Raw genomic sequence first — 88,334 nt, forward strand, 5'->3', positions numbered from 1 at the left:
CCGGTCTTGGTGACCGGGGACGCGTCCACGGCCTTGGCGATGCCGAAGTCGGTGATCTTCACCTGACCGGTCGGCGTCACGAGGATGTTGCCCGGCTTCACATCCCGGTGCACCACACCCGCGAGATGCGCGACCTGCAGCGCGCGGCCGGTCTGCTCGAGCATGTCCAGACCCTGCGCGACCGAGAGCCGGTTGAGCCGTGAGAGCACCGCGTTGAGCGGTTCGCCCTGCACGAATTCCATCACCAGGTAGGCGATCTCACCGCCGGACGGGTCCTGCGTCTCGCCGTAGTCGTAAATGCTCGCGATGCCGGGGTGATTGAGCTGCGCGGTGGTCCGCGCCTCGGTGCGGAACCGTTGCCGGAAGGTCGGATCGGTGGAGAATTCCGCCTTGAGCACCTTCACCGCGACCCGGCGGTCCAGCCGGGTGTCCAGCGCTTCCCAGACCTGGCCCATGCCGCCGGTGGCGATAAGCCGCTGCAGCCGGTACCGGTCCGCGATCATCGCACCGTTGTTCAGCATTCGTGACCCCGTCTACCTTGCACCTTCATATCGTTCAGCCCCCCAGCCCGGCGTCCAACACCGCCCGCGCGATGGGCGCCGCCACCGATCCACCGGTGGCGGCCAGTGCCCGGTCGCCGCCGTTCTCCACGATCACCGCGATCGCGATCTTCGGGTTCTGCGCGGGGGCGAAGGCGATGTACCAGGCGTGCGGCGGCGTATTGCGCGGATCGTCGCCGTGCTCGGCGGTGCCGGTCTTGGACGCGATCTGATACGACCGCGGCTGGGTCCCTCCCTGCGTGTTCTTCTCCGACTCCAACATCAGATTGGTGACCTGGGTGGCCACCTGCGGGGTGACCGCCTGGCCCACCGAGGTCGGCTTGGTGGTCTCCAGCGTGGACAGGTCGGGCGCCTGCAGCTGGTCCACCAGATACGGCTTCATCCGCACGCCGCCATTGGCGATGGTGGCCGCCACCACCGCGTTGTCCAGCGGGGTGAGCGCGACATCGCGCTGCCCGATGCTGGACTGCGCCATGGCCGCACTGTCGGGAATGGTGCCGACGGTGCTGTCCGCCCACGGGATCGGAATGTTCGGGTGCTGGGTCCCGATGCCGAACGCGTTGGCCTCGTCCTTGAGCTTGGCCGCCCCCACCTTCATACCGAGCTCGGCGAAGGCGGTGTTACACGAGTACTTGAAAGCCTCGGTGAGAGAAGCGGTTTGGCCGTCGCCGGGACCGCAGTGGCTGCCGTTGTAGTTCTCCAGCGTGGTGGCGGTGTCGGGCAGCGTGATGCGCGGCGCGGCGGTGAACTGGTCGTCGGGCTTGGCGATGCCGTTGGACAGCGCGGCCGCGGTCACGATCACCTTGAAGGTGGAGCCCGGCGGATAGGTCTGCGAGACAGCGCGATTCAGCATCGGCTGGCGCGGATCCTGCTGCAGCTGCTCCCAGGTCTTCTGGGTGGCCGCGCCGTCGTGCCCGGCCAGCAGGTTCGGATCGTAGGAGGGCGTGGACACCATGGTCAGGATGCGCCCGGTGCTGGGCTCGATGGCCACCACCGAACCGGTCAGGTTCTTGGCGGTCAGCTGCTCGTAGGCGACCTTCTGCATCACCGGGTTGAGCGTGGTCACCACATTGCCGCCGCGCGGATCCCGGCCGGAGATCATGTCGATCAGCCGCCGCCCGAACAGCGCGTTGTCCGAACCGTTGAGCACCGAGTCCTCGGCGTGCTCGAGCCCGTTGCTGCCGTACTGCATCGAGTAGTAGCCGGTGGCGGGCGCGTAGGCCAGCGGATCGGTCGGGTAGGTGCGCAGGTACTTGTAGCGGTCGTCGGTGGCCACCGAACTCGCGAGCACGGTGCCGGAGGCGGAGATCTGACCGCGCTGACGGGCGTACTCGTCCAACAGGACTCGCACGTTGCGGGGATCGTTGCGCAGGCTGTCGGCCTTGAACACCTGCACGTAGGTGGCGTTGGCCAGCAGCGCGACGATCATCACCATGACCGCGAGCGCTACCCGGCGCAGCGGCGTGTTCACGCGGCACCCCCCTCTACCTTGCGCAGCAGTTGCGTCGACGCGTCGGCGATCGGGGCGACCGGCTCGACCCGCTTGCGCGCGGGAGCCGGCCGCCGCGCGGCATCGGACACCTTGATGAGCAGACCCAGCAGCACGTAGTTGGCCAGCAGCGAGGAGCCGCCGTAGGACATGAACGGCGTGGTCAGACCGGTCAGCGGAATCAGCTTGGTGACACCGCCGACCACCACGAACACCTGGATGGCGATGGTGAACGCCAGGCCCGCGGCCAGCAGCTTGCCGAAGCTGTCGCGAATGGCCAGCGCGGTGCGGATGCCGCGAATGGTGAACACGCAGAACAACATCAGGATGGCGGTCAGCCCGATCAGGCCGAGCTCCTCACCGATGGCGGAGATGATGAAGTCGGTCTTGGCGAAGGGCACCTGCGAGGGCCGCCCGCTGCCCAGCCCGGTCCCGGCCAGTCCGCCGGTGGCCAGCCCGAACAGCGACTGCGAGATCTGATAGCCGGTGTTGGAGTAGTCGGCGAAGGGGTGCAGCCAGGTCTCGACCCGCACCCGCACATGCCCGAAGGCGTTGTAGGCGAACACGAATCCGATCGCCAGCAGCGCCATGCCGACCACCACCCAGCCCACCCGCTCGGTCGCGATGTAGAGCATGCACAGCACGGTGCAGAAGATCAGCAGGCAGGTGCCGAGATCCTTCTCGACCACCAGCACGCCCACCGACACCACCCACACCAGCAGGATCGGTCCCATATCCCGCATGCGCGGCAGTTCCATGCCGAACACGTGCTTGCCCGCGCCGGTGAACAGGTCGCGCTTGGACACCAGCACGCCCGCGAAGAACACGATCAGCGCGATCTTGGCGAACTCGCCGGGCTGAACACTGAAGCCGGGCAACCGGATCCAGATCTTCGCGCCGTTGACCATGGAGTACCGGTCCGGCAGCAGCGCGGGCAGCGTCAGCGCGATCAATCCGATCAGGCCGAGCGTGTAGGCGTAGCGGGCCAGGCTGCGGTAGTCACGCAGCACGATCAACAGCCCCATGAAAACCACCATCCCCAACCCCGTCCACAGCACCTGCTGGTTGGCGTCGGGGGAGGGGATGGGCAGGGAGGCGAAGGCGGCGTCCTGTGCCTGCGCTAGGTCGACGCGGTGAATGACCACCAGGCCCAACCCGTTCAGCAGCGCCGCGATCGGTAGTAGGAGTGGATCCGCGAAGGCCGCGAACCGCCGCACCGCCAGATGCGCGACACCGAACAACGCCAGGTACGCGGCACCGAGCTTGGCGATCTCCCAGGTGATCGCCTGCTCCTGACTGGCCTCCACCAGCACCAGCGAGACCGTGGTGATGACGGCCGCCAACCCGAGTAGCAGCAACTCCACATTGCGCCGGGTGACGGGTGGCGGCGCAGGAGCGAATCCGCCGGGTGGACTGGGGAAGGCCCCAGTGGACGGCGGTGCCGGTGCGGACATCAGTCCGCCGTCCTGCAGTTCTGCCCCGGAGTCTGCGGAGCCGTGGTGGTGGTGACAGGAGCGGTCGGCTGATCGGACTTGTGGGGTTCGAGCTGATGGTTCTCGCCGGTGCGCTCACCGCCGGTGAGGCCGCCGGGCACGGCCGGGGTGGTCGGCGCGGCGGGCGTGGTGGTCACCGGGGTGCCGGGCTGATTCGGGTCGGCGGGCGGGGTGGCCGGAGGCGTGGAAGGCGGAGTGGGGGCCTGCTTCTCGCACGGCGGCAGCAGTTCGGTCTGCACCAGATTGCGGATCTGCTTGACGGCGTCGTCGCGCGAGCCCGGCGGCAGGCCCTTGTCGACCGAGTCGCGGCCGCTGGGGCGCAGATCGTTGCGGGTCAGCTGCGCGCAGCCGGTGGGAAACTTGTCGCCGGGACCGGCCAGCGTCAATTCGCCGGCGCGCGTGACACATCCGACCTGATCCACATCGCGGATCGAGTAGCCCAGCACCGAGCCGGGCAGGCCGCGCAGCACGACCACCTTCTCGCCGTCCACGCCGACGTAGTAGTTGCTGCGAATCATGTTGTAGCCCACGGTCAGACCCGCGCCGACGGCCACCAGCAGGGCCAGCGACAGCGCCAGCCAGCGCAGCTTGTGGCTCTTCTTGGGCGGTTCGGGTTCGGCCTGCTGGACCGCGCGGCGCGGGGTGGCGCGCGGCGGCCGCATGGCGGCGGCCCGGCCCGCGGCGGTGTTCGGCGGGGGCGTGTCCTCGTCCTCGCCCGACGCCGCGCCCGCCACGATCGGATGGCTCTGGCCGTAGTCCAGATCGATGACGTCGGCGACCACCACGGTCACGTTGTCGGGACCGCCACTGCGCAGGGCCAATTCGATGAGCCGGTCGGCCGCCTCGTCGGTGGTGCCCTCGCGCAGGGTGTTGGCGATGGTCTCGTCGGACACCACGTCCGAGAGACCGTCGGAGCACAGCAGATAGCGGTCCCCGGCCCGGGCCTCGCGCACCACCAGGGTGGGGTCGATCTCGTTGCCGGTGAGCGCGCGCATGATCAGCGAGCGCTGCGGATGCGTATGGGCCTGCTCCGGGGTGATCCGGCCCTCGTCCACCAGCGACTGCACGAAGGTGTCGTCGCGGGTGATCTGGGCCAGCTGACCCTCGCGGAGCATGTAGGCGCGGGAGTCGCCGATATGCGCGAGGCCGAGTTTGCGCCCGGCGAACAGGATGGCGGTGAGCGTGGTGCCCATGCCGTCGAGTTCCGGCTCCTCCTCGACCTGGTCGGCGATGGCGGCATTGCCCTCGTGCACAGCACGATTGAGCTTGCCGAGCAGATCGTCGCCGGGCTCGTCGTCGTCCAGATGCGCCAGCGCGGCGATCATCAGTTGCGAGGCGACCTCACCGGCGGCGTGGCCGCCCATGCCGTCCGCGAGCGCGAGCAGTCGCGCACCTGCGTAGACGGAATCCTCGTTGTTGGCCCGGACGAGACCGCGGTCGCTACGGGCGGCGTAGCGGAGAACAAGTGTCACGATCGCAGCTCGATCACTGTCTTGCCGACACGGACGGGGGTGCCGAGTGGAACTCGCACCGGAGTGGTGACCTTCGACCGGTCGAGGTAGGTCCCGTTGGTGGAACCGAGATCCTCGACGTACCAGTCCTCACCGCGCGGCGACAGGCGCGCGTGGCGGGTGGAGGCGTAGTCGTCGGTGAGAACCAGTGTGGAGTCGTCGGCGCGTCCGATCAGCACCGGCTGTGAGCCGAGTGAGATGCGGGTACCGGCGAGAGAACCCTGAGTCACCACGAGATATTTGGCGCCCTTCTGGCCCCGGCGAAAAGATGGGAGCACCGCGGAACCGCCTGCGGCCCGAGGCGCGACCCGAAGGCCGGAAGCCGCGTAGATATCGCTGCGCAGGGTCCGGAGCACCGCCCACACGAACAGCCACAACAGCAGCAGGAACCCCGCACGGGTCAATTGCAGGATCAGTCCCTGCACGGTGCTCCACCTCCTGTTCGACCGTGTCGTAGGTACGGGGCAGTTACGGAGGTATGGCTCCGTGACCCCCAACCGGTGTCTTGCTGGTCAGCGTCGGTGCGTTGCTGCATAGCGCGGCCATGCTCCGCCGCGAGTGTTGGCAGCATCATAGGGCCGACGACCGGTTGCGATCACGATACGACCGAGGAATTCCTAGCCATATCGTGACCTGCACCGCGAGCTTACGGGATCAGACGATCCGGATCAGGATCTCGGAATGTCCGGCGCGGATCACATCCCCGTCGGCCAGCTGCCAATCCTGGACAGGTGACCCGTTGACCAGCGTGCCATTGGTCGAACCCAGGTCCGAGAGCATCGCGGTCTGGCCGTCCCAGCGAACTTCGATGTGCCGCCGCGAAACTCCGGTATCGGGCAGCCGGAAGTGCGCGTCCTGGCCGCGGCCGATGATGTTGCTGCCCTCGCGCAGCTGGTAGGTGCGGCCGGAGCCGTCGTCCAGCTGCAGCGTGGCCGAGTAGCTCGAGCCGGCGCGTGCCGGGGCCGCGCCGTAGCCGCCCTGCTGCCCGTAACCCTGCTGGCCGTAGCCCTCCTCGGCGTAGCCGCCCTGATCCGGGTACTGGTCGTAGCCCTGCTGGCCGTACCCCTGCTGCTGGCCGTAGCCCGGCTCGGCGTAACCCTGTTGGCCGTAGCCCTGGTCGGCGTAGCCCTGCTGGCCGTAACCGCCCTGCTGCTGCCCGTAGGCCTGGTCGGCGTAGCCCGGCTGCTGGCCGTAGGCCTGATCGCCGTAGCCCTGGTCGTAGCCGTGCTGCTGCTGCCCGTAGGCCTGGTCGGCGTAACCGGGCTGCTGGCCGTACGCCTGGTCGGGCGCGCTGTAGCCCGGCTGCTGGCCGTAGCCCTGCTCGGCGTAGCCGCCCTGCTGGCCGTAACCGCCGCCCTGCTGCTGGTTGTAGTCGTAGCCGTTCTGGTACTCGCCGTAGCCCTGCTCGGACTGGCCGTAGCCGCCCTGCTCGTAGCCCTGCTGACCGCCGCGGCCGTAGTCGCCGTAACCCTGCTGACCTTGGCGGCCCGCAGGCGGGGGCGCGTACCCGCGGTTCCGCGGATCGGACTCCGCGGGCTCACGGCTTGGGTCGTAGCCTGAGTTCTGCGTCATGGGGCCAGCTCCTGGTTGCGGGTTGGGTCGTTGTGGGCGTTCAGGACCCGGTGACGGGCCTGCCCGCCCACCCGCGTCCGGATCCACCCGGCCGCGCGTCCTGAACTGTCCGGTGTGCAGCGTAGGGGATGCCTCGAACTCCACGTGCACTTCGCCGTAGGTCTGCCACCCTTGCTCACGGATGTAGTCCTGCAGATGTTTGGTGAATGCACGCTTCGTGAGCTCGTAATCCTGCGAGGCCAGATCGCGATCCGGCTGTCCCTCACCCTGGACGAGTTGCCGGAGATCGGACTCGTTGATGGTGATGACATAGCTGTTGGGAGCCAGCAGGTGCCCGCCGCCGAGATCCTGGATATGGTCGGCGGCCTCACGCTGCAGCGCGGCCTCGACCTCTTGAGGGACGACGCTCCCGCCGAAGACGCGGGCGAAAACGTCCCCCACCGCCCCCTGGAGACGGCGTTCGAATCGAGAAACGATTCCCATAGACCCCTCCCTTCTGTGGCGTGCGGGGTTGCGTCCTAGAAAGCAACACGCAGACGTGGCGTGTCGCCGCAGGGACACGTTGATTGCATGATATCCACGATCGTCCACACCTGTAACTCTTGGCGACGGCCCTGGGTTCCCGTGTCTTGGCGACATCACGGCATCGCGTTCGAACCCCCGATAACCAGGCGATTTCGTTTTGGCGCAAACCTCGTGATACGTTTCTTCCCGTCGCTCGGGCGAGTGGCGGAATGGCAGACGCGCTGGCTTCAGGTGCCAGTGTCCGTAAGGACGTGGGGGTTCAAGTCCCCCCTCGCCCACCATGAGGAAGGCCCTCGATCCACACGGATCGGGGGCCTTCTTCTTTTGTGTCCCGGGTGCGTGTCGCGAGCCCGTTCCGCGGGAACCGTGAAAACCCCACGTCGAAGGTGATGTGACGAAGATCGCACGCCCTGGTCGGAGGGGGTCGCGGAAGGCGTTGCCGGAGTGCGATTTCGGGCCCTCGGAAGGGCGAAAATCGTTTGCCGGGAGATGCCGTCTGGGGTATGCGTCCGATTACTGGCGGCCATTGCCTGATGATCATTTAGCGAAACCCGCATCAAACAAACTTGAGGTTTGTTTGGGTGATGGCGACCCGTTGGCAATCGGACTGAGCTGCGACGAAACACCAGGTTAACGCGGGTTGAAGGGGTGGTGATCGGAAAATTTTCGCGTTTTCGGCAAACCTTCCGGCCGGGTTCGAAACCCATCGCGCACAAGGGGTTGAAATCGGCTCGGAAACGCGACCGCGGGGATAGTTTCGGGGCCCTCCGCAGACTGTCCGCAAAGCGGATGCGGGGTATTAGCGATCTTGCCGGGTTCCCTACGGGGAAGGGGCATTTCGCCTGGTCGCGTTATACGCCCGGCGGGCAAGTCGGAGGTTGCGTAGCCATAACGATTGTGTAGAGTCATCGGCAACGCTGGCCGCAGCTGAGCCGGACTCGCTGCGGCCAGTGGAAATCAATCCGACGGTTCCGCGACTACGAAGTCGCTACTCCCACAACCGGTTCCGGACCCTTCTCGATCGAATAGCCCGTGATGTGCTCCGGGCGCTCCGCTGTCTTCTGCTCGCGCACCGCGATCCTGCCGCGACCGAAGACGTAGGCCAGGAAGCCGAGTTCGGCCAGCGCCCCGATCCCGACCCGCAGTGCGGTGGGCAGTCCGCTGGGCGTCACGAAGCCCTCCAGGAAGCCCGAAACCAGGAGCACGCCGACCAGTCCGAGCGCGATCACGGCGGTCGCCCGGCCCTGCCGGGCCAGTGCCTGCGGGCGGCTCTCCTTACCCGGATCGATCAGGGTCCAGCCCAGTTTCAGGCCCGCCCCGCCGGCCACGAAAATCGCTGTGAGCTCCAGCATTCCGTGCGGCAGGATCCAGCCGAAGAAGGGGCCGAGCCGCCCCGCCTCGGCCATCAGCCCGGCGCTGATCCCGAGGTTCATGGCGTTCATGAAGAGCAGATAGACCGCGGGCAGGATGAGCACCCCGAGGAACAGCGCCATGGCCGACACCCACGCGTTGTTGGTCCACACCTTGGCGGCGAAGGCGTCGTGCGGGTGCTCGTAGTAGTAGGTCTCGAATTCGCCACCGGGCCGCGTCAAGGCATCTGTATCCGTGTCCAGGCCGAGATGTCGCCGCGCGGACTCGGAATTCGCCACCCAGGCCGACAGCGCCGCCGAGCCGAGCAGGAACAGTGTCGCGACCGAGAGCCACCAGGGCCAGGCCCGGTAGACCGCGGCCGGAAAGCGGTGGCTGAAGAAGTAGCCGATCTCGCGCAGGGTGTCGATGCGGGCGCTCAGTATGCGACCCCGCGCCCGGGTCAGCACCGCAGAAAGTCCGGCGATGAGTTCGGGATCCGCCTCCCGCGTCTGCAATCGGGCCAGCTGCTGGGACGCCAGGCGGTACAGCCGGACCAGTTCGTCCGCCTCCGCGCCGTCCAGGCGCTTGCGGCGGGAGGCCAGCTGATCCAATCGGTCCCAGGCGGGCTTGTGCACGAACGTGTACGCGTCCAGATCCATGAGTACCCCTCCTGCGCCAACGCTGACAGAATGCTATCCATCTCGATCTCACCCGGCGGAGGAAGACGACCCCCATGGCACTTTTCACCACCGGCGAGGCCGTGGCCGTGGAACTGCCGATCGCGCGGATACCCACGCGCGCCGCGGCGTTCCTGCTCGATCTGATCCTGCAGGTGATTCTCGGGATTCTGCTGGTGCTGGTGCTCGAGCTGCTGCTGGTGTGGATCGACGCGGATTCCGCGTGGCGCGACGCGGCGGTCGTGGTGGCCATGGTGAGCGCGCTGATCGGGTATCCCGTGCTGTTCGAGACGTTTTCGCACGGGCGCTCGGTGGGCAAGATGGCGGTCGGGCTGCGGGTGGTGCGCGCCGACGGCGGGCCCATCGACTTCCGGCACGCGGTGACGCGGGGGCTGGCCGGAATCGTGGACTTCTGGATGCTGGGCACCGGGCTGATCGCCATCGTGGTGTCCGTCTGCTCGCCGAATGCCCGGCGGGTCGGGGACGCGCTGGCGGGGACCGTGGTCGTGCACGATCGCAGCCGGCTGCCCTTCGCGGCGCTGGCCGCGCCGCCGCCGTGGCTGATCGGCTGGGCGCGGCAGCTCGATCTGTCCGGTCTGCCCGACGATCTGGTGCTGTCGATGCGGAAATACCTGCTGCGCTTCCGGACCCTGACGCCCGAGGTGCAGGACCGGCTGGGGCGCGCCCTGGTGATCGCCGTCTGCGCGAAGCTGCGCACGCCGCCGCTGAACGGGTATCCGCCGCTGCAGATTCTGGGCGCGGTGCTGGCCGAGCGGCAGCGGCGCGCCATCGTGCAGGTGGCGCCGCCACCGTCCTTCGCCGCGCGGCCGGTCGCGGTGCCGCCTACAGCGCTCCGGTCCGCTTGAGTTCCAGGTATTCGTCGGCCAGCGCCTCGGGCAGCCGGTCCGGTGCGGCGGCGATGACGCGGACGCCCATGCGGCGCAGGGTTTCCCGCGCCACGGCGTGTTCGGCGATGACGTTCTCGGCGGCGGCCGCCGCGTAGAGGTCGTCCAGACCGGTGCGACGCGTCGCGGCCGCGGCCACTTCCGGGTCAGTCACCGAGACCACCAGGACTCGATGCCGTTCGGCCAGCACCGGCAGTACCGGGAGCAGACCCTCCTGCACGGTGGCGGCGTCGAGATGGGTGAACCACACCACCAGGCTGCGGCGGCGGGCGCGCTGCAGGGTGGCGCGCAGCAGACCCTGATAGTCGGTGTCGACCAGTTCGGGGGCGAGCCCGGCGAGCGCGTGCATGAGCTTGACCTGCAGGCGTTTTCCGCCGATGCCGCGCACCTCGGTGCGGACGCGGCGGTCGTAGGCCAGCAGATCCACCGAATCGCCGCCAGCCGCGGCCAGCCCGCCCAGCAGCAGCGACGCCTCGATGGTGGCGTCCAGCCGAGTGCCCGCGCCGACCCTGCCCGCGCTCACCCGGCCGGTGTCCAGCAGCATCACCACGTGCCGGTTGCGTTCGGGCCGCCAGGTGCGCACCAGCACGTCATCGGCGCGGGCGGTGGCGCGCCAGTCGATGGTGCGCACATCGTCGCCCGCGACATATTCACGGAACGAATCGAATTCGGTGCCCTGACCGCGAATCGTGGTGGTGTTGCGGCCCTCCAGATGCTGCAACTGCTTCACCTTCGAGGCCAGCAGCCGCTCGCTGCGGAACGGCGGCAGCGCGCGCAGCCGGGCGGGGACCTGGCGGCGCACCTGGCGTCCGGCCACGCCCAGCGGACCGAGCAGGCGCAGCGTCACCGGTCCGGCCGCGCGGTCGCCGTGATAGTCCGGCGTCAGCTCGGTGCGCAGGCGAATCCTGGTGTTGGGCGGCAGATTCAGCGCGTGGGTGCGGTGACGGGCGTGCGCGCTGGGCGGCCAGTCGTCCCACAGCGTGCCGCGCATCCGGCGGGTACCGGCATTGAGCACCGCCAGCTCCACCTCGATGCCGCGGCCGGAGCGCACGGTGGTGAGCGGCTCCCGCGAAAGCTCCAGCGCGCCCGGCGATCCCAGCGCCAGCAGATCGACGGCGATGAGCGCGACCAGCACCAGCGTGGCGATCAGCACCCCGAGCCACGAGGGCAGCGCCAGCGTGACGAACAGGGCCGCCAGCACCGCCGCGGCGGCCAGGCGGCCGGTGACGACCACGGCCTAGACCGGAACGGGGACGGACATCAGCAGCGAGGCCAGCACGCCCTCGGCGGTGACGCCCTCCACCTCGTGCTCGGGCCGCAGCTGCAGGCGGTGCCGGAGCACCGGCGTCGCAACGGCTTTCACATCGTCGGGTGTGGTGTAGGCGCGCCCGTTGAGCCAGGCGAAGGCGCGCGCCGCCGCCATCAGCGCGGTCGCGCCGCGGGTGGACGCGCCGTGTGCGACGGCGGGGGAGGTGCGGGTGGCCCGGCAGATGTCGACCGTGTACGCCAGCACCTCGGGGCTGATGGCCACCTGCGCGACGGCGGCGCGGGCGGCCGCCAGGTGCGCGGCATTCGCGACCGGGCGCAGTCCGGCCGCGGCCAGATCGCGTGGATCGAAGCCGGCGGCATGGCGCTGCAGGATGCGGAATTCGTCGTCGCGCCCGGGCAATTGGACGTCCACCTTGAACAGGAACCGGTCCAGCTGCGCCTCCGGCAGCGGATAGGTCCCCTCCTGCTCGATCGGGTTCTGGGTGGCCACCACCACGAACGGATCGGGCAGCGGCTGCGGCACGCCGTCCACCGAAACCTGGCGCTCCTCCATGGATTCCAGCAGCGCCGACTGGGTCTTGGGCGGGGTGCGGTTGATCTCGTCGGCCAGCAGCAGGTTGGTGAAGACCGGGCCGCGGCGGAAGGTGAACTCGGCCGAGTGCGGATCGTAGATCTGCGAACCGGTCACATCGCCCGGCATCAGGTCCGGGGTGAACTGGACGCGGGCGTGCTCCAGGTCCAGCGAGGTGGCCAGCGCGCGCACCAGCAGCGTCTTGGCCACGCCCGGAACACCTTCCAGCAGCACGTGCCCGCGGCACAGCAGGGCCAGCACCAGGAACATGACGGCGTGATCGTTGCCCACCACCGCCTTGCCGATCTCGGCGCGCAGCGCCAGCAGCGCCCGCTGGGCCTCCTGCGTGGAGGGCGCGCGGCCGTCGGCGCCCTCGGCGCCGATCGCCGCAGCGTCCTTGACGAGATCGGTCTTCTCGGTGAGACCGGTGTTGTCGGACAGTTCGGTCACAAGACCTCCGCTTCGATCCATTCGAGTTGTGCGGCCACGAGTTCCAACGTGCCCCGATCGGCGACCGGGTCGTAGAGGGCGGCGCGGATCACGGCCGGGTCGGCGCCCAGGCGGGCGCTCACCGCCGCGGTCACCAGTTCGGCCGGGGTGTCGGCGGTGACGCCGAGCGCGGGCCGCAGCCGGCGCAGTGCCGCCGCCCGTAGTTTGGCCGCGACATGTTCGTGGTCGCGGGATTTCCGGTACAGCCCGGCCTGTCCGGCCAGCAGTTCGTGCGCCGGGGCCTCCACGGGCAGCGGTTCGCGCACGACCGCGCCGCGGCGGCGGCCGCGCCACCACAGCACCGCGGCCCAGGCGATGAGGAACTGCAGACCGCCGAACGCCAGCCAGTTCGGCAGGGACTGGAAGATCGAGTCGCTGCCCTCGCCGAAGTCCGGCGGCGGCACCTCCGGCGTCTTCGGCGGCTTGGTCGGATGCGGCGGCACCTCGGTGGGCGGATTCGGCATGGAGGGCGCGGGTCCGAGCTGGCTCAGCACGAACACCAGCAGCACGATCGCGAGAATCCCGCCGACGACCGCCCAGAACCGCCAATCCCGCAGCAGCTCCGGCAGTTCCGGCCGCTCCCGGGCGGTCTTGTCGCGGCCCGCCTTGGCCTTGCGGGTCTTGCGCTTCTCGGTGAGTTCGACCGGGCCGTCCTTGGGCGGCGGCGCGATCGAATACCGGTCCGCCTGTTCGAGGCGGCGGTACTCGGCCTCGGTTCCGAAGCGGCCGCCGTAGACGACCTCGTCGAAACTGTGTGCCGCCGAGGGCAGTTCACCGGCGTCCGGCACGCTGGTCGCGGCGGCCCGCGCGGTCTCCTGCGCGGTGCGCGCCCGTTCCTCCTCCAGCAGGCCGCGCTGTTCCAGCCCGCGTGTCACCGCGCGATACCGCTCCCGCAGCGCCGCACCGAAATCGCCGCGCCGGGCGGCCTCCTCGGAGGCGGCCAGGTGGGCGGCGGCCGAACCCAGGGCGGGTTCGGGGGGAACGGGAATCCGATCGGTCTCGGTCATCGGCCGCCTCCGGTGGGCAGTTCGATGTCCCACGCCTCACGGCGGCAGCGCCGATCGACATAGGTGACGACCTGGGTCGCGGACTCCACCAGCTCACCGAGCGCCACCATGAGCAGGGCGGCGGTGATGATCAGGACCGTCACCGTCCAGCGGTGCGTGCCCGAGAAGTCGGCGATGAACTGCGGCAGCGCCAGCACCGGCACGATCAGCACCACCAGCAGCCCGCGCAGGTACAGCCACAGCCCGACCAACTGCCATTCGGTGCCGCCCGCAAGCACTTTCGCGCGGCGGGCGGCGGCGCGGTAGCCGACGGGGCTGTCGAAGAGGATGGGCGCCACCGTGCCGCGCCGCCCGCGCAGCCAGGCCAGCCACAGCACCGCGAAGGGCGCGGTGATGAGCAGGGGAGCGCCGAGCGCCAGCACGCCGAGGCCGATCAGCGTGTACATCACCTGATACGCCAGCAGCGGCCCGGCTCGGGAGGCCAACCGCCGCAGCGCTTCCCGTCCGCGCAGCGGCGCACGGTGCACGACCGACAGTCCGATCGGAACGGTCACGCCGCGAATGAAGAAGCGCAGCACCCACGCGCACGACAGGGTCACCAGCAGTGCGCCCCAGAAGGTTCCGCTGTCGGAGTCATGGGTGAGGACGGCCGCCAGGACCGTGCCCCCGATCGCGGCCAGGGCGGCCACCGCCACGGCCGGGCCGATCAGCGCCACCAGGGTCTTGATCCGGGCCTGGATCAGGGCGAACGGCAGATCCAGCAGTTCGCGGAACTGCATCGGGCGAATCGGGACAACGACCGGATCGGTAGCAGTCGGTTCCCCCACCGAGCCGGTCGGCGAACCGACGGAGTCGGCGGCGGTCGGCAACACGCGCCCACTCTATCCCGACCAGCGTGTTCAGTCGCCTGATAGCAGTCGCGCCACCACTCGCCGGTACAGATCGGGGTCGATGGGCGGCATGCCGAGCAGGGCCCGCAGGTAGACGCCGTCGCCGACCAGGCGCACGATCTCGGCCCGGACCGGATCGTCGATCTCGGTGTCCAGGGCGGTCTTCCACGCGTCCAGCACCTCGGTGAGGGCCCGGTCGGTCTCCGCCTGCGCGGCGTCGGCCGGTGCGTCCACGGTCCGCATGGCCGCCAGCATGGATCGGTAGAGCGCGAGTTCGACCGCGTCGGTGTCGTCCTCGGGGTGCGGGGCCTGCAGATACCACTCGGCCACCGAGCGGCCCTGTGCCACGGCGGCTTTCACCTGCTGGTCGGCCCGGTCGCCGACGCGCCGCAGCAGTCCGGCGATGAGCGCGTCCTTGCTCTTGAAGTGGTAGAGCAGCCCGCCCTTGGAGACGCCCGCGGTGGCGGCCACGTTCTCCAGGGTCACCTGGGACAGGCCCTTGTCGAGCAGCAGGGTCTCGAGCGCGTCGAGGATCCGGTCGCGGGTGCCGGCGGGGTCGCGGGGAGTCACGAGGCTTGACTGTACCGTCTGGACGGTTCAGAATGCTACTGTACCGTCTGGACGGTTCACGAACTCGAAAGAGAAAGCTGATGACCACCTCACCGACCGCACGCTCCGGAACTCCCGCCACCCTGCGGCCCACCGCCGCACCCGCACCGAAGGCCCGGCCCAGGGACTGGGCCGGGCTCGGCGTGCTGGCCCTGGCCCTGCTGCTGATCGCGGTCGACGCCACCGTGCTGGACCTGGCGGTCCCGTCGATCACCGCGGATCTGTCCCCGACCACCCCGCAGCTGCTGTGGATCATCGACGTCTACTCGTTCGTGCTCGCGGGCCTGCTGGTCACCATGGGCACCCTCGGCGACCGCATCGGCCGCCGCCGCCTGCTGCTCATCGGCGCGGCCGGTTTCGCCGCGGCCTCCGCGCTCGCGGCCTGGGCCGTCAATCCCGAAATGCTCATCGCCGCACGCGTTCTGCAGGGTGTCGCCGGTGCGACCCTGATGCCCGCCACCCTGGGCCTGATCCGGTCCATGTTCGCCGACGCCCGCCAGCGCACCCTGGCCATCTCGGTCTGGGGCGCGATGGCCGCGTCCGGTGCGGCGTTCGGCCCGCTGCTGGGCGGCTGGATGCTCGAGCACTTCTGGTGGGGCTCGGTGTTCCTGGTGAACCTGCCCGTCATGGCCCTGCTGCTGGTGCTGGCCCCGGTCCTGGTGCCGGAGTCGCGTGACCCCAACCCGGGCCGCTTCGACCTGGTCAGCGCCGGGCTCTCGATGCTGGCCCTGATCCCGATCGTGTACGCGGTCAAGGAGATCGCGGCCCATGGCGTGAGCCTGAACCTGGTGTTCGTCGCGCTCGTCGGCGTGGTCTCCGGAATTGCGTTCGTGCGTCGTCAGCGCGGCTTGAAGTCCCCGCTGATCGATCTGGACCTGTTCCGCATGCCCGCGTTCCGGGCCGCCGTGTTCACCAACCTGCTGTCGGTGTTCGCGCTGGCCGGGATGCTGTTCTTCGGCTCGCAGTACCTGCAGCTGGTGCTGGGCAAGTCTCCGCTGGAGGCCGGTCTGCTGCTGATCCCGGGCACCGTCGGCTCCATGCTGGGTGCGCTGGCCGCGGCCTGGCTGGTCCGGTTCTGGCGTCCGGCAACGGTTTTGGCGGGTTCGCTGGTGACGGTCGCGATCGGCGCGACGCTCTACTGGCTGCTGCCCGCGGATCCGCAGGGTTCGGTGACCCCGTTCGTCATCGGCTTCCTGCTGATCGGCCTGGGTGAGGGCGTGGCGCTCACGGTGTCGTCGGACATGATCGTGAGCACCGCGCCGGAGGCCCGCGCGGGCAATGCCGCGGCCATCTCGGAGACGGCCATGGAAATGGGTATCGCACTGGGCGTCGCGATCCTGGGCAGTGCCGTCATGGCGGTCTTCCGCCGCGGTCTGGATCTGTCGCACGTGCCGTCCGCCCACGCGGACGCGGCCCGCGAATCCCTGGGCGGAGCCATCGAAACCGCCCGTGGTCTGACCCAACCCGCGGCCGGTGAGCTGCTGAACTCGGCGCACTCCGCCTTCGTAAGCGGCATCCATCTGGCGGCCACCTCCACCGCGGCCATCCTGCTGCTGACCGCGGTCGTCGCCTACCGTGCGGCCCGCAAGCAGCGGGCCTGAGTGCGCCTACTGCCCCTTGCCCGGGGGCAGTTCGCGCGGGTTCCGGTGGTCGAGTTCGGGGTTGCGGCGCGGGTCGATCGCGCCCTGCTGCGGGGCGGCGGGCAGCGGGTAACCCGGCTCGACCACCTGGCCCTGGGGGAGCGCGGTGTAGGGATACTGCGCGTACGGCTGATCGACCACGGTGGAGGCGACCCGCTCGGCGTGCACCTGCTGGGGCGAGCCCGGCGGCAGCTGATATCCGTACTGCGGCTGGGCGTAGGCCTGCTGCGGTTGCGGCTGCCCGGAATCTGTGGAGTCCACCGTCACCTTGCGCGTGCGGCGCAGCGTGAAGGTGATCTCCTCAGCCTCTTCGAATGCCTGCCGCACCGTGCGCAGCGGATGCGTCGCGGTATCGATGGCATTGGCCACGAACGACGGCACCAGCGGGCGGATCCAGCGCGCGGCGGTGTCGGTGAACGGCACGGTGCCGATGATCGGAAGTTCCAGTCCGCCACCCTTGTTCGAGTCGGGCCGCGCGACGGGCAGCGCGGCCGGCGCGACGGGCGCGAGCGCGCCGGCGGGCGGCAGCGGGGTCAGCGCTCCCGAGGTGAGCTGGGCGGGCAGATTGGGCGACTGGGTCACTATCCCCTCCGGAAGTTCATGTCTGGCGGCACTGTCGAATTCGGCCACCGCGCGCTGGGCGGGTTCGGTGATGCCGATCTCGAGATTGCCGATGGCGGCGATGATGCGGGTGCGCTGCCGTTCCCGGTCGATGGCGGTATCGGCGTGCGCGGTCAGCCGCGCCGCGGTGAGTTGCTGGTCGGCGCGCAGTTTTTCGGTCTCCACCCGCACCTCGGCCTGTTTGACGGCGATGGCGGTGGTGGCGGCCTGGTCGATGCGATCGGTGGCGGTGCGGACCGCGACGGTCCGGTCGAAGGCCGTCTCGCCGCGCCACCAGCGCAGCAGCAGCGGCAGCAGGGCCAGCGTGACCATCAGCAGGGCGATGGCGAGCCGCAGGGCCAGCGGTCCGAAATGCCCTGTGGTGTAGTCGTTCATGGCCACCCAGCGCGCCCCGAGCCCGCGATCGCCCTCGGTGTAGGCGTCCTTGCGGGCGGCGGCGAGCGCCTTGTCCTGCGCGGTGATCTTGGCGTCGAGCCCGTCCACCTTGCCCTGCGCGACCGCGAGCTGAGTGCGCGCGTCGTCGAGCATCTGGTTGGCGGTGCGCTCCTCGGGGCCGCGTCCGGGCACGCCGGTCTTCGGCGCGTCGGCGCAGTCCTGGCTCGGGTTGTATTCGCAGCGCGCGATTTTCAGCGCGGTGGCGACATCGGTCTTCGCGGTGGCGATCTGCTGGTCCAGCGCGGCGCGATCGGCCTTGGCCCGATCGAAGTCGGCGCGCGCGGTCACCACGGTCGGCGCGGATTCCACGGCGCGCTGGGCGGTTTCGTCGAGCAGCCGGTGCACGGTGCCGGAGAACAGTACGGTGCAGGCCAATTCGGCGACCACCACCCCGGCGACCACGGCCACCGCGATGCGACCGGCGAATTCGGCCACGGCCCGGCGGTTTTCGCCCCGGTGCGGGGTGGCCGCGGTGGCCAGCGCCCGGGCGAGCGCACCCACCAGCAGCGTCGCGATGAGCGCGATCGCGATGACGGCGATGATCGGCCAGCCGGCGGCGGCCGTGGCGACGGCGGTCACCACGCCCGCGGTGGCCGCGAACAACGCCACCACCGCGCCGGTGACCGTGTACCCCCCGCGTTCGTCTCGGTCGATGAGCTGCGGTTCCGCCCCACCGAGCCATACCAACAGTGCGCCCAGTCCGGCGGCTTTCTCAGTCATGGGAGCTCACATCCCTTTAAGTCCCAAGTGATTCTGCTTCGAAACCGTCGCTGATTCGTTGTCTCAGCGTGACAGGCGTACAGCTGTTCCATCGACCGAGGCGGCTGGGATGTGGCCAGCCTCACAGTGGCGTGTTTCCGGCATATGACGTGGTGTTGATCACGCGCGGAACGGCCTGGATATCGCCGAAAACGGGGCTGGGAGACAGTTTTACAGTTAGCTGAGCGTGTGCTGAATCCCACATTCAGGAAAAATTCCGTACGGTCGGCAGGTTGCGCGGTCATGTCGGCCCGGAGGCCGCCGCGGCGGCGGAACTTGTCCGGAAAGTTAGCCGCCTAACGTCCGGTTTGCCGGATCCCTTTGCGGGGAAATCTGTTTCATTGCAGGTGAGAGGCGGTCCGGAGCTGCGCTGGACGGCCCAGGTCGGAGCCCTCGCGTGCCTGCGATGCAGTGGTGAACTCAACTGAAACACCCATGCGCCCCTGCTTTACACTGGACACCGCGCGTGTGTTGGAGGACCGATGAAGAAGCCCAGCTAGAAGCTGGAATTAGCGCAACCTAAGTTGGTTGGGCTCCAGTCCTGACTTATCGTTTGCTCTTACGCCGAACTACACAATTCGGCATAACTCCCCATACGGTCAGAGGCCCGATCGGTGCTCAGCCTAGCGGGCGAGAACGGCGCGGTGTGTAGCGAACGCGTAAGAGTTCCGTTACCACCGAGCACCCGACTAGGTAATCGAAGCGGGTCGACAACTGCAAAGTTGACTGCACGGAGTGACCATCAGCGCCGCTGGTCTCCGAAACGTCCGGGCGCAGTCCCTACCGGAGGCGTTCGACGAAGGCCCTTTTCTTCGAAGGCCTGTTTTTTGTGAAGGCAGAGGCATGACGCAACTTCCTGGCCACAGGTCCCCTGGACCCATCGGGCTCTATGACCCGGCGAACGAACACGACGCCTGCGGTGTCGCATTCGTCGTCGACATGCACGGCCGCCGCAGCCGCGACATCGTCGACAAGGCTATTACGGCATTGCTGAACCTGGAGCACCGTGGCGCGGCCGGCGCCGAACCCAACTCGGGTGACGGCGCGGGCATCCTGATCCAGCTCCCGGACAAGTTCTTCCGTGCGGTCGTCGACTTCGAGCTTCCCGCCGAAGGTTCGTACGCCACCGGTATCGCGTTCCTCCCGCAGGCCCGCCGCGAGGCCGCCCGCGCGGGATACGGCGTGGAGAAGATCGTGCGCGAGGAGGGCCTCGAGGTCCTCGGCTGGCGCGAGGTCCCGATCGACGAGTCTTCGCTGGGCGCGCTCTCGCGCGACGCGATGCCGACGTTCCGGCAGATCTTCATCGCCTCCCCGAGGGACAGCGCCGAGCAGCTCTCCGGCATGGACCTGGAGCGTCGCGCCTACGTCATCCGCAAGCGCATCGAGCACGAGCTCGGCAAGGCGGGCGCCGGTGAGGGCGCGACCGGCAAGGAGTCGGTCTACTTCCCGAGCTTGTCCGGCGAGACCTTCGTCTACAAGGGCATGTTCACCACCCCGCAGCTGCGGGCGTTCTACCTGGACCTGCAGGACGACCGGGTCGAGTCCGCGCTGGGCATCGTGCACTCGCGCTTCTCCACCAACACCTTCCCGTCGTGGCCGCTGGCGCACCCCTTCCGGCGCGTCGCCCACAACGGTGAGATCAACACCGTCTCCGGCAACGAGAACTGGATGCGGGCGCGTGAGGCGCTGCTGAACTCCAATGTGTTCGGCACCGACTCCGAGGGCAACAACCGCCTGGAGAAGATCTTCCCGGTCTGTACCCCGGGCGCCTCGGACACCGCGCGCTTCGACGAGGTGCTCGAGCTGCTGCACCTGGGCGGCCGCAGCCTGCCGCACGCCGTGCTCATGATGATCCCGGAGGCGTGGGAGCGCCACGAGTCCATGACCCCGGAGCAGCGCGCCTTCTACCGCTACCACTCCTTCCTCATGGAGCCCTGGGACGGCCCGGCCTCGGTGTGCTTCACCGACGGCACGGTCGTCGGCGCGGTGCTGGACCGCAATGGTCTGCGCCCCGGCCGCATCTGGGTGACCGAGGACGGTCTGGTCGTGCTGGCCTCCGAAGTCGGCGTGCTGGACATCGATCCGGCCAAGGTCGTCTACAAGAAGCGCCTGCAGCCCGGCCACATGTTCCTGGTCGACACCTCGCAGGGCCGCATCATCTCCGATGACGAGGTCAAGCAGTCGCTGGCCACCGAGTTCCCGTACCAGCAGTGGCTGGACGAGGGCCCGACCAAGCTGAGCGATCTGCCCGATCGCCCGCACGAGCACATGTCGCACGACCGCGTGCTGATCCGCCAGCAGATCTTCGGATACACCACCGAGGAACTGAACCTGCTGGTCTCGCCGATGGCGCAGACCGGCGGCGAGGCGCTCGGCTCGATGGGCACCGACACCCCGATCGCGGTGCTGTCCTCGCGTCCGCGCCTGCTGTTCGACTACTTCTCGCAGCTGTTCGCGCAGGTCACCAACCCGCCGCTGGACGCCATCCGCGAAGAGGTGGTCACCTCGCTGCGCAGCATGATCGGCCCCGAGGCCGACCTGCTGAACCCGGGACCGGAGTCCTGCGGTCAGATCACCCTGACCCAGCCGATCCTGGACAACGACGAGCTGTCCAAGCTGGTCCACATCAACGACGACGGTTCGCGTCCGCACCTGCGGTCGGTGGTCGTGCACGGCCTGTACCCGGTCAAGAAGGGCGGCAAGGGACTTCGCAAGGCCATCGAGGCCGTGCAGCGTCAGGTCTCGGCCGCGATCGACGGCGGCGCGCGCATCATCGTGCTGTCCGACCGCGAGTCCAACGAGAAGCTGGCCCCGATCCCGTCGCTGCTGCTCACCGCCGCGGTGCACCACCACCTGGTCCGCGAGCGCACCCGCACCAAGGTCGGCCTGGTCGTGGAGGCCGGTGACGCCCGCGAGGTGCACCACATGGCCATGCTGATCGGCTTCGGCGCGGCGGCCATCAACCCGTACATGGCCTTCGAGTCCATCGAGGACATGCTGGAGCGCGGCGCGCTGCAGATGCCGGGCAGCACCGGCGATCACGCGGCCGACTTCAAGAAGGCCGTCTACAACTACAACAAGGCGGCCGGCAAGGGCGTGCTGAAGGTGATGTCCAAGATGGGCATCTCCACCATCGCCTCCTACCGTGGCGCGCAGCTGTTCCAGGTCGTCGGCCTGGCGCAGGAGCTCGTCGACGAGTACTTCACCGGTCTGAAGTCGCCGCTGGACGGCATCGGCCTCGACGACATCGCCGACGAGGTCGCGCAGCGGCACCGGGTCGCGTTCCTGGAGAACCGCAACGAGCGCGCGCACCGCGAGCTCGAGGTCGGCGGCGAGTACCAGTGGCGGCGCGAGGGCGAGTACCACCTGTTCAACCCGGACACGGTGTTCAAGCTGCAGCACGCCACCCGGTCGGGCCAGTACAAGGTCTTCAAGGAGTACACCAAGCTCGTCGACGATCAGTCGGAGCGCTTGGCCTCGCTGCGCGGCCTGTTCAAGTTCAAGTCCGAGGGCCGCAACCCGATCTCGATCGACGAGGTCGAGCCCGCGTCGGAGATCGTGAAGCGATTCTCCACCGGCGCGATGTCTTACGGCTCCATCTCGGCCGAGGCGCACGAGACGCTCGCCATCGCCATGAACCGCCTGGGCGGTCGCTCGAACTCCGGTGAGGGCGGCGAGCATCCGGCGCGCTTCGAGCCGGAGGAGAACGGCGACTGGCGTCGGTCCGCGATCAAGCAGGTGGCCTCGGGTCGCTTCGGTGTGACCGCGCACTACCTGACCAACTGCACCGACATCCAGATCAAGATGGCGCAGGGCGCCAAGCCCGGTGAGGGCGGCCAGCTTCCGGCCCACAAGGTGTACCCGTGGGTCGCCGAGGTCCGGCACTCGACGCCCGGCGTCGGCCTTATCTCGCCGCCGCCGCACCACGACATCTACTCGATCGAGGATCTGGCGCAGCTGATCCACGACCTGAAGAACGCGAACCCGCAGGCGCGGATTCACGTGAAACTCGTCGCGGAGCCCGGCGTCGGCACCGTCGCCGCGGGCGTCTCCAAGGCGCACGCCGACGTGGTGCTGATCTCGGGCCACGACGGTGGCACCGGCGCCTCGCCGCTGACCTCGCTCAAGCACGCGGGCGGCCCCTGGGAGCTCGGCCTGGCCGAGACCCAGCAGACCCTGCTGCTCAACGGCCTGCGCGACCGCATCGTGGTGCAGGTGGACGGTCAGATGAAGACCGGCCGCGACGTCATGATCGCCGCGCTGCTGGGCGCCGAGGAGTACGGTTTCGCGACCGCTCCGCTGGTGGTCTCGGGCTGCATCATGATGCGCGTGTGTCACCTCGACACCTGTCCGGTCGGCGTCGCCACCCAGAACCCCGTGCTGCGCGAACGCTTTACCGGCAAGCCGGAGTTCGTCGAGAACTTCATGCTCTACATCGCCGAGGAAGTCCGTGAGCTGCTGGCGTCGCTGGGTCTGCGGACCCTGGACGAGGCCATCGGCCGGGTCGACCTGCTCGACACCACCGCCGCCAAGGCGCACTGGAAGGCCGCCAAGCTCGACCTGTCGCCGATCCTGGACGACGTCGAGACCGCGTTCATGTTCCAGGACCGCCGCCGCACCAAGGACCAGGACCACGGCCTGGACAAGGCGCTGGACAACCAGCTCATCGCGCAGGCCGCGGATGCGCTGGAGCGGGGCAAGCCGGTCAAGATCGACACCAAGATCACCAACGTGAACCGCACGGTCGGCACCATGCTCGGCCACGAGGTCACCAAGCTCTACGGCGGAGTCGGCCTGCCGGACAACACCATCGACATCACGTTCACCGGTTCCGCCGGTAACTCGTTCGGTGCGTTCGTCCCGGCCGGCATCACCCTGCGGGTCTCCGGCGACGCCAACGACTATGTGGGCAAGGGCCTTTCGGGCGGTCGCATCATCGTGCGCCCGTCGGCCGACGCGCCCGCGGAGTTCGTGGCGGAGCAGAACATCATCGCGGGCAACGTGATCCTGTTCGGCGCCACCTCGGGCCAGGCCTTCATCCGCGGTGTCGCGGGCGAGCGCTTCGGTGTCCGCAACTCGGGCGCCACCGCGGTGGTCGAGGGTGTGGGCGACCACGCCTGCGAGTACATGACCGGTGGTCGCGTGGTCGTGCTCGGCGAGACCGGCCGCAACTTCGGCGCCGGCATGTCGGGCGGTATCGCCTACGTCTACAACCCGAACGGCACCTTCGAGGCCAACCTCAACACCGAGCTGGTCGACCTCGAGCAGCTCTCGGCCGAGGACGCGCAGACCCTGAAGGACATCGTCGAGCAGCACCGCGCCGAGACCGATTCGGCTGTCGCGGAACGCATCCTGGGCGACTGGGCGCAGCAGGTGACCAAGTTCGTCAAGGTCATGCCGCGCGACTACAAGAAGGTCCTGCTCGCCATCTCCGAGGCCGAGAAGGCCGGCCGGAACGTGGATGAAGCCATCATGGAGGCGGCTCGTGGCTGACCTCACCTACTCGGTGCACAGCGGCACCTCTGTTTTTCCGCGCGCACAGCGCTGTAGTCAGGAGTTCGTAAATGGGTGACGCACAAGGCTTCCTGAAGCACACCAGCCGGGAACTGCCCAAGCGCCGTCCGGTTCCGCTTCGCTTGATGGACTGGAAAGAGGTCTACGAGGAGAAGTTCTCCCACGAGACCCTGCAGCGCCAGGCCAGCCGTTGCATGGACTGCGGTATTCCGTTCTGCCACAACGGCTGCCCGCTGGGTAACTTGATTCCCGAGTGGAACGACCTGGTGTACAAGGGTTCCTGGAAGGAATCCTTCGAGCGGCTGCACGCGACCAACAACTTCCCGGAGTTCACCGGCCGCCTGTGCCCGGCTCCGTGCGAGGCGTCCTGCGTGCTGGGCATCAACCAGGATCCGGTGACCATCAAGCAGGTCGAGGTCGAGATCATCGAGAACGGTTTCGACGAGGGCTGGGTGACCCCGGTCTACCCGACCCGCCTCACCGGCAAGCGCGTCGCCGTGGTCGGTTCCGGACCTGCCGGTCTGGCCGCCGCCCAGCAGCTGACCCGCGCGGGCCACACCGTGACCGTGTTCGAGCGCGACGACCGCATCGGCGGCCTGCTGCGCTACGGCATCCCGGAATTCAAGATGGAGAAGCGTTTCATCGACCGCCGGCTGGCGCAGATGGAGGGCGAGGGCACCATCTTCAAGACCGGCGTGAACGTGGGCGTGGACATCACCGCCGAGCAGCTGCGCGCGCAGTTCGACGCGGTGGTGCTGGCCGGTGGTGCGACCATCGCCCGTGACCTGCCCATCCCGGGCCGCGATCTGGACGGCATCCACCAGGCCATGGAGTTCCTGCCGCTGGCCAACCGGGTGCAGCTGGGCGACCCGATCACCGACGAGGACGGCCTGCCGCGCATCAACGCGCGCGGCAAGAAGGTCATCATCATCGGCGGCGGCGACACCGGCGCGGACTGCCTGGGCACCTCGCACCGTCAGGGCGCGGAGTCGGTCCACCAGTTCGAGATCATGCCGCGTCCGCCGGAGGAGCGCGCCTCCTCCACCCCGTGGCCGACCTACCCGCTCATGTACCGCGTCTCCTCGGCTCATGAGGAGGGCGGCGAGCGCGTGTTCTCCGTCAACACCGAGCGTTTCCTCGGCGAGGACGGCAAGGTCACCGGGCTGCAGGCGCACGAGGTGAAGATGGTCAACGGCCGCTTCGAGAAGGTCGAGGGCACCGACTTCACCCTCGAGGCCGATCTGGTGCTGCTGGCCATGGGCTTCGTCGGCCCGCAGAAGCACGGCCTGCTCGAGGGTCTGGGCGTGGGCTACGACCAGCGCGGCAATGTCATGCGCGACAAGGATTGGGCCACCACGGTTCCCGGCGTCTTCGTCGCCGGTGACATGGGCCGCGGCCAGTCGCTGATCGTGTGGGCCATCGCCGAGGGCCGCGCCGCGGCCGCCGCGGTGGACAAGTACCTGGAGGGTGAGACGGCGCTGCCGTCCCCGATCACCCCGACCATGGTCGCCCAGCGCTGAGTCGAGAAAGCTGAAAAAGCACCCCGGACTTCGGTTCCGGGGTGCTTTTTTCATGCCGAAATCGCATGTGAAATGTGTACTAGTCAGTAGTTTCGAGCAATTTTCGCAAACCCTGGACGAGAGACCAGTTACACCTGTTTACTTACTCCCCGTGTGGAATCCGCCTCCGAGTCGCCCGCAGCGCTCGGTAAGCCTGGATCGGTCCCGGAACGCCATCGGGACGCTTGGAGGAGAAGTATGTTCCGTAATCGCCGCGCGGCCGCGATCGTCAGTGCCGCCGCAATGGTTTCCGCCGGCCTGAGCGTCATCACCCTGGAAAGCTCGGCCGCCTCGGCCGCGACCTGCAGCCAGACCTCGCACGCCGAGAAGCGGGACGCCAGCACGGTCGGCATCACCATGACCTACGACAAGTCGGTCAACGGCGATTCGATCGGCGTCGGCACCACCGCGACCTACAAGATCGTCGTCGGCACCACCGGCATCGGCAACCCGTACGTCAACACCATCACCGACTTCCCGCCGTCCGGATTCGGCACCCCGTTGAGCGCCAGCGTCACCGCCTACCACCTGGGCACCGGCCAGCGCACCGAGGCCGTCACTCCGGAGCCCAACGCCGGCGGCTGGAAGGTGACCAGCACCGGCTGGTTCGTGAACTCCGGCAACCCGGTCACCTACACCGTCACCTACCGGGTGCCCACCAACCTCTCCGGTGGTCAGCAGGTCACCAGCGGCGGCGTCGGCGTCGCGGGCACCGTCGGCGTCAGCAACGAGCTGCCGAATCTGACCGCGTGCTTCACCGCCCGGCCGAACACCGTCGGCGAGTCCGCCCTGGGCAGCCTGAACAACAACGGCCTCGGCTCCTCGGACGGTCAGACCAGCTCGACCGGTTCGATCAGCGACATCATCGCGGACGCGATCAAGAAGTACATCGGCAGCTGATCCCGACCGGGCCGATTCGTCGACAGGAATGCTCGTACCGATGCGCATACGTAAGTCACCGGCACTCACCGCGATCGCGGGCCTGGCGTTGTCGCTGGCCCTCTCGTCGTCGCCGGGGGCCATCGGTACGGCCGTGGCCGCGCCCGCGGATAACGCGGGCGCGCATCTGGTTTCGATCGATCGGCCCGGACAGCGGCAGGAGGAGTTCCAGATCTATTCGGCCGCCATGGATCGGGTGATTCCGATCCAGGTGCTCACCGCCGCGGACAACAGCGTGCCGCGGCCGACGTTGTATCTGCTGAATGGCGCGGGCGGCGGCGAGGATTCGGCCACCTGGTATCGGCAGACCGATGTCGTGCAATTCTTCTCCGACAAGAACGTGAATGTGGTATCGCCGGTCGGCGGTAAATTCTCGTATTACACCGACTGGCAACAGGACGACCCGGCCCTGGGCCGTCAGAAATGGGAGACGTTCCTTTCCGCGGAGCTGCCGCCCATTATCGACAAGGCACTCGGCGCCTCCGGCGTGAACGCGATCGCCGGGGTTTCCATGTCCGCGACCTCCGCGCTGAATCTGGCCATCGCCGCGCCCGATCGCTATCGCGCCGTGGCGGCCTACAGCGGCTGCGCCTCCACCGCGGACGCCAACAGCCGCAAGTACATCCAGATGGTGCTGGACCGCGGCAACGCCGACGCCGCGAACATGTGGGGTGCGGTCGGCGACCCGGACTGGGCCCGCCACGACGCGGTGCTCAATGCCGAGGCCCTGCGCGGGAAGGCGCTGTTCATCTCGAGCTCGACCGGACTGCCCGGTCCGCTGGACACCCTGGACTCGCCGTCGATCGCCGGTCGCCCGGCCACGCTGGCCAATCAGATCATCCTGGGCGGTCTGATCGAGGCCGCGACCAACGGGTGCACGCACGCGCTCGCCGATCGCCTGGGCACACTGGGCATTCCGGCGCAGATCGAGTTCCGGCCCTCGGGCACGCATTCGTGGCGCTACTGGGAGGACGCGCTGCACCGCTCCTGGCCGCTGCTGGAGGCGGCGTTGCAGGGTTGACCTGTGCCGCCGTGGATTTGATCGATCGGGCCGGAAATCGGACGTGTTCGCGAACTCGCCTGGCAGAGCTGCAAAGGCCCCTTTATGCTTGTCGGCTGTGTCGCCGATCTCGTCACGCGGTCTGTTTCGGCCAAGTCATACGGGGCGGTTACTCGGGTTAACCCGAAGTGCACCGGACTGTCATCCGGCGACCGCACCATGATCGGGAATCGGGACGGGCAAGATGTCCCGGCACAAAGCGTGAACTGGAGCAGTATGCGGTTGAAGAATGTTGTCGCGGCTGCGGGGGCAGCAGCGAGCGTGCTCATGACGGGAATCGTGCTGGGCAGCGGGCCTGTTACAGCCGACCCCGGAGCCGGGTGCCCGACCCTCTATACGGTGGCCGTCCCGGGCACGTGGGAGACCGGTCACGACAAGGATCCCAAGCCCGGCATGCTGTCCGGGGTAACCAATGGTTTGCCTGGCGAGGTCGACTACGTCACCTACGCGGCGACGGCCTTCCCGTGGGAGGGCGACGTCTACGCGGCCTCCAAGAAGGAAGCCGTCGATAACGCCCGCGGTCTGGTCGCGGCCATGGGCGCGCGCTGCCCGGGCACCAAGATCGCCATCACCGGCTACAGCCAGGGCGCGGACGCGGCCGGCGATCTGGCCGCCGAGATCGGCACGGGCCACGGTGTGGTGCCGCCGGATCGCGTCGCGGCCGTGGCGCTGATCTCCGATCCGAGCCGTTCGCCCTCCGATGCCCAGGTCGGCCCGATCGCGCCCGGCGCGGGTGCGGGCGGGGCGCGCGTGGGCGGCTTCGGCTGGGTCAGTGACAAGGTGCGCACCGTGTGCGCCATCGGCGATCTGTACTGCTCCACCGAGCAGACCGACTTCGTCACCCGCTTCGCCGGTTTCCTGGCCCAGGCCAGCAACCCGAACAACTTCAACCCCTGGCAGACCCAGCTCCAGCTCGGGTCGATCATCAACGATCTGATGGCCCAGGGCGGTCTGCCGACGCTGCAGGCCCAGCTGGCCGAGGGCGCCGACAGCGAGTACGCCCACCAGCTCGAGCAGTTCTACCGCAGCGGCACGCACACCAGCTACGGCAGCTACGGGGTCGGTGGCGGTCAGACCGCCATCACGTGGATGCACGGCTGGATCATGCAGAACGCGTAAGGTTCGATTGAACGAAAAGGCCGCTCCCGCAATGGGAGCGGCCTTTCTCGTATCGGCCGGGCCTCAGAGCTTCGGTCGTTGCGTGCGCGGCAGCAGATCCCAGACGTGCCCGTTCTCGTTGACGGTGGCCACGGTGCGGCTGCCGGTGCGCGAGTGCAGGATTCGGGTGATCGAGCAGTAGTCGATGGGGAAGGTGAGCGGGCGGGCCAGGCCCAGCACGTCCTGCAGCAGCACGTTGATGACGCCGCCGTGCGCGAAGACGACCACCGTCTCGGTGTGGTCGGCGGCCGCGACGATGCCCGAGATGCTCTCGCGCACACGGGCGATGAAGGCCGCGCCGTCGATCTGCTCAGGTAGATACCCGGCCTTGATGCGCTCGTAGGTCTCGCGGAATTCCTGCTGGGCGTCCTCGATCGGGATGTAGATCGGCAGGTCGCGATCGTATTCGGCGAGCCCGTCGAGGATGTCGACGTCCAGCCCGAGCTTCTCCGCGGTGGGCCGGGCGGTCTCGCGGGCCCGCAACTGCGGGCTGCTGACCACCCGCGCGATGCGGTGCGGGGCGAGCGCGGCCGGAACCCGGCCCGCCTGTTCGACACCGGTGGGTGTGAGATCCGGGTCGGCCGGGCCGGAGGAACCCAGCAATCGTTCGGGCTGGGCATGGCGGACGAGGATCAACTGCACATCCCCACTCTGCCGTACCCCGCCCTCGATTCGATGGCCGGGTGGCGCCGGTTACTGCCGCTTGCGGCGGTTGGTCATGAGGTAGACGATGCCGAGCACCAGCGCGATGATACCGATGCAGCAGACCGCCGCGAAGATCCAGAAGCTGCCGCCGCGCCGGCGGCTGCTGCGCTTGGCCGCCGAGTTCTCCAGTGCGGCGGTCCAGGTGTCCGGGTTGGTCCAGACGTGGTGGTCAAGCAGGGTCGACTGGGTCATCAGATCCAGGTAGTGCATGGGAAACCCCCGATCGGTCCGGTATGCCCGTCGCCGGGCCGAATCTCAGATTAACCGCAGATCCGGTCCCGGCAATCAGGGTTTTCCCCGGTCCTGCCGAGAATCACGCATTGCGCGGTTTCACCAAGGGGAACGGCAGGGTTTCGCGGATGCTGCGGCCGATCAGCAGCATGACCACCCGGTCCACGCCGACGCCGAGGCCGCCGGTGGGCGGCATGGCGTGCTCGAGGGCCTGCAGGAAGTCCTCGTCGAGTTCCATGGCCTCCGGATCGCCGCCCGCGGCCAGCATGGACTGTTCGGTGAGGCGGCGGCGCTGCTCCACCGGATCGGTCAATTCGCTGTAGGCGGTGGCCAATTCGACGCCCCAGGCCACCAGATCCCAGCGCTCGGTGACGCCGGGGATGTGGCGGTGGGCCCGGGTGAGCGGGGAGACGGAGGTGGGGAAGTCGATGTAGAAGGTGGGCTCCTGGGTGGCCGATTCCACCAGGTGCTCGTACATCTCGAGCACGAGTTGCCCGGCGTCCCAGCCCAATTGGAAGGGCACGCCCGCCTTCTCGCAGAGCAGCCGCAGCCGTTCGGCGTCGGTCTGGGGGGTGATGGTCTCGCCGATGGCGTCGGAGACGGCCCCGTGCACGGTCTTGACCGGCCAGTCGCCGGAGATGTCGACCTCGGTGAGCGCGCCGTCGTCGCCGGGCCGCAGCGCGACCATCTTGCCGTTGGCGGCGAGGGCGGCCTCCTGGATGAGCTGGCGGCAGGCGTGCATCATGCGCTCGTAATCGCTGTGCGCCTCATAGGCTTCCAGGATGGTGAACTCGGGATTGTGGCTGTAGTCCACGCCCTCGTTGCGGAAGACGCGGCCGAGTTCGAAGACCTTCTCCATGCCGCCCACGCACAGCCGCTTGAGGTACAGCTCGGGAGCGATGCGCAGGTACAGGTCGAGGTCGTAGGCGTTGATGTGGGTGGTGAACGGGGTGGCGTTGGCGCCGCCGTGCACCTGCTGCAGCACCGGGGTCTCGACCTCCAGGAAGCCCCAGCCGTGCAGGGTGTCGCGCAGTGAGCGCACCACGGCGCTGCGCTTGGCCATCACCTCGCGGACGTCGGCGTTGATGGCCATGTCGACGTAGCGTTGCCGCACTCGGGCTTCCGGATCGGACAGGCCCTTCCACTTGTCCGGCAGCGGGTGCAGGCACTTGCCGATCATTCGCCAGTCCTGCGCCAGCAGTGACAGTTCGCCGCGGCGGCTGCGGCCGATCTGCCCGCTCACCTCGATGAGGTCGCCGAGGTCGAAGTATTCGGTGAAGGCCTGGCTCCGCTCGGGGCCGACGCGGCCGCGGTCGATGAGCAGCTGGATGTCGCCGGACCAGTCGCGCAGCACGGCGAAGATGACGCCGCCGTAGTCGCGAATCCGCAAGAGCCGCCCGCAGACTCGCACGGTGGTGCCCTGCGGGCAGTTGCGCGCGGCGGCCACGGTGTGGGTGGGCGGGTAGGCGACCGGATAGGCCTCGACGCCGGATTCCTGCAGTTTGGCCAGCTTGTCCATGCGCACCCGGACCTGTTCGGGGCGGCGCGGGCCGTTCTCCTCGAGGTCCTCGGGCGGCAGGTCGGGTGCGCTGCCGTCGGCGTGCAGCCCGGTCATGGTGGGCGGCACCGACGGTCGCAGACCGGTGTGCGCGGAGGCGTCGGGATCGCGGCCGAGGCGGGGCAGGAAGCCCTCGGCCAGCGCACTGGCCACGGCCACCCGCAGCAGGTGGCGGCGCTCCTCGAAGAGCGAGAACCGCGGCACCCATTCGGGCTGGTACTTCACGTTGGAGCGGTAGAGCGCCTCGAGCTGGTACCAGCGCGAGAAGAACATGAGCACGCCGCGCCACATGCGCAGCACCGGGCCCGCGCCGATGCGGCCGCCCTCCTCGAAGACCGCGCGGAAGACCGCGAAGTTCAACGAGATTCGGGTGATGCCGTACTGCTCGGAGTTCAGGGCCAGCCGCGAGATCATGAGTTCCATCAGCCCGTTGGGGCCGGTGCGGTCGCGGCGCATGAGGTCCAGCGAGACGCCGGTGCGGCCCCACGGGACCAGCGACAGCATGCCGAGCACGGCCCCGTTCGGGGCGACGGCCTCGACCAGCAGGCAGTCGCCGTCGAGCGGATCGCCGAGCCGGTCCAGCGCCATGGAGAAGCCGCGTTCGGTCTCGGTGTCGCGCCAGGCGGCGGCGCGGCGCATGACGTCCTGCATCTCCTCGGCCGAGATCTCCTTGTGCCGCCGCACGCGAACGGTGATGCCCTGCTTGCTGAGTCGGTTGGCGGCCTGCCGGACCTGCTTCATGTCCGGCCCGGCCAGGGAGAAGCTGCGGGTCTCGAGAATCGCCTCGTCGCCCAGGCGCAGCGCGGAGAGCCCGGCCCGGCGGTAGGCGGTGGCGCCGAGCTCGCTCGCGCCCATTACGGCCGGGGCCCAACCGTATTGGTCGGCCAGCTCCAGCCAGGCGTCGATGGCCTGCCCCCAGGCCTCCTTGCAGCCGATGGGATCGCCCGAGGCCAGGCAGACGCCGAGTTCCACGCGGTAGGTGACGGCGGCCTTGCCGCTGGGGGCGAAGACGACCGCCTTGTCGCGGCGGGTGGCGAAGTAGCCCAGCGAATCCTCGACATCGGAGCGTTCCAGCAGCCCGCGCAGCGCGGATTCGTCGAGTCCGGTGAGCGCGTTGGAGGAGCGCTGCGAACGGAACAGCGTGATCACCGCGGCCAGCAGCGCGATGGCGCCGAACAGGCCGAGCAGCAGGTTCACCGGATGCGGCGGATGCCCGTCGAAGTCCTCGTTGGACACCAGGATCGCGCCGGTCACCCGGGACACCGCCCACAGCGCGCGTTCGGTGTGATCGGGCAGGGTGCCGGGGAACAGTTCGACCAGTCCCCAGCCGACCAGGCAGCCCAGCGCGAGCCCGCCCGCCAGCACGCCCAGCGCCCGCCACACCGCGCCGCTCTGCACGTGGGTGTAGAACTCCGACCAGGAGGCGATGAGCACGCCGATCACCACGACGTGGATGATCATCGCGACCAGCGCGTTGACATCGCCCTCGGCGGCGAAATCCAGGGCGTTGGCGAGCGTGTAGGCGGCCATGTAGCCGACCAGCAGCCACCAGGCGATGCGTTTGCGGCTGGCGGTCGCGCCCGCGAGCAGGCCCACGACCAGCGCCCACACCAGCGAGGTGTCGGGGGCGTCGAAGTAGTAGGTGTCGATGAAGCGACGTAGGTGCGAGGTCAGGAAGCGTAGGCCGGGGGAGATGCTCCAGGCGAAGCAGAGGACCGAGAACACGCCGAGCGCGGTGCCGGCGATGTGCGGGACCTCGCGCAATCGGCCGTGCCCGCGGTGCGGCACCTCCGGTGACCGCGGCTCCGGCCTCTGGTCGGAGTCGTGGTGCGGCCGGTCCTGCGTCGAAGTCACCGCATCAGTGTGAATGTTGCCCGTGCCCATGTGCACTCAGAACCCGCTTCGTGTCTCGTGGCCGCCCGGTCGGCGCGGCATGTGGGGGCGGGGTTTGGTCTCGCGGCGGCCGCGGGTAAGGATGTACCCCATGTCGGATCCAGTCGATGTCCCGATCGAGGACGATGTCATTCGACTCGGCCAGTTCCTGAAGCTGGCGAACCTCATCGATTCCGGTTCGGAAGCCAAGACGGTTATCGCCCAGGGCCTGGTACGTGTCAACGACGAGGTGGAGCTGCGCCGCGGGCGGCAGCTACACGCCGGGGATGTGGTGGCGTTGGCCGGGCACAAGGCACGGGTCACCAGCGGCTGAAGGCACACGGTTTCCCATTCTCGGGGTTCGGGGCCCGCAGCCGCTGAGAACTTCCCGGGAGTTGGCTCAGGCCTCGGTGCGAACGACGACACCGTCGTGGTCGCTGTAGAGCATGTCGCCGGGAACGAAGCTGACGCCGCCGAATTCGACGACGACGTCGCGCTCGGCGTTCCCCTCCTGCTGGGTGCTCTTGCGCGGGTTGGTGCCCAGCGCCTTGATGCCGATGTCCATGGTGCGCAGCATGGCGGAGTCGCGCACCGCGCCGTTGATGACGACGCCGGACCAGCCGTTGTCCACGCCGCGGCCCGCGATGATGTCGCCGACCAGCGCGGTGTGCACGCTGCCGCCGCCGTCCACGACCAGCACCCGGCCCTCGCCGGGCTCACCGAGGGTCTGCTTGACCAGCAGGTTGTCCTGGAAGGTCTTGATGGTCACGATGCGGCCGGAAAACGCCTGGCGGCCGCCGAACTGAATGAACTGGGTGTCGCAGCTGCGGATCTCGGGGCCGATCTCGTCGGCCAGGTCGGCAGTGGCGATGGTATCTGCGGATTCGGTCACGTGATCTATCTTGTCAGGGCGAAAATCCGCAAGTCACGGGCGGTGCGGTTGCGGTAGGCGGTGTACGCCTCGGTGGTTTCCTCGAAGCGCTCGAAGATCGCCCGCTTGCGCTCCTCGTCGGTGACCAGGGTGGCGGTGACCGGAATGTGTTGCCCGGCAATGGCGACCTCGGCGGCCGGATTCGCGAGCAGGTTCCCGGTCCACGCGGGATGGTGCGCCTGGCCGAAATTGGAGCCGATGACGTAGAGCGTGTCCCCGTCGTGGACGTAGAGCAGCGGGGTGGTGCGCGGCTCCCCGGACTTGCGCCCGACGGTGGTGAGCAGGATGACGGGCGCGCCGATCGGGCCGAGCACGGTGTACTTGCCGGCGGTGCGCTCGAGCACCTTGCGGTCCAGCGGGGTCAGCTTGCGGATGACCAGCGAGCCGAGCTTGGTGGCGGCGAACGGACTGGCCAGGCGGGACAGGAAATTGGTGCGGGAACCCCAGATCCGTTCCGGAAACTGCTCACTCATACCGCGACTCTAGTGGTCCGCGATGCGCTCCGCGCTTGCTCGGCGATCTACTCACAAGAGCGAATCAACCGAGCAGTCGGATTCGCGGGCGCATACTGGCGGCACCCGGGGAGTCCAGGTCGGGGGAGGCAATGAAGGTGGAACCGGCGATCGACTCGGGTGCCGTCGACGAGACCCGCACCCTGCTGGCGTCGGCGATCGCGCGCTTCACGGCCGCCTGGGAGGCGGCCGGCGCACCGCCGCGATTGACCGAATTCCTGCCGCGCGCACCGGAATTGCGGCGGCTGACGCTCATCGAGCTGATCAAGGTGGATCTGGAGTACCGCTGGATCCGCTACGACTTCCCCAAGCGCCTGGCCGAATACCGCGCCGAATTCGACGAATTGCGTTCCGGGCCCCTGCCGCCGGACCTGGCCTACGAGGAGTTCCACGCGCTGCGCCGCTCCGGCGTCGCCCTCGACGTCAGCTGCTATCCGACCGAGGCCGCCGCCACCGAATTCGCCGACTGGGCCGAACGCGACTACCGCAGCACCCTGCTGGCCCGGCCGCAGGCCCAGCACGCGCTGGAGGGCATCGAGGTCGGCGATCGGGTGGACGATTTCGATCTGCTGGTGGAACTGGGCAGCGGCGCGTTCGCCCGGGTGTTCCTGGCCCGGCAGCGGTCCATGCAGCGCCTGGTCGCGGTGAAGATCTCGCAGAACCACGGCACCGAATCCGAGACCCTGGCCCAGCTGGACCACGAGCACATCGTGCGCGTCTTCGATCAGCGGCTGCTGGCCGAGCGGGAGCTGAAACTGCTCTACATGCAGTACCTTCCGGGCGGCACGCTGTCGAAGGTGCTGGCGCTGGTGCGTTCTCGTCCGGCCGAGGAGCGGGACGGCGGGCTGCTGCTGGAGGCGGTCGATTCGGCCATGCGCGACAAGGGCGGCCTGGTGCCCGGCGAATCGCCCGCCCGCGCCGCCATGCCGGAACGCAGCTGGCCCGAGACGGTGGCCTGGCTGGGCGCGCGGCTGGCCCGCGCCCTCGACTACGCCGCCGACAACGGCGTCCTGCACCGGGATATCAAGCCCGCCAATGTCCTGCTCACCGCCGACGGCAGCCCGAAGCTCGCGGATTTCAACATCAGTTTCAGCCTGCACGTGGCGGGCACCAGCCCGCTGGCCTATTTCGGCGGCTCGCTCGCGTACATGTCGCCCGAACAGCTGGCGGCCTGTCATCCCCAATTGCCCCGCACCGCCGAGGATCTGGACGGGCGCAGCGATATCTACGCACTCGGCGTGGTGCTGTGGGAACTGCTCACCGGCCGCCGTCCCTTCGACGACGAGAACCGCGCGGGCGATTCGGAGTCCTCGCTGGAGCGCATGCTGCGGCTGCGCAGCCACGCCATCGAGCCGCGCTTCACCGCGGAGCTGCCGCCCGACTGCCCGGCCACGCTGCGGCGCGTCCTGCTGAAATGCCTTGCGCCCGACCGCGAGGACCGCTGGCCCACCGGTGCGGCGCTGGCCCAGCAGCTGGAGCTGTGCCTGGATCAGCGCGCCCGCGACCTGGTCGATCCGCCCGCCAACAGCTGGCGGGCCCGGGTCGGCCCGTGGTCGCTGCTGGCGCTGATCACGCTGGCCACCTTCCTCGGCGACCTGCTCGGCATGGCCTATGTGAACCTGCACAATCACGGACTGTGGGCGCTCTGGTTCTCGCCGGGGGAGCGGTTGCGGCTGCAGGTGATCGGAAATGTCCTGGCGCTGACCGCGACTCCGGCGGCCGTCGCGGTCACCAACTACCTGTGCAGACGCGCGTTCATCGTGTGGCGCGGCCTGCGGCGTGGCCGGGTCTACGATCCGGTGGCGCTGTCCCGCGCCCGCCGGGACACGCTGATCGACGGCGACCGGGTGGCCATGGTTGCCTTCGCCTGGTGGGTACTCGCCGCTGCGGTATCGGCCATCGGCCTAGTGGTGTTCACCGGCCTGCCGCCGGGGCATCTCGTGAATCTCGTAGCGACAATGCTGGTTTCGGGGGCGATCTCGGTCGCCTACCCGTTCTTCGTGGTGACCTTCTTCGTGGTGCGGTGCTTCTATCCGCGGCTGCTCACCCACGGTGAGACCGCGCGGGATCGGGATGCGCTGCGCGCCCTGAGCCGGCGCTGCACGCGTTATCTCGCGGTGGCGGTGGCGATTCCGCTGGTGGGGGTGATCTCCAGCCTGATCTTTCTGAACGCCGAAGAGGTTTCGCTGGTCCTGATTCCGATCTACGGTCTCTGCGTCCTGGGCGTGCTGGGTTTCCTCGGTGACTATTGGCTGTTCCGCCAGACCGAGGCGGATCTGCGCGCGTTCGAGCGAGCGGTCTCGAAATAATCAGGCGCTCAAGGGAGGAAGACCCAGCCGAAGATCGTCAGCCACATCAGGCCCACCGCTAGCCCGGCGATGGCGAAACCCTTGTCCTCGCGGCGCTCCGCGTCGACGGTCAGCGCCACCAATCCGAGGATCACGGCGGGCACCGCGGTCAGGCCGCAGATGAAGCCGAACACCGCGAGCACGAACGCGGTGATCCCCATCCCCTTGGAGCGCGGCGCGGCGGGCGTGTAGTACGACGGATACCCGGGCAAACCGGCGCGCTGCCATGGCAATCCGGTCATGACCACATCGAGTTCCGCACAGGTCCGTGAGTTCAGGGCCCGGCCTATTCGCTCCGACAGCTCCTCGACGGTGAGCCGCCCGGCCCGAAAATTCTGGTTCAGCGTCTCGATCGCGCGGTCCCGATCGGCGTCACTCGCGAGGAAATACCCGCCCGCCCAGTGTGGTTCCATCTGGTTCTCCATCGAACCCGAAGCCGAATAACTCTGGAATCGAGCGTATTCCTCCGCCCCGCCGCCGAACTCGAATCGAGACAGGGGACACACGAATCAGGCGCGGCCGTGGCGCTGTTCGTAGGCGGCGCGGTCGGCGGCCTCGCGGGCGCGGCGATCGGCATCGGCCAGTGCGGGATCGAAGCCGTGCTTGATGAGCTTGTTGCGGCGGAAGACGTAGGTGAGCGCGACCGTGAAATAGATCAGCGGCAGATACAGCAGCGCCATCATGGCCAGGCCCATCCAGAGCGGCCCGGGAATCAACAGGAACAGACAAAGCACCGGAATGATCGGAATCAGAATCCGCAGCAGATAGCGGCGAGTAGCGCCGGGACCGGTCAGATCGTTCAGCACCCAGTCCGACATCGACGGCGGAAGCGTTCGGCCGCAGATGTAGCCGAGTCGCTGCGGCGGAGTCGGAGTGGTGCGTTCGGGCATGTGCCCAGGATCCCCGGTGGGGGAGTGCGGAACAACCGCGGGGGGTCGGCGGCTTTGGCGACCCCGGGTGATCAGGCGTTGGCGGTGTGGAATTCGGCGACCTGGGTGACCAGGTTGTGGGTCGAGCTCTTCACCGCGAGTTTCACGAAGGGCTCGATGGTCTTGCCGAGGATCTTGCCCGCGAGGCCGCCCGGCACCCGGTAGTCGACGATGGCGTCGATGGTGCAGGCTTCCTCGCCCTTGTCGTGGAAGAGGAAGGTGGATTCGATCTCGAATCCCTTGATGGACTTCACCGCGATGGCGTAGCCGGGCTCGTGCCGCACGATCTTGATGGTGGAGTGCAGCGTGATCGGGCCGAGCTGAATGGTGCCGTCGAAGGTGGCGTCCACGCCCTCGACCTGTTCGGTCAGCGGGGTGAAGGCGCTGATCTCATTGATGAACTTGGGCAGGTGCCGGTAATCGTTGACATAGGCGAAGGCCGATTCGGCCGAGGCGGCGCAGTCCGCGACGATCTTGACTTCGGTCATGCGGGCCACAGTAACTTGTTGCAGTTTGACCCGCAGATCTTGTGATGCACGCCATCTATCACGCGGTGACGGCCAGTGTTCCGGCCAGCCCGAACACCAGCGCCATCACCAGCACCTCCACGATCGCGCGCCGCAGCGAGGCGTCGGCGTCCATGCGGTGATCGGCGACCTTCGGCACCCAGGTGCGCCGCCACCACCACCCCATGGCCAGCAGCACGCACACCAGCACCGTCTTCGCCACCAGGATGCGCCCGTAGCCGCTGGTCAGCAGCGGCGTCAGCCCGCCGATCCGGATCAGCCCGTTGATCACCCCGGTGACGGTCACCGTGATCACCAGCGGCAGCGCCCAATTCGAATACCGCGGCAGCAGCACCGCCCACTCGCCCCGGGTGCGCACGGTCAGCGCCAGCGCCAGCAGCATCCCGAACCAGGCCGCGGCGGCCAGCGCGTGCACCGCCGCCAGCACCGAGCCCAGCGTCTGCTGCGACATGTGCCCGGTGATCGGCCGCAGCGCCAGCGTGACGGCCGTGAACACCAGCACCAGATCCGCGGTGACGCGCTCCGGATTCCGGAAACCGAAGGCGCTGTACACCGCGACCGCGCCGCTGCCAACGAGCAGCGCGATACCGATCTGCCCGCCGCTCACGTGCGTGAGGTAGTCGCCGAACTGCGCGGCGCTCAGCTGCCGCGCCGGAATCCCCTGCACCTCGGCGGCTTCCAGCACCAGCACGGCGAATTCCATTGCCGCCCAGACCGCGGCGATGATGGTGAGCAGCCGCCAGCGCGGGCTCAGCCGGTCCGACAGCCGCGGCAGCGCGGCCAGCCCGAGCACGGTCGCGCCCGCGCAGTCGGCCAGCACCCGCACCGGCGCCTCGGCCTGGACCGGATCGCCGGAGGCGAGCAGCCAGGCCAGCGCCGCACCGTCCCAGGCGACCGGGATGACCAGCAGCAGTAGCCATTTCGGAGATTTGCTACCGGTCATCGCGCGGCCGCGGCGATCGGTGCGGTCGGGCCGATTCACGGACGCTTCTTACCCCGTCCGCCGAACAGGGCGAAGGCCAGGCCGCCGCCGAACAGCACGATCGCGCCCACGACGAACACCCACAGCGGGACGCCGCCGTCGTCGGAGCCGCCGGACTTGGCGGTCGAGTCGGACTTGGGTCCGGGAGTTCCATTGCCGGGCTTGGTGAGTGTGAAGGTGCGCTTGCCGCTGACGGGGTGGCCGTCGGCGGAGGTGACGCGGTAGGCGATGGTGTACTCGCCGACCGGGCCCAGCTCGCCGACCTCGATGCTGATGGTCGGCCCGTCCACCTTCGGCTGCCCCTTGGACCAGAGGTTCTTGTCCGGCCCGGTGACCGTCATGGACGGGTAGGCGGGCTGCAGGTTCTCGTTGAAGGTGATGCTCACCGTGCCGGGCGAGGCGTCGATCTGCGCGCCGTTGTCCGGGCTGGATCCGATGGGCGCGGAGTGCGCGTTCGCGACACCGCCGCCCAGCAGCGCGAATCCGGTGACCAGCAGGCCGGTCACCAGACCGGCCAGCAGCTTGCGGCTCATGACTTCCGTCCCCGCAGGACGCTGCCCAGGCCGAGGGCCGCACCCAGCGCGCCCAGCGCCAGGCCGATGCCGCCGAGCCAGCGGGCGGTGTCGTCGGTGCCCTTGTCGCTCTTGTCCGCGTCGGCGGCGACCGCGTCGTCATCGCCGCCGGTGCTCTTGGCCAGGGTGAGCGTGGGCGCGGGGTGCTCGGGCTCGGAGCCGTCGCCGTTCATCGGCTGGTTCCACTCGACGACCTTGCCGTCGCTGTAGGTCTGGGTGGCGTTGAAGCTGACCTTCGCCTGGCTGGGCAGCTTGCCCATCGAGACGGCGAAGCGCTGGAACTGCCCGGGTGCGATGCCCGCGTTGCCGGGATCGGCGGTCCAGGTGACCGAGACGAACTCGTTCTGGGCGTTCTTCTCGAGCTTGGCGGTCCAGCCCGGGATCGGCTCGGTGCGCGCGCTCTTCAGATTCGGCAGGGCGATGGTGAGTTTGGTGGTGGCGGCGGTGTCGGACTCGTCCGGCACCCGGAAGGTGGCGACGGCATAGCCGCCCTGGGTGGCGCCGGGGGCGTCCACGACCACGTGCGCGGACGCGACGCCCGCGCCGGCCAGCAGCAGGCCGGAGGCGGCGGCGGACGTGACGAGGGCACGCGAAAGAGAGGTGTTCATGACGGGATTGCCTTCTCTGACAATGGTTACGGGGAGTTAGGGGGGCGGGGTTACGCCGTAACCGGTGGCGCGCGTGGTCCGCTCGCGCCCAGTGCGAGAAGGGTTTTCGGGGTCGGGGTCGAGCGCGGTCGGCGCGGATACGCGGCCCGCGTCGCTGCGGCTCGGGGCCGGGAGGACACCACCCGGACCGTCCGCGAGATCAGTCCGTACAGCCGCTCGGCGATCAGGATCAGGAAGGCGCAGCCCACCGCCGCGATCGTGTGCGCGGCCACCATCGGGCCGTGGTCCGCGAATTCCATTGCGTGCGCGGCATGTCCGTGTTGCACCAGCCCGCTCAGGGCGAGATGGCACAGCGGCTGGCCCGCCACCATGAGGACGGGCAGGGCGGCGCGCGGCCGGAGGGCGGCGGCCAGCGCGCCCAGCGCGGCCGTCACCAGCACCAGCATCATCAGCCCCGAGGAGCCGGGATAGCCGCCGCCCGCGAACCCGTGCGCGCCGACCCCCAGGGCCGCCAGGGCGACTCCCGCGAGTCCGCCGCGCATCGGGTTCATGGGTTGCTCAGTTCACTTCACGCCGAGGCGCGCGAGCACGTCGGCCTCGAGGCCGGAGAGCTCGTTGGAGATGGAGGCATGCACGGCGCGGCGGCGCTGCACCGGCATCTGGGCCGCGGTGCGCACGGCCGCGGACAGGCTGTCCAGGCGGTCGCGGCTCGCGGTCACGAACTTCTTGGTCTCGGCGTCGGAGTGCTTCGCCTCGATCTCGGCGAGCGTGGATTCCGCGCTCGCGATGCGGGCCTGCAGCTTCGCGCCGGGGCCCGCGAACTCGCCGAGCTGATCGAGCCCGACGCCCAGCTGCTGGGCGCGACGATTGTCGAGCTGCCCGCGCACGAAGGTCGCGCCGCGGTAGGCCAGCGGCGCCAGCACCGGCACCAGGATGCGCGCCACGCCCAGGTACTTGCGGATCGAGGCGGCGCTGAACGGATCCCGTTCGGCGCGGGCGGCCAGCTTGTTGGCCGCCTTCTCCTCGGCCTGCAGCTTGGCGATCTCCGCCTTCGCGACCTGCTTCTGCGTGCGCATCTCGGCGCGATTCCTCTTGCGCTCGTTGCGCGCCCCGAGCTTGGCCTCGATACCGGCCTTGTGCTTGAGGGCTTTCGCCTCGGCCCGGCGGCTGACCCGCTTCTTGCGCTTGCCGAACAACCCCATAGATGGCCTCCGTCATGCTGGTTCGCCATGGCAGCACAGGGCCGGGGGAATTGCCTGTCCGCCCATGAAACACAGTTTGCGAATCACCCTAACGGGTGGGGTCGGCGCGCAGCGAGCGCCGTGCGGTTTCGGTGCCAGTTCGTAGGAATGTCGGGGGTGGAGGCCATACTGGCTGGCGTGTATTCGGGCATCGGTGACCATGGCGAGCGGGCTGCGTTCTTGGACGCACGGTCGCTGATCGGATGTCGGCACAGGCTTCATCTGGACGCCAGCCATCCGGGCGTGTTGACCGGTGTTGCCGAAGATGCCGGCGTGCAGCAGCGGCGGGAGGCCGCCGCGGCGCATCGTCTGCATGTGCGGGACACGCTGGTCGGCGCGGCGCCCGAGCTCTGGACGGTCATCGATCCACAGCAGCCCGCGCACCTGCGGGCCGCGGCCACCATGGCCGCCATGGAGTCGGGGGCGGAACGGATCTGGGGCGGGCTGCTGCCGCAGGAGCCCGACACCGGCCGCCGCGGCGGCTGCGAAATCCTTTGGCGCGATGCCGATCGCGGCGGCTACATCCCGGTCATCGTGGTCAACCACAAGGTGAGTGATCCGCGCCAGCCCGACCCGGCCGACTACCACCCGACCACCAGCGAGCTGTTCGCCTGGAATCCGCGCCCGGACAGGCACGTTCGCACCCGCCCGCAGCCGCGCGACCAGCAGCGCCTGGCCCACCTCTACCGCATGCTGCAGCGCCACGGCCTGGCCAGTCCGGCCCTGGTGGGCGGCGCGATCGGCTACCACTTCGACCGCATCCTGGTACACGACCTGGGCCCGATCCTGGACGACTACGACGTCCGCTACGCCGACCGCATCGCGGTGGTGCGCGGCGAACTGCCCACCGTCCCTTCGAAAGTCCCCGAGTGCCGCCAGTGCCCGTGGTGGAGCCGGGCGCCCGAGGAGGGCGGCCGCAGCTGCGAGCAGTGGCTGGCCGAGCATCGTGATGTGAGCCTGGTGGCGCCGGGTTCGCGCGCCGAGGTGCTGCGCCGCCACGGCGTCGAGACCATCGACGATCTGGCCGCCTGGAGCGGCGACGAGCCCGACGACTGGCAGTACGAGCCGTTCACCGAGACGGTGGTCACCGCCCGCGCCTGGGCCACCGGCGCGCCGCTGGTCCGCCGGGTCGAGCGGGTGCGCGTCACCCGCGCCGACGTCGAGGTGGACGTGGACCTGGAGAGCTACCAGGAGCACGGCGCCTACCTGTGGGGCACCCTGCTCGACGGCGTCTACCGCCCGTTCGTCACCTGGGATCCGCTGCCCACCGAGGACGAGGGCCGCTCCTTCGCCGAGTTCTGGGCCTGGCTGATGAGCGTGCGCGCCCAGGCCGCGGTGGACGGCAAAACCTTTGCCGCCTACTGCTATTCGCGCACCGCCGAGGACAAGTGGCTCTACGAGTCGGCGCGCCGCTTCGCGGGCCGCCCCGGCATTCCCATCGAGCGCGAGATCCAGCAGTTCGTGGACGGCCCGCAGTGGGTCGACATGTTCCAGGCGGTGTCCGAGCAGTTCATCTGCCCGAACGGCAAGGGCCTCAAGAAGATCGCGCCGGTCGCCGGATTCCACTGGCGCGACGCCGAGGCCGGGGGCGAGGCCTCGATGGCCTGGTACCGCCTGGCCGTCGCCTACGAGGGCGGCGAACCGGACCTGTCCCAGCGCACCCGCATTCTCGAGTACAACGAGGACGATGTGCAGGCCACGAAGGTGCTGCGGGACTGGATGACCGATCGGGCCGACGCGGAGGTTCCCTCCATCGCCGACTTCTCCCGTCGTAATATCGCGTCGTGACCGAACACATCGAACACCTGGAGTTTCAGGCCGAGACCCATCAGCTGCTGGAGCTGATGATTCACTCGGTGTATTCGAACAAGGACACCTTCCTGCGGGAGCTGATCTCGAATGCCTCCGACGCGCTGGACAAGCTGCGCCTGGAGACCTTCCGCGACAAGGACCTGCGAGCCGACACCTCCGATCTGCACATCGAGCTCGAGGTCGATCGCGACAATCGCGTACTCACCGTGCGCGACAACGGCATCGGCATGTCACGCGCCGAGGTGGTGGATCTGATCGGCACGCTCGCCAAGTCGGGCACCGCCGCGCTGCGCAAGCAGCTGCTGGAGGCCAAGCCGGACGATCAGCAGGCCGAGGAGCTGATCGGCCAGTTCGGCATCGGCTTCTACTCGACCTTCATGGTGGCCGACAAGGTCACCCTGACCACCCGCAAGGCGGGCGAGACCACCGGCACCCGTTGGGAATCCGAGGCGGGCTCGCCGACCTACTCGATCGAGGAGCTGGCCGACGCCCCGCAGGGCACCTCGGTGTCGTTGCACCTCAAGCCCTCCGACGACGAGGACCACCTCTTCGACTACACGCAGGAGTGGAAGCTCCGCGAAATCGTCAAGAAGTACTCGGATTTCATCGCCTGGCCCATCCGCATGGATGTCGAGCGCACCGTCATGGACGGCGAGGGCGAGGACAAGACCGAGAAGACCCTGATCGAGACCCAGACCCTGAACTCGCAGAAGGCGCTGTGGACGCGTCCGCGCAGCGAGGTCTCCGACGAGGAGTACACCGAGTTCTACAAGCACGTCGCCCACGCCTGGGACGATCCGCTCGAGATCATCCCGATGAAGGCCGAGGGCACCTTCGAATACCAGGCGCTGCTGTTCATTCCGTCGCACGCGCCCTTCGACCTGTTCACCCGTGAGCACAAGCGCGGCGTGCAGCTCTACGTGCGCCGGGTGTTCATCATGGACAACTGCGAAGAGCTGATGCCGGAGTACCTGCGCTTCGTCAAGGGCGTGGTGGACGCGCAGGACCTGTCGCTCAATGTCTCCCGCGAGATCCTGCAGCAGGACCGCCAGATCCAGATGATCCGCAAGCGCCTGGTCAAGAAGGTGCTGTCCACGGTCAAGGACCTGCGCAACGCCGAGGACAAGACCAAGTACCAGGAGTTCTGGAAGGAATTCGGCCGGGTCCTCAAGGAGGGCCTGCTGTCGGATGCCGACAACCGCGAAACCATCCTGGGCGTCTCGTCTTTCGCCTCCACGCACTCCGAGACCGAGCTGACCTCGCTGGCCGACTACGTCGAGCGCATGCCCGAAACCCAGTCGGCCATCTACTACATGACCGGCGAGACCCGGGCGCAGATCGAGAACTCCCCGCACATCGAGGCGTTCCAGGCCAAGGGTCTCGAGGTGCTGGTGCTGACCGATCCGGTCGACGAAATGTGGGTCGGCTCGGTGACCGAGTTCGAGGGCAAGCCCATCGTTTCCATCGCCAAGGGCGAGGTGGACCTGGAGACCGAGGACGAGAAGAAGGCCTCCGAGCAGCTGCGCGAACAGCAGGAGAAGGACTTCTCCGATGTCCTGACCTGGCTGCAGCAGACCCTCGACGCGGACGTGAAGGAGGTGCGCCTGACCAACCGGCTGACCACCTCCCCGGCCTGCATCGTGGGTGATGTGTTCGATTTCACTCCCATGCTGGAGCGCATGTACCGCGCCTCCGGCCAGGAGCTTCCGCACAGCAAGCGCATCCTCGAACTGAACCCCTCGCACCCGCTGGTCACCGGCCTGCGGGACGCGTACGCGGCGGTCGAGGACGAGGCCGAGAAGCCCGAGGCGCTCACCGAGACCGCCGAATTGCTCTACGGCACCGCGGTTCTCGCCGAGGGCGGCGAGCTGAAGGATCCCGCGCACTTCGCGCGAATCCTGGCCGATCGGTTGACCCGCACGCTCTGACGGATGTGCTCGGATCGGGCTCCTGTGGCAAAGCCGCAGGAGCCCGACCTATAGCGAGCGGGAATCGGTCATGCCCGGTTTGGCGCAAATGTGACGATCGGCATCCTCTGGCAATTTCGGGAACTTCACGCGAGCGCGTACGTTGTACGTCTTGGTCGTAAGTTTTCGTGTTCGTGTTCAACATGCTCGCGCGGAACAGTGTGCGGGCGTTGCTTCACCTTGCCAGTCAAGTTGCAAGCCGCCTTCTGATCGACCCGGGTTCCGCTGCCGCGGCGCCCACGCATTAAAAGAAACACCTCGTCAGGAGAAGGTAATGGTTCAGGGCACCGTCAAGTGGTTCAACGCGGAGAAGGGCTACGGCTTCATCGCCCGCGAAGACGGCCCCGACGTTTTCGTCCACTACTCGGAGATCGAGGGCAACGGCTACCGTCAGCTCGAGGAAGGCCAGGCGGTCTCCTTCGAGATCACCGAGGGCAAGAAGGGCCCGCAGGCTGCTGCGGTCCGTCCTCACTAAGGTGAGTTGCTGAGGCTCCGAGCCTCAAAGCCTAAACACAAGGCCCGCACCGGATTCCGGTGCGGGCCTTGTCTGTTTTATGCGGGTTAGCGCGGAGCCATGCGCAGCGCGCCGTCCATGCGGATGGTCTCGCCGTTGAGGTAGTCGTGCTCGGTGATGTACTGCGCGAGCTGCGCGTACTCGTCCGGGCGGCCCAGGCGCGACGGGAACGGCACGCCGGACTCGAGACCCTTGCGGTACTCCTCGGTGACACCGGCCAGCATCGGGGTGTCGATGATGCCGGGCGCGATGGTGTTCACGCGAATGCCGAACTGCGCCAGGTCACGCGCAGCCGGGATGGTCATGCCCGCGACGCCGCCCTTGGAAGCGGAGTAGGCGATCTGCCCGATCTGGCCCTCGAACGCCGCGACGGAGGCGGTGTTGATGATGACGCCGCGCGAGCCGTACTCGTCGACCGGATCGGTCTTGGCGATGGCGTCGGCGGCCAGGCGCATGACATTGAAGGAGCCGAGCAGGTTCACGGTGATCACCGTGCGGAACAGCTCCAGATCGTGCGGGCCGTTCTTGGACAGGATGCGTCCCGCCCAGCCCACACCGGCGCAGTTGACGACGATGCGCAGCGGCACACCGGATTCCACGACCTTGGCGACGGCGGCGGCCACCTCGTCACCGCTGGTGACGTCGGTCGGGATCAGGGTGACACCGGCGGGGACGCTGTCGCCCGCGCGCTCGATGGACTGAGCCAGATCCAGGCCGAACACGGTCGCGCCCGCGTCGGCGAAGCGCTTGGCGGTGGCCGCACCCAGCCCGGACGCACCTCCGGTGACAATGGCGGCGGAGCCCGAAATCTCCACGGTGAATGATCCTCTCGACGGTGGAAGGCCCTCTCACTGGCCCTCCGTCAATAGGCACGATAGCGGGGCCGGGCGCACGCCCCGCGCGGGGTCAGGTTTGGGCGATTCGCACCCCGGCAACCTGCTGCCTCGGCGAATCCACGGTTGTGCAGTTCGCAAGGCGTGGCGGGTTGGCGAGCTTCCTCGCAAGATTTACGAACATCGGTGTTCGTCTAAGTGGTAGTTTCGCATACATGAATGCGCGTGTGGCCGGTAAACGCATCCTGATCACCGGCGCGGCGAGGGGCATCGGCGCCGCCTTGGCTCGTCAGTTGCATCAGCACGGCGCGCGGGTGGCGCTGCTCGGCATCGAGGAGTCGCTGCTGTCGCAGGTCGCGGCCGACTGTGGCGACGCGCCCTGGCGCTACTGCGACATCGGTGACCCGGCCCAGGTCGACCGGGTGGTCAACTCCCTCACCGCGGAACTGGGCGGCCTGGACGCCGTGGTCTGCAATGCCGGCATCGCGCGGCAGCTCTCGCTGGTCGGCGGCGACCCGACGGTGCTCGAGGAAACCCTCGCGGTGAATGTCCTCGGCGTCTACTACACGCTGCGCGCCGCCGGACCCCATATCGCGCACCCCGACGGCTATGTCCTGATCGTCTCCTCGCTGGCCGCCGCCATCCACCTACCCCTGGCCGGGGCCTACAGCGCGTCGAAGGCCGCGGTCGAGGCGCTGGGCGACACCCTGCGAATCGAACTGCGGCACACCGGGGCCCGGGTCGGCATGGCCTATTTCGCCGAACTCGACACCGATATGACCGGCCGCGGTTTCGGCACCGAGGCCGCGCGCAGCATTCTGGGCCGCTCCACGATTTCCGGTATCGCCCCGCTGGGTCCGGCCATCGACGCCTGCGAACGCGCCCTGGCCCGCCGCTCCCGCCGCATCGTCTCGCCGTACTGGGTGAGCATGGTGCTGTGGTGTCGCCCGCTGGCGCAGCGCCTGGTCGACTACTCGCTACGCCGCGGGGTGGCCGGTGGATTGGAGATCGCCCGCACCGAACCGACGGGCTTCACCACCGATCAACCGGCTCGACCCCGCAGAATGAGAAAGCTCGCCTGAACGCACCGGCCAACGGAGTCCCGCACATGACCGATTCGGCAACTCGCCAACTCCCTCGCGGCCGCCACGGCCTGCCCCGCGAGACCGTGGTCGCCGCCCAGCGCGACCGCATCCTGCTCGCCATGGCCGAGTCGATGGCCGAGAACGGTTATGTCGGAACGCCGGTGGCCGCGGTCATCAAGCGGGCCGGGGTCTCCCGCGAGACCTTCTACGAGCAATTCCGTTCCAAGGAGGACTGTTTCGAGGCCGCCTACGAGCGCGCCGCGGAACTCATGCTGACCGGCGTCCTCGCCGCCACCGGCGCGGAGTTCGACGGCGAGACCCGCACCGAGCGCATGGAACGCCTGCTCGGCGCGTACCTGGAGGCGCTGGCGGGCCAACCCGCTTATGCCCGTTTGTTTCTCGTCGAGGTCTACGCGGTCGGTCCGGAGGCCATCGCGCGGCGCACGCAGTTGCAGGAGACCTTCGTGGCCATGGTCGCCGACGTGCTCGGCGCGGACACCGAGCCGCAGCGCTTCGCCTGTCAGACCCTGGTGGCGGCCTTGAGCGCCATGGTCACCGCGCGCATCGCGGTCGGCGATCTCGACGGCCTGCGGGAACTGCGGGAGCCGCTATTGGACCTCGTGCGGCGCAGCGGAGAACTGTTCGGCAACACCGTGCTCGGCGACTGACGTCGGCGTGGGCGCGGACACCCGGCGGCGCAGCAGGAGCAGCACCGCCCCGGCGAGCGCGGGCGCCGCCAGCGACAGCACCGCCGCGACCGGGGTGCCCAGGCCGTGGGCGAAGGCCTCGAGCAGGGTCAGCGCACCGAAGTACAGGAACAGCAGGCCCGAGCAGACGGCGATGGTCCGCTCCGGAATGTGCTTGCCGATGGTCACGCCGATCAGGATCGCCAGCCCGCCCGCGGCCACCATGCCCGCGACCGACCCGATCCACACCGCGATCCAGCCGTTGTTGGTGGCCAGGGCCATGGTGGCGAACATGGTGCGGTCGCCGAGTTCGGCGAGCAGGAAGGCCGAGAGCACGACCAGGAAGGCATTGCGGGACTTGGGCTGCGCGACAACCTCTTCCGCCTCGTCGGCGGAATTCGACGGCAGCGTCTCGCGCAGGGTCCACAGGCCGACGCCGATGAGGGTGGCCGCGGCCAGCAGTGAGATGACTCCGGTCGGCAGGGCCGCGCCCACGAAATGCCCGACGCCGACGGCGATGAGGTTGACCAGCACGCTCGCGACGGTGATGCCGGACAGCACCACCCACCAGCGGTAGCGCAGTGCGAATGTCAGTGCCATGAGCTGCGATTTATCACCCAGTTCGGCGAGAAAGAGCACGCCGAAACCCAGCAATATCGTGGCGATCATGAAATGTCAGCTCCCAGGTCTCCGGCCTGTCGGCTGAATGCGGCGACGCTTCAGCCGACACCGCACCGGTAATCGGTTTGGTTCGTATCGGCCGAAGGTCTCGCCCACCGGATTGCTCCGGTCCACGCGCCGGACCCGGGAAAGGATCAGTATGTCGACGGCGTGATTGGGGGCTACTCCCCTTCGCTCGGGGCCACTCTACTCCGGCAAACCGGGCGCATGCAAACGAATGTCGCCCAAATCGCAATGCGCGCAATAAGTTTGGCGACGCTGCCGGAAGGTTTCGGTTACCCTTACGCGGCCAGCAGCATGGCCAGAACCGCGGTGTCGGGATCACTGATCGGATCCACCCCGACCCGCGAAACCATGGAGGTCACCGTCCCGTCGCTGTCGGTCTCCACCCACGCCGCCCGATGTTCCAGGCCCAGGTGCGGCAGCCCCGGCAGCAGCAGGCAGCCCGAGGCCGCACCGGTGCACTCGGGCAGCGAGGGCTGCGTCTCGCGGGGCGGATGCAGCATGAGCAAGGCCGGTGGCACATGTCCGGCAAACATTCCGGGCTGCAGGCCTTCCGAGCCGAGCACGGTGCCCTCCGCGATCACCAGCCCCACCATCGCGGGATCCGGATCATCGGGCAGTTCCTCCCGCGCCCCGAATACCGTGGACGTCGGCAACAACCCCGGCATGCTCGCCACCCGTACGGCGAGCACCAGCACCTGTGCCCATTCCTTGGTGGAGTCCGGCCAGCGCCCGGAGATCACGAAGCCCTGCAGCGAACCGCGCGCATGGAACGGCATGACGCCAATCTGACCACCCATGGTGTGCCCTCCCGAACTCGAACCGGGGGCGGCTGTGCCCGTGCTGCTGTTGGGATACCCAGGTTGTACCAGAACTGAACTGGCACACAAGTACCAATGACTGCTAGCACCGGGCCTGCCGAAATGCGAAAGACCCGCGAACCGAATGGTTCGCGGGTCTTTCGGCGTACGAACGGGGCATCGCCCCGAACGGGCATCAGCCGAAGATCAGGCCCTTGCCCTGGTTCACGGCCTTGGAGTAGCGGTCCTGGATTTCGGCCCAGTTGACCACGTTCCAGAACGCCTTGACGTAGTCCGCCTTGACGTTCTTGTACTGCAGGTAGAAGGCGTGCTCCCACATGTCCAGACCCAGCAGCGGGATGATGCCCAGCGGCACGTTGCCCTGCTGATCGGTCAGCTGGAAGGTGAGCAGCTTGTTGCCCAGGGTGTCGTAGCCCAGCCACGCCCAGCCGGAGCCCTGCAGGCCGTTGGCGGCCGCGGAGAACTGCGCGACGAACTTGTCGAAGGAGCCGAACTCCTCGTCGATGGCCGAGGCCAGGTCGCCGACCGGCTTGTCGCCGCCGTCCTTGGACAGGCTCTTCCACCAGATGGAGTGGTTGACGTGGCCGCCGAGGTGGAACGCGAGGTTCTTCTCGTTCAGGAAGATGGCGGCGTGGTCGTCCTTGGCGCGCGCCTCCTCGAGCTTCTCGAGGGCGGCGTTGACGCCGGCCACGTAGGCGGCGTGGTGCTTGGTGTGGTGGATCTCGTTGATCTGCCCGGAGATGAAGGGCTCCAGGGCCGAGTAGTCGTAATCGAGTTCAGGCAGCGTGTAAACAGCCACGATGTCCCTTTCAGTGTCGGGGCCGTGTGCCCTCGGCATGGTCCGAGGCGCACCCAACCATCATTCGTACACCCGCTCGTCTGCAACCGGGCTGCGCGCCCCCACATTCCGGCGGATGTATATCTTTCCCAACCTTTGGAATCCCCGCGATCGCAACATCGCCGCCGCTTCCGCCGGGTCCCGTAGCATCGAGTCATGTCGTGGTACGACGAGTTCGTTGGACGTTTGCGACTACCGGAACCGACCATGGTGACCGCCGAGCAAGCCCTGCCCGGCCGCTCCGAACCATTGGTGGTCCCCGAGCAGCACTACCTCAACGGGCATCCGCTCAAACCGCCGTTCCCCGACGGTACCCGGCTCGCGGTGGTGGCCATGGGCTGCTTCTGGGGCGCGGAGAAGGGGTACTGGGAGCTCGACGGCGTGTACAGCACCGCGGTCGGCTACGCGGGCGGGTACACCCCGAACCCGACCTACGAGGAGACCTGCTCGGGCCGCACCGGGCACACGGAGTCAGTGCTGGTGGCGTTCGATCCGCAGGTCATCGACTATTCCGGCATCCTGAAGCAGTTCTGGGAGAACCACGATCCGACCCAGGGCATGCGGCAGGGCAACGACCGCGGCACGCAATACCGGTCGGCCGTCTACACCTTCGACGACGAGCAGTTGAAGGTGGCCGAGGAGACCCGGGGGATCTATCAGGAGCAGTTGACGGCAGCCGGATTCGGTGCGATCACCACCGAGATCGCCCCGCTGCCCGACCTTTCCGCCTTCTTCTACGCCGAGGGCTACCACCAGCAGTACCTGGCCAAGAACCCCGGCGGCTACTGCCCCGACCACGGCACCGGCGTCGCCTGCCCGATCGGATTGGGCGCGTAGGTCCTTCGAGCACGGCATTCGAAAGGGGTTCCGGGACAGCGTCCCCGAACCCCTCCTGCTGTCGGCCGACCTTTAGAGCGGCGGCACCACGTCCGGACGCTGGGTGCGCGGATCACCGGCGTCGTGCGCCTGCCACCAGCGGACGCCGCCGTCGATGAACTGCTGCAAGGGAATCGGATTGCCCGCCTTGTCGGCGACCTCGACGCCGTTGAACCAGACGCGCACATCGAGTTCGCGCGGGTCGATGCCCTCCTCCTGGGAGAACTCCATCATGTGCTCGCCGGGCACGTCGCTCAGCTCGGTGTCGAAGCTGAGCAGTTTGCGCCACTGGCTCCAGGAGCTGTCGCTCAGGTCGAGGAAGTCCCAGCCGTGCAGCGCACCGCCGCCGAAGCTGTTGACGGCGTCGTGCAGGCCGTCCAGGGTGAGCGGCAGCACAACCGGCTCGAGGTCGTCCCAGCGCTGGCGGCGCAGCGAGCACGCGACCCGGCTGACTCCGGTGAGGGTAAGGTAGATGTCGCAATCTTCGGGTGGCGGGCCGTCCTCGGGCAGGGTCAGCACGTCGAGTTCCAGCCGTAGCGTGCCGGCCGCCGTGTCGACGTCGATGCCGAGGCAGGTCGCCTCCGACAGCGCGAGGTTGAGTCCCTTGATGTCCAGGCCGTCGAGTAGCCCCCTGCTCACAGTCATAGCGCCAGGCTACCGATCTTGCCTGGCCGGGCCCAGGATTTCCGTTTTTCGGTAGTGTTGTCGTTTTTTTCCGATCCGAACGGAACCGCGGGCTCACCTGCGGCGTCACACTGTAAGGGCCTTCTGGGACAGAGGGCCTCGGGTCGGCCGCTCCGGAACGGGGAGGGGACTTCCGGAACGGCCGACCGGACGAAATTCGGTCGAACCGGTCGGCTGTCAACCTGTGGATCAGGTTGTGGATTATGTGGATAACTCCCGAAACCAACCCTGCGCAGGTACGGAACTCCACCGCCCTCGCGCGCGCGTGGCAGGATCGAAACCGTGACCAACCCCGATGTGCCCTCGGTGCCGATCGACGCGGTGCCGGCGGAATTCGACGCCGCCGACGGCTGGGGTTCGACCGTGCCCGCGCCCGCCCAGCTCCTCGACGTCCGCGAGGACGACGAATGGCAGCTCGGCCGCGCGCCCGGCGCCCTGCACATCCCCATCACCGAGGTGCCCGCCCGGCTCGACGAACTGGATATCGACGCCGAGATCTACGTGATCTGCCGGCAGGGGGGCCGATCCATCACGGTGGTGCAGTACCTGAACCAGATCGGTTACGAGGCCGTCAATGTCTCGGGTGGCATGGTGGCCTGGCAGCAGACCGGTCGCCCGCTCACCGGCGACGGTCCCGAGGCGAAGATCTACTAGGCGCGGAGAGGTGGAGCGATGAACGGGGGACAGGTGCGATCGCGATCCACCGTCGTGCAGCCGTGCGCCCGCTGCGGCGCGCGCTGGGCGGTCCAGGGCAAGCCGCTGCACTGGTGCCCGCGCTGCCACGGCGTGCTGCTCTCGCCCGCACCCGTCGACGCGCCCCCCGAACGCCGCAACTACCGCTGGGTGGCCCGCCCGCCCGGCCGGAAATCGCCTGCCGCGCAGCCCGTCCGGCGGCCGCCCGCCGAAACTCCGCGCTATCACCAGATTCCGCAGTGGGGCCTGCACGACCGGCCCTCGGTCGAGGCCGCCGCGCCGCGCCGCCCGCTGGCCGCGCTCAGCGACCGGGTCGCGGTGCTGCTGCTCGCCACCGCCGGTGTCTTCGTGCTCGCGGCCCTCACCGAACTGGGCCGGTACGGCATCCTGCTGCGCAACCGCACCCGGCTGATCCAGCCGTGGCTGCTGTGGGTTTCCGATGCCGCCGTGACCGTTTCGGCCATTGCCGCCATGGCGCTGGCGCTGGTGAGCGCGGTGGCGCTGGTCGGCTGGCTCACCGAGACCCGCCGCGCCGCCTACGCGGACCTGGGGGAGACCGATCCGCGGTCGCTGCGCGCCCTGGTGCTGGGTTGCGTTGTGCCGGTGGTGAATCTGGTGTGGCCCGGGGTGTTCCTGACCGAGGCGGCCCGGCTGCGCATCGCGGCGGGCGCGGATCCGCGGCTGCTGCGCGCGGTCCGGATCTGGTGGGGCGCTTGGCTGCTCGACGCGGTCCTGGTGCTGGTGTCGGTGTGCTACCGGTTCGCCTCCTCGCTGCAGGTGCAGGCGGACGGGGTGCTGTGGAGCCTGTGGACCGACCTGGTCGCGGCGGCCGTCGCGGTCGCCTCGCTGATCCTGGTGCGCTCCTTCGCGGGCCTGGACGCGCTGGGCCGGCCGAAGCCGCTGCGGCGCTGGGTGATCGCCACCGCGCCCGCGCACCCGGTGATCGAACCGGTGCGGCCGCAGACCGCCGAGTCCGCCGAACGCGCGCCGGTGGCCGCGGTCGGCAATGATGAGGTCACCGCGCCCGGCGGGACGCCGGAGGCAGAGCAACAGGAGGTATTGGCGAAGTGAGCCGGGCCAGTCGTGCGCCGTTCGTGGTCGCGCACCGGGGGGCGTCGGCGGCGCGACCCGAACACACGCTCGCCGCCTACGATCTCGCCCTGCAGGAGGGTGCGGACGGCGTCGAATGCGATATCCGCCTGACCCGCGACGGGCAACTGGTCTGCGTGCACGACCGCACCGTGGACCGCACCTCCAGCGGCACGGGCGCGGTCAGCGAGCTGACCCTCGAGGAGCTGAAGGCGCTGAACTTCGGCACCGCCGCCGAGCCCGAGGGCGTGCTCACCCTGGCCGAGCTCATCGAACTGGTGCTGGACTGGAAGAGCCGGCCCACCAAGCTCTTCATCGAGACCAAGCATCCGGTCCGCTACGGCGCGCAGGTGGAGGTCGCGCTGCTGGAGGAGCTCAATCGCTTCGGCATCGGCGCGCCCGCCTCGGCGGATCACGCGCGCGCGGTGGTCATGTCCTTCGCGGCGACCGCGGTCTGGCGCATCCGCCGCGCGGCCCCGCTGCTGCCGACGGTGCTGCTGGGTGAATCCTCGCTCTACCTCTCCGGCGGCGCGGCGGGCACGGTCGGCGCGACCGCCATCGGCCCGTCGGTGCGCACCCTGCGCGAGCATCCGGACCTGGTCGACAAGGCCGCCGCCGCGGGCCGCGCCACCTACGTCTGGACCTGCGACGATCCCGAGGACGTCCAGCTCTGCGCGGACCTCGGCGTGGACTGGGTCGCCACCAACTACCCGGCCCGCACCAAAGCCGTTCTCACCACGGCGTAAATCCCCCGCGCCGTCGCGGGGCGCCGCCGCCCACCCTGTAGGTTTGCCACTCATGGGTAAGAGCAAGCGCAACAGTCCCAAGCCGGACAGCAATCGGGCGCAGAAGCTGGCCGCCCGCCGCGAGGCGCAGCAGGCCGCGGCGCAGGCCGTGACGCGGCCCTTCGAGGGCCTGGCCGCGGAATGCGATCTGGTCGCGCTGCGGGAGTTCGTGCCGTCGGCGACCGCGACGCTGAAGCTGTCGCCGAATGTCGCCGCCGAGCGCGCGGTCACCCTCGCCACGGTGCTGCCGGGCGCGGTCGCCGCGCTGGTGCGGGCAGGTGACGAGCCGGTCGGTTTCGTCGGCACGCAGGTGCAGTTCCAGTCCGCCGATCCCGCCGCGGATCTGGCCGCCGCCATTCTGTGGACCCAGGCCGCCGCGCCGGGCGAATCGCTGAACACCGCCGAGACCGAAGGCGCGCCGCGACTTTCGGAGGTGCTGGACCCGGGCGCCGCCCTGGACCTGACCGTGCACCAGGACTTCAACTGGTGGGTGCCCGAGGGCGTCACCCCGGACCCGCAGGTGGCCGCGACCATCGAGCAGGCCAATCAGGCGATCATGCCGTCGGCGCGGCTGGAGCTGGGCGCGGACGCCATCGGCGCGGCCTGGTGGGTGGACGCCGGCGAGAAGGCGCACATCCGCTGGGTGCGGCCCGAGGACGAGGATCAGCTGATGCTGGCGCTGGCGCGCTTGCACGCGGCCGGTGACCTGAACCTGGGCGAGGGCTCGCGGTTCGCGGGTTCGTTCCGTACGCACGGCCTGCTGGTGCCGGTCTTCGACCTGGATCCGGAGCAGCACGCCAGCGAATGGGAGGCGCCCGCACGCGAATTCGGCGCGAAGCTGGCCGCGGCCCTGAAGACCGACGCTCCGCTGACCTCCGAGGAGCGGCGCTCGCGCGACGGCCTGCGCTCGCGCCAGGTCACCCTGCGCTGACGAAATTCCAGGCTGAGAATTTCTGGAAAACGACTGTTTCAGTCTGAGTGCTCGATTACGTTCTCCTCATCCGGAAGTCCCAGATGAGGAGAATTACCTTGGATGCCATTCTGTCCCTGGTGAAGTCGATGTTCAGCACGCTGTCCGCCAGCATTTCCGCCAACTCCACCGGCCACGTCGACGTACCGGTGAAGTAGGGGAAAGGCGGGTAGACAAAGCACCGAGCACATGCGAAAGGCCCGGTCCAGCGCAAGGGACCGGGCCTTTCGTGATCGCTGTTAGAGCGAGCCGCCCGCGGCGTGCGGAGCGCCGGAAGCGTCCTTGGGACCGCTCATTTCGCGCTGCACGAAATTCTCCAGGTCGAACAGGTTCGCGCTCGCCCGCTCGGCGACGGTGAGCAGCGTCTTCATGGTCGCGACCTCTTCGACCTGCTCCTTGAGGAACCACTGCACGAACTGCTCGCCCTGGTAGTCGCCCTCTTCCCGGGCGGTCTTGGCCAGCTGGATGATCTGCTCGGTGACCGCCTGCTCCTGCGCGAGGGCCAGGGCGATGGGCTCCTTGGCGTTCGCGAATTGCGAAGTGGCGGACTCGATCCCGGGCATTTCGACGGCGATGTCCTGATCGATCAGATACTGCGCGATCATCATCGCGTGATTGCGCTCTTCGACGGCCTGCTTGTAGAAATACTTGGCCAGGACCGGAAGATCGGCATTGTCGAACCACATCGCCACCGCGATGTACTGATGTTCGGCACTGAATTCGTTGCGGATCTGATCCTGCAGCAGGGCCTGAAACTTGCTGCGCTTGGTCTGGGTTCGGGTGGACATGCGGAAGACATTAATCCTGGTCACACCGCGTGTCATCCAAGTGCAACCTTATTGAGCACAGCCTAATTGAGGCAAGTATTGCCTAATTCTCGACCAAACTCCGAGCTAACTTCCGACCGTCGTGATCAAATCCTGCGGCAGCTGTTGATCCTTGGCCAGCGTTTCGAAGAACGCGCTCGCGCGGGTCTTGTCCCAGAGCAGCACATTGCCGCTGCCGGAGACGTCCTCGAAGCCGCCGATGGGCACCGTGGTGGCGATCGGATCGCCGTTCAACGCCCGGCCGAGGCCGACCAGATTCCAGATGTGCGCGCCGTCGTCGACCTTGAGCGCGCTGGTCAGGTCCCGGATCAGCGGCCAGGACCGGAACGGGTTGGCCAGGGTCGCGGGGCTGGCGGCCTTCTTCAGCAAGGCGCTCAGGAACTTTCGCTGATTGAGCATGCGGTCGAGATCGGCGCGCGGGGTGGCGCGCGAGCGCACGAAGCCCAGCGCCTCCGGCCCGGTCAGGGTCTGGCAACCCGCGGGCAGGTCGATGCCGGCCAGCGGATCCTTCATGGGCGTGTCCAGGCACATCTGGATGCCGCCGACCGCGTCGACGATATTGGCGAACCCGCCGAAGCCGATCTGCGCGTAATGGTCGATGCGCAGCCCGGTCGCGCCCTCTACGGTCTTGACCAGCAGTTGCGGGCCGCCGCTGGCGAAGGCCGCGTTGAGCTTGTCCTTGCCGACGCCGGGAATGCTGACATAGGAGTCGCGCGGCAGGCTGACCAGCGTCGGCCGCCCGGACTTGGGGATGTGCACCAGGATGATGGTGTCGGTGCGCTCGCCCTCGACATCGGAGGAGTCGCCGGTGGACAGCTCTTGTTCCTGATCCTTGGACAGTCCGGAGCGGCTGTCGGATCCGACCAGAAGCCAATTCGTCCCGGGCGTGTCGCCGACCCGGCCCGAATAGTTCGCGAGCGCGTCGATCCGGGTGAGATGGGTGTCCACATAGATGGCCGCCGCGATCGGCAGCAGGAGCAGCACCAGCAGCAGCGACAGGATCCAGCGGAACCAGTGCCGCTTCTTGCGCGGGCGGGAGCCGCGCGGCGGGCGCGCGTCGCCACCGCCGCCCCGGCGTCGGCCCGGAGGCAGCGGCGGCGGGGGAGTGCGGGGCGGTTCGTCGTGGAAGGGTTCCGGTTCCTGCGTCGGCGCGTAGCCCATGGGGGCGGCCACGGGCTCCCGGACCGGAACGCGATTACCCTGCGGCGGAACCCGATTGCCTTGCGGCGGCACCCGATTGCCCGGCGGCCGATTCGGCGGTACGGGTCGACGCGGCGGCGGTGCGGGGTTCCGAGGCGGCGGGACCTGCGAATACGCGAGGGCCGGGCCGCCGGATTCATTGCGTCGGATCACCTGGGTTGGTTCCACGCCGGGTCTGTCGCCGTTAACAGGCGGTCGCTGCGGTTGCCCGGAATTCGCCATGGGTCGCTGCGGGTGCGCCGGGGGCTCACCGGGGCGTCCCGGCGGCGGCTCCCGGCGCATCCGTGCAAAGTGCTGGGGGTCGTCGCCGTTCATCACCAGAAACAGTACCGACCGCAGCGTCCGCGTGGCTCGTTCCGATTGGATTACGGCAGCCAGGAGACGTGTCCGCGCAGGAAGGTGTAGCCGATATAGGCGATCGTGTCGATGAGCGCGTGCGCCAGCAGCAGCGGCCAGATCCGGTTGGTGCGCTGCCAGAACCGGCCGAAGATCAACCCCATCACCAGGTTTCCGAGCCCGCCGCCCAGACCCTGGTAGAGGTGATAGCTGCCACGCAGCAGCGCCGACGCCAGCAGCGCGCGATTCTCGGTCCAGCCCAGCGCCCGCAACCGGGTGATGAGCCAGGCGACGACCAGGATTTCCTCGGCCGCCGAGTTGGCCCACGCGGACAGCACCAGCACCGGTAGTCGCCACCAGTGCTGCAGCGAACTCGGCACGATGGTGACGCTGACGCCCAGCGCGTGCGCGGTCAGATACAGCCCCAGCCCGGGGATTCCGATCACGGCGGCGAGCACCAGACCCGGCAGCACGTCGGCGCGCCACCGCAGCCGCCGCACCAGTCCGATCGCCGCCGGCCCGATCCCGCTGCGCCACAACAGATACAGCCCCAGCGCCGCCCAGCCGAGCAGCCGGGCCACGCTCAGCAGCTGGAACAGCAGATCGATGGTCGACTGCGCGGCCCGCGACGGATTCAGCGCGACCGTCTGCCCGCCCACGCCGCCGGGCGCGAGCGCGCTCTCCAGCAGGGACAGCGCGGCATTGGCCCCGCTCAGTCCGAAGGTGACGACCAGCACCACCGCGATCTCGAGTTTGATCGCCCGTCGCCCCTGTTCGGACGATTCGGGCGCGGGCCACACGGGCGCGGGATCAGCCGAAACCATGCCCGCCAATCTAGGCGGGGCGCCCGGTGATTCGTCAGATGCGGTGCACGCCGCCGCGGAAGGGATTGCCCGCCAAGGCGTGCACGGCGCGGCTGAGGGATTCGAGGTCGTCGGCGGGGTGCTCGAAGGGGATGCGGACGTCGTGGTCGGCGTCGATGGCCTCGACCCGGAGGGTGACGCCGTAGCGGTCGATGGCCAGCGGATGGATGAGCGCGCCGCGGCGCAGCGCGTGCGGCAGGCGGCGGGCCAGCCGGTCCACCACGTCGGCGTGGTCGGCCTGGAGGTGTTGCAGCCAGCCCGCTTCCATCGCGCAGAACGGGTCGGGCCGGGCATCGCGCAGCCGGTCGCGGTCGACCGAGTCGGCGCCGGAGGTGTCGGCGACCACCGCGGAGTCGATGACCAGGCGCAGCAGTGTCGAGGTGTGGCCGACGTCGAGCAGCGCCGGATGCGGGTGGTCCGCGGCGACCGCGGCGGCCAGCGCGCGCTGGGCGTGCGACGGGACCAGATGCGCCCAGCCGCGCAGCCACACCAGGGCGCGGACGCGTTCGCGCAGATCCAGCGGCGCCTGATCGGTCAGTTCCAGGACCGCCGGGGATCCATTGGGCCCGCAGCCGAGCACGAGTCCGGCGGCGGTGGAGTTCATGGGCACCGCCACCACGATGTCGCCGCACTGCCGCAGCAGATGCACCGAGGTGGGCACGGGGTCGAGGCCGGGCAGCGCCAGCATCGCGCTGTCGGCGTGCGCGCAGGCGCTGTGCACGCGTTCGGCGGTTGTGGGTGCGACGACCTGGGCCGCGTGTGGCATACACACCTCCGGATTCGGAATTAGGTAAACCTAAGCTAAGTGACGGAGATCGCTGACGCAAGGGGTTCCCGGGTGGCGGTCGGGAGCCGCCGCGCCGATCGCTACCGTGAAGGCGTGCCGCACGATTCGTCCCCCGCGCCCGAGCCGGTCGCGCTCACCCTGTCCGTTCCGCCGCGCCCGGCGCGCGGTCTCGCCGCGGACCTGGTTCGTCCGGTCTCCGCGGATCCGGGCGTCGAGGTGCTGGATCTCGCGCTCGACGACGTGGCGGTCTCGGAGTTCCTGGTGCGAATCGTGCACGGCGACATCGGTTTCGTGCTGCGCGCCGATTCGGGTGAACGCGCGCTGGCCGGGATCGCCGCGACCGTGGCCGCGCTGATCGGCGATGACATCCCGGCCGCGCTGGCGCATCCGGACCTCGCGTTCCTCACCGGGCTGAAGCCGCCCGCGGTGGAGGCGTTGCGCGAGGTGCTGCTGGCCGTCGAAACCGCCGACGTCGCGGCCGTCACCGCCGGATTGGCCGTGCTCGGGGCCTGATCCCGCCGGACCGGGGGTGCGAAGTTACCCGGGAGTCGGCCAAAGCGGGGGGTGACCGCGCGCACGCAAGTAATGTCGTAACCGTGCCGCGCATCGCCTACTTCGGGCCGTCGGGAACCTTTACGGAAATGGCCCTCGCCAAACTGGAGTCCATCGGAGCCTTCGATGGGCCGGTCGAGCGCGTCCCGGCCCCGAGCCAGGGCGCGGCGATCGAGCTGGTGCGCGCGGGTAAGACCGAGGGCGCGGTGGTGCCGATCGAGAGCTCGGTGGAGGGTTCCATCGCGCCGACGCTGGACGCGCTGGCCGTCGGCCCGCGGCTGCAGATCATGGCCGAGACCGATCTGGACGTGGCCTTCACGATCGTGGGCCGCCCCGGTGTCGGGCTCGACGAGGTGCGGCGGATCGCCGCGTATCCGGTCGCGGCCGCGCAGGTCCGCATGTGGCTGGCGGTGAACATGCCGCTGGCCGAGCTGTACACCTCCGCCTCCAACGCCGCCGCCGCCGAGGATGTCGCCGCCGGGCACGCCGAGGCCGCGGTCTCCACCGCGCTGGCGGGTGAGCGCCTGGGCCTGGCCACCCTGGCCGACGGCGTCGCCGACGTGGATCAGGCCGTCACCCGCTTCGTGCTGGTCACCACCCCGCGGCCGGCGCCGCCGCGCACCGGGACCGACCGCACCTCCATCGTGCTCGAGCTCGCCAACGAGCCCGGCTCGCTCATGCGCGCCTTCGCCGAATTCGCCACCCGCGGTATCGATCTCACCCGCATCGAGTCCCGCCCGACCCGGACCGGCATGGGCACCTACCGTTTCTATCTGGACTGTGTCGGACACATCGACGACACCGCGGTGGCCGAGGCCCTGAAGGCATTGCACCGCACCGCCGCCCGGATCCGCTTCCTCGGTTCCTGGCCGGCGACCTCGGCCACCGGAACACCGCCGCCGCCGCCGGACGCACCCGCCGCGGCCTGGCTGGCCGATCTGAAGAAGGGGGTGGCCGACCTGTGACCGGCAAACTCATCCTGGTCCGGCACGGCGAGACCGAGGGCAATGTCGCCAAGATCCTGGACACCCGGCTGCCGGGCCTGCCGCTCACCGAACGCGGTGCGGCCCAGGCCAAGACCTTCGGCGCGAACCTGATCGCGCCGCCGCAGAAGCTGTTCTGCTCAGCGGCCCTGCGCGCGAGACAGACCGGCGGCTATATCGAGGCCGCCACCGGCACGCCGCTCGAGGTGCTCGAGGATCTACAGGAGGTCCAGCTCGGCGATCTCGAGGGCCTGAACACCAAGGCCGCGCACGAGGAGTTCCAGAAGGTCTATCACGCTTGGCATTTCGGCGAGCTGAACCTACGCGTGCCGGGTGGTGAATCGGGCGAGGACGTGCTCGCCCGATATATCCCGGCGCTGCGACGCCTTCGCGACGAGTATCTGACCGATCCGGACGCCGGTGATGTCATCGTGGTCAGCCACGGTGCCGCCATGCGCCTGGTGTCGCGGGAACTGACCGGTGTGCCAAGGCTTTTCGCGGCCAACAACCACCTGGACAATACCGAGACCATCGAACTGCTGCCGTTCGAGAACAACCTCTGGGAGTGCACCCGCTGGGGCCACTATCTCCCGCCCTTCGCCGATGAGATCGAGCCCACCGGCGACGACCCTATGGGTTAGGGAATTCCGTTCTCCGCGGCAGGGATTCGAGCAGATTCTGCAGGGCCGAGCGGAAGCGGGCGGGGGTGCCGCTCGCGAAGGACGTCCATCTGGTGCCGTCGTCGGCGCGGGTGGTGATGGCCAGGAACCGGCCGTGGCGGGTGTTGTACACGGCGATGTGGTTGTCGGCCACGTCGCGGGAGCCGTCCCCGTAGAGCACGCCGACGATCTCCGCGTGCGAATCCACCTGCACCAGGGCCGAGGCGATGGCTTGTGCGTCGCGGGCCGGATTGCACACCTTGGCCAGTCGCGCGGCCGTGGTCGCGGCATCGCCCGCATCGTCGAAGATCGGGACCAGATCCTCGGTGGGCGCGTTCATTCCGGCCAGTTCGAGGGGTTCGGCCGGGCCGAGCGCGGCCAGTACGGTGCCCGCGAGATCGTGGCTCGCCTCGTCGATCACGTACGAGCCGGGGCCGCGCAGCGCCACCACCTCGAAGTCGTCGCCCTTGGCCAGGCAGAACCGGTTGACCTGGCCCTCGACATACCAGCGCACGGCCAGCACCCAGTGCGGGCGGTAGAGCACGCGCAGCCGTTCGGCCAGTTCCGGGTGCACCTGGTCGTCGGTGAGCAGTTCGCGTTCGGTCAGCGTCGTCGCCGCGCCGGCCATGGCGGCGTCGTGGTCGGCGGCATTGTCGTAGCGGCCCATGGCATTCAGCACCGTGGGCAGCTCGTCGATCTCCAAGGTCTCCTGGAGATACTGCATTTCGTCCAGCGACAGCGTCACCGAACGCAGCAGCGAGGGCCCGCGCCCCGCGCCGAGGACGGTCACCGGTCGGCCAGCGGATCGCCGCCGATGACCGCGGGCGCGATGACCCGCCCGTCCGCGAACACCTCGGCCGAACGGCCGTAATCGGCGCCGCGATGCGTCTCCTCCTCGTCACTGCCCTGACTGCCGAGCAGCGGGCTGGTGCCCGAGGAGCGGACCGGGGTGGTCGAGGTGGGAGTCGTGGCCACGGTCACCGGCTCGGCCACGGGCGCGACGGGAGCCGTTGCGCCACCAGCGTTTCCGATGTTCCCGAGGCCCGCGCCCCAGCCGTCCGGCAGGCGCAGCGTGCCGCCGCCGTTGCCGATGTTCACCGAGGTGCCGACACCGTTGTAGGACACGGCCTGGGTGGCCAGCGCCGCACCGCCCGCGCCGACGGCCGCCGCGCCCGCGCCCGCCGCCACCGGCATGCTCGCGCCCGAGAGCGCCGGAGCCTGGGTGACCGCGTTCGCGATGGCCGTAACCGCCGTGCTCGCAACGTTTCCCGCACTGGAGACACCGCTGGTGACCACGGTCCCCGCCACCTGCGCGACCTGCGAGAGGGCGCTGGTGACGGCCGGATTCTGGGCGAGCGCCGCGGCCGCGCCGAGCGCCGCCTGAATCGGATCGCTGCTGTTGGCGAAGGCGTCGCCGCCCGCGTTGGCCGAACCCGCGCCCATGGCGATGGCCGGCGGCATGAGGAACTGGCCGGGCGTCATCACCATCAAACTGGTTGCGGCCTCATAGGTTTCCATCACCAGCGCGGCCCGGATGTCGAGGGCGACCTTGGCGGCCTCGGCCGCCTCCGCGGTGCCGTTGAGCGCGCCGCCGGTGGAGTACGCCGCCACCCGGGCGGCGTCGACGGCCGCGATCTCGGGCAGGCTCGGCATGGCGATCGAGGCCACGGTGTAGGCGGTGGCATTGGCGGCGGCCTTGCCCGCCATCACGCCGGCCATGACGGCCTGCTGTTCGGCCCAGCCGGTGAAGACGCCGAGGCGGGCCAGCACATTGAGGCCGTTGAGGCCCTCGAGCCCGACGCCGATCTCGGCCATCACCCGCGCGACCGTGGTGGTGGCGTCGACCCAGGAGGCGGTGAGCGCGCTCCAGGCGGTGTTCGCGGCCATCAGCGGAATGGCGTGCGTGCCGGCATTGAGCGAGACGGAATTCAGTTCGGCCATGCGGGGCAGCCAGAACACCCCGGTGATTCCCAGCGTCATGCGTGCGTCCCCTTCTACACCTGGATCGCGGCGATACCGGCGGCGCGCAGGGCGTCCTGGGCCAGGTATTGCGCCAGCTGGCTGCGCAGGGTGGCGGCGGCGTGATGCAGCTCGAGAATGCCCTGGGCGACGGAGTGGTCGTGGGTGAAGGCCGCGTTGTTGAAGTGCGCGGCGGCGAGGAAGGACACCTCTTCGGTGCCGGAGGGGAGCACGTGGGTCGCCGCGGCGGTCGCGCTCGCGGCGGCGGCCAGGCGTTCGGCGAGCAGGTCGAGTTCGAGGGCGGCCGCGAGGATCACCTCGGGCTGCACCAGGACATGGCCAACCATTGATCGGGCTCCCTTCTACGTTCCACCCCGGTTATGAAGATTGGACGCAGAGGTTTGCTGATCGGTTCCCAGCGCCGCTGTTCAGCCCCATCCCAGCTGATGAAGGCGGTCGTCGTCAATCCCGAAATAGTGCGCGATCTCGTGAACGACTGTGATCGAGACCTCTTCGACCACCTCTTCTTCGCTGTGGCACATCTCGAGGATGGCCTCGCGGTAGATGGTGATCGTGTCGGGTAATGCGCCCCCGTAGTGGCTGAAGTCCCGATCGGTAAGTGCGATGCCGTGATAGAGACCGAGCAGGTGGGGATCCTCGTCACTGCGCGGCTCGATGAGAATCACCACATTGTCGATCGCCTGTGACAACTCCGGCGGAATCAGGTCGAGTGCGTCACCGACCAGTTCCTCGAAGCGGTCGTCGGACATGGAGACGGACATGTGCGTTCGCTATCGCCCACTCATCGTGGCTGAGGAATAGCCGGAGGGTTGGCGCCGGGCAGCGGCGGCGGGGTGTAGCGGCCGCTGTTGGGCGGCGGCACCGGGGCCTGGCCGTCGATCTGGATGTCGCCCTTGGCCGATCCGGTGATGGTGGCGAAGCCCTCCTGATCCGCGCCCTTGCCGACCATGCAGTTGAGGCTGCGGGAACCGGCCAGCCAGCTGCGGGTGTCGAGGGCGTCCCAGAACAGGGTGAGGGTCTTGTTGCGCAGCGCGTCGGGGGAGCCGAGGTAGTCGGCGGCGTCCTTGGCGCACTGGTCTTCCATGAACTTGTCCTGATCGTCCTTCGACGGCGGGCCGCCGTTGAAGTGCGAGGCCAGGTCCACGGTGGAGACGATCTCGAAGGCGTGCGGCTGGGTGCAGTCGACCGGATCGGTCGGCAGGTTCGACTTGATGCCGATGCAGGTGCCGACGTCGTAGACCTTGGACTGGTTGATGTCGCGCACGCTGCCGGTGATCGGTTTGGTGGCGATGCCCTGGCTGCCGGAGACCTGCAGGCCGCAACGCAGCGTGCGCTCGCCCGCCTTCCAGCCCGCCTCACCCGGATTGATCAGGCCGACAACGAATTTGCCGCGCGGGTCCAGGCGGCCGCCGAGGTATTCCTGGGCGGCGCTGACGCAGTGCTCGTCGCGCAGCTCGGAGAAGCGCAGCGAATCCGGGAAGCGCGAGCCCGGCCCGAACTCCTTGCCCGGGTACTTGCTCAGGTCGATGTCCGCGGTGACCTCGAACAGATGCTTGCTGGCGCAGTCGACCTTGGTGAGATCGCTGGCATTGGCCTTGGACCAGCTCAGGCAGTCGCCCTCCTTGGCGGTGCCGAAGGCCGCGCCCGCGACCGCGCCGGTGGGCTGCGCGGCCCCCGGCGCGTGCGCCTTCACGCGATTGGAGTCGAAGCCGTTGGAGACGAACATGGTGATGAGCACGGCCAGCGTGACGCCGACCGCCATCGCCAGCAGACCCCACCGCACGGTGGACGCCGAGAGCGGACCGCTGCGGTCCAGCTTGGATTCCACCGCGCGGAACGGTGTCAGCAAACGATCCAGCGCCGTCGGCTTGCGACGGTTGGGCGGCCCGGAGCGCGACGAAGACGGTTGCGCGGGCCACTGCGGAGGCATCTTTTGCTCAGGCATCGGCACCCATCATTGCAGCGCCCTGCGGCCCCCGCCACGAACCACCTCGGTTCACACCGATCTTCGCACCCCCCGAAGCGCTTGCTACCCGATCAGATCCGCCGCCTTCTCTCCGATCAGCACCGCGGGCGCGTGGGTGTGGCCGCGGGTGATCACCGGCATGACCGAGGTGTCGGCCACCCGCAGCCCTTCGATACCGCGCACGCGCAGTTGCGGATCCACCACGCTGGTCTCGTCCTTGCCCATGGCGCAGGTGCCGACCGGGTGGTACAGCGTGTGCGAGTGGTCCTCGAGGCAGCGCCGCAGCACCTCCTCCATCGGGGTGTCCGACGGGACGGCGGGCTGCATGAGTTCGCCGATGTGCTCCTTCATCGAAGGCTGGTGCGCCAGTTCGACACACTGGCGCAGGCCCGCGAGCAGGGCGGCGCGGTCGGCGGGTTCGGCGCAGTAGCGCGGGTTGATGCGCGGCGCGGTGAACGGGTCGGGGGAGGTGAGGGTGATGCTGCCGATGGATTCCGGCTTGAGCAGCACCGCCGCGAAGGTCAGCGCGTGCCCGTCCGGATCGCCCAGGCCCTCCGCGATATACGGCGCGGGCCCGAAGATGAGCTCGAGGTCGGGCAGCTCGAGCTCCTCGCGGCTGCGCGTGAACCCGTACGCCTCACCGATGTTCGAGGTCAGCTGCCCGCGCCGCAGCACCAGGTAGTTGGCGAGTTCGAGCAGGTTCTTGTCCGCGCCGAAGAGGCTGCCCGCGCGGGTGCGGTAGACGATGGGCGCGGCCAGGTGGTCGCGCAGGCCGCGGCCGACCTCCGGCAGGTCCAGCACCACCGGAATGCCGAGCTCCTGCAGCCGATGTCCGTCGCCGATGCCCGAGAGCATCAACAGCTGCGGGCTGTTGATGGCACCGCCGGACAGCACGATCTCCCGCTTGGCGGTGATCTGCTTGGTCTCCCCGCCGATCCGGAATTCCACCCCGATCGCGCGCCTGCCCTCGAACAGGATCTTGGTGGCGTGCGCCTCGGTGACGACGGTGATATTGCGTCCGGCCTGCCGCGCGGGCCGCAGGTAGGCGTCGGCGGTGCTCCAGCGCGCGCCGCGCTTCTGGGTCACCATGGTCTGCGAGAAGCCTTGCGGCCGATCCTGATTCGCGCGCTCGACCGGATAGCCCGCCTCGGCGGCGGCCTGCAGGTAGGTGTGGGTGAGCGGGCGCGGGCTGCGCTGGCGGGAGATGTGCAGCGGTCCCTTGCGGCCCTCGCCGGGTTCGCTCGCCTCCTCGACGGCCTCCATCTTCTGGAAGTAGGGCAGCACCTGTTCGAAGGACCATTCCGGTCCGGCGTAGCGGCTCCACTCGTCGTAGTCAGCGGCGAAGCCGCGCACCCACATCATGGCGTTCATGGAGGAGGAGCCGCCGAGCATCTTGCCGCGCGGCCAGTACACCTTGCGGTCGCTGAGCTCGGGCTGCGGTTCGGTGCGGTAGTTCCAGTCGTTGGGGCCCTGGAAGAGCTGGTTGAACGCGGCCGGGATGTGCGCGAACTTGTCCTTGTCCTCACCGCCGGCCTCCAGGACCACGACGCTGACGCCGGGCCTCTCGCTCAGTCGTGCGGCCACTGCGGCCCCCGCCGATCCGGCTCCGATGACAACGAAATCGGCCGTGTGCGGGGTGTATTGGGGCATGGTGACTCCTCGTCAAAGACCACGGCGGAGCCGCTGCCGGACTCCCTGCCGTCCCATGCGGCTAACCCTAGGTTGGAAATCGCCCGGTCGTGGGGCGGATGGCCGGACCTATCCGAAATCGGGTAGCGGCCGCCCACTAGGCTGAGCTGCATGATCGACCTTCGATTCCTGCGGGAAAACCCGGAAGCGGTTCGTGCGTCGCAGCGTGCTCGCGGTGAGGACCCGTCTCTGGTGGACACCCTGCTCGAGGCGGATGCCGCCCGTCGCGCCGCGGTCGCGACGGCCGACAATCTGCGCGCCGAGCAGAAGGCGCTGGGCAAGAAGGTCGGCAAGGCTTCCCCGGAGGAGCGCGCGGAACTGCTCAAGCACGGGCAGGAGTTGTCGGCGAAGGTCAAGGAGGCGGAGGCCGCCGAGAACGCCGCCGACGCCGATATGGTCGCCGCCCAGCGCGCGCTGTCGAATGTGGTACAGGAGGGCGCGCCCGCGGGCGGCGAGGACGACTACATCGTGCTCGCGCACGTCGGCACCCCGCGTGAGTTCGACTTCGAGCCCAAGGACCACCTGGACCTGGGTGAATCGCTGGCGCTGATCGATATGGAACGCGGCGCGAAGGTCTCGGGCTCGCGCTTCTACTTCCTCACCGGCTACGGCGCGCTGCTGCAGCTGGGTCTGCTGCAGCTGGCCGCGCAGAAGGCCACCGCCAACGGTTTCACCATGATGATCCCGCCGGTGCTGGTGCGCCCGGAGGTCATGCAGGGCACCGGCTTCCTGGGCCAGCACGCCGCGGAGGTCTACCACCTGGAGGAGGACGACCTGTACCTGGTCGGCACCTCGGAGGTGCCGCTGGCGGGCTACCACTCGGGCGAGATCCTGGACCTGAGCGCGGGTCCGAAGCGCTACGCGGGCTGGTCGTCGTGCTTCCGCCGGGAGGCGGGCAGCTACGGCAAGGACACCCGCGGCATCATTCGCGTGCACCAGTTCGACAAGGTGGAGATGTTCGTCTACACCACGCCGGAGCAGGCCGACGCCGAGCACAAGCGGCTGCTGGCCTGGGAGCAGGACATGCTGGCCGCCATCGAGGTGCCCTACCGGGTCATCGATGTGGCCGCGGGTGATCTGGGCTCCTCGGCCGCGCGCAAATTCGATTGCGAGGCTTGGGTTCCCACGCAGCAGACCTACCGCGAACTCACCTCGACCTCGAATTGCACCACCTTCCAGGCGCGTCGGCTCAATGTCCGGTACCGCGACGAGAACGGCAAGCCGCAGATCGCCGCCACGCTGAATGGCACTTTGGCGACAACCCGGTGGATTGTCGCGTTGCTGGAAAACCATCAGCAAGCCGACGGTTCGGTGCGGGTGCCCGCTGCGCTGGTGCCCTTCGTCGGCACCGACGTGCTGAAGCCTCGCTGAGTATTCGCTACTCGGCGTGGCTTATTCCTTCGGTTGTGTCTACCGCTGGCAGGGGTTATGTCTAGGCTAGGCACCGTGCGAGGAATCGGGTCTCGCGGCGATACCCGAACCCGGGTGCGGGCGGCATCGGCGCTGGCGACGGCAATGGTCATGGCTCGGACCACCGGGGCGTTCTACGTCATGGGTGGGCTGCTGGGCTTGGTGCTGACGGCGGTCGCCCCGGGGGATGAGGGCAATCGGCCGCTGGTGGGCGCGGCGGCGTTCGTGGCGCTGCTGCTGGGTATCAGCCTGCTCATCTGGGGTCCGCGCCTGCCGCATTCGGTGCATCACGCCTATGTGGCGGCCGCGACCGTGCTGGTGACCGTTGCGGTGCACTGGTTTCCGAACACGGTGGGCGCGATCAGCCTGGCGGCGTTCTACGTCTTCGTGGCCTGTGATGCCGCCATCTTCTTCTCCTGGCGCTGGCTGGGCGCGCATCTCGCGTTCGCCATCGCCTGTTGCCTGTGGGTGGTGCCCTCGCGCGGGCTGCCGTGGTGGTCGGGTCTGATTCCGGCGGGCATCACCTTCGGAATCGGCATCGTGGTCGGCATTTTGACGCGCATGGCCTCCGACGCCGATATCGACGTGCTGACCGGCCTGCTGAATCGGCGGGGTTTCGACCGGGCACTGAGCAATGCCATCGCGCACGCCACCCGCACCGGCCAGGGGCTGGCGCTGGTGCTGGTGGACCTGGACCGCTTCCAGAAGATCAACGATCACCTCGGGCACCGGGCCGGCGACGCCGTGCTGCAGCGGGTGGCCGACACCTGGTCGAAACTGCTTGCGCCGGATCAGCGGCTGGCCCGCTACGGCGGCGACGCCTTCGCGCTGCTGCTGCCCGGCACCACCGAACAGGCCGCGATCCTGCTGACCGAGGAACTGCGCGCCGCCGTCACCACCGGCTGCTCGGCGGGTGTGACGTCCTGGCAGCCGGGCGAATCCGGCTCGCTGCTGGTGTCGCGTGCGGATGTGGGCCTGTACCGGGCCAAGCAGGCGGGCCGCAATCGCACGGTGCTGGAGTCCTCGCGGCAGCTGCCGCTGGCGGTGGAGCTGCGCGAGGCCATCGACCGCGGCACGCTGGACGTGCAGTACCAGCCGATCGTCTCGCTCTCCGACGGCGCGACCCGCGCGGTCGGCGTGGAAGCCTTGCTGCGCTGGTCTTCTCACGCGCAACCGGATGTGACCACCGAGGGCCTGATCCGCGTCGCCGAGGAATACGACCTCATCTCCGATCTGGACGAGCTGGTGCTGCGCCGCGCCTGTGCCGACGCCGCCCGGTTGCAGGAGACCTTCGCGCAGCTCGATCTGACGCTGAACGTGAACGTGAGCGGGCTGGAGCTGGCCGAAACCGAGTACGCCGACCGGGTTTCCGGCATTCTCACCGAAACCGGCTGGCCCGCCGAACAACTCGTGCTCGAGGTGACCGAGTCCGAGCTGGCCGCCGAATCCGAGACCGCCATCGCGAACCTGCACAAGCTGCGCGAGCGCGGCGTCCGCATCGCCATCGACGATTTCGGCACCGGCTACTCCTCGCTGTCGCGCCTGGCCACCCTGCCGTCGGACATCCTCAAGGTGGACCAGTCCTTCGTGGCGGCCATCCGGTCCGATTCGCCCGCCCCGCCGCTGCTCGGCGTGATCGCGGCGCTTTCCAAATCCCTCGACCTGCAGGTCATCGCCGAGGGTGTGGAAACCGAATACCAGGCGGCCGTACTCACCGAACTCGGCTTCGCGCTGGCCCAGGGCTACCACTACAGCGATTCGCATCCGGTGTCCGAGCTCATCAACGACCTCAACGACCGGCACGGCCTGGTCGGGGCGGCGCTCTCGGACGGCGAGCCCTCCACCAATGGCTGGATCCCGCTGGACAATCCGCTTGACGGTGGTGCGCCCGGCGCGCAGAGTTGATCGCATGCGTCTGCTCGTTTACGCCTATTGATTCGTACTCCGTAGGGGAGTCTCCCGGACCCGCCCCGTCAGCGTGGGCTCGGCGCACGCCCTGACATCGCGCGCGGTGCTGTTCGCCTTCACCGCGGACCTGATCCCGCTCTATGCGCTCTACGCGCTGCTGTTCGCTGCCCACGGTCTGAGCGCCGCCCAGATTTCGTCGCTGTTCGCGATCTGGTCGGCGACCTCGTTCCTGCTGGAGATTCCGTCCGGTGCGTGGGCCGACACGGTGTCGCGGCGCGGCCTGCTGATCTTGTCCGGCGCGCTGCTCGCGGGCGGGTTCCTCGCCTGGACGCTGTATCCGTCCTATCTCGGCTTCGCCGCGGGCTTCGTGTTGTGGGGCGCGTCGGGTGCGCTGCGTTCCGGCACGTTCGAGGCCCTGATCTACGACGACCTCGCCGACCGGGCCGCGACGCGGTCCTATCCGCGGCTCATGGGCTACACCCGTGCCGCTGCCGAATCAGCCGCTCTCGCAGGCATTCTCGCTGCGGCTCCGCTGTATGCGTGGGGCGGTTTCCCGTTGGTCGCCGGGTCGAGCGTCGCGGTCGCGGTGCTGCACACCTTCGCCGCGACGCTGCTGCCCAGTGCGCCGAAGGCCGTCTCCGCCGCTGATGTCGAGGACCTCGAGGAGGGTGGGGAGGGGGCGGACAGTGAGGATACCTGTGGTCATTCCGGCGTGCTCTCGGCCGGAATCCACCGTGACGGTGTGGATCCCGGCCAAAAACATGCCGGGATGACGAGCGAAGATGCCGGGATGACGGGCGTCGCCTCTGGCTATTGGGTCATGTTGCGTACCGGTCTGCGGGAAGCGCTGCACGTCAGGATGATTCGCCGCGGCGTCGTGCTGGTCGCCCTGTTGAACGGCATGACCGCCTTCGACGAGTACTTCGCCCTGCTGGCCGATCACGCCGGTGCCGGACCCGCCTTGGCGGCGGTGCTGGTCGGCGTCACGGTGGCGGGTTCTCTGGCCGGTTCGCTGCTCGCGGGCCGGACCGAGGGCATGCGGAATCGTGCCATGGCCGTGGCGCTGGCCGTCGCCGGTGTCCTGTTCATCGGCGGCTCCCTGCTGGCCGGTTCGGCCGCGTACCATCCGGCCGCCCTGTATGTGCTGACGGCCGTGGGCTTTTCGGCGGTCGGCATCGCCTACGGCATCGACTACAACGCCGATGTGATCGCCTCGGCCCGTTTGCAGGACGCCATCACCGGCCCGGCGCGCGCCACGGTCACCTCGGTGTCCGGCTTCGTCACGGAGGTGATCGCCCTGCTGGTCTTCGGGTTCGCCGCCCTGGCTTCCACCTGGCTCCCGATTCCGGTCATGGTCGCCCTGCTGGGTGTCCCGCTGTTGCTGACGGCCGCCCTGATCCCCACCTGGCTACCCCGGAGGGGTCGTGGCCTGACCTCCGCCGTGTCCGAGTCCTCCTCGGGAGCCCCGGACGCACGCTGATCGGGAAGTATCGCGGCCGAGGAATTCGGACTTCCGTCTGCGCGGAGCAGGGCCATCCGGTGCGAATCATGCTGCGCGGGAGCCGGGTCCGATCGCCGCGTTCTGGCTCCGGCCGGACCGCGTACCGGCTCGCTGGAGCAGGGTGGTGATGCGGCGGACCCGGTCGGACCGGATCAGCCGGATTGGCCGATCGGTCCAGCGTGGACAAGTCCGGCCAGTCGGTTGGTGATGGCCGGTGTCCGGCGGGGAGAATCGGGCGGTGGCGGTGCGGCGGTGGCTGGGGTTGGTGTTCGGGGGATCGATCGGTGCTGCCGTGGCCGTTCAGTCGCGGATCAATGGCGAGCTCGGAGCCCGGCTGCACGATGGGATCGCGGCCGCGACCATCAGTTTCGGCAGTGGGCTACTGATCTTGGCCGTGGTCTTCACGTGCAGTGGGCGGGTGCGCGCGGGCGTCGTGCGGGTGCGCGCGGCGCTGGCGGTCGGGGAACTGCGCTGGTGGCAGCTGCTGGGCGGGTTGTCCGGCGGATATTTCGTTGCTTGCCAGGGGCTTTCGGTGGCGGCCCTCGGGGTCACGGCATTCACGGTGGCGGCCGTGGCCGGGCAGCTGGTGAGCAGTCTGGTGGTGGATCGGCTGGGCTGGGGGCCGGGTGGGCGAACCCCGGTGACGGTGTGGCGGATTGGCGCGGCGGTGCTGGGGCTGATCGCGGTGTTGCTCGCGGTGGTGGGGCGGAACGGATCCGGCTCGATAGGGGACGGGCATTCCGGGGCGTCGGTGCTATTGGTGGTGCTGCCGCTGATCGCGGGTGTGCTGGTGGCCTGGCAGCAGGCGGTGAACGGCCGGGTGGGGGCGGTCGGCGGACCGCTGTCGGCGACGCTGGCCAATTTCGCCACCGGCACCGCGGCGCTGATCGTCGTCGAGGCGACGGTGCTGGTCCGGCGCGGCGGGCTCGCGCCATTGCCGAGTGAGCCGTGGCTGTATGTCGGTGGCCTGATCGGCATTTCGTTCGTGGCGCTGGCCGTGGCGGTGGTGCGCTGGATCGGCGTACTGCTGCTCGGACTGACCTCGGTGGCGGGTCAGCTGCTGGCCTCCGCGTTGCTGGATGTGATCGCCCCGACCGGCACGAATCTGTCACCGGCGGCCGTGATCGGGTGCGGGCTGACCTTCGTGGCGGTGGCTCTGGCGGCACGCACGCGCGGCTGATCCGGGTGTGGCGGGTCTGCGAGCCGGAGGCGGCGGACCTCGGTCATCGACCGGGTCGAAACTGTTCGGCTGATTCGTAATTCGCCGTCCATATCGGTGTGCGATGGTGCGGTTATGGCTATCGACTACGTGGTGTGGGTCGCGCGTCTGGTGCTTACCGTCGTATTCGGGCTCTCGGCGTGGGGGAAGTTCGCCGATGGTGCGGGGACCCGGAAAGCAGTGGGGGAGTTCGGGATTCCGCTGGCCTGGGTGCCGGGCGTGGCGTTGGGGCTGCCCGCGGTGGAGGCGGTGGTGGCGATCGCGCTGTTGCCGCCGTGGACCGCGGCCGCCGCGGCGCTGGTGGCGATTCTGCTGCTGGGCATGTTCACCGGGGCGGTGGTGCGGCTGCTACGGCAAGGAAGGCGGCCGGTTTGTTCGTGTTTCGGGGCGGGCAGTGCCGCACCGATCGGCCGGGGCACGGTGCTGCGCAATGTGGTGTTGATCCTGCTGGCGGGTCTGACGGTGGTCGCGACCCTCGCGGATCCGCAGGTGCCGGGCGTGCTGCCGCTGGATCACGCGGTCGCGATGGCGGTGGCGGCGGGCTTCGGGGCGGTGCTGGTCTCACTGTGGGGTGAGTTGCGGGCGTTGCGGCGGCGGCTGGACGAGCAGGTGCTCTCGACCCTGGGTGCGGAGGGGCTGCCGTCGGGTGCGATCGCGCCGGAGTTCGAGGTCCTGAAAACCGGGGGCGGTCGGATCGGTTTGGGCGAATTGCTCTCGCCGGGAAAGTCATTGCTGCTGGTTTTCGTGCATCCCGGCTGCGAGATGTGCGCCGCGCTGGCGCGTGAGCTGCCGCGCTGGCAGGCCCGTTCGGTCGATGCGCTGACCATCGCCGTGCTGGGCAACGGCGATGTGGCCGAGCACGCGAAATGGGGTGAGGAGCAGGGGCTGGGTGAGATTCCGGTACTGGTCCAGCAGGGAAACGAGGCGGCGCTGCGGTATCGGGTGCGGGGCACGCCCTCGGGAGTGCTGATCAATGAGCAGGGCCGGGTGGCAGCGCCGGTGGCGCGGGGCGCGATGGCGGTGCGGGACTTGATAGTTCAGGCAAATCGGACCGGGAGGAAGTCGAAACCCCAAACAAACGGGGCGGTTCTCTAAACCTATTGGTACGCAAGTAAATTCGGCATTTCGCCCCGTTTGTGAGCCTTACCATCGAATGGCAGGGGTCCTGCGTCACCCCGATCGCTCCGCCGAAGGGAAAAAAAATCATGGCCTTCTTCGCATTTACCGATTATTCCGGTAAGGAATTCGTCTTCATGCTCACGAACGAGCAGCGCATCGAGGAGGCGCGCCGCATCCTGTCCGGTGAGGAGACGATGTCGACGCACGTCATGGGCCGGATCCGCAAGCGCAAGGAACCCTACAACCCGGGCTGGGACTTCTCACTCGACCCGAACACCATCTCGTTCTTCACCGTGGCGATCGAGGTGTGTGATTCGAGCATCGAATACCTCGAGGACAATCTCGACGAGGCGTGCGGTGCGTTTCTGCCCGGGTGCGTTTGGTGCCCGTGGTCCTCGCGCCTGACGCGCGAGCTGCAGCCCAACGAGGTCCAGGGCTGATCCACCGAGTCGGTTGTCCCGTTCGGCACCGCCTCGGTGCCGAACGGAACAAGCGCGTCAGACTAGCTTCTTCGAGCGCAGCTCGTGACCCTTGGAGGTCTTGCACCGCCCGGATTCCAGGTCCCACTGCCAGCCGTGCAGGTTGCAGGTCAGCGTATTGCCTTCCACCACACCGAATTTCGACAGATCCGCCTTCAGGTGCGGGCAGCGGCGCTGGACTTCCCAGCCGTCGAGCTCGGTGGAGGCGGAATCGTCGTGCGCCTCGGCGAACCAGCCGTCGGCGTAGGCGATGCGCTCATCGGTGAGGCACTTGAAGAAGGTGTAGAGGAATTCGTTGTAGCCGCCGATACGCCAGGTGGTGAAGCGCGTGGACAGGAAGATGGTGTTCACCCAGTCCGGCTCGTCGTCGCGGAGCACGGTGCGCACCAGTTCCGGCGCGATGCGGAAGCCGTAGCGGTACTTGCCTTCTCCCTCGACGGGCTCGCGCACGACGCGCTTGGGGAAGTCCAGCACCACGGTCTCGTCGCCAATGACCAGGCCGACCGGATAGCCGATGCCGTCGCAGATGAGGTCGCTCTGCGCCATGATCGGCTCGAACTTGGCCTTGAGCTGTGGCAGCAGCGGTTCGCCCTCCGCCGGGGCCCAGGTCGCCTTCTCCGCGGCCAGCACGGGCGCCATCCGCTGCGCCATGGCCTCGATGTAGGCGGCCTTGTCGCCGTAGATGGTGTCCGGATCGACCGGGTGGGTGAGCGAATTCAGTTCCTTGCCACGCAGATCCGCGGTCGAGCCGGGGATCATGAGCAGCCCGCCATCGTTGCCGTGGATCTTCATCTGATCCAGGAACACGATCTGGTCGGGGAAGATATTGCCCTCGTCGCCGTGGTCGTCGTTGAGGTAGCGCAGCTCTTCGTCGAGGAAGACCGGCGGACCGGCCGAGGGGACCACCCAGGTGGCGCCGACCTGCTCGATGTAGGAGCGGCAGCGGTCCATGCCGCGCTGGCGCTTCTGCTTGCCGAAGTTGGCCTTGGTCTTGGTCGGAATGTCGTAGACCATCGGGTACCAGATGGCGCCCGAGTACTGCAGCAGATGGATGTCCACGTGCCCGAAGTTGTCGTGCAGCACATCCATGTCGACCGGGCGCGCGTCGTTCATGTTGAAGCACACGGTTTCCCCGTCGGACACGACCAGGGCGGAGTCGCCGATCGGGCCGTCGGCGGGGGCGCGCAACGCGATGATCATGATGTCCAGGTCGCCGCCCGGACCGGTGATCGTGGTCTTGACCGAGTCCTCGGTCTCCACGAACTTGGTGAAGCCGAGCTTCTCGAGCTCGCGCTTGAGGTCCGGCACCGGGTAGTCGGGGAGCAGGACCGTGGCGTCCTTGTTGACCTTGTCGGCGAGGTGCTTCGCGTCCCAGTGGTCGCGGTGCAGATGCGAGACGTAGAGGAAATCGCAGTTGCCGAGCTCGTCCCAGTCCAGCTGGGTGTTGTCGGGGAAGGGGAACCACGAGGCGAAGTACGCGGGGTTGACCCAGGGATCGCAGAGGATCGTCCCGGCCGCGGTTCGGATGTGGAATCCGGCGTGTCCGACGCTGGTGATCTGCACGAGCTTCATTCCTCCCTGACCGTTACCAGCCACCCAGAGTACCGACTAGCCGGAGACGTCGCCGATGCAGTAACCCTCGGAGCCCGACTTCAAGGTGTATATCTGCTTTGTCTGATTACCCGTTCCGGTGGTGACCGGCACCGACACGGTGATGTAGCCGCCGCGCGGCCACTCGGACTTGATGGACTCGTCCACGAAGGTCTTTACCGTCCCCGGCTTCGACGGGTTCACGGCCAGCGGCACATTGGCCGGTTTGCCGGTTCCCTCCGGATCCCAGGTGCGGCCCGCGGCGCAGACCAATGGGAACGCGTCCTCGCGGTCGGCGGGATCCAGGGGCTTGCCCGTCGAACGGGATAGGAAGCGCCGCACCGTGTGTCGGGCGTCCGCGTCATTGAATCCGCCCTCGCCGCCGGTGGGGACCACGTGCGGGCAGGCGTATCCGGTCGCGATGTCCCGATCCTGCGCGGTCACCGTGACCGCCGCGTTCTGCCAGACGGCGGTGGTGCCGCTGTGCGCACCGGCTCCCGCGAGTGCGTCGAGAATGGGCTGCGGGTCGGCGTACATGCTGCGCACATTGCGCGGCGCCATGGTCCAGCAGCGGTCCGCGATCTCGTCGAGCCCCCTGCCGCGCAGGTCGGCCGCCCACCGCGCGACCGCCACCGCCGCCTCGGGTTGCCCGGGCACCGCGCCGACGCCGTCGGTGGTCGCCGCCGTGGTGGTCTGGGTATCCGCGCTGGTCTCCGCCGGATTGCCGGAGTCCGCGTGCCAATCCGTGCCCTCGATCCCGACCCTCGAATCGCAGCCCCCGCCCAAGCACGCCGCGCCGATCATCAGCGTCCCGAGCAGCCCCTTGCGGAGGCGTTCACGCAACGCTGTCCGGCCGCTGCTTTCCATCGGCACCGTCACTCCTGCGAACCTCTTTCAGTGTCTGTAAGTCACATCAATTCGAAAGGTGTTGCCTGGATCACTGGATGCCGCGCGGGCAGCGACTACGCTAGCGGACTTGTGGAACCCGTCTACTACCCCGTCATCGGGCTGGCCCGCACGATTTTCGCGCTGCAGGGCCTGAAGTTCACCGTCAAGGGTGACGAAAACATTCCGGCGACCGGTGGTGCGGTGATCGCGATCAACCACACCGGTTATATGGACTTCACCTACGCTGGTCTGCCCGCGCGCACCACGAAGCGCTACATCCGCTTCATGGCCAAGAAGGAAGTCTTCGACAACCCCATCTCCGGCCCGATCATGCGTGCCCTCAAGCACATTCCGGTCGACCGCGCGGCGGGCGCGGAGTCCTACCACGAGGCCGTCAACCGCCTGAAGGCCGGCGAACTGGTAGGCGTCTACCCCGAGGCCACCATCAGCCGCAGTTTCGAACTCAAGGACTTCAAGTCCGGCGCGGCCCGCATGGCCATCGAAGCGAACGTCCCCATCATCCCCATCGTCATCTGGGGCGCTCAACGCGTCTGGACCAAGGGCTTCCCGAAACGTCTGGGCCGCACCAACACCCCCATCTCCATGGCGGTAGGCGAACCCATCGCCCCCTACGAACCCGCCTCCGCCCTCACCGCCCAACTCCACAAAACCATGGAATCCATGCTCCTGGACCTCCAAAAGGACTACCCCCACGAGCCCGGCGCCTACTGGGTCCCCGCCCGCCTCGGCGGCACCGCCCCGACCCTCGAGGAAGCCAACGCCATGGACGCCGCCGAAGCCGCCGAAAAGGCCGCCCGCCGCACCCAGGCCGAATAACGTGCGGAACGGCCTGCCCCAGGAGGAGCCCCGGGGCAGGCCGTTCGCTTCATACGGGTCGCGCCGTCCTCGTAATGCGTCCAACCGCGTCATACTTCTCGAAATAGCTTGTGTCGTCGGAACTCCCCCGTCGAAGGTGGGCGATGAGAAACCGCTCGCCGTTCGACAACCTGATCCCCCGATCGTTCGCCCCCTCGATCCGACATTCGACCGCCTCCCGCCCGGTCACCCGAAACCGCACCACCGCACCAGGTTTCGCCCACGCCGGCAGTTTCCTTCCCTCGCGATCCCGCCTCGGAAACTCCTCGGGAGCGATATACGGATTGGTCATGCCCTCACCCGGCCCGATGCTTGCCGTGTGTCCGATGCCGGTTCTCCAGCGGAACCTGGTGCAGCGCAACGCCTCCGGCCGGGACCACCGGTCCGCCCACCGTCGGCAGAATCGGGGAGCTGTCGTAGTCGACACCCCAGCGAGCGCCCATGACGAGGGCGCTGAAGCAAACAATCGTCAGTAGCGAAAACCATGTGTCCATAGCTACTAGCGCACAGCGAAACCATGTGTTGAACAATGGAATTTGGATAATTCACGGTGGTTGCTTCATGTGGCCACGATAGAATTCAGGCAACCTCGTCGCGCGATCCAAGGCAGTTCGAACGTCATCCAGTATGCGAATGTTTCACATTCACATGGGAGGGAAGATGTCTCAGAGCGGGTCCACAATCCCCCGACGGCAACTCGGTCGGCATCTACGCGACCTACGCCAGCAGTCCGGCTTGACAATCGCCAGCGTCGCCAAGGCGATCGAACGGGGAGACTCGACCGTCCAACGGCTGGAGACCGCTGATCCTGCTGTGCGGATCCGACTTTGGGACATCGAAGCCATCTGCCGCGTACTCGGTGCCGATGAAACCACGACCGAGGGCCTGAAGGGACTTGCCCAGCAGGCCAACACCAAGCATTGGTGGCACGAGTACGGCGACGTGATTCCGGAGGACTTCGACGTATACATCGGGTTGGAAGCCGATGCCAAGAAGTTGACCTCCTATGCCGAACTCGTTCCCGGGCTGGCGCAAACCGCGGATTTCGCTCGGTCGCTTTTCACAACCGTCCATCCCGAGGCAAGGGCCGCCGAGATCGACCGTCGTGTCGAGATCCGAATGAATCGCCAAGTGTTGTTCACCCGCAAAGCACGTCCGATCGAGGTGGACATGGTGTTGGACGAATCGGTGCTACACCGAGTGATCGGCAACGCCAAGATCATGGCCGCCCAGCTCCGCCGCCTCGCCGATCTGAGCACTCGTGACAACTTCTCGATCAGGGTGCTGCCCTTTGCGGCGGGCCTGCCGCTCGGCGACCCTACGGGCCCTTTCATCGTGCTGGATTTCGGGCTCGACGGAAACGGGCAGACCGTCGAGCCAACTGTCGTCTACGTTGAGAGTTACACGGGAGCAATGTATTTCACCGACCAGCGGGTGGTCGAGCGCTACCAACGTGCCGCCATGAAGCATCGCGGCCTAGCGCTGGGTGAGCAGGCGAGTAGGGATCTACTCCGCAAGGCAGCAAGGGAGTTCACAACGTGAATATCGAATGGTCCGAACTGGAATGGCGCAAGAGCACATATAGCGGTGGCAGCGGCGGCGAGTGCGTCGAGGTCGCATTCGCCGCCGACCAGGTCGGAGTCCGCGACTCCAAGGATCCCGCAGGCCCCGCCTTGGTGTTTGCCGGCAGGGAATGGGATGCCTTCACCGCTGGCGTTCGTGATGGCGAGTTCGATCGGCCGTAGTCCGCGCGGGCCGTGTGTCAGTGATCGTGTCAGGTTGGCATCAGGGCGGTGTCAGGCGGGCGGGACAAAGTATGTCCATCGAACAAGACAGCCCGGGTCGCACCGGATCCGGGCCACTGGCACAACAGCTTTCGAAGGAGCACACCATGTCCGCCACCGCCACCCTGAACCTGACCGCCGACGACAAGGCCACCATCCGTTCCGCCGCCTACGGCGCGGTCTCGCTGGTCTCCGCCGCAGCCGACAAGCCGCACAAGGCCTCCACCGCCGGCTCGATCGCCCTGCTCTCGGCCACCGGCCCCATCGGCCACGTCCTGAACGCGAAGTCCAAGGACATCCACCTCAGCGGCAAGAACGTCGCTCAGCTCGCCGACCAGGTCCTTCCCGCCCTGACGGCCGCGGTGACCGTACTCGAGCAGCAGGACCCCGCCGAGGCCGACAACTTCCGCACCACCGTCCTGGTAGCCCTCGAGGCCGCCGCCTCCACCGGCCGCAACGGCCAGCCCGGCCCCGTCGTTGCCGAAATGACCCGCAAGGTCACCGCCGCAATGCACGCCGCCTGAGCCCCGAGATCCTCTCGGCCCGTCCATAACTGGAGAGACCGCGCTGACCCATTCGGTCAGCGCGGTCAGGTGCGTTCGGACCTGTTTCCCTGGAGCCGTACCCACTCCGCATCGTCGAGTCCTACGCTTGTGCGAGTCGGTTGACCGGGACTGGCTTGTCTGCCAAAGGATCCGGCGTCGCTTGAAGTAGTCGGCTCACCACGAAAAGCCGCTGCCGCACACGGCTCACGATGGACAAGGAAGACTCCATGAAGCTTCTCCTCACCTCGGGTGGTGTCAGCAATCAGAGCATCCGCGACGCACTGGTCGACATGCTGGGCAAACCCATCAGTGAGTCCACCGCTTTGTGTATCCCCACGGCGATGTACGGCGGCATGCCCGGGACCGCAGTACTGACATGGCGGCAGATCGCCGGGCAGAGCCGCAACCCCATGGTCGAACTCGGGTGGCAGTCGGTAGGGATGCTGGAACTGACGGCGTTGCCAAGCATCGCTGCCGAGAACTGGGTTCCTCTGGTCCGGGAGACCGACGCCCTGCTGGTGTGCGGCGGCGATGTTCTGTATCTGCACCACTGGATGCGCGCATCCGGCCTGGTGGATCTGTTCCCATCGCTGAGCCGGACGGTCTATGTGGGACTCAGTGCCGGCAGCATGGTGATGGCGCCGCACGTCGGGGAGGAGTTCGTCGGCTGGAAGCCGCCTGCGGGCGGCGACCGCACACTGGGCATGGTCGGATTCTCGATCTTCCCGCACCTGGACAACGTGATGTGTCCGGAGAACACCATGGCCGACGCCGAGAACTGGGCCGCCCGCATGTCGGTACCGGGCTACGCGGTCGATGACCAGACAGCCATCAGAGTGGTGGATGGCGTCGTGGAGGTCGTCTCCGAAGGGCACTGGAAGCTCTTCGACCGCTAGGCAGATTACTGGTTTCGGCCGATCAGCTCGGATCGCCGCCGCGAATCGCCGCCAGCCAGGTGGCGGCTGCGGCGGTTATCGCGGTGGCGGCCGCGAAGACCACGGTGCCGCCGCCCGCCAGGTACACCCAGAAGATTGCGACGAATGGTGCGGCTACGGCGGATTGTGCGTCGAGCAGCAGTCTCCGGCCCCATCCGATCCGGCTCATCGCGTCGGGATCCGGTCGGGACGGATTGTCGATCAGACGGCCGACGGGTTCCGTATCTCGCAAATGGCCGGCTGGATACAGCCGATGCCCATCGACTGTGACTGTGCGACCGGATAATTCACCGGTCGATTGGGTGAGCATCAGCAGCTCCGGGTCGAAATACACCGGCAGCCAACGGTTCTTGCCCCCGATCGTGAACTCCAGCCATGACCGGCTCACCAACCGATGCTGCTGCCGCACCCGCCGCACCGCCACCTCGCGGGGCTCTCTGCCACCCGGCAGCCCAGCGGGCAGGTATCCGAGCGCCACTGCGAACCGGAAACCGCTGTAGGCCAGAACGACTACGGCTAGAACGGTGAGCACGCCCACCTGCTCCGGATCGGCGAACGGGACCCCGGCGAGAGTGATCGCCAGGGTCCCGATCGTCACGAGCGCCGGATAGGCCAGAGCATGACCCATCCGGGAATTCACTTCAGGAAGCCGATTTTCGTGTAGTCGAGGCTGGCCAGACCGGCGGCACCGTAATTGGCAAGGTCGGCACGGACGGCCACGTTGCCAGGGCTTTGGAACAGTGGCAGGGAGTGGCCCTCGGCGAAGACCTTCTTGTCGATCTGGTTGGCGAGGTCGACGGCCTTGTCCGGGTCGAGTTCCGACACGCACTGCTCGATCAGATCGTTGAGCTCCGGCGAGCCGATTCGGCCGTAGTTACCCTGGACATCCTTGGGGTTGTAACCCCAGATCTGGTAGATGCTGCTGAGCGGGAAGGGGTCCCCAACCCAACTCCACTGCGCCACATCGAAATCACCTGGCTGAATGACCTTGGTGAAGAAGTCCTGGCCGGGCTTGGTGTCGATGGTGAGCTTCACGCCGATGGAGCTGAGGTTCTGCTGGATGATCTGCGCGATCTGGACCCACGTGTCGTCGTTGTACATGACGTCGCGGATCTCGAGCTTCCGGCCGTCCTTCTCGCGAGTGCCACCGCCGGACGGTACCTTCCAACCCAGATCGTCCAGTTCCTTTGCGGCCGCGGCGGCGTCGAGCGCCGGGGAATTGTCTTGGTAGCCCTTCTGCCCCTGCAGATAGATGTGGTTGTTCAGCGGCTTAGGGTCATTGACGAGACCGTTCTGGATGGCGGTCACGATGCCCTGCCGGTCGATCGCCTTGCTGATCGCCACCCGCAGCTTTGGGTCGGCGAGGATGGAGCCCGGCGCGCCGTTGAAGGTGAAGTGCGCCCAGGAATTACTGGGCGAACGCCGAATGGCGATGCCCGGGGTGTTCTGGGCGGTCTTCAGATCATCGCGGGTGCCGATGCCGACGGCATCGATCTCATTGTTCTGCAGGGCCGGAATCAGCGCCTGGCTGTTGAGAACGCTGTAGGTGATGGTGTCCAGCTTGGGTGTCGCTCCCCACCATTTCGGGTTGTGGCCGAGCACGATTCGTCCCTGACCGCGATCGGTCGACTGGACGATGAACGGCCCCGCTGTCAGCGTGATGGCGTCGACGAGCCCCTTGTTGAAGACCGCGGGATCCGAGGTCACCGATTTCGGGTACAGGAAGGAGTTGCCTGCGAACTGTCCCTTCCAGTCGGCGTAGTGCTTGTTGAAGGTGATGATCGCCTGCCGGTCGTCGACACCGCGCTCGACTTTGTCGACACGATCGAAGCCGTTGTTGTTGGCGATCAGGAAGTCCTTGTTGCGGCCGCTCAGCGCCTCCGCCTCGGAGCTGATGTCCTCCCACGTGATCGGTGAGCCATCGGACCATACGGCCTTCGGGTTGATCGTGTAGGTGACCTGCTGCGGATCCGTCTTGGTCAGCTCGACACTGGTGAAGTAGTCGGTGTTGACCGTCAGGTTGGCCGAGGCGTCGGTGCGGAAGGCGCGCGGCATCATCGGCCGTTCCAGACTGGTGATCTCAGCGTCATTGCCGTCGACGTTCAGCGTGTTCCAGTTGGCCGGATACGCCGATATCGACAGTCGCAGATTTCCGCCGTCCTTCAGGTCGGCGACATCGTGCGGATTGATGTCGCTGGTGGTGCCGAGTTCGGCCTTGCCTTGCGGCGCGGTGCCGTCGTCACCACCGCATCCGGTCGCCACCATTGTCACGGCGACCAGTGGGACCGCGAGCTTTATGCCGATCGAGCGAATCCTCACCGGTTGCTCCTTCCGTCGGAGTTCTGCTGGAACACTGTCCGCCCCTTACCCGGTCACGACCGGAACGGGGATGGCGTCGATGAGGGCGCGCGTGTACTCGTGCCGAGGATCCTCGAAAACCTGCTCGGCCGCACCGTATTCGACGATCTGACCGCGATACATGACAGCGATGTCATGCGCGAGATTGCGCACCACCGATAGATCGTGGGAGACAAAGAGATACGAGAGCCCACGCTCGGCTTGCAGGTCGCGCAGTAGGTTCAGCACACCGGCCTGGATCGAGACATCCAGCGAGGACACCGGCTCGTCCAGCACCAGGATCTCGGGATCCAACGCCAAGGCGCGCGCAATATTGATGCGCTGCTTCTGCCCGCCGGAGAAATCGGCGGGGTAGCGGTCGGCGTGCTCAGGACGCAGGCCCACGAGTTCGAGCAATTCCCGTACTCGGCTCCGTATTTCAGGCATTGGCCGACCATCGATACGCAGCGGCTGGGCGAGCGCGTCGAAGATCGGCAACCGAGAATCCAGCGAGGCTGAGGGATCCTGGAAAACGATCTGGAGCTTGCGCCGAATCTCTCGCCGCCGAGCCTTGGTGAGGGTGGCGACATCATGGCCGAGTACCTCGATCCGGCCGCTCTCCGGCGTGGCCAGATCCATGATCTGGGTCAGGGTGGTCGACTTCCCGGAACCCGATTCCCCGACGAGCGCCAGGGTGCGGCCCGCCGCGAGCTCGAAGCTGACATTGTCCACGGCCTTCACCTCGCCGGTGCGGCGCTTGAAGACCACGCCCTTGGTCAGCGCGAACGTCTTCTTCAACTCCGAAACCCGCAGTACCACGCGCTGATCGGTGGCGATGGGGGCTTCTGTCGATGGCACCTCGCGGCGATACGCCGTGAACAGATCCGCGGTGCCGACCTCGGCAACACGAATGCACGCGGCGCGATGTCCGGGTTCAGTGTCCCGCAGGGGCGGTTCCGCGGCATGGCAGTCATCGATCGAGACCGGGCATCGCGGCGCGAACGGGCAGCCAGGTGGCAGCGCATGCATGGCGGGCGGCGCACCCACGATAGGCACCAGCGGCAGGCGTGCCGGACCATCCAGCCGCGGGATGGAGCCCAGCAGGCCGACGGTGTACGGCATCCTGGGAGCGTTGAAAAGCTCTGTGGTGCGCGCGGTCTCGACAACCCGGCCCGCGTACATGACCGCAACCCGATCGGCGAGGGTGGCCGCGATACCCATGTCGTGGGTGATGAAGACGACGCCGGCGCCGGTGATGTCGCGGGCCTTGCGCAGCAGATTCAGGATCTGCTTCTGCACGGTGACGTCGAGCGCCGTGGTCGGTTCATCGCAGATGATGAGCTCGGGATCGTTGGCGATAGCGATGGCGATCACCACGCGCTGACGCATGCCGCCGGAGAACTCGTGTGGAAAAGCCTTGGCACGCAACGCTGCATCGGGAATCCCGACCAGATCGAGCAGTTCCACCGCGCGATCGGCGGCCTCGCGTTTGCTCATCTTGCTGTGTGCCAGGAGCGCTTCGGCGATCTGGTCGCCGACCCGGTAGACCGGCGTCAGGGCCGACAGCGGGTCCTGGAACACCATGGAGATCTTGCTTCCGCGTAGTGTGGACAGCTGCCCATCACCCATGCCGAGCAGTTCCTGCCCGCGCAGCCGGATCGACCCCTGCACGCGAGCTTGGTCCGGCAGCAGTCCCATGACCGCCATCGACGACACCGATTTTCCGGAGCCGGACTCACCGACGATGGCCAGCACCTCGCCATCCTGCACGGTGTAGTTCACACCGCGCACGGCGTCGATGCGGCCCTCTTCGCTGGGGAAGCTGACCCGCAGATCGGAGACCTCGAGCAGCGGCGCGGTGGTGGTCCGAATTGTCTTGTCGGTCATGCCGAGGCCTTTCCAGTGGCCTGCTTGCCGGCCGCCCGGTCCTTGCGGCGGGACCGCGCACGTCCCGCGGTGGGGTCGAAGGCGTCGCGCAGGCCGTCGCCGACCAGGTTCGTGCACAGCACGGTCAGAATCAGGAAGCCGCCCGCGAACATGAACAGCCACGGGTACGTGAGCGCCGACTTGGTCCCCGATGCGATCAGCGTGCCCAATGACACGTCGGGCGGCTGCACACCGAATCCCAGGAAGCTGAGACCCGTTTCGCCCAAGATCGCCGCACCCACCGCGAGCGCGGTGTCGATGATCAGGATCGAGGCGATGTTCGGAAGGATATGGGTAGTGATGATCGTCCAGGTGGATGCGCCCATATACCGCGCTGCCTTGACGAATTCACGCTCGCGCAGGCTCAGGGTCAGCCCGCGCACGATGCGGGCGGTGATCATCCAGCCGAATCCACCGAGCAGAACGATGAGCAGCACGATGCTGCTGTTGCCTTTGGTCCGCGGTGCGAAGAGCGCCACGATGATGAAGGCGGGCATCACCAGCAGCAGATCGACTACCCACATGATGGCGAGATCGGTCCAGCCGCCCAGCAGACCGGCGACGGACCCGGCGAAGGCTGCGATTACGGCCGCCAGGAACGCCACCGCGAAGCCGATGAGCAATGACCGTTGGAGACCATGCAGGGTCTGGGCGAGCACATCCTGCCCGATCTGATTGGTGCCGAAGGGATGCCGTGAACTCGGGGGTTTCAGCAGCGCCGTGTAATCGAGTTGCTGGTAGTCGTACTTGAGGAACGGCGGCAGCGCGAACGCGACGACCAGCATCAAGACCAGCAGCGCCAATCCGGCCACCGCGGGTTTGTTGCGCAGGAAGCGCCGGACCACCAGTTTCCGGCGTCCGGCCGCCATCGGCTCCGGTGTGCCCTGAACGATGATTTCGGTTTCGGTCATCACGCACGCACCCTGGGGTCGAGAATCGCGGTGACAATGTCGGACAGCAACCCGCACAGCAGGATTACCAGCGCGACGAACGCGGTGATTGTCACCACCGGGTAGATGTCCTGGATAGTGATCGAGTCGATGAGCCACTCACCGATGCCGTGCCAGCCGAAGATTTTCTCCACGAACGCGGTTCCGGTGATCAGCGCGCCGAAGCTGTACGCGAACAGCGTGGCCATGGGAATCAGCGCCGTGCGTAGGCCGTGCTTGTACAGAGCCTTCGACCGGGTCAGGCCCTTCGCGCGAGCGGTTCTGATGAAGTCGTTCTGGAGTACATCGAGCATGGCGTTGCGCTGGTAGCGGCTGTACCCGGCGGCCGCGCCGAGGATCAGGACGAGCGTCGGCACGATCATGTGCTGGGCGCGGTCGACCAATTGATTCCACGCTCCGTGCACTGCGTTCGCCGAAGTCTCACCGGTGTAGTAGAAGATCTGCTGTCCCGTGGCCGTATTGACCTCGTAGGCGCCGAATTTCAACAGCGTCGCGAGCAAGAACACCGGAGTGCTGATGATCAGCAGCGAGAGCACCGTGGCGAAATAGTCGCTGAACTTGTACTGCCGGATCGCCCCCGCCGCACCGATCAGAACGCCGAGCACCGTACCGATGACCGAGCCTATGAGCAGCAGCCGCAAGCTGATTCCGATGCGCCGTGGCAGTTCCTCGTTCACAGGCTGCCCGGCCAGTGTCTTGCCGAAGTCGCCGTGCGCCACGATGCCGCCGACCCATTCGGCGTAGCGCTGCGGGATCGGCATGTCCAACTTCAGCTCGTCACGCTTGGCGTCGATCACCGATTGGGGCGGACGCGGGTTGCGATGCTCGAGGTTGTCGAGCGGACGGAACGTGAGCGACGCCAGGCTGAAGGTCAGGAACGATGCCAGCACGAGCATTACGACATAGTTCAGCGCACGTCGCAGCAGAAAACCGGCCATCATTCCCTTTCGGGGTCGAGTACTGACCCCAGATCATAGGGAGTGGAAAGCGTAAACGCGGGGTACGGACGGCTGACGGCATGGCAATCCGTGTGTTATTGGGTGCGGGCCGGGGGTGGCGGGGGTGTGAGC

82 protein-coding genes and 1 tRNA gene (1 of these 83 running past the window's edge) are annotated in these 88,334 nt (G+C 68.1%); 34 read left to right on the forward strand and 49 right to left on the reverse strand.

Annotated elements, in window-relative coordinates; genetic code table 11:
- From ACAM49_RS00270 to ACAM49_RS00295, 6 genes are all read right to left on the reverse strand, one after another.
- Positions 1-521 carry the 5' portion of a protein kinase gene (locus ACAM49_RS00270; RefSeq protein WP_369633395.1) on the reverse strand. 1,075 nt of this gene lie to the left of the window's left edge, so 521 of the gene's 1,596 nt are visible here — the first part of the coding sequence; its start codon is at positions 519-521; its stop codon lies off the left edge, out of view.
- A 34-nt stretch (positions 522-555) separates the two neighbouring features.
- The gene (locus ACAM49_RS00275; RefSeq protein WP_369633396.1) at positions 556-2,031 is read right to left on the reverse strand and encodes a peptidoglycan D,D-transpeptidase FtsI family protein; all 1,476 of its coding nucleotides are present in this window, start codon (positions 2,029-2,031) and stop codon (positions 556-558) included.
- Positions 2,028-3,503 (reverse strand): FtsW/RodA/SpoVE family cell cycle protein, encoded by a 1,476-nt coding sequence (locus ACAM49_RS00280; protein ID WP_369633397.1) that lies wholly within the window; start codon positions 3,501-3,503, stop codon positions 2,028-2,030. The genes ACAM49_RS00275 and ACAM49_RS00280 overlap by 4 nt, the downstream gene beginning before the upstream one ends.
- Positions 3,503-5,014 carry a PP2C family serine/threonine-protein phosphatase gene (locus ACAM49_RS00285; protein ID WP_369633398.1) on the reverse strand — a complete coding sequence of 504 codons (1,512 nt, stop codon included), beginning with the start codon at positions 5,012-5,014 and terminating at the stop codon, positions 3,503-3,505. Before ACAM49_RS00285 ends, ACAM49_RS00280 begins: the two co-directional genes overlap by 1 nt.
- Positions 5,011-5,478 carry an FHA domain-containing protein gene (locus ACAM49_RS00290; protein WP_040802230.1) on the reverse strand — a complete coding sequence of 156 codons (468 nt, stop codon included), beginning with the start codon at positions 5,476-5,478 and terminating at the stop codon, positions 5,011-5,013. Before ACAM49_RS00290 ends, ACAM49_RS00285 begins: the two co-directional genes overlap by 4 nt.
- Positions 5,479-5,707: 229 nt before the next feature.
- Positions 5,708-7,108, reverse strand: coding sequence for a DUF3662 and FHA domain-containing protein (locus ACAM49_RS00295; RefSeq protein WP_369633399.1), 1,401 nt, complete (start codon positions 7,106-7,108; stop codon positions 5,708-5,710).
- 237 nt (positions 7,109-7,345) lie between these two features.
- Between ACAM49_RS00295 and ACAM49_RS00300 the strand changes: the two genes are divergently transcribed.
- Positions 7,346-7,431: transfer RNA gene (locus tag ACAM49_RS00300), tRNA-Leu, on the forward strand.
- A gap of 696 nt (positions 7,432-8,127) precedes the next feature.
- On the opposite strand, the gene ACAM49_RS00305 is transcribed toward ACAM49_RS00300, so the two are convergent.
- A complete protein-coding gene (locus ACAM49_RS00305) occupies positions 8,128-9,159 on the reverse strand; it encodes a stage II sporulation protein M (protein ID WP_369633400.1) in 1,032 nt (343 codons plus the stop codon).
- A 74-nt stretch (positions 9,160-9,233) separates the two neighbouring features.
- Here ACAM49_RS00305 and ACAM49_RS00310 point away from each other — a divergent pair, with 74 nt between their 5' ends.
- Complete coding sequence (locus ACAM49_RS00310) at positions 9,234-10,043, forward strand: RDD family protein (RefSeq protein WP_369633401.1); 810 nt, start codon at positions 9,234-9,236, stop codon at positions 10,041-10,043.
- Here ACAM49_RS00310 and ACAM49_RS00315 read toward each other — a convergent pair.
- The 5 genes from ACAM49_RS00315 to ACAM49_RS00335 form a co-directional block, all read right to left on the reverse strand.
- The gene (locus ACAM49_RS00315; RefSeq protein WP_369633402.1) at positions 10,021-11,316 is read right to left on the reverse strand and encodes a DUF58 domain-containing protein; all 1,296 of its coding nucleotides are present in this window, start codon (positions 11,314-11,316) and stop codon (positions 10,021-10,023) included. The two genes, ACAM49_RS00310 and ACAM49_RS00315, sit on opposite strands and share 23 nt — an antisense overlap.
- Positions 11,317-11,319: 3 nt before the next feature.
- The gene (locus ACAM49_RS00320) at positions 11,320-12,249 is read right to left on the reverse strand and encodes an AAA family ATPase (protein ID WP_369633468.1); all 930 of its coding nucleotides are present in this window, start codon (positions 12,247-12,249) and stop codon (positions 11,320-11,322) included.
- Positions 12,250-12,368: 119 nt separating this feature from the next.
- Positions 12,369-13,418, reverse strand: a complete 1,050-nt coding sequence (locus ACAM49_RS00325; RefSeq protein ID WP_369633403.1) for a DUF4129 domain-containing protein — start codon at positions 13,416-13,418, stop codon at positions 12,369-12,371.
- Positions 13,415-14,290: a hypothetical protein gene (locus ACAM49_RS00330; protein ID WP_369633404.1), complete on the reverse strand. Its 876-nt coding sequence runs from the start codon at positions 14,288-14,290 to the stop codon at positions 13,415-13,417. The genes ACAM49_RS00325 and ACAM49_RS00330 overlap by 4 nt, the downstream gene beginning before the upstream one ends.
- Positions 14,291-14,317: 27 nt before the next feature.
- Positions 14,318-14,878 carry a TetR/AcrR family transcriptional regulator gene (locus ACAM49_RS00335; RefSeq protein WP_369633405.1) on the reverse strand — a complete coding sequence of 187 codons (561 nt, stop codon included), beginning with the start codon at positions 14,876-14,878 and terminating at the stop codon, positions 14,318-14,320.
- A gap of 80 nt (positions 14,879-14,958) precedes the next feature.
- Here ACAM49_RS00335 and ACAM49_RS00340 point away from each other — a divergent pair, with 80 nt between their 5' ends.
- Entirely contained in the window at positions 14,959-16,518 is a 1,560-nt protein-coding gene (locus ACAM49_RS00340; RefSeq protein WP_369633406.1) for an MFS transporter, read from the forward strand.
- A gap of 6 nt (positions 16,519-16,524) precedes the next feature.
- Here the strand turns inward: ACAM49_RS00340 and ACAM49_RS00345 are convergent, their stop codons facing one another.
- Complete coding sequence (locus ACAM49_RS00345) at positions 16,525-18,333, reverse strand: DUF4407 domain-containing protein (RefSeq protein ID WP_369633407.1); 1,809 nt, start codon at positions 18,331-18,333, stop codon at positions 16,525-16,527.
- A gap of 882 nt (positions 18,334-19,215) precedes the next feature.
- Here ACAM49_RS00345 and gltB point away from each other — a divergent pair.
- The 5 genes from gltB (at position 19,216) to ACAM49_RS00370 (ending at position 28,563) form a co-directional block, all read left to right on the forward strand.
- Positions 19,216-23,865: a glutamate synthase large subunit gene (gene gltB, locus ACAM49_RS00350; protein WP_369633408.1), complete on the forward strand. Its 4,650-nt coding sequence runs from the start codon at positions 19,216-19,218 to the stop codon at positions 23,863-23,865.
- Positions 23,866-23,936: 71 nt separating this feature from the next.
- Complete coding sequence (locus ACAM49_RS00355; protein WP_369633409.1) at positions 23,937-25,406, forward strand: glutamate synthase subunit beta; 1,470 nt, start codon at positions 23,937-23,939, stop codon at positions 25,404-25,406.
- Positions 25,407-25,643: 237 nt separating this feature from the next.
- Positions 25,644-26,345: a hypothetical protein gene (locus ACAM49_RS00360; protein ID WP_369633410.1), complete on the forward strand. Its 702-nt coding sequence runs from the start codon at positions 25,644-25,646 to the stop codon at positions 26,343-26,345.
- Between the two features lie 40 nt (positions 26,346-26,385).
- A complete protein-coding gene (locus ACAM49_RS00365; protein ID WP_369633411.1) occupies positions 26,386-27,405 on the forward strand; it encodes an alpha/beta hydrolase in 1,020 nt (339 codons plus the stop codon).
- A gap of 306 nt (positions 27,406-27,711) precedes the next feature.
- The gene (locus tag ACAM49_RS00370) at positions 27,712-28,563 is read left to right on the forward strand and encodes a cutinase family protein (RefSeq protein ID WP_369633412.1); all 852 of its coding nucleotides are present in this window, start codon (positions 27,712-27,714) and stop codon (positions 28,561-28,563) included.
- A gap of 63 nt (positions 28,564-28,626) precedes the next feature.
- On the opposite strand, the gene ACAM49_RS00375 is transcribed toward ACAM49_RS00370, so the two are convergent.
- The 3 genes from ACAM49_RS00375 to lysX form a co-directional block, all read right to left on the reverse strand.
- Positions 28,627-29,244 carry a histidine phosphatase family protein gene (locus ACAM49_RS00375; protein ID WP_369633413.1) on the reverse strand — a complete coding sequence of 206 codons (618 nt, stop codon included), beginning with the start codon at positions 29,242-29,244 and terminating at the stop codon, positions 28,627-28,629.
- A 51-nt stretch (positions 29,245-29,295) separates the two neighbouring features.
- A complete protein-coding gene (locus ACAM49_RS00380; protein ID WP_369633414.1) occupies positions 29,296-29,517 on the reverse strand; it encodes a hypothetical protein in 222 nt (73 codons plus the stop codon).
- Positions 29,518-29,620: 103 nt separating this feature from the next.
- Positions 29,621-32,884 (reverse strand): bifunctional lysylphosphatidylglycerol synthetase/lysine--tRNA ligase LysX, encoded by a 3,264-nt coding sequence (gene lysX, locus ACAM49_RS00385; RefSeq protein ID WP_369633469.1) that lies wholly within the window; start codon positions 32,882-32,884, stop codon positions 29,621-29,623.
- Between the two features lie 196 nt (positions 32,885-33,080).
- Between lysX and ACAM49_RS00390 the strand changes: the two genes are divergently transcribed.
- A complete protein-coding gene (locus ACAM49_RS00390) occupies positions 33,081-33,302 on the forward strand; it encodes an RNA-binding S4 domain-containing protein (RefSeq protein ID WP_040802261.1) in 222 nt (73 codons plus the stop codon).
- Between the two features lie 66 nt (positions 33,303-33,368).
- On the opposite strand, the gene rraA is transcribed toward ACAM49_RS00390, so the two are convergent.
- Both rraA and ACAM49_RS00400 read right to left on the reverse strand, forming a co-directional pair.
- Positions 33,369-33,860, reverse strand: a complete 492-nt coding sequence (gene rraA, locus ACAM49_RS00395) for a ribonuclease E activity regulator RraA (protein ID WP_369633415.1) — start codon at positions 33,858-33,860, stop codon at positions 33,369-33,371.
- A 5-nt stretch (positions 33,861-33,865) separates the two neighbouring features.
- On the reverse strand, positions 33,866-34,372 hold the full coding sequence (locus ACAM49_RS00400; RefSeq protein ID WP_369633416.1) for a nitroreductase/quinone reductase family protein: 507 nt from the start codon (positions 34,370-34,372) through the stop codon (positions 33,866-33,868).
- A gap of 131 nt (positions 34,373-34,503) precedes the next feature.
- On the opposite strand from ACAM49_RS00400, the gene ACAM49_RS00405 reads away from it, so the two are divergent.
- Positions 34,504-36,720: a serine/threonine-protein kinase gene (locus ACAM49_RS00405; RefSeq protein ID WP_369633417.1), complete on the forward strand. Its 2,217-nt coding sequence runs from the start codon at positions 34,504-34,506 to the stop codon at positions 36,718-36,720.
- An 8-nt stretch (positions 36,721-36,728) separates the two neighbouring features.
- On the opposite strand, the gene ACAM49_RS00410 is transcribed toward ACAM49_RS00405, so the two are convergent.
- From ACAM49_RS00410 to ACAM49_RS00445, 8 genes are all read right to left on the reverse strand, one after another.
- Complete coding sequence (locus ACAM49_RS00410) at positions 36,729-37,172, reverse strand: DUF1707 and DUF4190 domain-containing protein (protein ID WP_369633418.1); 444 nt, start codon at positions 37,170-37,172, stop codon at positions 36,729-36,731.
- A gap of 96 nt (positions 37,173-37,268) precedes the next feature.
- Entirely contained in the window at positions 37,269-37,649 is a 381-nt protein-coding gene (locus ACAM49_RS00415; RefSeq protein ID WP_369633419.1) for a DUF5313 family protein, read from the reverse strand.
- A gap of 71 nt (positions 37,650-37,720) precedes the next feature.
- Entirely contained in the window at positions 37,721-38,176 is a 456-nt protein-coding gene (locus tag ACAM49_RS00420) for an SRPBCC family protein (protein WP_369633420.1), read from the reverse strand.
- Between the two features lie 58 nt (positions 38,177-38,234).
- Positions 38,235-39,197, reverse strand: a complete 963-nt coding sequence (locus ACAM49_RS00425; protein ID WP_369633421.1) for a copper resistance D family protein — start codon at positions 39,195-39,197, stop codon at positions 38,235-38,237.
- Complete coding sequence (locus tag ACAM49_RS00430; RefSeq protein WP_369633422.1) at positions 39,194-39,730, reverse strand: copper resistance protein CopC; 537 nt, start codon at positions 39,728-39,730, stop codon at positions 39,194-39,196. Before ACAM49_RS00430 ends, ACAM49_RS00425 begins: the two co-directional genes overlap by 4 nt.
- Positions 39,727-40,377: a YcnI family protein gene (locus tag ACAM49_RS00435; protein WP_369633423.1), complete on the reverse strand. Its 651-nt coding sequence runs from the start codon at positions 40,375-40,377 to the stop codon at positions 39,727-39,729. Before ACAM49_RS00435 ends, ACAM49_RS00430 begins: the two co-directional genes overlap by 4 nt.
- 50 nt (positions 40,378-40,427) lie before the next feature.
- Positions 40,428-40,928 carry a hypothetical protein gene (locus tag ACAM49_RS00440; protein ID WP_369633424.1) on the reverse strand — a complete coding sequence of 167 codons (501 nt, stop codon included), beginning with the start codon at positions 40,926-40,928 and terminating at the stop codon, positions 40,428-40,430.
- Between the two features lie 12 nt (positions 40,929-40,940).
- Positions 40,941-41,579 (reverse strand): DUF6474 family protein, encoded by a 639-nt coding sequence (locus ACAM49_RS00445; protein WP_369633425.1) that lies wholly within the window; start codon positions 41,577-41,579, stop codon positions 40,941-40,943.
- Between the two features lie 147 nt (positions 41,580-41,726).
- Between ACAM49_RS00445 and ACAM49_RS00450 the strand changes: the two genes are divergently transcribed.
- The 3 genes from ACAM49_RS00450 (at position 41,727) to ACAM49_RS00460 (ending at position 45,872) form a co-directional block, all read left to right on the forward strand.
- Positions 41,727-43,406, forward strand: a complete 1,680-nt coding sequence (locus ACAM49_RS00450) for a TM0106 family RecB-like putative nuclease (RefSeq protein ID WP_369633426.1) — start codon at positions 41,727-41,729, stop codon at positions 43,404-43,406.
- A complete protein-coding gene (htpG, locus tag ACAM49_RS00455; RefSeq protein WP_369633427.1) occupies positions 43,403-45,358 on the forward strand; it encodes a molecular chaperone HtpG in 1,956 nt (651 codons plus the stop codon). Before ACAM49_RS00450 ends, htpG begins: the two co-directional genes overlap by 4 nt.
- Positions 45,359-45,671: 313 nt before the next feature.
- The gene (locus tag ACAM49_RS00460; protein ID WP_033085228.1) at positions 45,672-45,872 is read left to right on the forward strand and encodes a cold-shock protein; all 201 of its coding nucleotides are present in this window, start codon (positions 45,672-45,674) and stop codon (positions 45,870-45,872) included.
- A gap of 86 nt (positions 45,873-45,958) precedes the next feature.
- Here the strand turns inward: ACAM49_RS00460 and ACAM49_RS00465 are convergent, their stop codons facing one another.
- Positions 45,959-46,726 (reverse strand): SDR family NAD(P)-dependent oxidoreductase, encoded by a 768-nt coding sequence (locus ACAM49_RS00465; RefSeq protein WP_040802270.1) that lies wholly within the window; start codon positions 46,724-46,726, stop codon positions 45,959-45,961.
- A 233-nt stretch (positions 46,727-46,959) separates the two neighbouring features.
- On the opposite strand from ACAM49_RS00465, the gene ACAM49_RS00470 reads away from it, so the two are divergent.
- Both ACAM49_RS00470 and ACAM49_RS00475 read left to right on the forward strand, forming a co-directional pair.
- Positions 46,960-47,826 carry an SDR family NAD(P)-dependent oxidoreductase gene (locus tag ACAM49_RS00470; protein ID WP_369633428.1) on the forward strand — a complete coding sequence of 289 codons (867 nt, stop codon included), beginning with the start codon at positions 46,960-46,962 and terminating at the stop codon, positions 47,824-47,826.
- Positions 47,827-47,852: 26 nt separating this feature from the next.
- Entirely contained in the window at positions 47,853-48,497 is a 645-nt protein-coding gene (locus tag ACAM49_RS00475) for a TetR/AcrR family transcriptional regulator (RefSeq protein WP_369633429.1), read from the forward strand.
- Here the strand turns inward: ACAM49_RS00475 and ACAM49_RS00480 are convergent.
- The 3 genes from ACAM49_RS00480 to ACAM49_RS00490 all read right to left on the reverse strand — a co-directional run bounded on the left by ACAM49_RS00480 (position 48,438) and on the right by ACAM49_RS00490 (position 50,819).
- Complete coding sequence (locus ACAM49_RS00480) at positions 48,438-49,184, reverse strand: TMEM165/GDT1 family protein (protein ID WP_369633430.1); 747 nt, start codon at positions 49,182-49,184, stop codon at positions 48,438-48,440. The genes ACAM49_RS00475 and ACAM49_RS00480 overlap by 60 nt on opposite strands.
- Positions 49,185-49,477: 293 nt before the next feature.
- Positions 49,478-49,999: a peptidase gene (locus tag ACAM49_RS00485; protein WP_369633431.1), complete on the reverse strand. Its 522-nt coding sequence runs from the start codon at positions 49,997-49,999 to the stop codon at positions 49,478-49,480.
- Between the two features lie 196 nt (positions 50,000-50,195).
- On the reverse strand, positions 50,196-50,819 hold the full coding sequence (locus ACAM49_RS00490; RefSeq protein ID WP_326312672.1) for a superoxide dismutase: 624 nt from the start codon (positions 50,817-50,819) through the stop codon (positions 50,196-50,198).
- Positions 50,820-51,014: 195 nt separating this feature from the next.
- Between ACAM49_RS00490 and msrA the strand changes: the two genes are divergently transcribed.
- Positions 51,015-51,695: a peptide-methionine (S)-S-oxide reductase MsrA gene (gene msrA / locus ACAM49_RS00495; protein ID WP_369633432.1), complete on the forward strand. Its 681-nt coding sequence runs from the start codon at positions 51,015-51,017 to the stop codon at positions 51,693-51,695.
- A 72-nt stretch (positions 51,696-51,767) separates the two neighbouring features.
- Here msrA and ACAM49_RS00500 read toward each other — a convergent pair whose 3' ends face one another.
- The gene (locus tag ACAM49_RS00500) at positions 51,768-52,379 is read right to left on the reverse strand and encodes a hypothetical protein (RefSeq protein ID WP_369633433.1); all 612 of its coding nucleotides are present in this window, start codon (positions 52,377-52,379) and stop codon (positions 51,768-51,770) included.
- Between the two features lie 321 nt (positions 52,380-52,700).
- Here ACAM49_RS00500 and ACAM49_RS00505 point away from each other — a divergent pair, with 321 nt between their 5' ends.
- The 4 genes from ACAM49_RS00505 to ACAM49_RS00520 are packed head-to-tail and all read left to right on the forward strand — an operon-like array spanning position 52,701 to position 55,916.
- Positions 52,701-53,072, forward strand: a complete 372-nt coding sequence (locus ACAM49_RS00505) for a rhodanese-like domain-containing protein (RefSeq protein ID WP_369633434.1) — start codon at positions 52,701-52,703, stop codon at positions 53,070-53,072.
- A gap of 18 nt (positions 53,073-53,090) precedes the next feature.
- Complete coding sequence (locus ACAM49_RS00510; protein WP_369633435.1) at positions 53,091-54,182, forward strand: DUF4328 domain-containing protein; 1,092 nt, start codon at positions 53,091-53,093, stop codon at positions 54,180-54,182.
- Positions 54,179-54,946, forward strand: coding sequence for a glycerophosphodiester phosphodiesterase (locus ACAM49_RS00515; RefSeq protein WP_369633436.1), 768 nt, complete (start codon positions 54,179-54,181; stop codon positions 54,944-54,946). Before ACAM49_RS00510 ends, ACAM49_RS00515 begins: the two co-directional genes overlap by 4 nt.
- 52 nt (positions 54,947-54,998) lie before the next feature.
- The gene (locus ACAM49_RS00520) at positions 54,999-55,916 is read left to right on the forward strand and encodes a DUF5926 family protein (protein ID WP_369633437.1); all 918 of its coding nucleotides are present in this window, start codon (positions 54,999-55,001) and stop codon (positions 55,914-55,916) included.
- A 278-nt stretch (positions 55,917-56,194) separates the two neighbouring features.
- Here the strand turns inward: ACAM49_RS00520 and ACAM49_RS00525 are convergent, their stop codons facing one another.
- From ACAM49_RS00525 to ACAM49_RS00540, 4 genes are all read right to left on the reverse strand, one after another.
- Positions 56,195-56,743, reverse strand: a complete 549-nt coding sequence (locus tag ACAM49_RS00525) for a ferritin (protein ID WP_369633438.1) — start codon at positions 56,741-56,743, stop codon at positions 56,195-56,197.
- Positions 56,744-56,848: 105 nt separating this feature from the next.
- Positions 56,849-57,955 (reverse strand): LCP family protein, encoded by a 1,107-nt coding sequence (locus ACAM49_RS00530; protein ID WP_369633439.1) that lies wholly within the window; start codon positions 57,953-57,955, stop codon positions 56,849-56,851.
- Positions 57,956-58,347: 392 nt separating this feature from the next.
- Positions 58,348-59,142 carry a CPBP family intramembrane glutamic endopeptidase gene (locus ACAM49_RS00535; protein WP_369633440.1) on the reverse strand — a complete coding sequence of 265 codons (795 nt, stop codon included), beginning with the start codon at positions 59,140-59,142 and terminating at the stop codon, positions 58,348-58,350.
- 34 nt (positions 59,143-59,176) lie between these two features.
- Positions 59,177-59,947 (reverse strand): DUF2470 domain-containing protein, encoded by a 771-nt coding sequence (locus tag ACAM49_RS00540; RefSeq protein ID WP_369633441.1) that lies wholly within the window; start codon positions 59,945-59,947, stop codon positions 59,177-59,179.
- Between the two features lie 39 nt (positions 59,948-59,986).
- On the opposite strand from ACAM49_RS00540, the gene ACAM49_RS00545 reads away from it, so the two are divergent.
- The 3 genes from ACAM49_RS00545 to ACAM49_RS00555 all read left to right on the forward strand — a co-directional run bounded on the left by ACAM49_RS00545 (position 59,987) and on the right by ACAM49_RS00555 (position 62,144).
- Complete coding sequence (locus ACAM49_RS00545; RefSeq protein WP_369633442.1) at positions 59,987-60,481, forward strand: hypothetical protein; 495 nt, start codon at positions 59,987-59,989, stop codon at positions 60,479-60,481.
- A gap of 83 nt (positions 60,482-60,564) precedes the next feature.
- The gene (pheA, locus tag ACAM49_RS00550) at positions 60,565-61,485 is read left to right on the forward strand and encodes a prephenate dehydratase (protein ID WP_369633443.1); all 921 of its coding nucleotides are present in this window, start codon (positions 60,565-60,567) and stop codon (positions 61,483-61,485) included.
- Entirely contained in the window at positions 61,482-62,144 is a 663-nt protein-coding gene (locus tag ACAM49_RS00555; RefSeq protein ID WP_369633444.1) for a histidine phosphatase family protein, read from the forward strand. Before pheA ends, ACAM49_RS00555 begins: the two co-directional genes overlap by 4 nt.
- On the opposite strand, the gene ACAM49_RS00560 is transcribed toward ACAM49_RS00555, so the two are convergent.
- The 6 genes from ACAM49_RS00560 to ACAM49_RS00585 form a co-directional block, all read right to left on the reverse strand.
- The gene (locus ACAM49_RS00560) at positions 62,134-62,952 is read right to left on the reverse strand and encodes an ESX secretion-associated protein EspG (protein WP_369633445.1); all 819 of its coding nucleotides are present in this window, start codon (positions 62,950-62,952) and stop codon (positions 62,134-62,136) included. The two genes, ACAM49_RS00555 and ACAM49_RS00560, sit on opposite strands and share 11 nt — an antisense overlap.
- On the reverse strand, positions 62,949-64,142 hold the full coding sequence (locus ACAM49_RS00565) for a PPE domain-containing protein (RefSeq protein WP_369633446.1): 1,194 nt from the start codon (positions 64,140-64,142) through the stop codon (positions 62,949-62,951). Before ACAM49_RS00565 ends, ACAM49_RS00560 begins: the two co-directional genes overlap by 4 nt.
- 14 nt (positions 64,143-64,156) lie before the next feature.
- Entirely contained in the window at positions 64,157-64,468 is a 312-nt protein-coding gene (locus ACAM49_RS00570) for a PE domain-containing protein (protein WP_040802293.1), read from the reverse strand.
- Between the two features lie 81 nt (positions 64,469-64,549).
- Complete coding sequence (locus tag ACAM49_RS00575; protein ID WP_369633447.1) at positions 64,550-64,903, reverse strand: metallopeptidase family protein; 354 nt, start codon at positions 64,901-64,903, stop codon at positions 64,550-64,552.
- A gap of 20 nt (positions 64,904-64,923) precedes the next feature.
- Positions 64,924-66,087, reverse strand: a complete 1,164-nt coding sequence (locus ACAM49_RS00580) for a septum formation family protein (RefSeq protein WP_369633448.1) — start codon at positions 66,085-66,087, stop codon at positions 64,924-64,926.
- A gap of 84 nt (positions 66,088-66,171) precedes the next feature.
- Positions 66,172-67,758: a GMC family oxidoreductase gene (locus tag ACAM49_RS00585; protein WP_369633449.1), complete on the reverse strand. Its 1,587-nt coding sequence runs from the start codon at positions 67,756-67,758 to the stop codon at positions 66,172-66,174.
- Positions 67,759-67,908: 150 nt separating this feature from the next.
- On the opposite strand from ACAM49_RS00585, the gene serS reads away from it, so the two are divergent.
- The 6 genes from serS (at position 67,909) to ACAM49_RS00615 (ending at position 75,394) form a co-directional block, all read left to right on the forward strand.
- A complete protein-coding gene (gene serS, locus ACAM49_RS00590) occupies positions 67,909-69,168 on the forward strand; it encodes a serine--tRNA ligase (RefSeq protein ID WP_369633450.1) in 1,260 nt (419 codons plus the stop codon).
- Positions 69,169-69,243: 75 nt separating this feature from the next.
- Entirely contained in the window at positions 69,244-71,112 is a 1,869-nt protein-coding gene (locus tag ACAM49_RS00595; RefSeq protein WP_369633451.1) for a putative bifunctional diguanylate cyclase/phosphodiesterase, read from the forward strand.
- Positions 71,113-71,185: 73 nt separating this feature from the next.
- The gene (locus ACAM49_RS00600; protein ID WP_369633452.1) at positions 71,186-72,595 is read left to right on the forward strand and encodes an MFS transporter; all 1,410 of its coding nucleotides are present in this window, start codon (positions 71,186-71,188) and stop codon (positions 72,593-72,595) included.
- 286 nt (positions 72,596-72,881) lie between these two features.
- The gene (locus tag ACAM49_RS00605; protein WP_369633470.1) at positions 72,882-73,796 is read left to right on the forward strand and encodes a DMT family transporter; all 915 of its coding nucleotides are present in this window, start codon (positions 72,882-72,884) and stop codon (positions 73,794-73,796) included.
- Between the two features lie 114 nt (positions 73,797-73,910).
- Complete coding sequence (locus tag ACAM49_RS00610; RefSeq protein ID WP_369633453.1) at positions 73,911-74,930, forward strand: MauE/DoxX family redox-associated membrane protein; 1,020 nt, start codon at positions 73,911-73,913, stop codon at positions 74,928-74,930.
- 110 nt (positions 74,931-75,040) lie between these two features.
- Positions 75,041-75,394, forward strand: coding sequence for a calmodulin (locus tag ACAM49_RS00615; protein ID WP_369633454.1), 354 nt, complete (start codon positions 75,041-75,043; stop codon positions 75,392-75,394).
- Between the two features lie 57 nt (positions 75,395-75,451).
- Here ACAM49_RS00615 and ACAM49_RS00620 read toward each other — a convergent pair whose 3' ends face one another.
- Both ACAM49_RS00620 and ACAM49_RS00625 read right to left on the reverse strand, forming a co-directional pair.
- On the reverse strand, positions 75,452-76,996 hold the full coding sequence (locus tag ACAM49_RS00620; protein ID WP_369633471.1) for a Rieske 2Fe-2S domain-containing protein: 1,545 nt from the start codon (positions 76,994-76,996) through the stop codon (positions 75,452-75,454).
- Between the two features lie 45 nt (positions 76,997-77,041).
- Positions 77,042-77,896 carry a hypothetical protein gene (locus tag ACAM49_RS00625; protein ID WP_369633455.1) on the reverse strand — a complete coding sequence of 285 codons (855 nt, stop codon included), beginning with the start codon at positions 77,894-77,896 and terminating at the stop codon, positions 77,042-77,044.
- Between the two features lie 105 nt (positions 77,897-78,001).
- Here ACAM49_RS00625 and ACAM49_RS00630 point away from each other — a divergent pair, with 105 nt between their 5' ends.
- Positions 78,002-78,748 carry a lysophospholipid acyltransferase family protein gene (locus tag ACAM49_RS00630; protein ID WP_369633456.1) on the forward strand — a complete coding sequence of 249 codons (747 nt, stop codon included), beginning with the start codon at positions 78,002-78,004 and terminating at the stop codon, positions 78,746-78,748.
- 335 nt (positions 78,749-79,083) lie between these two features.
- Here ACAM49_RS00630 and ACAM49_RS00635 read toward each other — a convergent pair whose 3' ends face one another.
- Positions 79,084-79,230 carry a hypothetical protein gene (locus tag ACAM49_RS00635; protein ID WP_369633457.1) on the reverse strand — a complete coding sequence of 49 codons (147 nt, stop codon included), beginning with the start codon at positions 79,228-79,230 and terminating at the stop codon, positions 79,084-79,086.
- Positions 79,231-79,447: 217 nt separating this feature from the next.
- Between ACAM49_RS00635 and ACAM49_RS00640 the strand changes: the two genes are divergently transcribed.
- The 4 genes from ACAM49_RS00640 (at position 79,448) to ACAM49_RS00655 (ending at position 82,012) form a co-directional block, all read left to right on the forward strand.
- Positions 79,448-80,329, forward strand: a complete 882-nt coding sequence (locus ACAM49_RS00640) for a helix-turn-helix domain-containing protein (RefSeq protein ID WP_369633458.1) — start codon at positions 79,448-79,450, stop codon at positions 80,327-80,329.
- The gene (locus tag ACAM49_RS00645) at positions 80,326-80,532 is read left to right on the forward strand and encodes a DUF397 domain-containing protein (RefSeq protein WP_369633459.1); all 207 of its coding nucleotides are present in this window, start codon (positions 80,326-80,328) and stop codon (positions 80,530-80,532) included. Before ACAM49_RS00640 ends, ACAM49_RS00645 begins: the two co-directional genes overlap by 4 nt.
- Positions 80,533-80,678: 146 nt before the next feature.
- Positions 80,679-81,095 (forward strand): hypothetical protein, encoded by a 417-nt coding sequence (locus ACAM49_RS00650; RefSeq protein WP_040802302.1) that lies wholly within the window; start codon positions 80,679-80,681, stop codon positions 81,093-81,095.
- 248 nt (positions 81,096-81,343) lie between these two features.
- Positions 81,344-82,012, forward strand: a complete 669-nt coding sequence (locus ACAM49_RS00655; protein WP_369633460.1) for a Type 1 glutamine amidotransferase-like domain-containing protein — start codon at positions 81,344-81,346, stop codon at positions 82,010-82,012.
- Between the two features lie 22 nt (positions 82,013-82,034).
- Here ACAM49_RS00655 and ACAM49_RS00660 read toward each other — a convergent pair whose 3' ends face one another.
- From ACAM49_RS00660 to ACAM49_RS00680, 5 genes are read right to left on the reverse strand one after another with little or no spacing between them, the layout of a single operon-like run.
- On the reverse strand, positions 82,035-82,649 hold the full coding sequence (locus ACAM49_RS00660; protein WP_369633461.1) for a hypothetical protein: 615 nt from the start codon (positions 82,647-82,649) through the stop codon (positions 82,035-82,037).
- Between the two features lie 38 nt (positions 82,650-82,687).
- Positions 82,688-84,370: an ABC transporter family substrate-binding protein gene (locus tag ACAM49_RS00665; RefSeq protein WP_369633462.1), complete on the reverse strand. Its 1,683-nt coding sequence runs from the start codon at positions 84,368-84,370 to the stop codon at positions 82,688-82,690.
- Between the two features lie 45 nt (positions 84,371-84,415).
- Positions 84,416-86,275, reverse strand: a complete 1,860-nt coding sequence (locus tag ACAM49_RS00670; RefSeq protein WP_369633463.1) for a dipeptide ABC transporter ATP-binding protein — start codon at positions 86,273-86,275, stop codon at positions 84,416-84,418.
- Complete coding sequence (locus ACAM49_RS00675; RefSeq protein WP_369633464.1) at positions 86,272-87,225, reverse strand: ABC transporter permease; 954 nt, start codon at positions 87,223-87,225, stop codon at positions 86,272-86,274. Before ACAM49_RS00675 ends, ACAM49_RS00670 begins: the two co-directional genes overlap by 4 nt.
- Entirely contained in the window at positions 87,225-88,202 is a 978-nt protein-coding gene (locus tag ACAM49_RS00680) for an ABC transporter permease (RefSeq protein ID WP_369633465.1), read from the reverse strand. Before ACAM49_RS00680 ends, ACAM49_RS00675 begins: the two co-directional genes overlap by 1 nt.
- Between the last annotated feature and the right edge of the window lie 132 nt (positions 88,203-88,334).

The sequence above is a fragment of the Nocardia sp. JMUB6875 genome (assembly GCF_041154655.1).
Classification (GTDB): Bacteria; Actinomycetota; Actinomycetes; order Mycobacteriales; family Mycobacteriaceae; genus Nocardia.

Coding starts and splice junctions, on each gene's coding strand:
- ACAM49_RS00280 (WP_369633397.1), bottom strand. CDS start 3,503: ATGTCCGCACCGGCACCGCCGTCCACTGGGGCCTTCCCCAGTCCACCC.
- ACAM49_RS00295 (WP_369633399.1), bottom strand. CDS start 7,108: ATGGGAATCGTTTCTCGATTCGAACGCCGTCTCCAGGGGGCGGTGGGG.
- ACAM49_RS00305 (WP_369633400.1), bottom strand. CDS start 9,159: ATGGATCTGGACGCGTACACGTTCGTGCACAAGCCCGCCTGGGACCGA.
- ACAM49_RS00310 (WP_369633401.1), top strand. CDS start 9,234: ATGGCACTTTTCACCACCGGCGAGGCCGTGGCCGTGGAACTGCCGATC.
- ACAM49_RS00325 (WP_369633403.1), bottom strand. CDS start 13,418: ATGACCGAGACCGATCGGATTCCCGTTCCCCCCGAACCCGCCCTGGGT.
- ACAM49_RS00340 (WP_369633406.1), top strand. CDS start 14,959: ATGACCACCTCACCGACCGCACGCTCCGGAACTCCCGCCACCCTGCGG.
- ACAM49_RS00345 (WP_369633407.1), bottom strand. CDS start 18,333: ATGACTGAGAAAGCCGCCGGACTGGGCGCACTGTTGGTATGGCTCGGT.
- gltB (WP_369633408.1), top strand. CDS start 19,216: ATGACGCAACTTCCTGGCCACAGGTCCCCTGGACCCATCGGGCTCTAT.
- ACAM49_RS00355 (WP_369633409.1), top strand. CDS start 23,937: ATGGGTGACGCACAAGGCTTCCTGAAGCACACCAGCCGGGAACTGCCC.
- ACAM49_RS00360 (WP_369633410.1), top strand. CDS start 25,644: ATGTTCCGTAATCGCCGCGCGGCCGCGATCGTCAGTGCCGCCGCAATG.
- ACAM49_RS00365 (WP_369633411.1), top strand. CDS start 26,386: ATGCGCATACGTAAGTCACCGGCACTCACCGCGATCGCGGGCCTGGCG.
- ACAM49_RS00370 (WP_369633412.1), top strand. CDS start 27,712: ATGACGGGAATCGTGCTGGGCAGCGGGCCTGTTACAGCCGACCCCGGA.
- ACAM49_RS00380 (WP_369633414.1), bottom strand. CDS start 29,517: ATGCACTACCTGGATCTGATGACCCAGTCGACCCTGCTTGACCACCAC.
- ACAM49_RS00390 (WP_040802261.1), top strand. CDS start 33,081: ATGTCGGATCCAGTCGATGTCCCGATCGAGGACGATGTCATTCGACTC.
- ACAM49_RS00400 (WP_369633416.1), bottom strand. CDS start 34,372: ATGAGTGAGCAGTTTCCGGAACGGATCTGGGGTTCCCGCACCAATTTC.
- ACAM49_RS00405 (WP_369633417.1), top strand. CDS start 34,504: ATGAAGGTGGAACCGGCGATCGACTCGGGTGCCGTCGACGAGACCCGC.
- ACAM49_RS00410 (WP_369633418.1), bottom strand. CDS start 37,172: ATGGAACCACACTGGGCGGGCGGGTATTTCCTCGCGAGTGACGCCGAT.
- ACAM49_RS00415 (WP_369633419.1), bottom strand. CDS start 37,649: ATGCCCGAACGCACCACTCCGACTCCGCCGCAGCGACTCGGCTACATC.
- ACAM49_RS00420 (WP_369633420.1), bottom strand. CDS start 38,176: ATGACCGAAGTCAAGATCGTCGCGGACTGCGCCGCCTCGGCCGAATCG.
- ACAM49_RS00430 (WP_369633422.1), bottom strand. CDS start 39,730: ATGAGCCGCAAGCTGCTGGCCGGTCTGGTGACCGGCCTGCTGGTCACC.
- ACAM49_RS00435 (WP_369633423.1), bottom strand. CDS start 40,377: ATGAACACCTCTCTTTCGCGTGCCCTCGTCACGTCCGCCGCCGCCTCC.
- ACAM49_RS00440 (WP_369633424.1), bottom strand. CDS start 40,928: ATGAACCCGATGCGCGGCGGACTCGCGGGAGTCGCCCTGGCGGCCCTG.
- ACAM49_RS00445 (WP_369633425.1), bottom strand. CDS start 41,579: ATGGGGTTGTTCGGCAAGCGCAAGAAGCGGGTCAGCCGCCGGGCCGAG.
- ACAM49_RS00450 (WP_369633426.1), top strand. CDS start 41,727: ATGTCGGGGGTGGAGGCCATACTGGCTGGCGTGTATTCGGGCATCGGT.
- ACAM49_RS00460 (WP_033085228.1), top strand. CDS start 45,672: ATGGTTCAGGGCACCGTCAAGTGGTTCAACGCGGAGAAGGGCTACGGC.
- ACAM49_RS00470 (WP_369633428.1), top strand. CDS start 46,960: ATGAATGCGCGTGTGGCCGGTAAACGCATCCTGATCACCGGCGCGGCG.
- ACAM49_RS00475 (WP_369633429.1), top strand. CDS start 47,853: ATGACCGATTCGGCAACTCGCCAACTCCCTCGCGGCCGCCACGGCCTG.
- ACAM49_RS00480 (WP_369633430.1), bottom strand. CDS start 49,184: ATGATCGCCACGATATTGCTGGGTTTCGGCGTGCTCTTTCTCGCCGAA.
- ACAM49_RS00485 (WP_369633431.1), bottom strand. CDS start 49,999: ATGGGTGGTCAGATTGGCGTCATGCCGTTCCATGCGCGCGGTTCGCTG.
- msrA (WP_369633432.1), top strand. CDS start 51,015: ATGTCGTGGTACGACGAGTTCGTTGGACGTTTGCGACTACCGGAACCG.
- ACAM49_RS00500 (WP_369633433.1), bottom strand. CDS start 52,379: ATGACTGTGAGCAGGGGGCTACTCGACGGCCTGGACATCAAGGGACTC.
- ACAM49_RS00510 (WP_369633435.1), top strand. CDS start 53,091: ATGAACGGGGGACAGGTGCGATCGCGATCCACCGTCGTGCAGCCGTGC.
- ACAM49_RS00520 (WP_369633437.1), top strand. CDS start 54,999: ATGGGTAAGAGCAAGCGCAACAGTCCCAAGCCGGACAGCAATCGGGCG.
- ACAM49_RS00525 (WP_369633438.1), bottom strand. CDS start 56,743: ATGTCCACCCGAACCCAGACCAAGCGCAGCAAGTTTCAGGCCCTGCTG.
- ACAM49_RS00535 (WP_369633440.1), bottom strand. CDS start 59,142: ATGGTTTCGGCTGATCCCGCGCCCGTGTGGCCCGCGCCCGAATCGTCC.
- ACAM49_RS00540 (WP_369633441.1), bottom strand. CDS start 59,947: ATGCCACACGCGGCCCAGGTCGTCGCACCCACAACCGCCGAACGCGTG.
- ACAM49_RS00565 (WP_369633446.1), bottom strand. CDS start 64,142: ATGACGCTGGGAATCACCGGGGTGTTCTGGCTGCCCCGCATGGCCGAA.
- ACAM49_RS00570 (WP_040802293.1), bottom strand. CDS start 64,468: ATGGTTGGCCATGTCCTGGTGCAGCCCGAGGTGATCCTCGCGGCCGCC.
- ACAM49_RS00575 (WP_369633447.1), bottom strand. CDS start 64,903: ATGTCCGTCTCCATGTCCGACGACCGCTTCGAGGAACTGGTCGGTGAC.
- ACAM49_RS00580 (WP_369633448.1), bottom strand. CDS start 66,087: ATGCCTGAGCAAAAGATGCCTCCGCAGTGGCCCGCGCAACCGTCTTCG.
- ACAM49_RS00585 (WP_369633449.1), bottom strand. CDS start 67,758: ATGCCCCAATACACCCCGCACACGGCCGATTTCGTTGTCATCGGAGCC.
- serS (WP_369633450.1), top strand. CDS start 67,909: ATGATCGACCTTCGATTCCTGCGGGAAAACCCGGAAGCGGTTCGTGCG.
- ACAM49_RS00610 (WP_369633453.1), top strand. CDS start 73,911: ATGGCTATCGACTACGTGGTGTGGGTCGCGCGTCTGGTGCTTACCGTC.
- ACAM49_RS00615 (WP_369633454.1), top strand. CDS start 75,041: ATGGCCTTCTTCGCATTTACCGATTATTCCGGTAAGGAATTCGTCTTC.
- ACAM49_RS00635 (WP_369633457.1), bottom strand. CDS start 79,230: ATGGGCGCTCGCTGGGGTGTCGACTACGACAGCTCCCCGATTCTGCCG.
- ACAM49_RS00640 (WP_369633458.1), top strand. CDS start 79,448: ATGTCTCAGAGCGGGTCCACAATCCCCCGACGGCAACTCGGTCGGCAT.
- ACAM49_RS00650 (WP_040802302.1), top strand. CDS start 80,679: ATGTCCGCCACCGCCACCCTGAACCTGACCGCCGACGACAAGGCCACC.
- ACAM49_RS00655 (WP_369633460.1), top strand. CDS start 81,344: ATGAAGCTTCTCCTCACCTCGGGTGGTGTCAGCAATCAGAGCATCCGC.
- ACAM49_RS00670 (WP_369633463.1), bottom strand. CDS start 86,275: ATGACCGACAAGACAATTCGGACCACCACCGCGCCGCTGCTCGAGGTC.
- ACAM49_RS00675 (WP_369633464.1), bottom strand. CDS start 87,225: ATGACCGAAACCGAAATCATCGTTCAGGGCACACCGGAGCCGATGGCG.
- ACAM49_RS00680 (WP_369633465.1), bottom strand. CDS start 88,202: ATGGCCGGTTTTCTGCTGCGACGTGCGCTGAACTATGTCGTAATGCTC.